At 62.3% G+C, this 112,992-nt stretch carries 108 protein-coding genes and 1 pseudogene (1 of these 109 only partly in view); 58 read left to right on the plus strand and 51 right to left on the minus strand.

All coding sequences use genetic code 11. The annotated features are described in order from the left end of the window. Positions 1-192: 192 nt before the first annotated feature. Together OIM99_RS24625 and OIM99_RS24630 are read right to left on the minus strand one after the other, a co-directional pair. Positions 193-564 carry a hypothetical protein gene (locus tag OIM99_RS24625; protein ID WP_311853167.1) on the minus strand — a complete coding sequence of 124 codons (372 nt, stop codon included), beginning with the start codon at positions 562-564 and terminating at the stop codon, positions 193-195. A 183-nt stretch (positions 565-747) separates the two neighbouring features. After that, positions 748-1,503 (minus strand): 16S rRNA (uracil(1498)-N(3))-methyltransferase, encoded by a 756-nt coding sequence (locus OIM99_RS24630; protein ID WP_311853168.1) that lies wholly within the window; start codon positions 1,501-1,503, stop codon positions 748-750. 275 nt (positions 1,504-1,778) lie between these two features. Between OIM99_RS24630 and OIM99_RS24635 the strand changes: the two genes are divergently transcribed. Together OIM99_RS24635 and ubiA are read left to right on the plus strand one after the other, a co-directional pair. Next, positions 1,779-2,228 carry a hypothetical protein gene (locus OIM99_RS24635; RefSeq protein WP_311853169.1) on the plus strand — a complete coding sequence of 150 codons (450 nt, stop codon included), beginning with the start codon at positions 1,779-1,781 and terminating at the stop codon, positions 2,226-2,228. 3 nt (positions 2,229-2,231) lie between these two features. Continuing rightward, positions 2,232-3,185: a 4-hydroxybenzoate octaprenyltransferase gene (gene ubiA / locus OIM99_RS24640; protein ID WP_311853170.1), complete on the plus strand. Its 954-nt coding sequence runs from the start codon at positions 2,232-2,234 to the stop codon at positions 3,183-3,185. 6 nt (positions 3,186-3,191) lie between these two features. Here ubiA and OIM99_RS24645 read toward each other — a convergent pair whose 3' ends face one another. After that, entirely contained in the window at positions 3,192-3,731 is a 540-nt protein-coding gene (locus OIM99_RS24645; RefSeq protein ID WP_311853171.1) for a DUF6101 family protein, read from the minus strand. Between the two features lie 167 nt (positions 3,732-3,898). Continuing rightward, positions 3,899-5,266 (minus strand): glutamate--cysteine ligase, encoded by a 1,368-nt coding sequence (locus OIM99_RS24650; protein ID WP_311853172.1) that lies wholly within the window; start codon positions 5,264-5,266, stop codon positions 3,899-3,901. A 258-nt stretch (positions 5,267-5,524) separates the two neighbouring features. Between OIM99_RS24650 and OIM99_RS24655 the strand changes: the two genes are divergently transcribed. Next, the gene (locus tag OIM99_RS24655; RefSeq protein WP_311853173.1) at positions 5,525-5,710 is read left to right on the plus strand and encodes a Flp family type IVb pilin; all 186 of its coding nucleotides are present in this window, start codon (positions 5,525-5,527) and stop codon (positions 5,708-5,710) included. Positions 5,711-5,754: 44 nt separating this feature from the next. Here OIM99_RS24655 and OIM99_RS24660 read toward each other — a convergent pair whose 3' ends face one another. After that, positions 5,755-6,291: a hypothetical protein gene (locus OIM99_RS24660; protein WP_311853174.1), complete on the minus strand. Its 537-nt coding sequence runs from the start codon at positions 6,289-6,291 to the stop codon at positions 5,755-5,757. Positions 6,292-6,467: 176 nt separating this feature from the next. Between OIM99_RS24660 and OIM99_RS24665 the strand changes: the two genes are divergently transcribed. Further along, positions 6,468-7,208 (plus strand): SOS response-associated peptidase, encoded by a 741-nt coding sequence (locus tag OIM99_RS24665; RefSeq protein ID WP_311853175.1) that lies wholly within the window; start codon positions 6,468-6,470, stop codon positions 7,206-7,208. A gap of 18 nt (positions 7,209-7,226) precedes the next feature. Here OIM99_RS24665 and OIM99_RS24670 read toward each other — a convergent pair whose 3' ends face one another. Further along, a complete protein-coding gene (locus OIM99_RS24670; RefSeq protein ID WP_311853176.1) occupies positions 7,227-8,531 on the minus strand; it encodes a UDP-glucose/GDP-mannose dehydrogenase family protein in 1,305 nt (434 codons plus the stop codon). A gap of 126 nt (positions 8,532-8,657) precedes the next feature. Here OIM99_RS24670 and OIM99_RS24675 point away from each other — a divergent pair, with 126 nt between their 5' ends. The 4 genes from OIM99_RS24675 to OIM99_RS24690 all read left to right on the plus strand — a co-directional run bounded on the left by OIM99_RS24675 (position 8,658) and on the right by OIM99_RS24690 (position 12,851). Continuing rightward, positions 8,658-9,851, plus strand: coding sequence for a 3-hydroxybenzoate 6-monooxygenase (locus OIM99_RS24675; protein WP_311853177.1), 1,194 nt, complete (start codon positions 8,658-8,660; stop codon positions 9,849-9,851). After that, positions 9,848-10,306 carry a MarR family transcriptional regulator gene (locus OIM99_RS24680; RefSeq protein ID WP_311853178.1) on the plus strand — a complete coding sequence of 153 codons (459 nt, stop codon included), beginning with the start codon at positions 9,848-9,850 and terminating at the stop codon, positions 10,304-10,306. Before OIM99_RS24675 ends, OIM99_RS24680 begins: the two co-directional genes overlap by 4 nt. 229 nt (positions 10,307-10,535) lie before the next feature. Then, positions 10,536-11,894 (plus strand): MATE family efflux transporter, encoded by a 1,359-nt coding sequence (locus OIM99_RS24685; protein ID WP_311853179.1) that lies wholly within the window; start codon positions 10,536-10,538, stop codon positions 11,892-11,894. Positions 11,895-11,942: 48 nt separating this feature from the next. Then, positions 11,943-12,851 carry a DUF937 domain-containing protein gene (locus OIM99_RS24690; RefSeq protein WP_311853180.1) on the plus strand — a complete coding sequence of 303 codons (909 nt, stop codon included), beginning with the start codon at positions 11,943-11,945 and terminating at the stop codon, positions 12,849-12,851. Between the two features lie 3 nt (positions 12,852-12,854). Here OIM99_RS24690 and OIM99_RS24695 read toward each other — a convergent pair whose 3' ends face one another. The 3 genes from OIM99_RS24695 to OIM99_RS24705 all read right to left on the minus strand — a co-directional run bounded on the left by OIM99_RS24695 (position 12,855) and on the right by OIM99_RS24705 (position 16,347). Next, positions 12,855-13,730, minus strand: a complete 876-nt coding sequence (locus tag OIM99_RS24695; RefSeq protein WP_311853181.1) for an NAD(P)-dependent oxidoreductase — start codon at positions 13,728-13,730, stop codon at positions 12,855-12,857. Between the two features lie 98 nt (positions 13,731-13,828). Beyond that, positions 13,829-14,578, minus strand: coding sequence for an enoyl-CoA hydratase-related protein (locus OIM99_RS24700; RefSeq protein WP_311853182.1), 750 nt, complete (start codon positions 14,576-14,578; stop codon positions 13,829-13,831). Continuing rightward, positions 14,575-16,347, minus strand: coding sequence for an acyl-CoA dehydrogenase (locus tag OIM99_RS24705; protein ID WP_311853183.1), 1,773 nt, complete (start codon positions 16,345-16,347; stop codon positions 14,575-14,577). Before OIM99_RS24705 ends, OIM99_RS24700 begins: the two co-directional genes overlap by 4 nt. Positions 16,348-16,508: 161 nt before the next feature. Here OIM99_RS24705 and OIM99_RS24710 point away from each other — a divergent pair, with 161 nt between their 5' ends. Then, positions 16,509-17,507 carry an L-threonylcarbamoyladenylate synthase gene (locus OIM99_RS24710; protein WP_409371579.1) on the plus strand — a complete coding sequence of 333 codons (999 nt, stop codon included), beginning with the start codon at positions 16,509-16,511 and terminating at the stop codon, positions 17,505-17,507. Positions 17,508-17,522: 15 nt separating this feature from the next. On the opposite strand, the gene OIM99_RS24715 is transcribed toward OIM99_RS24710, so the two are convergent. Continuing rightward, positions 17,523-18,521 (minus strand): tripartite tricarboxylate transporter substrate binding protein, encoded by a 999-nt coding sequence (locus OIM99_RS24715; protein ID WP_311853184.1) that lies wholly within the window; start codon positions 18,519-18,521, stop codon positions 17,523-17,525. A gap of 156 nt (positions 18,522-18,677) precedes the next feature. Between OIM99_RS24715 and OIM99_RS24720 the strand changes: the two genes are divergently transcribed. From OIM99_RS24720 to OIM99_RS24745, 6 genes are all read left to right on the plus strand, one after another. Continuing rightward, entirely contained in the window at positions 18,678-20,990 is a 2,313-nt protein-coding gene (locus tag OIM99_RS24720; RefSeq protein ID WP_311853185.1) for a fused MFS/spermidine synthase, read from the plus strand. A gap of 83 nt (positions 20,991-21,073) precedes the next feature. Further along, positions 21,074-21,490: a Co2+/Mg2+ efflux protein ApaG gene (gene apaG / locus OIM99_RS24725; protein WP_311853186.1), complete on the plus strand. Its 417-nt coding sequence runs from the start codon at positions 21,074-21,076 to the stop codon at positions 21,488-21,490. Between the two features lie 23 nt (positions 21,491-21,513). Continuing rightward, on the plus strand, positions 21,514-22,686 hold the full coding sequence (gene argE, locus OIM99_RS24730) for an acetylornithine deacetylase (protein WP_311853187.1): 1,173 nt from the start codon (positions 21,514-21,516) through the stop codon (positions 22,684-22,686). Between the two features lie 97 nt (positions 22,687-22,783). Then, entirely contained in the window at positions 22,784-22,954 is a 171-nt protein-coding gene (locus OIM99_RS24735) for a hypothetical protein (protein WP_311853188.1), read from the plus strand. A gap of 27 nt (positions 22,955-22,981) precedes the next feature. Next, positions 22,982-23,581, plus strand: a complete 600-nt coding sequence (locus tag OIM99_RS24740) for an SCO family protein (protein ID WP_311853189.1) — start codon at positions 22,982-22,984, stop codon at positions 23,579-23,581. 35 nt (positions 23,582-23,616) lie between these two features. Then, on the plus strand, positions 23,617-23,838 hold the full coding sequence (locus OIM99_RS24745) for a hypothetical protein (protein WP_311853190.1): 222 nt from the start codon (positions 23,617-23,619) through the stop codon (positions 23,836-23,838). A gap of 224 nt (positions 23,839-24,062) precedes the next feature. Here OIM99_RS24745 and OIM99_RS24750 read toward each other — a convergent pair whose 3' ends face one another. Beyond that, positions 24,063-24,923, minus strand: a complete 861-nt coding sequence (locus tag OIM99_RS24750; RefSeq protein ID WP_311853191.1) for a transporter substrate-binding domain-containing protein — start codon at positions 24,921-24,923, stop codon at positions 24,063-24,065. A 240-nt stretch (positions 24,924-25,163) separates the two neighbouring features. Here OIM99_RS24750 and OIM99_RS24755 point away from each other — a divergent pair, with 240 nt between their 5' ends. Together OIM99_RS24755 and OIM99_RS24760 are read left to right on the plus strand one after the other, a co-directional pair. Further along, a complete protein-coding gene (locus OIM99_RS24755) occupies positions 25,164-26,870 on the plus strand; it encodes a lysine--tRNA ligase (protein ID WP_311853192.1) in 1,707 nt (568 codons plus the stop codon). A gap of 136 nt (positions 26,871-27,006) precedes the next feature. Then, on the plus strand, positions 27,007-27,777 hold the full coding sequence (locus OIM99_RS24760) for a TSUP family transporter (protein WP_311853193.1): 771 nt from the start codon (positions 27,007-27,009) through the stop codon (positions 27,775-27,777). Between the two features lie 4 nt (positions 27,778-27,781). On the opposite strand, the gene OIM99_RS24765 is transcribed toward OIM99_RS24760, so the two are convergent. Continuing rightward, positions 27,782-28,423 carry a helix-turn-helix transcriptional regulator gene (locus tag OIM99_RS24765; RefSeq protein ID WP_311853194.1) on the minus strand — a complete coding sequence of 214 codons (642 nt, stop codon included), beginning with the start codon at positions 28,421-28,423 and terminating at the stop codon, positions 27,782-27,784. A gap of 211 nt (positions 28,424-28,634) precedes the next feature. Between OIM99_RS24765 and OIM99_RS24770 the strand changes: the two genes are divergently transcribed. Together OIM99_RS24770 and OIM99_RS24775 are read left to right on the plus strand one after the other, a co-directional pair. Then, complete coding sequence (locus tag OIM99_RS24770) at positions 28,635-28,979, plus strand: DUF952 domain-containing protein (RefSeq protein ID WP_311853195.1); 345 nt, start codon at positions 28,635-28,637, stop codon at positions 28,977-28,979. Then, positions 28,976-30,058 carry a quinone-dependent dihydroorotate dehydrogenase gene (locus OIM99_RS24775; RefSeq protein WP_311853196.1) on the plus strand — a complete coding sequence of 361 codons (1,083 nt, stop codon included), beginning with the start codon at positions 28,976-28,978 and terminating at the stop codon, positions 30,056-30,058. The genes OIM99_RS24770 and OIM99_RS24775 overlap by 4 nt, the downstream gene beginning before the upstream one ends. Here the strand turns inward: OIM99_RS24775 and OIM99_RS24780 are convergent. The 4 genes from OIM99_RS24780 to OIM99_RS24795 are packed head-to-tail and all read right to left on the minus strand — an operon-like array spanning position 30,055 to position 33,392. After that, positions 30,055-30,894: a class I SAM-dependent methyltransferase gene (locus OIM99_RS24780; protein WP_311853197.1), complete on the minus strand. Its 840-nt coding sequence runs from the start codon at positions 30,892-30,894 to the stop codon at positions 30,055-30,057. The two genes, OIM99_RS24775 and OIM99_RS24780, sit on opposite strands and share 4 nt — an antisense overlap. Next, entirely contained in the window at positions 30,891-31,949 is a 1,059-nt protein-coding gene (locus OIM99_RS24785; RefSeq protein WP_311853198.1) for a glycosyltransferase family 4 protein, read from the minus strand. The genes OIM99_RS24780 and OIM99_RS24785 overlap by 4 nt, the downstream gene beginning before the upstream one ends. A 6-nt stretch (positions 31,950-31,955) precedes the next feature. Continuing rightward, positions 31,956-32,354, minus strand: a complete 399-nt coding sequence (locus OIM99_RS24790; RefSeq protein ID WP_311853199.1) for a 6-carboxytetrahydropterin synthase — start codon at positions 32,352-32,354, stop codon at positions 31,956-31,958. Positions 32,355-32,405: 51 nt separating this feature from the next. Then, positions 32,406-33,392 carry a zinc-binding alcohol dehydrogenase gene (locus OIM99_RS24795; RefSeq protein ID WP_311853200.1) on the minus strand — a complete coding sequence of 329 codons (987 nt, stop codon included), beginning with the start codon at positions 33,390-33,392 and terminating at the stop codon, positions 32,406-32,408. On the opposite strand from OIM99_RS24795, the gene mdoH reads away from it, so the two are divergent. The 3 genes from mdoH to OIM99_RS24810 are packed head-to-tail and all read left to right on the plus strand — an operon-like array spanning position 33,362 to position 37,275. Further along, positions 33,362-35,284, plus strand: a complete 1,923-nt coding sequence (gene mdoH, locus OIM99_RS24800; protein ID WP_311853201.1) for a glucans biosynthesis glucosyltransferase MdoH — start codon at positions 33,362-33,364, stop codon at positions 35,282-35,284. The two genes, OIM99_RS24795 and mdoH, sit on opposite strands and share 31 nt — an antisense overlap. After that, positions 35,281-36,276: a hypothetical protein gene (locus OIM99_RS24805; protein WP_311853202.1), complete on the plus strand. Its 996-nt coding sequence runs from the start codon at positions 35,281-35,283 to the stop codon at positions 36,274-36,276. Before mdoH ends, OIM99_RS24805 begins: the two co-directional genes overlap by 4 nt. Before the next feature lie 21 nt (positions 36,277-36,297). After that, positions 36,298-37,275, plus strand: coding sequence for a heparan-alpha-glucosaminide N-acetyltransferase (locus OIM99_RS24810; RefSeq protein ID WP_311853203.1), 978 nt, complete (start codon positions 36,298-36,300; stop codon positions 37,273-37,275). Positions 37,276-37,278: 3 nt separating this feature from the next. On the opposite strand, the gene fumC is transcribed toward OIM99_RS24810, so the two are convergent. Then, on the minus strand, positions 37,279-38,697 hold the full coding sequence (gene fumC / locus OIM99_RS24815) for a class II fumarate hydratase (RefSeq protein ID WP_311853204.1): 1,419 nt from the start codon (positions 38,695-38,697) through the stop codon (positions 37,279-37,281). A 112-nt stretch (positions 38,698-38,809) separates the two neighbouring features. Then, a complete protein-coding gene (locus OIM99_RS24820) occupies positions 38,810-39,727 on the minus strand; it encodes a LysR family transcriptional regulator (protein WP_311853205.1) in 918 nt (305 codons plus the stop codon). Positions 39,728-39,891: 164 nt separating this feature from the next. On the opposite strand from OIM99_RS24820, the gene OIM99_RS24825 reads away from it, so the two are divergent. The 4 genes from OIM99_RS24825 to OIM99_RS24840 all read left to right on the plus strand — a co-directional run bounded on the left by OIM99_RS24825 (position 39,892) and on the right by OIM99_RS24840 (position 43,934). Next, positions 39,892-40,656, plus strand: a complete 765-nt coding sequence (locus OIM99_RS24825; RefSeq protein WP_311853206.1) for a MaoC family dehydratase N-terminal domain-containing protein — start codon at positions 39,892-39,894, stop codon at positions 40,654-40,656. Continuing rightward, positions 40,653-41,903 (plus strand): CoA transferase, encoded by a 1,251-nt coding sequence (locus OIM99_RS24830; protein WP_311853207.1) that lies wholly within the window; start codon positions 40,653-40,655, stop codon positions 41,901-41,903. Before OIM99_RS24825 ends, OIM99_RS24830 begins: the two co-directional genes overlap by 4 nt. Then, positions 41,900-42,766: a CoA ester lyase gene (locus OIM99_RS24835; protein WP_311853208.1), complete on the plus strand. Its 867-nt coding sequence runs from the start codon at positions 41,900-41,902 to the stop codon at positions 42,764-42,766. Before OIM99_RS24830 ends, OIM99_RS24835 begins: the two co-directional genes overlap by 4 nt. Before the next feature lie 184 nt (positions 42,767-42,950). After that, positions 42,951-43,934, plus strand: coding sequence for a tripartite tricarboxylate transporter substrate binding protein (locus tag OIM99_RS24840; RefSeq protein ID WP_311853209.1), 984 nt, complete (start codon positions 42,951-42,953; stop codon positions 43,932-43,934). A gap of 66 nt (positions 43,935-44,000) precedes the next feature. Here OIM99_RS24840 and OIM99_RS24845 read toward each other — a convergent pair whose 3' ends face one another. The 4 genes from OIM99_RS24845 to OIM99_RS24860 form a co-directional block, all read right to left on the minus strand. Then, positions 44,001-45,083, minus strand: a complete 1,083-nt coding sequence (locus OIM99_RS24845) for a mandelate racemase/muconate lactonizing enzyme family protein (protein ID WP_311853210.1) — start codon at positions 45,081-45,083, stop codon at positions 44,001-44,003. Between the two features lie 248 nt (positions 45,084-45,331). Next, positions 45,332-45,844, minus strand: coding sequence for an aromatic-ring-hydroxylating dioxygenase subunit beta (locus OIM99_RS24850; RefSeq protein ID WP_311853211.1), 513 nt, complete (start codon positions 45,842-45,844; stop codon positions 45,332-45,334). Next, positions 45,841-47,148 carry an aromatic ring-hydroxylating dioxygenase subunit alpha gene (locus OIM99_RS24855; protein ID WP_311853212.1) on the minus strand — a complete coding sequence of 436 codons (1,308 nt, stop codon included), beginning with the start codon at positions 47,146-47,148 and terminating at the stop codon, positions 45,841-45,843. The genes OIM99_RS24850 and OIM99_RS24855 overlap by 4 nt, the downstream gene beginning before the upstream one ends. Positions 47,149-47,339: 191 nt before the next feature. Continuing rightward, positions 47,340-48,359, minus strand: a complete 1,020-nt coding sequence (locus OIM99_RS24860; protein ID WP_311853213.1) for a tripartite tricarboxylate transporter substrate-binding protein — start codon at positions 48,357-48,359, stop codon at positions 47,340-47,342. 206 nt (positions 48,360-48,565) lie between these two features. Here OIM99_RS24860 and OIM99_RS24865 point away from each other — a divergent pair, with 206 nt between their 5' ends. Both OIM99_RS24865 and OIM99_RS24870 read left to right on the plus strand, forming a co-directional pair. Continuing rightward, a complete protein-coding gene (locus OIM99_RS24865) occupies positions 48,566-49,585 on the plus strand; it encodes a hypothetical protein (RefSeq protein WP_311853214.1) in 1,020 nt (339 codons plus the stop codon). Positions 49,586-49,632: 47 nt separating this feature from the next. Continuing rightward, positions 49,633-51,951, plus strand: a complete 2,319-nt coding sequence (locus OIM99_RS24870; protein ID WP_311853215.1) for a xanthine dehydrogenase family protein molybdopterin-binding subunit — start codon at positions 49,633-49,635, stop codon at positions 51,949-51,951. A 59-nt stretch (positions 51,952-52,010) separates the two neighbouring features. Here the strand turns inward: OIM99_RS24870 and rdgB are convergent, their stop codons facing one another. The 4 genes from rdgB to OIM99_RS24890 all read right to left on the minus strand — a co-directional run bounded on the left by rdgB (position 52,011) and on the right by OIM99_RS24890 (position 55,301). Next, on the minus strand, positions 52,011-52,652 hold the full coding sequence (gene rdgB / locus OIM99_RS24875; RefSeq protein WP_311853216.1) for an RdgB/HAM1 family non-canonical purine NTP pyrophosphatase: 642 nt from the start codon (positions 52,650-52,652) through the stop codon (positions 52,011-52,013). Next, the gene (rph, locus tag OIM99_RS24880; RefSeq protein ID WP_311853217.1) at positions 52,653-53,366 is read right to left on the minus strand and encodes a ribonuclease PH; all 714 of its coding nucleotides are present in this window, start codon (positions 53,364-53,366) and stop codon (positions 52,653-52,655) included. 139 nt (positions 53,367-53,505) lie between these two features. Then, complete coding sequence (locus OIM99_RS24885; protein WP_311853218.1) at positions 53,506-54,447, minus strand: PfkB family carbohydrate kinase; 942 nt, start codon at positions 54,445-54,447, stop codon at positions 53,506-53,508. Beyond that, positions 54,447-55,301, minus strand: coding sequence for a prephenate dehydratase (locus tag OIM99_RS24890; RefSeq protein ID WP_311853219.1), 855 nt, complete (start codon positions 55,299-55,301; stop codon positions 54,447-54,449). The genes OIM99_RS24885 and OIM99_RS24890 overlap by 1 nt, the downstream gene beginning before the upstream one ends. Positions 55,302-55,456: 155 nt before the next feature. On the opposite strand from OIM99_RS24890, the gene OIM99_RS24895 reads away from it, so the two are divergent. Then, positions 55,457-56,815, plus strand: coding sequence for an amidohydrolase family protein (locus tag OIM99_RS24895; RefSeq protein WP_311853220.1), 1,359 nt, complete (start codon positions 55,457-55,459; stop codon positions 56,813-56,815). On the opposite strand, the gene OIM99_RS24900 is transcribed toward OIM99_RS24895, so the two are convergent. After that, positions 56,816-57,445: a glutathione S-transferase family protein gene (locus OIM99_RS24900; protein ID WP_311853221.1), complete on the minus strand. Its 630-nt coding sequence runs from the start codon at positions 57,443-57,445 to the stop codon at positions 56,816-56,818. Between the two features lie 201 nt (positions 57,446-57,646). On the opposite strand from OIM99_RS24900, the gene gshB reads away from it, so the two are divergent. After that, positions 57,647-58,594, plus strand: a complete 948-nt coding sequence (gene gshB, locus OIM99_RS24905) for a glutathione synthase (protein ID WP_311853222.1) — start codon at positions 57,647-57,649, stop codon at positions 58,592-58,594. 84 nt (positions 58,595-58,678) lie between these two features. After that, entirely contained in the window at positions 58,679-59,086 is a 408-nt protein-coding gene (locus tag OIM99_RS24910; RefSeq protein WP_311853223.1) for a hypothetical protein, read from the plus strand. 30 nt (positions 59,087-59,116) lie between these two features. On the opposite strand, the gene OIM99_RS24915 is transcribed toward OIM99_RS24910, so the two are convergent. Beyond that, on the minus strand, positions 59,117-59,533 hold the full coding sequence (locus OIM99_RS24915; RefSeq protein ID WP_311853224.1) for a VOC family protein: 417 nt from the start codon (positions 59,531-59,533) through the stop codon (positions 59,117-59,119). A 64-nt stretch (positions 59,534-59,597) separates the two neighbouring features. Between OIM99_RS24915 and OIM99_RS24920 the strand changes: the two are divergent. The 3 genes and pseudogenes from OIM99_RS24920 to grpE all read left to right on the plus strand — a co-directional run. After that, positions 59,598-59,722 (plus strand): annotated as a pseudogene (locus tag OIM99_RS24920) (transposase); the annotation flags it as partial. 361 nt (positions 59,723-60,083) lie between these two features. After that, positions 60,084-62,939: a [protein-PII] uridylyltransferase gene (locus OIM99_RS24925; protein WP_311853225.1), complete on the plus strand. Its 2,856-nt coding sequence runs from the start codon at positions 60,084-60,086 to the stop codon at positions 62,937-62,939. A gap of 54 nt (positions 62,940-62,993) precedes the next feature. Further along, entirely contained in the window at positions 62,994-63,590 is a 597-nt protein-coding gene (gene grpE, locus OIM99_RS24930; protein ID WP_409371564.1) for a nucleotide exchange factor GrpE, read from the plus strand. 17 nt (positions 63,591-63,607) lie between these two features. Here the strand turns inward: grpE and OIM99_RS24935 are convergent, their stop codons facing one another. From OIM99_RS24935 to OIM99_RS24955, 5 genes are all read right to left on the minus strand, one after another. Continuing rightward, positions 63,608-64,228 carry an alpha-ketoglutarate-dependent dioxygenase AlkB gene (locus OIM99_RS24935; RefSeq protein ID WP_311853226.1) on the minus strand — a complete coding sequence of 207 codons (621 nt, stop codon included), beginning with the start codon at positions 64,226-64,228 and terminating at the stop codon, positions 63,608-63,610. A gap of 28 nt (positions 64,229-64,256) precedes the next feature. Then, the gene (locus OIM99_RS24940) at positions 64,257-64,877 is read right to left on the minus strand and encodes a 2,3-bisphosphoglycerate-dependent phosphoglycerate mutase (protein WP_311853227.1); all 621 of its coding nucleotides are present in this window, start codon (positions 64,875-64,877) and stop codon (positions 64,257-64,259) included. A 27-nt stretch (positions 64,878-64,904) separates the two neighbouring features. Then, on the minus strand, positions 64,905-65,711 hold the full coding sequence (dapB, locus tag OIM99_RS24945) for a 4-hydroxy-tetrahydrodipicolinate reductase (RefSeq protein ID WP_311853734.1): 807 nt from the start codon (positions 65,709-65,711) through the stop codon (positions 64,905-64,907). 433 nt (positions 65,712-66,144) lie between these two features. Next, positions 66,145-66,855, minus strand: a complete 711-nt coding sequence (gene pyrF / locus OIM99_RS24950; protein ID WP_311853228.1) for an orotidine-5'-phosphate decarboxylase — start codon at positions 66,853-66,855, stop codon at positions 66,145-66,147. Between the two features lie 111 nt (positions 66,856-66,966). Next, positions 66,967-67,851, minus strand: a complete 885-nt coding sequence (locus OIM99_RS24955; protein WP_311853229.1) for a methyltransferase domain-containing protein — start codon at positions 67,849-67,851, stop codon at positions 66,967-66,969. Between the two features lie 186 nt (positions 67,852-68,037). Between OIM99_RS24955 and OIM99_RS24960 the strand changes: the two genes are divergently transcribed. From OIM99_RS24960 to OIM99_RS24970, 3 genes are all read left to right on the plus strand, one after another. Next, the gene (locus OIM99_RS24960; RefSeq protein WP_311853230.1) at positions 68,038-68,943 is read left to right on the plus strand and encodes an FAD-dependent oxidoreductase; all 906 of its coding nucleotides are present in this window, start codon (positions 68,038-68,040) and stop codon (positions 68,941-68,943) included. A gap of 81 nt (positions 68,944-69,024) precedes the next feature. Beyond that, on the plus strand, positions 69,025-70,683 hold the full coding sequence (locus OIM99_RS24965) for a UGSC family (seleno)protein (RefSeq protein WP_311853231.1): 1,659 nt from the start codon (positions 69,025-69,027) through the stop codon (positions 70,681-70,683). 191 nt (positions 70,684-70,874) lie between these two features. Continuing rightward, the gene (locus tag OIM99_RS24970; protein WP_311853232.1) at positions 70,875-71,402 is read left to right on the plus strand and encodes a ferritin-like domain-containing protein; all 528 of its coding nucleotides are present in this window, start codon (positions 70,875-70,877) and stop codon (positions 71,400-71,402) included. A gap of 185 nt (positions 71,403-71,587) precedes the next feature. Here the strand turns inward: OIM99_RS24970 and OIM99_RS24975 are convergent, their stop codons facing one another. The 3 genes from OIM99_RS24975 to rsmI are packed head-to-tail and all read right to left on the minus strand — an operon-like array spanning position 71,588 to position 74,001. After that, positions 71,588-72,622: an extracellular solute-binding protein gene (locus tag OIM99_RS24975; protein WP_311853233.1), complete on the minus strand. Its 1,035-nt coding sequence runs from the start codon at positions 72,620-72,622 to the stop codon at positions 71,588-71,590. A gap of 60 nt (positions 72,623-72,682) precedes the next feature. Further along, complete coding sequence (locus OIM99_RS24980) at positions 72,683-73,066, minus strand: YraN family protein (RefSeq protein WP_311853234.1); 384 nt, start codon at positions 73,064-73,066, stop codon at positions 72,683-72,685. Next, positions 73,063-74,001, minus strand: coding sequence for a 16S rRNA (cytidine(1402)-2'-O)-methyltransferase (rsmI, locus tag OIM99_RS24985; protein ID WP_311853235.1), 939 nt, complete (start codon positions 73,999-74,001; stop codon positions 73,063-73,065). Before rsmI ends, OIM99_RS24980 begins: the two co-directional genes overlap by 4 nt. 64 nt (positions 74,002-74,065) lie before the next feature. On the opposite strand from rsmI, the gene OIM99_RS24990 reads away from it, so the two are divergent. Together OIM99_RS24990 and OIM99_RS24995 are read left to right on the plus strand one after the other, a co-directional pair. After that, positions 74,066-74,296, plus strand: a complete 231-nt coding sequence (locus tag OIM99_RS24990) for a hypothetical protein (protein ID WP_311853236.1) — start codon at positions 74,066-74,068, stop codon at positions 74,294-74,296. Continuing rightward, positions 74,280-75,518, plus strand: coding sequence for a penicillin-binding protein activator (locus OIM99_RS24995; RefSeq protein WP_311853237.1), 1,239 nt, complete (start codon positions 74,280-74,282; stop codon positions 75,516-75,518). Before OIM99_RS24990 ends, OIM99_RS24995 begins: the two co-directional genes overlap by 17 nt. Before the next feature lie 79 nt (positions 75,519-75,597). Here the strand turns inward: OIM99_RS24995 and hemW are convergent, their stop codons facing one another. The 3 genes from hemW to OIM99_RS25010 all read right to left on the minus strand — a co-directional run bounded on the left by hemW (position 75,598) and on the right by OIM99_RS25010 (position 78,755). Then, complete coding sequence (hemW, locus tag OIM99_RS25000) at positions 75,598-76,764, minus strand: radical SAM family heme chaperone HemW (protein ID WP_311853238.1); 1,167 nt, start codon at positions 76,762-76,764, stop codon at positions 75,598-75,600. Positions 76,765-76,836: 72 nt separating this feature from the next. Next, positions 76,837-77,796: an amidohydrolase family protein gene (locus tag OIM99_RS25005; RefSeq protein WP_311853239.1), complete on the minus strand. Its 960-nt coding sequence runs from the start codon at positions 77,794-77,796 to the stop codon at positions 76,837-76,839. 101 nt (positions 77,797-77,897) lie between these two features. After that, a complete protein-coding gene (locus OIM99_RS25010) occupies positions 77,898-78,755 on the minus strand; it encodes a fumarylacetoacetate hydrolase family protein (RefSeq protein ID WP_311853240.1) in 858 nt (285 codons plus the stop codon). A gap of 130 nt (positions 78,756-78,885) precedes the next feature. Between OIM99_RS25010 and prmB the strand changes: the two genes are divergently transcribed. After that, the gene (gene prmB, locus OIM99_RS25015) at positions 78,886-79,803 is read left to right on the plus strand and encodes a 50S ribosomal protein L3 N(5)-glutamine methyltransferase (RefSeq protein WP_311853241.1); all 918 of its coding nucleotides are present in this window, start codon (positions 78,886-78,888) and stop codon (positions 79,801-79,803) included. Here prmB and OIM99_RS25020 read toward each other — a convergent pair. From OIM99_RS25020 to dnaK, 3 genes are all read right to left on the minus strand, one after another. After that, positions 79,800-80,924, minus strand: coding sequence for a FecR domain-containing protein (locus OIM99_RS25020; RefSeq protein ID WP_311853242.1), 1,125 nt, complete (start codon positions 80,922-80,924; stop codon positions 79,800-79,802). The two genes, prmB and OIM99_RS25020, sit on opposite strands and share 4 nt — an antisense overlap. A 102-nt stretch (positions 80,925-81,026) precedes the next feature. After that, entirely contained in the window at positions 81,027-82,166 is a 1,140-nt protein-coding gene (gene dnaJ, locus OIM99_RS25025; RefSeq protein ID WP_311853243.1) for a molecular chaperone DnaJ, read from the minus strand. Positions 82,167-82,287: 121 nt separating this feature from the next. Beyond that, the gene (gene dnaK, locus OIM99_RS25030) at positions 82,288-84,210 is read right to left on the minus strand and encodes a molecular chaperone DnaK (RefSeq protein ID WP_311853244.1); all 1,923 of its coding nucleotides are present in this window, start codon (positions 84,208-84,210) and stop codon (positions 82,288-82,290) included. A 305-nt stretch (positions 84,211-84,515) separates the two neighbouring features. Here dnaK and OIM99_RS25035 point away from each other — a divergent pair, with 305 nt between their 5' ends. Beyond that, positions 84,516-85,244 carry an SDR family NAD(P)-dependent oxidoreductase gene (locus tag OIM99_RS25035; protein ID WP_311853245.1) on the plus strand — a complete coding sequence of 243 codons (729 nt, stop codon included), beginning with the start codon at positions 84,516-84,518 and terminating at the stop codon, positions 85,242-85,244. 6 nt (positions 85,245-85,250) lie between these two features. On the opposite strand, the gene OIM99_RS25040 is transcribed toward OIM99_RS25035, so the two are convergent. Continuing rightward, positions 85,251-86,174 (minus strand): ABC transporter substrate-binding protein, encoded by a 924-nt coding sequence (locus OIM99_RS25040; RefSeq protein WP_311853246.1) that lies wholly within the window; start codon positions 86,172-86,174, stop codon positions 85,251-85,253. Positions 86,175-86,184: 10 nt separating this feature from the next. Continuing rightward, positions 86,185-88,557 (minus strand): xanthine dehydrogenase family protein molybdopterin-binding subunit, encoded by a 2,373-nt coding sequence (locus OIM99_RS25045; RefSeq protein ID WP_311853247.1) that lies wholly within the window; start codon positions 88,555-88,557, stop codon positions 86,185-86,187. Between the two features lie 116 nt (positions 88,558-88,673). Here OIM99_RS25045 and OIM99_RS25050 point away from each other — a divergent pair, with 116 nt between their 5' ends. From OIM99_RS25050 to OIM99_RS25070, 5 genes are all read left to right on the plus strand, one after another. After that, positions 88,674-90,347 (plus strand): UbiD family decarboxylase, encoded by a 1,674-nt coding sequence (locus OIM99_RS25050; RefSeq protein WP_311853248.1) that lies wholly within the window; start codon positions 88,674-88,676, stop codon positions 90,345-90,347. Between the two features lie 43 nt (positions 90,348-90,390). After that, on the plus strand, positions 90,391-91,416 hold the full coding sequence (locus OIM99_RS25055; RefSeq protein WP_311853249.1) for a tripartite tricarboxylate transporter substrate-binding protein: 1,026 nt from the start codon (positions 90,391-90,393) through the stop codon (positions 91,414-91,416). Between the two features lie 18 nt (positions 91,417-91,434). Next, positions 91,435-92,481 carry an Ldh family oxidoreductase gene (locus OIM99_RS25060; RefSeq protein WP_311853250.1) on the plus strand — a complete coding sequence of 349 codons (1,047 nt, stop codon included), beginning with the start codon at positions 91,435-91,437 and terminating at the stop codon, positions 92,479-92,481. Between the two features lie 67 nt (positions 92,482-92,548). Then, positions 92,549-93,565, plus strand: a complete 1,017-nt coding sequence (locus OIM99_RS25065) for a tripartite tricarboxylate transporter substrate-binding protein (protein WP_311853251.1) — start codon at positions 92,549-92,551, stop codon at positions 93,563-93,565. 46 nt (positions 93,566-93,611) lie between these two features. Next, on the plus strand, positions 93,612-94,496 hold the full coding sequence (locus tag OIM99_RS25070) for an alpha/beta fold hydrolase (protein WP_311853252.1): 885 nt from the start codon (positions 93,612-93,614) through the stop codon (positions 94,494-94,496). A gap of 3 nt (positions 94,497-94,499) precedes the next feature. Here the strand turns inward: OIM99_RS25070 and OIM99_RS25075 are convergent, their stop codons facing one another. Beyond that, positions 94,500-94,838, minus strand: a complete 339-nt coding sequence (locus OIM99_RS25075) for a hypothetical protein (protein WP_311853253.1) — start codon at positions 94,836-94,838, stop codon at positions 94,500-94,502. A 97-nt stretch (positions 94,839-94,935) separates the two neighbouring features. Between OIM99_RS25075 and OIM99_RS25080 the strand changes: the two genes are divergently transcribed. After that, complete coding sequence (locus tag OIM99_RS25080; RefSeq protein ID WP_311853254.1) at positions 94,936-96,246, plus strand: MmgE/PrpD family protein; 1,311 nt, start codon at positions 94,936-94,938, stop codon at positions 96,244-96,246. Between the two features lie 43 nt (positions 96,247-96,289). After that, the gene (locus OIM99_RS25085) at positions 96,290-96,904 is read left to right on the plus strand and encodes a YqgE/AlgH family protein (RefSeq protein WP_311853255.1); all 615 of its coding nucleotides are present in this window, start codon (positions 96,290-96,292) and stop codon (positions 96,902-96,904) included. 2 nt (positions 96,905-96,906) lie between these two features. Here OIM99_RS25085 and OIM99_RS25090 read toward each other — a convergent pair whose 3' ends face one another. From OIM99_RS25090 to OIM99_RS25100, 3 genes are all read right to left on the minus strand, one after another. Further along, positions 96,907-97,899, minus strand: coding sequence for an MDR family oxidoreductase (locus OIM99_RS25090; protein ID WP_311853256.1), 993 nt, complete (start codon positions 97,897-97,899; stop codon positions 96,907-96,909). Between the two features lie 154 nt (positions 97,900-98,053). Beyond that, positions 98,054-99,316: an MFS transporter gene (locus OIM99_RS25095; protein WP_409371580.1), complete on the minus strand. Its 1,263-nt coding sequence runs from the start codon at positions 99,314-99,316 to the stop codon at positions 98,054-98,056. A gap of 99 nt (positions 99,317-99,415) precedes the next feature. Then, positions 99,416-100,480, minus strand: coding sequence for an NAD(P)-dependent oxidoreductase (locus OIM99_RS25100; RefSeq protein ID WP_311853258.1), 1,065 nt, complete (start codon positions 100,478-100,480; stop codon positions 99,416-99,418). Between the two features lie 134 nt (positions 100,481-100,614). Here OIM99_RS25100 and OIM99_RS25105 point away from each other — a divergent pair, with 134 nt between their 5' ends. Next, positions 100,615-101,469: a uracil-DNA glycosylase gene (locus tag OIM99_RS25105; RefSeq protein ID WP_311853259.1), complete on the plus strand. Its 855-nt coding sequence runs from the start codon at positions 100,615-100,617 to the stop codon at positions 101,467-101,469. Between the two features lie 9 nt (positions 101,470-101,478). Here OIM99_RS25105 and OIM99_RS25110 read toward each other — a convergent pair whose 3' ends face one another. Continuing rightward, positions 101,479-102,309, minus strand: a complete 831-nt coding sequence (locus OIM99_RS25110; RefSeq protein WP_311853260.1) for a cycloisomerase — start codon at positions 102,307-102,309, stop codon at positions 101,479-101,481. A gap of 174 nt (positions 102,310-102,483) precedes the next feature. On the opposite strand from OIM99_RS25110, the gene OIM99_RS25115 reads away from it, so the two are divergent. After that, positions 102,484-102,954, plus strand: a complete 471-nt coding sequence (locus tag OIM99_RS25115) for a hypothetical protein (RefSeq protein ID WP_311853735.1) — start codon at positions 102,484-102,486, stop codon at positions 102,952-102,954. Positions 102,955-103,009: 55 nt separating this feature from the next. Here the strand turns inward: OIM99_RS25115 and OIM99_RS25120 are convergent, their stop codons facing one another. Next, entirely contained in the window at positions 103,010-103,909 is a 900-nt protein-coding gene (locus tag OIM99_RS25120) for a LysR family transcriptional regulator (protein WP_311853261.1), read from the minus strand. Positions 103,910-104,008: 99 nt separating this feature from the next. Here OIM99_RS25120 and OIM99_RS25125 point away from each other — a divergent pair, with 99 nt between their 5' ends. From OIM99_RS25125 to OIM99_RS25150, 6 genes are all read left to right on the plus strand, one after another. Then, positions 104,009-105,031 carry a bile acid:sodium symporter family protein gene (locus OIM99_RS25125; protein WP_311853262.1) on the plus strand — a complete coding sequence of 341 codons (1,023 nt, stop codon included), beginning with the start codon at positions 104,009-104,011 and terminating at the stop codon, positions 105,029-105,031. 245 nt (positions 105,032-105,276) lie between these two features. Next, positions 105,277-106,281, plus strand: coding sequence for a TRAP transporter substrate-binding protein (locus tag OIM99_RS25130; RefSeq protein WP_311853263.1), 1,005 nt, complete (start codon positions 105,277-105,279; stop codon positions 106,279-106,281). A gap of 96 nt (positions 106,282-106,377) precedes the next feature. Next, a complete protein-coding gene (locus tag OIM99_RS25135; protein WP_311853264.1) occupies positions 106,378-107,382 on the plus strand; it encodes a TRAP transporter substrate-binding protein in 1,005 nt (334 codons plus the stop codon). A 171-nt stretch (positions 107,383-107,553) separates the two neighbouring features. Further along, positions 107,554-108,561: a TRAP transporter substrate-binding protein gene (locus OIM99_RS25140; protein ID WP_311853265.1), complete on the plus strand. Its 1,008-nt coding sequence runs from the start codon at positions 107,554-107,556 to the stop codon at positions 108,559-108,561. 48 nt (positions 108,562-108,609) lie between these two features. Next, positions 108,610-109,125, plus strand: coding sequence for a TRAP transporter small permease (locus OIM99_RS25145; RefSeq protein WP_311853266.1), 516 nt, complete (start codon positions 108,610-108,612; stop codon positions 109,123-109,125). Continuing rightward, entirely contained in the window at positions 109,122-110,402 is a 1,281-nt protein-coding gene (locus OIM99_RS25150; protein ID WP_311853267.1) for a TRAP transporter large permease, read from the plus strand. Before OIM99_RS25145 ends, OIM99_RS25150 begins: the two co-directional genes overlap by 4 nt. Positions 110,403-110,440: 38 nt before the next feature. Here the strand turns inward: OIM99_RS25150 and OIM99_RS25155 are convergent, their stop codons facing one another. Continuing rightward, positions 110,441-111,268: an IclR family transcriptional regulator gene (locus OIM99_RS25155; RefSeq protein ID WP_311853268.1), complete on the minus strand. Its 828-nt coding sequence runs from the start codon at positions 111,266-111,268 to the stop codon at positions 110,441-110,443. Positions 111,269-111,559: 291 nt separating this feature from the next. Here OIM99_RS25155 and OIM99_RS25160 point away from each other — a divergent pair, with 291 nt between their 5' ends. Next, on the plus strand, positions 111,560-112,333 hold the full coding sequence (locus OIM99_RS25160; protein WP_311853269.1) for an aldolase/citrate lyase family protein: 774 nt from the start codon (positions 111,560-111,562) through the stop codon (positions 112,331-112,333). Between the two features lie 11 nt (positions 112,334-112,344). Further along, positions 112,345-112,992, plus strand: the 5' portion of a protein-coding gene (locus tag OIM99_RS25165) for a hypothetical protein (protein WP_311853270.1). The gene runs 219 nt beyond the window's last position; only the first 648 of its 867 coding nucleotides appear in the window; it begins with the start codon at positions 112,345-112,347; its stop codon lies beyond the right edge, outside the window.

Consider the following 112,992-nt stretch of genomic DNA (forward strand, 5'->3'; position numbering starts at 1 on the left):
GGCCAAGGTGCAGGCGGAGGGCCAGCGCGTCACCGATACGATCGCTCTGTTCCAGGCTTTGGGCGGTGGCTGGTGGAACCGCCCAGGCCCGCTCGTACCGCAGGGCGTGCCTGCCGAAGGAACGCCGCAGACCGTCGCCGCAAATTAAGCGGCGACACGCTGTCCGTTCACAAACGGGCTAACGGCAAAAAACTAACGGAACGACGGCGCGAAAATGGGGTTCTCGTTCGGCAGCCGCAGATGCGCGCGGCTCGGGCCATCACGATCTTCGCCGGACATGTAAAAGCCGTTGGTCATCTGTCTGCCCAACGGTGCCGGAGGCGGGCCCATCGGCGGACGCTGATCCACACGGCGCTGCACGCGCACGCGCCCGCCGATCCGCGCACAGCCGCCATCGGTCGTGGAGACAAAGCCCGAACCATAGATCGCGCAACGATTGGCCTGTGCCAGCCGCGTGACTTGCGTATCGGCCGCAAATCCGGGCGTGGTCAGCAGCAGACACAATGCGCCCGTCTGCGAGAGGCGGGAGAGCACCATAGGCTGAAGAGGACGATGATCCGTCAAACTGTGCCGCCGTAGCTGCTGGATGGGCCGGAAACGAGGATGATATGCCGATACGCAGGCATAAGGCCGATTGGATCGGCTGACCATCGATTGATACGAAGATCGTGGCAAGATCAAGATGATGTCGCCATTGTTGCCCGGGTTCCACAATCTTGGCCGAGGTTTTGCGCGCGCCGTGTTGTGTCAGCCACGCCAATCGCCGATGGCAGCCTGGACCACGGCCAGGGCCGCGACCGCCGCCGTATCGGCGCGCAGAATGCGTGGTCCCAGCGAGATGCCGATGACACCGGGCACGGCATTGATCATCTTGCGCTCGGCATCGTCGAAACCGCCCTCGGGGCCGATCAACACAGCGAGTGCGGGGGCGGGCGTGTCGGCGACCGCATGGCGCAGCATCTGTACGGGCTCGGCGATGGCGGCATCCTCGTCGCAGAAGACGAGCCGGCGCGCTGCGGGCCAATCGCGCAAGATCCGCTCGAGATCGATCGGTTCCGCAACGTCCGCTATTGTCATGATGCCGCATTGCTCCGCCGCTTCGATCGCATTGGCCTGCAAGCGCTCAAGATTGACGCGCTGCACCTGCGTGCGACGCGTCAGCACCGGCTGCAACTTGCTGGCGCCCATTTCGACGGCCTTTTGAGCCATATAATCGAGGCGGGCGTGTTTGATCGGGGCGAACAGATAATGCAGGTCGCATGCGGGCTGTTGCGCGCGCGCCTGCTCGCTGATTTCGAGGCGCGCCGATTTGCGCGTGCCCGGTGCGATCCGGGCCGACCACTCGCCGTCGCGGCCGTTGAACACCAGAATCGTGTCGCCTTCGCGCAGCCGCAGCACGTTGAGAATGTAGTTCGATTGGTCGCGCTCAAGATCGACGACAGCGCCAGCCGCAAGCGGCTGGGGAACAAAAAGACGTGTAGCGGCAAAATCGTAGCGGGGCATCGGCAGGAAGATTCCAGGATTTGACCATCGAGAAAAGCCCGGGAAACGCGTGGATTGTGCGGTGCCAGGCTCAATCAGGGCCGTTTTCCACGAATCCGTCCTATTTTGAAGGCTAAATCGCGAAATTCCCAGGCTCTTGCCGTAAGTGACACTAGATTGTTAAAAAGCCCGCCAATTGAGAGGCTGACTCCTCATGCGGCGGAGCAGTTTCAGCCGGGGCCCGCTGTGATCATGCGGCGGGCCAGATGCGCAGCGAAGGTAAGTAGAGGATGGCCATGAACCCGACACCCCGCGCTGGTTTGAAACCGGTGCTCGCGACCTTGGTCGCTGCCGGGCTGCTCACCGCGGCGGCGCCGGCATTCGCGCAGTCGTGCAACGAGGACATCGCCAAGTTTCAACAACGGCGTGAGGCTCAGATCGCTGCGCTGAACAATCTCAGCAAGAAGGGCAAAGGCAAGCTCGATCCGATCGCCGCTTGTCCGCGTCTGCGCGGTCTGGTGGCCGTCGAAGGCGAGATGTTCGCTTATATGACCAAGAACCAAAGCTGGTGCGGTATTCCCGACGATGTGATGGGACAGGTCAAAGACGGTCGCGGCAAATCCGCCAATCTTGCCGCGCAAGCGTGCAAGGCCGCCGCCATGGCGCGCAAGATGCAGGAACAAGCTCGTGAAGGTGGCGGGCAAGGCGCGCCGCAGGCGCCGCGGTTGCCCTCCGGCCCGCTCTAAGCCTTGGCGAGCGAACCGTCTTCCAATGTTTCACGGTCGCTGCCCGATTCCGTTTCGGGCAGCCTCGTTCTAAGATGGGCGCCTGACGCCGCGATTCCCTTCATTCAATTGGCGCGCATCGACCGGCCGATCGGTTGGTGGCTGGTGCTGTTGCCGTGCTGGTGGTCGGCGGCTCTGGCCGGCATTCAGCAAGGCAGCGGACCCAACTGGTGGCACGTGCTGCTGTTTCTGATCGGCGCCATTTCCATGCGGGGTGCTGGCTGCGTCTACAACGACATTGTCGATCGCGACATCGATGCGGGGGTTGAACGCACGCGCGGACGGCCTTTGCCGTCAGGCCGCGTCTCATTGACCGCAGCGGTTGTCTTTCTCGTTCTGCTATCGCTGATTGGCGCCGCGGTTCTTCTGTCATTCAACCGCTTCGCCATTGTCACCGGCCTCGCTTCGCTGCTCATCGTCGCGATCTATCCATTCATGAAGCGGGTGACGTCCTGGCCCCAGGCGGTGCTCGGGCTTGCTTTTGCCTGGGGCGGTCTCATGGGTTGGGCGGCGGCTTTTGGCTCGCTCTCCTGGCAGGCCGTGCTGATCTATGTCTGCGCGATCTTCTGGACCATCGGCTACGACACGATCTACGCGCTGCAGGATGCGCGTGATGATGCCATCGTCGGTGTCAAATCGACCGCGCGCCTGTTCGCGCAAAATGTTCGGCTTGGCGTGGCGATCTGCTACGTGCTGGCGCTCATCTGCGCGGCTCTCGCGATTGCGGGCGTGCACGGTGGCGTTCTCGCCTGGGCTGGCTGGCTGGCTTTTGCCGCCCATCTGGGCTGGCAGGTCAGCCGCATTGAGCGGGCCGACACGCGCGTCGCGTTGATGCTGTTCCGCTCCAATCGCGACGCGGGCCTGCTTTTCTTCGCCGGCCTTGCGGCCGACGGCATGTTGTCGCGCGGGTTATTTTAACAGCTATCAGTGCCGCGCGATGATCTCGCGTTCGCCGTGATGCACCACATCCATGCGAACGAGCGCGCCGGGCTTGCGCCGACGCAGGAACCGGCCGCGGCGGGCGAGCAGCGTCGTTCCCTTGCGCGCATGGTCTTGCGGCCTGGCACAATCGATGTCGCCGAGACGCCGGCGGATGCATTCCATCTGGCCGCCGGCTCGTTCGACATAAAGCGGCAGCGCGAAATACTCGCCCCAATATTGCAGATGAGCGAAAGCTTCGCGTTCGTCGCCGGTATCGGCGAGCAGAATGCGCAGATCGGCATCGCTATGGCTGAGGCTCACCAGATAACGTTGGCTATTGGCCGTTTCGCCGGTGGCCTTGAACACGACGCCGCGATAGGCGCGTGCCGGCACGCGGATTTTCATCCGCACGCCATTGCGGCGCCGGCGGATGACGATGCCCTGCCGCAGCAACGTCACTTCGCGCTGGCCACCGTCGGCGCGCGTGTCGACGCAGGCCAGCGTCGGCCATTCCGATTTGAGATCCTGTGCTTCATTCGCCATTTGACTGCCTCGTCCGGGTTTCCGGTTCTGAGGTCAGCCTAGGCGTCGATGGCGGGAGATCGCCTAACAGGTCTGGTTAAGGGCCGTTAATCGTGCCGCTATGCGCAGGTTTCAGCCGCTAGGCTCAATATGGCCTTCGGCAATTCATTCAAATTGTCAGTATCTAGCTAAAGCCGCGCCTCGGCGAAAATTGGCAGGACGGAATGTTTCCACGGTCCGTTGAACTCGGCGATGAGGTCCTGCGCCGCGGTGCGGCCGGTTTCGACACGATGGTCGAGCAGATCGAGAAAATGCCCTTCGTCGCGGCCCTGGGTATCGCGCCTGGCGCGCCGCTGCAGACCTTCGCGGGCCAGCGCCAGGACATCCCGGCCGATGTCGCGCAGACTGCGCCCGGCGATCTGGGCATTGAGCCCGATCTGGGGAACGTCGTCGCGCAATCTTTGCCGTTCGGTGGCGCTCCAGCGGCGGACGATTTCCCAGGCGCCATCGAGCGCGGCCGCATCGTAGAGCAAGCCGAAATAAAGCGCCGACATCGCCACCACGTGATCGGCCGAACCCATGTCGGCGCCACGCATTTCTAGAAAACGCTTCAAGCGCACTTCCGGAAAGATGGTCGACAGATGGTTGGCCCAGTCCGACACCGTGGCGCGTTCGCCTGGCAAAGCTTCGAACGAGCCGGCCATCAGATCGCGGAAGTCGGCGCCGGCGACGTCGTGATAGATATCGCCGCGCTTGACGAAATACATCGGCACTTGCAGCGCATAGTCGACATAGCGCTCGAAGCCGAAGCCTTCTTCGAAGACGAAGGGCAACATGCCGGCGCGTTGATTGTCGGTGTCGCGCCAAATCTCGGAGCGTTCCGACAAGCGCCCGTTGGTCTTGCCTTCGGTGAAGGGTGAATTGGCGAAGAGCGCCGTCGTCAGCGGTTGCAAGGCCAGCGAGACGCGCAGCTTCTTGACCATGTCGGCTTCGGAGGTGAAGTCGAGATTGGTCTGCACCGTGCAGGTGCGATACATCATGTCGAGGCCACGGGTGCCGACTTTCGGCATGTAGCCGGTCATGATCTTGTAGCGGCTCTTCGGCATTTTCGGCGTTTCGGCCAGCGTCCAGAGCGGGCTCATGCCGAGGCCGAGAAAACCGATGCCGTGCCGTCCCGCCACTTGATTGGCGAGCGCGAGATGGGCGTTGAGTTCCGCGGCCGTGTCGTGCGCGCTGGCCAGCGGCGCACCCGACAGTTCGAACTGACCGCCAGGTTCCAGAGAAATGGCGCCGCCGCGATCGTCGAAAAGGCCGATCAGCGCTTCGCCATCGAAAATCGGTTGCCAGCCGGAGTCCGCCTGTATGCCTTCGAGCAGGGCGCGAATGCCGTGGTCGCCGTCATAGGGAACGGGGGATTGGTCAGCCACGTAGAACGGGAACTTCTCGTGTTCGGTGCCCACGAGCAGATCGCCGCTTTGCTTGATACCCTGTTCAAACCAGGCGACGAGTTCGTTGCGCGATTCGATTGGTGTGGTGTCGGACGTGTCGCGCGCCATGAAACTCGTTTTTGAGACGTTGGGTTGCAAAACGGCCCCCCAGGGCCGGAGTCTTCATAGGCGGGCGCGAGGAGCTATGCAACGGTAGGACGCGCGATCGGCCACTGTGCTGATTTCACGGTGATTTGAAGGGAAAAGGGGCGGGCGCGGCGCCCCGGCCAAACAAGGTTAAAGCCCGTGAACTGAATTAAATTTGCCCGGTTAATCAGGCGATTAACATTTATGGCCATAGTGGGGGCACTACCGGGAGGGCGCCCCATGTCATGGTTTTCGAAGTCATGGTTTTTGAAATTCTTGCGAGACACCGAGGGAGCGACCGCAGTTGAATATGGAATCATCGCCACCGCCATTGCGCTAGCGATTGTCGCCGGGACCACGCTGATCGGATCGGAAATGCGCGACAGATATTATAGCCCGGTGGCCAACAGCATGACCCTGGGGTGAGAGGCGGGCCGGCGAGCGGCCCCGTTCTTACGAGCAGCCCGTTCTTATTCGGATGTCGGGAAACGAGGCTTCGCCCAGAAGTCGCGGACATCAGCCAGCGCCTTGATCCGCACCGCCATCAACCGATCGGCACGCGCTTGCGCGTCCTCGGCCGTGTCGGCTGTGCCATGATTGACGAGCGCGACCGCACGACTGAGCTTTTCGCGCAGCGCCGCCGTCGCGCGCTCGCAAATCGCCGCCAGGGCCTGCGGATCGTCCGTGCCCTTGGTCTTGATATGTCGGCGGATCGACGCGACGGTTCCGGTTGCGAGCCGATCGAGGTCGTCGACGATGGCCTCGAAACGGCTGCGGAAGCTCGGATTGAGGCGGTTGTAGTCGGCGAGCGCGGACCGGCTTCCCGGCAAGATCGAACGGGAGAAATATTCCTGATAGGTGACGGGCTTCCAGGCCAAAAGATCGTCGAACAATTCCGGCATCGTCGGCAATTGCTCGATGATCATCAAAATCTCGTTGAAAAGATTAAGGTAATCGTTGGCCAGACCAGACGCCGGGTTGACGAGAGAAGGCGCCGTATCATCCATCGCAGACACGCTGTTGCTGGCCGAACTCGACCCGTTTGACATGTTCATCCGTTCGCACCGATTCGGTCGCGCTCACAAAAGTTGGGGTAATTTAGATGGCGAATGATAATAAGAGATTGCCAAATCATCTGAAATTCGGCCGGCCTTTTGCTTTTTAGCGATCTGGATTTTTGATCATGTGCGGTCGTTTCGCGGTGACGCAGGCCCCCGACAGCATTCGCGCTTTTTTCCGCTACGTCGAACAGCCGAATTTTCCGCCGCGCTACAACATCGCGCCGACGCAGCCGGTGCCGGTGGTCCGTGTCGCCGACGGTCCGGGCGGCAAGTCGCGGCATTTCACGCTTCTGCGTTGGGGTTTTCTGCCGGGATTCGTCAAGGACCCAAAAGATTTTCCTTTGGTCATCAACGCGCGTTCCGAAACGATTTTCGACAAACCGAGCTTTCGCAACGCCATGCGCCGCCGGCGCTGCATCTTCATCGCCGATGCCTTCTATGAATGGCAGCGTGGGTCGAAAGCCAAGGGACGCAGCAAGACGCTCGTGCCCTATCTCATTCGCCGTCGTGACGGTGCGCCGATGGCGCTCGCCGGCCTGTGGGAAAATTGGATGGGACCGAACGGCGAGGAAATGGAAACCGCTTGCATTGTCACCACCGCCGCCAATGCGGTGATGGCGCCGATCCATGATCGCATGCCGGTGATCCTCGAGCCCGAGGATTTCGATGTCTGGCTCGAGAATGATGCGGTCGATGCGGAGGAGGCCGCGGCTCTGATGCGACCCGCCGGCGAGGATGTCCTGGAAGTGTTCGAGGTTTCCTCGGCCGTCAACAAAGTCGCCAATGATTCACCCGAGGTGCAGATGCCGGCGACGCATGAGAAGCCGCCGCCTGATGACGGCGGCTACGGCATGCTTTTTTGAGGCGTCAAGACAAAGGCCCTAAACGCGCCCCACGCTGATGTAAGTGAAGTCGTGCCGGAGCATTTCTTCGGGACGATAGATGTTGCGCAGATCGACCACGATCGGCTTGGCCAACAGATCGCGAATGCGCTTGAGATCGAGCGCGCGGAACGCATCCCATTCGGTGAGGATGACCAGTACGTCGGCATCGCGCGCGCATTCATAAGCATCGTCGCAGAACGTGACGCCGGGAAGGAGCGGCCGCGCCTGCTCCATTGCTTCGGGATCGTAAGCGCGAACAGCAGCACCGCGTTGCTGCAAGGCCGGCACGATGGTGAGGGCCGGGGCCTCGCGCATGTCGTCTGTATTCGGCTTGAAGGCCAGTCCCAGAACCGCCAGCGTTTTGCCGACGACCGAGCCGCCGCAAGCATCGAGAATTTTCTCCGCCATCCGCTGTTTGCGCGCTTCGTTGGAGGCCGCGACCGTCTCGACGATCCGCACTGGCGCGCCGAAGTCGTGACCCGTGCGGATCAGGGCCATCGTATCTTTGGGGAAACAGGAGCCGCCATAGCCGGGCCCCGCATGCAGAAACTTCGAGCCGATGCGATTGTCGAGGCCGATGCCGCGCGCCACGTCTTGCACGTCGGCGCCGGCCTTCTCGCACAGGTCGGCGATCTCGTTGATGAAGGTGATCTTGGTGGCGAGAAAGGCATTGGCGGCATATTTCGTCAGCTCCGCCGTCCGCCGCGCCATGAAGACCAAAGGCGATTGATTGAGATAGAGCGGACGATAGATTTCCGTGAGGATGTCGCGGGCTTTGGCATCGTCGGTGCCGACGACGATGCGATCGGGCCGTTTGAAATCCGAAATGGCCGCGCCCTCGCGCAGGAATTCCGGATTGGAGACCACGGCGAATTCCGCATCCGGCCGCCGCTCGCGGATGATCCGCTCGACCTCATCGCCGGTGCCCACCGGCACGGTGGATTTGTTGACGACGACGGTGAAGCCTTTCAGGGCGTCGGCAATCTCGGCCGCCGCGGCGTAGACATAGGCGAGGTCCGCATGGCCATCGCCGCGCCGCGACGGAGTACCGACGGCGATGAAGACCGCATCGGCTTCCGCAACCGCCGGGGCAAGATCGGTAGTGAACGACAGGCGCTGCTGGCGGACGTTGCTGGCAACGAGAGGCGCCAAGCCAGGCTCGAAAATCGGTATTTCGCCCCGCTTGAGCGCGGCAATACGGTCGACATTCTTGTCGACGCAGACGACCGTATGGCCGAAATCCGCGAAACAGGCGCCTGAAACCAGCCCGACATAGCCGGACCCAATCATCGCAATACGCATGCGTTCTCCGTCGTTGTCGTCCGGGCGGCCTTATAGCCGATTCCGGTCACGCGTCGATTGACTGCATACATATTATATGTATAGATACAATTACGATGCAGGCAAAAGCTACTGGGAGGACGAGTGATGGCTGCTTCTCACGACAATACGGTGCTGGTCATTGGCGGGGGCATTGGCGGTATGGGCTGTGCTTTGGCGCTCAACCAGGCCGGCTTTGACGTCGAGCTGATCGAACAGGCCGCTGAAATCGGCGAAATCGGCGCCGGCATCCAGTTAGGTCCCAATGCTTTCGCGGCGATGGATGCGCTGGGCTGCGGTCCGCGCGCCCGGGCGCGCGCCGTCTATACCGACGATCTCATCATGATGGACGCCGTCGACGAGAGCGTCGTCGGCAAGATTTCGGCGCGCGAAGAATTTCGTGAGCGCTTCAAAAATCCTTACGCGGTGATCCACCGCGCCGACATTCATCTGTCGGTTTATGAGGAAGTGCAGACCAAGTCGAACGTCCGCTTCCACACCAATTCGCGCATCGAGAGCATCGATATCGACGACAAGGGCGCGCGCGTGCGCGATGCCAATGGCAAGGAATATCGCGGCATCGCTTTGATCGGCTGCGACGGCGTCAAGTCCGTCGTGCGCGAGAAGCTCGTTGGCGACGGGCATCGCGTGCCGGGCCATGTGGTTTATCGCGCCGTGACGCCGCGCGACGAATTCCCCGCCGATCTGCGTTGGAATGCGGCCACCATCTGGGTCGGTCCCAACTGCCATCTCGTTCACTATCCGATGCGCGGCGGCGAGCAATACAACATCGTCGTCACCTTCCACAGCCGTGAGAAAGAAGAATGGGGCGTGCGCGAAGGTTCGCGCGAGGAAGTGCAATCTTACTTTCAGCACATCGCGCCGCGTCCGCGCCAGCTCATCGACAAGCCGACGTCGTGGCGGCGCTGGTCGATCGCCGATCGCGATCCGGTGGAGAAATGGGGTGAGGGCCGTGCCACCTTGCTCGGTGATGCCGCTCATCCGATGCTGCAATATATGGCGCAGGGTGCCTGCATGGCGCTGGAAGATGCGGTGACCCTGCGTGAGGCGCTACGTGTCCACAAGGGCGACCTCCAAAAGGCCTTCCGGCTCTACGAAGAGAAACGCATTCCGCGCACGGCGCGCGTGGTCTATTCGGCGCGCGAAATGGGTCGGCTGTTCCATGCCGGCGGCGTCGAGCGGCTGGTGCGCAACCAGCTCTGGCAGGGCCGCAGCCAGGAGCGCTACTACGATGCGCTGGAATGGCTCTACGGCTGGTCGGTCGAGAAGTGTCTCGCATGAGTACGACGCGCGCCGATATCGAATCTTCCGTGGCGCTCGATATGGACGCCATGCCGGGCCACTACATTCGCCGCCTGCAACAGGTGGCGGTGCGGCTGTTCTCGGAGGAAGTCGGTTCGGAGCTGACGCCGGTGCAATTCGCTGCGCTTGTCGCCATCGCCCAGCGCAGCGGCTTGGGGCAGGCGGATCTCGCCGCGCAGATCGGCTACGATCGCGCCACCATCGGCGGCGTGATCGATCGGCTCGAAGCCAAGGGCTGGGTCAGCCGCACGCCTTCGCGCGAGGATCGCCGGCAGAATATCGTCGCGATCACGCCGGCGGGCGAACAGGCCATGGCGCAGGCGACATCGGCGGTTGAAAGGGTGCAAACCCGTTTCCTGTCGCCGCTCAATTCGGACGAACAGCAGGTGTTCGAGCAGATGTGCCGCAAACTGCTGGGATATCACCTGGGCTGATATTCCAATTTATTCTTTCTTAGATTGCCAGTCGCGTTCGGGTGGTTTTCCGGTCCACCCGTCGCTCAATTGCCATGATTGGCGGACAAGAGAACGGGCTCCTCGTAATTTCGCGATCAAATGCTATGACTGGTCGGCTTCCTGCCAGAATCCGACCTGCCGGTGGATGATTTCGTGATGTCCGGCTTTCGGTTCGAGTTCATTTCTGTTTTTTCCGGATCGAGTCCAGATGTCTTCCGTTCCTTCCCTCGGCAGTCGCGCCGCCTTCACGCAAGGCCCGATCATGCGCCATGTGATCGTCATGGCGACGACCGGCTCGATCGGCCTGATGGCGATTTTTTTCGTCGATTTGCTGTCGCTGCTCTATGTGTCTTGGCTCGGCGATCACGCGCTGACAGCGGCCGTCGGCTATGCGACGCAGGTGTCGTTCTTTCTGATCTCGATCAGCATCGGCTTTTCGATCGCGGTGGGTGCTTTGGTGGCGCAGGCGATCGGTGCCGGCGACAAGGCGCGCGCCGGCCGTCTCGCCGCCTCCAGCCTCGTCCATGTCGCGGTGGCCTCCGTGGTCTTGACGCTGGCGATGCTGCCGTTCCGTCGCGATCTGCTGCATTTGCTCGGTGCGCGCGATCACGTCCTCGACGTCTCTTCGACTTTTCTGCTGATCTCCCTGCCGTCGTTGCCGTTGATGTCGGTCGGCATGGCGTTCGCGGCTCTGCTGCGGGCGCGCGGCGACGCACGCCGCGCCATGTATGTAACACTAGGTGGCGGCCTCGCCACGGCAGTCCTCGATCCGATCTTCATTTTCGCGCTTGGATTGGGCGTCAATGGTGCTGCCATCGTCACTGTTCTGTCACGTCTGTGTTTTCTCGCTGTCGGCGCCTGGGGCTGCATGCGCGTGCATCGCATGGTCAGCCGGCCACAGCGTCATGCCTTGCTGCCCGATCTGAAAATCATGATGCGGATCGCCATCCCGGCGATCCTGACCACGCTTGCCGCGCCAGTCTCGACCTCTTATGCGCTGAGCGTGTTTGCCACCTTCGGCCAGGACGTGGTCGCCGCCTATACGATCGTCGACCGCATCATTGGCGTCTCTTTCGGGCCGCTGTTTGCTCTGTCGGGCGCCGTCGGTCCGATCATCGGGCAGAACTATGGGGCGCGGCTGTTCCCGCGCATTCGCCGGACGCTGATCGACTGTTTCACGCTCTCGAGCGGCTACAGCCTCGCGGTCTGGCTCATCCTTGCCCTGGCGGCGCCGTTGATCGTCAAATTGTTCGACGCGTCGTCGATGACGGCTGAGCTGATCATGTTCTATTGCCGCTTTGGCGCGATAGCCTGGGTGTTTCTCGGCTGCATGTTCGTCGCCAATGCGGCTTTTAACAATCTTGGTTACCCGGTGTTATCGATGGTCTTCAACTGGGGCCGCTCGACGCTCGGCACGATTCCCTTCGTCACCATCGGTGCCAAGCTCTGGGGGCCGGAAGGCGCGATGATGGGCATGGCGGCTGGCGCGGCTCTGTTTAGCCTGATTGCGATCTTCGTCGCTTTCTATGTCACAGGCCGTCTCGCCCGGGTGCGCGAAATGGGATAAGAAGGCGCAGGTGTGGCATTTGGCGTGGCGTTAGAGAAAGGGACGGACATGTTTAATCTCTACGAAATCGTGCAGGCTTCGCAGGGGGGTGATGGCGTCAAAACCCTGGCGCGCATGTACGGTCTGTCCGACCAGCAGGCGGAAGCGGCGGTCGGCGCGATCTTGCCGGCGATGTCGCAGCGTCTGCAAGCCAAGGCGCAAGACCCGCAAGGCATGGCCGAACTCTTCTCGGCGATGATGAACGGCCAGGGCATGGCTGCTTTCTCCAATCCCGCCGCGGCGCAATCAGGAGACGCCCGACAATTCGGCCGCGATATGCTGGGCCAGATGTTCGGCGATCGCGATGCCTCCCGCCAGCTCGCCGCCCATGCGGCGCAAGCGGCCGACGTCAGCCAGGACATCATGCAAAAGCTGATGCCGGCGATCATCGCCATTGTCATGGGCGGCCTGACCAAGTCGATGAATGACAAGGGCCTGGGCGGCATTTTGGAACAGATCGGCGGCGCCTTCGGCCAGCCGGGTCCGCAGACCGCGCCGCAAAGCGGTAGCGGCCTGCCGGGCAATGGTCTTCCTGGCGGGCTCCCTGGTGGTATGCCCGGCAACGGTCTTCCAGGCGGAGCCGGTGGCGGTCTTGGTGATATCCTCGGGCAAATCCTGCAAGGCACGTTCGGCCAGCCGCCGCAGGCCGGTGCGCCCGGCGGCGGCGACATTCTCGATCAGGCCGGTCGGACACCGCAGGCGGGCGGCGCAACACCGCAAACACCGTCACCCAATGCGACCCCAGGCGCGACGCCGGGATCAAGTCCGATGGCTTTCCCTGGCGGCTTCGACCCGAAATCGATCCAGGCGGGCATCGACATGCTGGGCAAGATTCTCGGTCACGGCACCCAGCAGGCGCCGCAGCAGCAGGCCAATCTCAACGACATTCTCGGCCAGCTGTTCGGCAACAAGCGATAAGCTTTATTTCAAGGCGGCAAGGCTGACCGGCGGAACGCTATCCGCCGGCACAAAGAAATCTTGTGCCAGCGCCTGGGCCGGATTGACCCGATACTGGTCGAAATCGCGCACGCCGTTCTCATAGAGGAAGGTGTCGTCGATGATGAACTGGCCGGTGAGCGTTTTCGCGGGCGAACAGAAAATCATATGCGCCGCGTCGGCGAGAATGTCGGGCGTGCGCGAGGCCTGCATCAGCGCATCGCCGCCGAGCAGGTTCTTGATCGCCGACGTGGCGATGGTCGTGCGCGGCCACAGCGCGTTGACGGCAATGCCTTTGCGGCGCAGTTCGCCGGCCAGTCCCAGCACCACCATGCTCATGCCGAATTTCGCCATCGTATAGGCGGTGTGCGGCGCGAACCATTTTTCCTTCATGTCGAGCGGCGGCGACAGCATGAGGATGTGCGGATTCTCAGCCTGGGCCAGGAAAGGCACGGCGAATTTCGACACCATGAACGTGCCGCGCGCATTGATCTGATGCATCAGATCGTAGCGGCGCATGTCGGTGGCTTGGGAATCGGTGAGAGAAATGGCGCTGGCATTGTTGACGACGATGTCGAGCGAGCCGAAATGCGCGGCGGTCTTTTCGATCGCCTCGCGCACCTGCGCGTCTTCCCGGACGTCGACGAGAAGCGGCAGGGCCTTGCCGCCAGCCTTCTCGATGTCTTCCGCCGCCGTGTAGATCGTGCCGGGCAGCTTCGGATGCGGCTCGGCGGTCTTGGCGGCGATGGCGATATTGGCGCCATCGCGGGCGGCGCGCAGCGCGATGGCAAGGCCGATGCCGCGCGAGGCGCCGGTGATGAACAGGGTCTTGCCGGCGAGCGTGCCTGTGGGCGTCGTCATCGTGGTGCTCCTTGCAATAGCGTTTTCAAGCGAAGTGGACACCGGTTCGCGTGAAGAAAACGCGTCAAAACAAAACCGATCTGGTTATTTCTTGGATGCTATTTCTTGGATTTCGCCATGAACGCCGTGAAGGCGGCGCGCGCTTCGTCGGATTTCAGCGCCGCGCCGAAAGCCCGTGCCTCCACGCCCATCCGATCGAGAATGGTGTCGCGATCGCCACGCATCAGCCGTCGCGTCGTCGCCACCGCATTGCGCGGCTTGGCGGCCAGCGTTCGCGCCTTCTCCAGCGCATGGGCATGCAACCGATCCTTATCGACGACCGCGTTGACGAGGCCGACTCGCTGCGCCTCTACAGCGTCGAAACCTTCGCCCAGCAGCAGCCATTCGCTCGCCTTGGCGATGCCCACGCGTTCCGGCACCAGAAGGGAGGCGGCGGCCTCGGGCACAAGGCCGAGATCGACGAAAGGCATGCGGAAAGCCGCATCGGGTGCCGCGTAGACGAGATCGCAGTGAAACAGGATCGTCGTGCCGACACCGATTGCCGCGCCTTCCACCGCCGCAACGATCGGCTTGTCGCAAATGGCGAAGCGCCGAATGAAACGCAGCGCCGGAAAATCCTCGATCGCGCTGGTTGAGGAGAGGAAGTCGGCGATGTCATTGCCTGATGTGAACAGGCCGCCGCTGCCGCGCAGCAGCAAGGCGCCGATCTTGCCGTCGGCCTCCGCCGCATCGATGGCGGCGATCATCGCCTCATACATGGCGCCGGTGAGCGCGTTCTTCTTGTCCGGCCGGTTCATCGTGATGGTGAGCACGCCATCGGCCGCGGCTGTGGTGATATGATCGTTCATGATGCGAGCGCCCGTTCAGCGGTGTGGACGGAGGCAGCGCCGCCGGTCACGGTCCATTCGAGTCCCTTGGCGCCGACGCAGAGATTCTCGGCGAAGAAGCGGGCGATATCGACATGGGCTTCATGGCCATTGGCATTCAGCGCGGCCAAGCCCATGCGGGCCAAAGCCGTGCCGCCGCGCGCCAGGCCGAAGAGGCGCAGATAGGGCGTGGCGCCGGCCAGCGCATCGTCGGGGCGCGCCGCGAGCGCGTCCAGCATGTAGCGCGTGGCTATCTCCAAAGCGTCGACACATTCGCCAAGACGGGCGGCACTGGCGCCGAAGGCTGGATCATTGACCTTGGCGACATCGGCGACGACCGCACGCATGTCGGCGATCTCGCGCGCCACCGTCTCGCCATTGGAGAGCGGTAGTTTGCGTTGCACCAGATCGATGGCCTGGATGCCGTTGGTGCCTTCATAGATCGCGGCGATGCGGGCATCGCGCATGAACTGCGCCGCGCCGGTTTCCTCGATGAAGCCCATGCCGCCATGCACCTGCACGCCAAGCGAGGTCACTTCATTGCCGATGTCGGTGGAGAAAGCCTTGGCCACCGGTGTCAGCAGGCTGGCACGTTCGTTCGCCTGCTTGCGCGCGGCGGCATCGGTGGCGCGATGTGAACGATCGATCGCCTCGGCGGTCATGTAGCAGATGGCCCGCGCTGCCGCAGTGCTGGACTTCATGGTCAGCAGCATGCGCCGCACGTCGGGATGCAGAGCGATGGGGCTCATGCCCTGGCCGGTGAAGCCGGTGGCACGGCCCTGCCGGCGCTCATTGGCATAGTCCACGGCCTTCTGGGTGGCGAGTTCGGCGAGCGCCACGCCCTGCAGGCCGACGCCGAGGCGCGCATTGTTCATCATCGTGAACATGCAGGCGAGGCCTTTGTTTTCCTCGCCGACGAGATAGCCGACGGCACCGTCCTTATCGCCATAGATCATCGTGCAGGTCGGCGAAGCGTGAATGCCCATCTTGTGTTCGAGGCTGTGGCAGCGCACGTCGTTCAATGCGCCGAGCGCGCCGTCACTGCCGGGCAGATATTTCGGCACCAAGAAGAGTGAAATGCCGCGCGTGCTGGCGGGCGCGTCGGGCAGGCGGGCCAGCACGAGATGGACGATGTTCTCGGCCATGTCATGTTCGCCATAGGTGATGAAAATCTTCTGGCCGAAGATGCGATAGGTGCCGTCGGCCTGTTTCTCCGCCCGCGTACGTAGAGCGGCGAGATCGGAGCCGGCCTGCGGCTCGGTGAGGTTCATCGTCGCCGACCATTCGCCGGAAACGATTTTCGGCAGATAGGTCTGCTGCAGTGCCTCGGAGCCGTGGCGTTCGAGCGCCAGAATGGCGCCGGAGCTCAGCATCGGGCAGAGCATGAAGGCCATATTGGCCGAAGACCACATTTCCAGGCAGGCGGAATCAAGGAGATGCGGCAGGCCCATGCCGCCGGCCTCCTGCGAGGCGGTCACGCCGGCCCAGCCACCTTCGATCCACTGGCCATAGGCCTGTTTCCAGCCCGGTGCGGTCGTGACCACGCCGTCGGCCAGTTTTGCGCCGTTCTGGTCGCCCTGCCGGTTGATCGGTTCGAGCACGCCTTCGGCGAAGGCGGCGGCCTGTTCCAGGATCGTCGCGGCAAAACCGTCGCCCAGATCCGTGTAAATGCCGTCGGCGACGCCACGATCCATGCCGGCGGCATGGGTCATGGAAAATAGAATGTCGTTGAGGGGAACCCGGTAAGTCACGTGTGGCTCCTTTAGCAATCCTGCCCTTCTTGACGCAGAAGCCCGTGCAGCCGACAAGCCATCAACGGGCGGCGGAATTTGGTTTATATGTAAACTATATACAGCCCCTTTCCAGCCCTTGGCAACACGAATCCGGGTGAACGGACAAAACGGTGGAAGACATGGTGGCGGAATTGGCGAGCGAAATGGCGGCCCAAGGCGAACGGGGACACTCTCTTAACCGTATGAATGCAGGGCCGGAAGCGGTCGAGCGGGCGGTCGAAATTTTGCGCTCCGGCGGCCTCGTCGCGCTGCCCACCGAGACGGTCTACGGCCTCGGCGCCGATGCCACCTCCAGCGAGGCGGTGGCCAAGATTTTCGCCATCAAGGGGCGGCCAAGCTTCAATCCGCTGATCGCACACGTTGCCGACATCGTCGCGGCCGAGCGGATTGGCGTTTTCGACAAATATGCGCTGACGCTCGCCCGCTCCTTCTGGCCGGGCCCGATGACCATAGTCGTACCGATCCGCCCCGATTGTCCGGTTTGCGAACTGGCGCGCGCGGGTCTCGACACGATCGGCCTGCGTGTGCCGGCCAATGCGACGACGCTTGCCATTCTCGAACAGCTTGATCGGCCGGTGGCGGCGCCCTCGGCCAACAGCTCCGGCCGGCTCAGCCCGACCACCGCCGATCATGTCGCCGACGATCTCGGCAGCGGCGTTGATCTCATCATCGATGGCGGTGCTTCGCGCATCGGCGTCGAGTCGACCATCATCGCCTGCCTCGGCGGCACGCCCGTGGTATTGCGGCCGGGCGGCACGCAGCGCGAGGAGCTGGAGGTCATTCTCGATACCGAATTGGCCGACCCCGCCGACGACAAGGTCATCGCGCCGGGCATGCTGACGTCGCACTATGCGCCGCATGCGCGCCTGCGCCTCAATGCCACCGATGTGAAGCCTGGCGAAGCGGTGCTCGATTTCGGTGGGCAATTGTCCGGCGGTGTCGTTCATATCGATTTGTCTCCGGACGGCTTCCTCGAAGAGGCGGCGGCCAATCTCTTCGCCTCTCTGCATCAGCTCGATGCCGCCGCTGTCGATCAGGTCGCGGTGGCGCCGATCCCCAATGATGGATTGGGCGAGGCAATCAACGATCGGCTGCGCCGCGCCGCCGCGCCGCGTTGATCCTTCAGCGCCGCTCTATTCGGCGCTGATGCCGGCCTCCTTGATCAACTTGCCCCATTTATCGGTCTCGCCGCGGATCAATTTGCCGAAGTCTTCGCCGCTGGCGCCCAGCGGTTCGGCCGCCAGCGCCGCCAGCCGTTGCTTCACATTCGGATCGGTCAGGGCCTGCTGCGTATCGCGGGACAGGCGCGCGACGATCTCCGGCGGCGTTTTCGCCGGCACGAGCGTGCCGAACCAGGCGGAGACATCGAAGCCTGGCACCGTCTCGTTCACCGGCGGCAGATCGGGCACGAAGGCCGAGCGTTTCACCGTCGTCACCGCGAGACCTTGCAGCGTTTTGCCCTGCACCTGCGGCAGTGAGGAGGTGATATTATCGAACATCAGATCGCAGCGCCCGCCCATCACGTCCTGTACCGCCGGCGCGCTGCCGCGATAGGGCACATGCGCCATCTGAATGCCGGTGAGCTTCTTGAACAATTCGCCGCACAGATGGATCGATGTGCCGACGCCCGATGATGCATAGGACAGCTTGCCCTGGTTGGCGCGACCATAAGCGACGAGCTCGGCAACCGATTTGAACGGCGCGTTCACCGGCGCGATCAGCATGTTCGGCATCATGGTGATCAGCGACACCGGCGTGAAATCGCCGATCGGATCGTAAGTCAGCTTTTTGTAGAGGAAGGCGTTGAGCGCGAGACCGATGGTGCTCATCAGCATGGTCTCGCCATTGGGATCGGCGCGGGCCACCATTTCGTTGCCGATATTGCCGCCGGCGCCGGCCTTGTTTTCGACGACGATGGATGTGTTCCACATCTGCCCGAGCTTGTCGGCAACAATGCGGGCGATGACGTCGGTGGCACCGCCAGGGGTGAATGGCACCACCATGCGGATGGTCTTGCCGGCCGCGAAGGGCGACTGCGCCCAGGATGGATGCGTCAGAATGGCAGGCGCCGCGATGCTCGCCCCGATACCCGCAAGCGCCCGGCGGCGCGAAATCCCGAATGCCTTGTCCATGGAGGTCCCTCTCTTCCTCATGGTGCAGTCTAGCGCGATTACGATTTGATCCAACTGGACGAAGGTCGCCGTTGCCGTGGCGAACGGTTGGCTGGGAGCGTAGCAGGGTTCCTTAACGCCGGCCCGCTAGCCTCGCGGGATCAAAAGAGAGTTCCCATGACCACCCTTGATATCCCGCCCCAGGGTCATGCGACAACCGGCGTCAGCCGGGCGCTATTGCCCTTTTTCGTGGTCACGATCTTCACATCGGCACTGCTGCTGTTCGTGCTCGAACCGATGTTCGCCAAGATGGCGTTGCCAGTACTGGGCGGTTCCCCTTCCGTATGGTCCGTGGCAGTGGTCTTCTTTCAGGCGCTGATGTTCGCTGGGTATTGCTATGCCCATGCCCTGACCCGTTGGATGGATCCGCGCTGGGGGACGCTCGCTCATGTGGCCCTGCTGGGCGCGGCCTTTCTGTTCCTTCCCGTGACTCTGCGGGCCACAGGCGCGCCACCCACCGAGCATGATCCGACATCGTGGCTGATCATTCTGTTCACCATATCGATCGGCTTGCCTTTCTTCGCTCTCTCTGCCCACGGACCTCTGCTTCAAGCCTGGTTCGCCCGCTCTGGCCATAGCCATGCGCGCGATCCCTATTTTCTTTATGGTGCTTCCAATATCGGTTCGTTTGTCGCCCTTGTCGCTTATCCCTTTGTGATTGAACCTCTGTTTGGCTTGCGCGCGCAGAGCCAGGGATGGACGGTCGGCTTTACGCTCCTGGCCATGATGATGATCGTCTGCGCGTTCAGCGCGTTCCAGCGTTACGACGGTGTCACCATCGCCGATGGTATCGGATCGCAGGCAGAAGCCGGTCCGGCCATCGCGCCCACAACGATGATGACCTGGGTGATGCTGGCCTTCGTACCCTCGGCACTACTGGTTTCGGTCACGGCGCACATTTCTCATGATGTGGCGGCGGCACCTTTGCTCTGGGTCATGCCGCTGGGCTTGTATCTTCTCACCTTCGTCATGACATTCCGCAGCCGCTCCAGGGAGGCGCAAGCGGCATTCGAGAACACGCTCTCGGTCATGCAACCGTGGCTGTCGGCGATCGTGCTGATGGTCCTCTGTGTCGGCACTTTGGCATGGATAACGCTCAGCTTTGTCACGCATCTGGCCTTGTTCGTCGTCAACGCCCTGGTGTGCCATGCAGCGCTCTATCGACTGCGGCCGCCTTCGCGGCATCTGACGCTCTTTTATGCCGCCATGTCGCTGGGTGGCGCACTTGGCGGTGCTTTTGCAAGCCTTGCCGCGCCGCTGTTGTTCTCCAGCGTCATCGAATATCCTCTACTGCTGGCGCTGGCCTTGTTTTGTCGACCGGGCGCTGTTGCCGAGATACGGGTTTTCGCTGCTTCGGTCTGGGCCAAGATCGTGGCCGCCACGGTGGTTTTGGTGCTCGCTGCGATCGCGCTGGCGCTCTTCGTTCCGGCCGAACTCGGTTACAAACTGCTTGCTGGTATGATCGGCGCGGTGTTGCTGCTCAATTGGCGTTCCGCTGGCCGCACGGCCATCTTTGGTGTCGCTGCGACGATCGCCATTCTGTTGCTGCATACGTTCACACCTGGTCGCGAATCTTTTCGCTCTTTTTTCGGCGTTCATCGTGTGGAGGAAGTGCGGGACGGCAAGTTCCGTACGCTGTCCCATGGCAAGATCATGCACGGTGCCATCCGCATCCGCAACGATGACGGTTCGACGGTGACCGGCAAGCCGCTGCCGACGACCTACTATGCTTTCGACGGCCCGCTTGGCGAGGCTATTGCCACCGCGCGCCAAGCGAGCGGCAACGGCAAACTCAATCAGGCCTCATTCATCGGATTGGGGACCGGCGCACTCGCCTGCCATGTTCGCGAAAGCGAGGCGGTGACCTTCTTCGAGATCGATCCGCTCGTCGTTTGGCTTGCGCGCGATTCCGGCCGGTTTCGTTTCCTTTCCGACTGCGCTCCGCACGCTCATTATGCTCTGGGCGACGCACGCCTGACCTTGGCTCAGCAGCAGAACAGGAGCGACATCATCGTGGTCGACGCATTCTCGTCCGACGCGATCCCGACCCATCTGCTCACCCGCGAGGCCTTCGAACTCTATTTGCGTGAGCTCGCGCCGCAGGGCATGATTGCGGTTCACATTTCCAACAATTCGATGGACTTCACCGACATCATCGGCCGGGTCGCAACAGACCTTGGCCTTCACGCCTATGTCCGGCGTGATCTGGCGGTCATCGACAATCATCCCGAATTTCGTTCGGCCAGCGTCGTTGCGGCGATTGTTCGCGATCCCGCCGATGCGCGAGGATTGCTGGGAGGCAGCGGCGGATGGAGTAAAATCGAGACGACGTCACAAACGCCACTGTGGACGGACGATTATTCGACTGTTCTGACCGCGATCCTGGCGAAACTGCGTATAGAGGTCGCCAATCTTGGATTTTTCAAATAGTTGTAAAAAACACCCGATAGCCTATCTTTTTTGCAGATGCGAAGGGCTCGACGACGGCTATGGGTTTGGGGCAAACTGGCGCCATGTACAAATCAACGACCCACAACATTGAAGTGACCGTCGAGCCGGAATTTCTGGCCGACCGGTCGCAGCCTGACGCCGGGCGGTTCTTCTGGGCCTACTCGGTCGATATCATCAACATGGGCGACCATGCCGTGCAGCTCATGCACCGCCACTGGCAGATTACCGATGCCAATGGCCGGCGCGAGGAAGTGCGCGGTCCTGGCGTGGTCGGCGAACAGCCGGTCCTGCAGCCGGGCGAGAAGTTCCGCTATACCTCGGGCTGCCCGCTCACCACGCCGTCAGGCATCATGGTGGGCTCCTATAGCTTCGTCGATCTCGAAGCCGATAAGGAAGCGGGCAAAGAAGCGGAAAAGTTCGAGGTCGACATCCCGGCCTTTTCGCTCGACAGCCCCCACGCCCGACGCGTTCTCAACTAGAGCTTCGCGCTCACGGAGTTGGCATGTCTGCCGCGACCGACGATCGTCTCTCCCGCACCATTGATTTGATGGCGCGGTTGATCGCCTTCGACACCGAAAGCTCGAAGTCGAACCTGCCGATCGTCGCCTTCATCGAAGACTATCTGCGCGAACGCGGCGTCGCTCACGTCACCGTGCCGAACAAGGCCGGCGACAAGGCGGCGGTGTTCGCCACCATCGGGCCGATGCGCGATGGTGGCATCGTTCTGTCGGGCCATACCGACGTGGTGCCCGTCGTCGGCCAGAGCTGGACGAGCGATCCGTTCACCGTGCGCCGTGATGGCGCGCGGTTCTTCGGTCGCGGCACCTGCGACATGAAAGGCTTCGATGCCTGCTGCCTCGCGATGGTCGAGGAGTTTCAGGCGGCCGATCTCAAGGTTCCGATCCATATTCTGCTCAGCTACGACGAAGAGACGACTTGTCTCGGCCCGGTCGATACGATCGCGCGGTTTGGCGCTGATCTGCCGCGGCCGCGTGCGGTGATCGTCGGCGAGCCGACGCAGATGCAGGTCGCCGATGCGCATAAAAGCATCGCCACCTTCATCACCACCGTGCATGGCCACGAAGCCCATTCCTCCAAACCCTTTCTGGGCGCCAATGCCATCGAAGGCGCCGCCATGCTGGTGACCGACCTCTACAGGCTGGCCGACGAATTGGCGGAGGAGGGCGATCCATCCGGGCGTTTCGAGCCGGCTTTTTCCTCACTCAGCGTCGGCACGATCAGCGGCGGCACGGCGCGTAACATCCTGGCCAAGAGCTGCACGTTCCTGTGGGAGTTTCGCGGCCTGCCGGGCGTTGCCCAGAACCGGGCGCTGCGCCGGCTGGAGGACTATGCCGCCTCCACCGTTCTGCCGCGTCTGCGCCGCTACGCGCCGGACGCACGCATCGAGACGGTGACCGAGGTCGAGGTGCCGGGCCTGGCGGCGGAGCCGGGTTCGGTCGCCGAAACCCTGGCGCTGAAGCTGACCAAATCGAACCGCACCATCGCCGTGCCCTATGCCACCGAGGCGGGACGTTTCCAGACCGCCGGCGTGCCGACGGTGGTGTGCGGGCCGGGCAGCATCGACCAGGCGCATCAGCCCGACGAATTCGTCGAGGAAAGCGAATTGGCTGCCTGTCTCGGCTTCCTGCGGGCACTGACGCTGGAAGTATCCTAGATAAAGCGTCCGATTGCCGCTGGGGCCTCTTGAGGGATGCGCCGGTCGGCTGGACCGCCTATATTACAGGCACTGCAGTCTTCGAAGCGGGACCGGCATGAGCCACGATATCGATACGGGCAACAGCGAGGACCGTTCCGGCCGCCTGGCCGTGCGGTTGGTGCTGGCCGGTTTCGGTCTGATGTTCGTGGCGGCCATGGCCATGTGGATCAACTTCGGGCCGACCATCTTCATGGATCTGGCGACTGCGGTGGCGAGCTGTTTCTGAGGCTCGTTGAACCGTTAGGAAAATTTGATGACCAGCGCCCAGCGTCGCCTGATAGTCCCGATCATCTGTCTCATTCTCGGCGTCGCTTTGCTGGGGACCACCGCTTACGTGACCTTGCGCCAGACAGGCGGCGGCGTCGGCGCGCCGCAGCCGGCGGCGATCGGCGGGCCGTTCGCGCTCATCGGCAAGGACGGCAAGGCGATCACCGATCGCGATATGCTCGGCAAGCCGTTCCTGGTCTTCTTCGGCTATACCCATTGCCCGGACGTCTGCCCGACGACACTGTTCGACATCACCGAAACGTTCAAGGCGCTGGGCGCGGACAAGAAGATCGGCGGCCTGTTCGTCACCGTCGATCCCGAGCGCGATACGCCTGAGGTTCTGAAAGACTATCTCTCCAATTTCGACCCGCGCATCGAAGCCGGCACCGGCCCGCGCGAATCCGTCGATCGCGTCATGAAGACCTATCGCGTCTTCGCGCGTCGCGTGCCGGGCGAGGGCAGCGAATATACGATGGATCACAGCGCCATCGTCTATCTGATGGACAAGCAGGGCCGCTTCGTCACGGCGCTCAACACGCAGAAGACGCCGCAGGAATTGGCGAAGGAACTGGCGCGTTACTTGTGAAATTCGCTGCGAGAATATTGCGCAAACAGGATTTCTTGCCGCGCTATGTCGTCGTCAAGCCGGAATATGTTGGCGGTCGCACCCAGGCCTTTACGGCCGATGTCATGCTGAACGATGCAGGTCCGTTCGTCCGAAAGATTCACCCTTGGGGAAAGGGTTCGGACGTCTTTTTCTTCAACCTGACCGCCCCGCAGTGCCAGAAGGCCGGGCTCGATACCAACGACGAATGCATCGTCACGATCACGCCGAAGGCTTGATCACCGCGCTTAACACACAGAAGATGCCGCAAGAACTGGCGAGAAAGCGGCGCCACCTTTGAGCCGTGTGCCGAAGTCTCGGTGTCATCCCGGGCACCGCAGGTGACCCGGGATCCAGGGGCGTGTGGTACAATGCATCATACGGCGCTCTATCGGTTGCCCCTGGGTCCCGGATCACTTGCTGCGCAAGTGTCCGGGATGACACCAAGATTGCAGCTAGCTGATTAGAAAAATCCGATCGGAAAATATTTCAGATAGAGTTCCGCATAGACGCCGCGCTGCGCCAGGCGCGCCAGCGCGAAATCGAGAATGCGGCGCATCGGGGCATTGTCGCGCTTGACCGCGATGCCGACGCCTTCACCGAAATAGCTGCTTTCCAGGAACGGGCCGCCGCGAAAGGCACAACAGCCCTCCGCATCGCTGCCGTTGAGCCAGAGCGCCAGGGAGACGCCGTCGCCGAAAATCACCGGCACTTCGTCGCGCTTCAACGCCGAACGTAACGCCAAGGCGGAATCGTAGGATTTGATCTCCGCCGCGCTGAAGAATTTTTGCAGATAAGCTTCATGCGCCGTGCGGGCCTGGACGCCGATCACCTTGCCGGCCAGTGTCTCGGGCCGTGGATCGTCGAGCACCGTGCCGGTGCGCGTCACGAAGCGAGCGGGCGTGCGATAATAAGGCTGGGTGAAGTCGGCCCGCGCCAGATTGCGCGGCGTGATGGCGATCGAGGCGATGGCCGCATCAGCCTCGTTCTTGTCGAGCGTATCCAAAATCGTGTCGAAGCGCCGCGCCTGGATCGTGCAGCTCACCTTGAGTTCGTCGCAGATCGCCCGGGCCAGATCGACATTGAAGCCGGTCAGCTGTCCGTCCGCCGTGGTGAAGCCGAAGGGCGGATATTCGTCGTCGGTGATGATCCGCAGGTTGCGCAGCGCCGTTGTGTCCGGGCGTTCGAGGCGGCGTTGCGGGTCCCAGAACAGGGGCACGCCGGACGCGTTGCTTTGCGCTTGGTTTGGCGCCTGGGCGAAGGCCGGAAGCGGCATGGCCGCGGCCATCCAGCCGAGCGCACCGGCCAGCATGGTCCGGAGCAAGATCCGCCCAAAGGCCGTTTTGCGCTGTCTGGCTTGGAGCATCCGCCGATTCGCCATCTCCGGCGCCGCAGCGGCGCCCCGCGTCCGCTGGTCGCACGATGTTGTGGCGGACGCAAGTAAAACGGGGTTGGCTGATGCCCAATGAATGGGTTTTCACTGTGGCAGAAAGTGTTTAGGGTGCGGCCGAAATTCGCGCCTGCCTCCGCTGGATGGCCGGCGCTTCATCCCCGGGACATGTCTATGACCGCCGATCCTCTTTCGCTCGCCGATGCGGCGCGCGTTTCCGCAGCCTGGCCCTTCGAGGAGGCCCGCAAGATCGTTCAGCGTGTCGAGCGGACCGGCCAGAAAGCGGTTTTGTTTGAAACCGGTTACGGCCCGTCGGGCCTGCCCCACATCGGCACGTTCGGCGAAGTGGCGCGCACCACCATGGTGCGCCATGCCTTCACTGTCCTGACCGAGGGCAAGATCGGCACGCGCCTGCTCGCCTTCTCCGACGATATGGACGGCCTGCGCAAGGTACCCGATAACGTGCCCAATCGCGAGATGATGGCGCAATATCTCGGCAAGCCGCTGACGCGCGTGCCCGATCCTTTCTCCAACGAATATCCGTCGTTCGGCGCCGCCAACAACGCGCGTCTGCGCGCCTTCCTCGACAAGTTCGGCTTCGATTACGAATTCGCCTCTTCGACCGACTATTACACGTCGGGCCGTTTCGACGCGATGCTGCTGCGCATGCTCGAAGTCTACGACAAGGTGATGGACATCATCCTGCCGACCTTGGGGCCGGATCGTCGCGCCACCTATTCGCCCTTCCTGCCCGTCTCGCCGCGCACCGGCATCGTGCTGCAGGTGCCGATGATCGAGCGCAATGCGTCGAAGGGCACCGTCGTCTATGTCGATCCCGACACCGGCGAGAAGGTGGAGACGACGGTCACGGGCGGCGCGGTCAAGTGCCAGTGGAAGGCCGACTGGGCGCTGCGCTGGGCGGCGCTCGGTGTCGATTACGAAATGGCCGGCAAGGACCTGATCGATTCCGTAAAACTCTCCGGCAATATCGTGCGCGTGCTCGGCGGCACGCCGCCGGAGGGCTTCAACTACGAACTCTTCCTCGACGAGAAGGGCCAGAAGATTTCCAAGTCGAAGGGCAATGGCCTGACGATCGAGCAATGGCTCACCTATGCGAGCCCGGAATCGCTGTCTCTGTTCATGTTTCAGAAGCCGCGTGAAGCCAAGCGCCTCTATTTCGACGCCATTCCGCGCGCCGTCGACGAGTATCTGCAATTCCTCAACGGCTATGAGCGGCAGGACTGGAAGAACCGCCTCGGCAATCCGGTATGGCACATTCACAGCGGTCAGCCACCGGCGCCGGAAGTGCTGCATCAGGCGGGCGAGAGCGGCAGCGGCACGACGATTTCCTTCGTCATGCTGCTCAACCTGGCGGCCGTCGCCAACAGCGAAGACCCGCAGGTGCTCTGGGCCTTCCTGCGCCGCTATGCGCCCGGCGTGTCGCGCGAGACCCATCCGCGTCTCGATCTGCTCGTCGGTTATGCGGTGGCCTACTTCCGCGATTTCGTTCGCCCGGCCAAGACCTACCGTCTGCCTGACGATGTCGAGCGCGCCGCGCTCGAAACGCTCGATGCGGAACTGGCGAAACTGCCGGCCGATGCCAGCGCCGAAGACATTCAGACCATGCTCTATGACGTGGCGCGGCCCATCCCGCGCTATCAGGATATGAAGGCCAAGGGCGCGACGCCGGAGCGGCCGGGCGTGTCGAACGATTGGTTCAACATGCTCTATCAAGTGCTATTGGGTGAGAGCCGTGGACCGCGCTTCGGCTCGTTTGCGGCGCTCTATGGTATTCCCGAAACGCGGGCCTTGATCGCCAAGGCGTTGTCGGGGGCTTTGGTTAGAGAACACGAAATATTTTTGCAGAACCGGGCGGCGTGAGGCGTTAAAGCATTTTCGAGCGAAGTGGATACCGGTTCGCGAAGAAAATGCATCTAAACGAAAACTGGAGTTTGGTTCTGAGAACCGAACTCCAGCCTTAAAAAGACCGCCCGTTATAAGAAAGAGGAAACGCCGGGTGATAACCCTCTCCGCCGGTCTTGCGATCGGCGCCGTGACATTTCTCGGCGCCTTCACGTCGGGCATATTCGGCATGGTTGGCGGCCAGTTCATCCTGGCCGTTCTGCTCTACTATATGCCGGTCAGCGCGGCGATGACCTTGTTCTCGGCGCTGATGTTCATGTCCGGCCTGTGGCGCGGCATTCTCTGGCGCCGTCATATCGATTGGCCGCTCACTTGGCGCTATGTCGCGGGCTCCATCATCGGCTATGTGCTGATGCTCTTCATCGCCTTCGTGCCGTCGAAGCCCGTCGTCTATCTCGGCCTCGGGTTGACACCGCTCATTGGCAGTCTGTTGCCGAAGCATCTGGCGCCCGACATCACCAAGCGCGGCATGGCGCCTGTGTGTGGCTTCATCGTCATCGTGCTGCAAATCGCCATTGGCGGCGCCGGCAATGTGCTCGACATGTTTTTCCAGGCGAGCCCGCTCAGCCGCCACGTCATCGTCGCCACCAAGGCGGTGACGCAATTGTTCTCGCAGGCCATGCGTTTTCTCTATTTCGGCGCCTTGGCGCTCGAGGCCAGCGAATATGTGCCGATCTGGCTGTTCGTCATCTATGTGCTGCTGACGTTTGCCGGCGGTTCGGCGGCCACCGGCGTGCTCAACCGGATGAGCGACGCCAATTTCCGCAAATGGACGCAATGGCTCATCTGGGCTTTGAGCGCGATCTATACCGGGCGCGGCCTGTGGCTGTTGGCCTTTCCGAGCGGCGCCGCGGCGATCTTGTAAGCTTCTATTGGCTGGCCCAGACGATGCGCGACATCCAGAGGATATCGTCCATGTCGATCACGTGATCGGCGGCGCCAGCATGTGTCGCTTTCAACGTCACCGACGTATCGGTGATATGCGAGAGTTCGGCGACGTGCAGCGTGCCGGATAGGGTTTTCAAGATGATCTTGTCGCCGGCGCGCGGCACGGCGGCAGGGGAGACGATGAGCCGTTCGCCAGCGCGATAGAGCGGCAGCAGATCGTCGCTGGAGAGATCGAGCACATAGGCCGCCTCATCGGTGAAGGCGGGGACATCGCTATCAAGCCAAATGTGATCTGACGAGTTGGCGGACGGCGCGCCATTCTCGTCGAAGGCACCGTTGGTGCCGGCCTGTGCCAGATCGATGACGGGCAGGAAGCGACGCGGCGGCTCGCTTTCGGGCAACAGCAACGCGACGAAGTCCTCGATCGAGGTCTCCGTCGCGGCCAAGCATTTCGCCACCGATTCCGTCGAGGGCCAGCGCAGCCGGCCATCGGCGGTGACACGTTTCGATTTGTTGAACGTCGTTGGGTCGAGCCCGGCTTTGCGCGCCAGGGCCGAGGCGGTGAGCCCCTGGCGTACGGCCAGCGCGTCGATGGCGCTCCAGATTTGGTCGTGGGTCAGCAAGATGCCCTCGTGGAACAGTGGCAGCCCTGTGACAATATTCCTGTCCACTATAGCTTTTTCGGGATCGATTGCACGGCCTCGCGCCGCCCCCTATAGCGTTTCGAGCGAAGTTGACCCCGGTTCGCGTGAAGAAAACGCGTCAAAACAAGAGCCTGAAGTCTTTCACCGTTTCGGCGAAAGCCTTGAGGTCGGCGAAAATCTGGAGCGGCAGGTGCAGTTCATTTACAAGATTGCCACGCAAGAACAGTGGGATATAGCGCAAAAGAGCGGTTCCTTCGCCGGTGCGCCGGTCGATCTGGCCGACGGCTTTATCCATTTCTCCACCGCCGATCAGGCGCGCGAGACGGCGGCGAAACATTTCGCCGGCCAGGCCGGTCTGGTTCTGGCGGCGCTCGACGCCGACGCCCTCGGGGCGGATCTGAAGTGGGAACCGTCGCGCGGCGGCCAGTTGTTCCCCCATCTCTATCGGCCTTTTGCCGTCTCCGAGGTGATCTGGGCCAAGCCCTTGCCGCTCGCGGCTTCCGGCAGCCATGATTTCGCGGGGCTGCTGCCGTGATGAATCTCCTCTGGACGCTGGCACGTCCTGTTCTGGCCCAGCTCGACTCCGAACAAGCGCATGGCCTGACCATCGCCGCCATGCGCAAGCTGCCGCTGCCGGCGGCGGGCCGGGACGATCCGCGCCTTAAGGTCGAGGCCTTTGGCCTGTCCTTTCCCAATCCCATCGGCATGGCCGCCGGTTTCGACAAGGGCGGCGATGTGCCGGATGCGGTGCTGCGCGTTGGCTTCGGCTTCACCGAAGTCGGCACGATCACGCCACGCCCGCAGCCGGGCAATCCGCGTCCGCGTCTGTTTCGCCTGGTCGAGGACGAAGGCGTCATCAATCGCTTCGGCTTCAACAGCGAAGGCCATGAGGTCGTGCATCGTCGCCTGGCGGGGCGCACGGCGCGCGCCGGCGTCGTCGGCATCAATGTCGGCGCCAACAAGGATGCCAGCGATCGCGTCGAAGACTATGTGACCGGCATCAACGCGTTCGCCGATGTGGCGGGCTATTTCACCGTCAACATCTCCTCGCCGAACACGCCTGGACTGCGCGATCTGCAACAGGCCTCCGTGCTCGACGATCTCCTGGCGCGCGTGATCGAGGCGCGTGACCGCAATACCCAGCGCTTCGGCCGCAAGCCCGTGCTCTTGAAGATCGCGCCTGATCTCACCGAAGGCGATCTCGACGACATCGTGCGCGTCGCCCGTGCCCGTGCCGTCGACGGCATGATCGTCGGCAATACGACCGTGACGCGCCCTGCGACGCTGACGAGTGCGTTGAAGGGCGAACAGGGCGGCCTGTCCGGCCGGCCCTTGTTTGCCTTGTCGACGCGCGTGCTGGCGCAGGTGTTTCAGCGCACTGAGCGGGCATTTCCCATCATCGGCAGCGGCGGCATCACGGATGCCGCGACAGCCTTTGCCAAGTTCGAAGCGGGCGCCACTTTGCTGCAGCTCTATTCGTCGCTCGTCTATGGCGGCATGCCTCTGGTGGACGGCATCAAACGCGGCATCGTTGACCGGCTGGCCACGGAGCAATTGCCGAACATCGCCCCGGTGGTCGGCCGCAAAGCGGCCGAGTGGAGCAAAGCGCCTTAAGCCGGCAGCGCAAACAGATCGATATGGCCGATCTCGCAGGCTGACGCCTCCCGGCGCGCGGCAAGCCAGGCTTCGATCTGTTCCGGCGCGACCTGACCGGTTTCGCGCACGGCCGCGGCGCTGCCTTTGGCCAGTTCCGCGATCAACGCGCGGTGGGGGCGCTCCAGCAGCCACGGGCTGTCGCCGGTCGACACTCGATAGCCATGCCGTTCAAGCGCGCGCCGCAGGATCGCGGCCGCCTGCGGGCCTGCGGCGGGGCCAAAGCCCTTATCGCGCCCTTGATGGACGTGGAAAGCCGCCAGCATGGCGGCATCGGCATCATGTGGCGGTGTCCAGGTCTCCGTGCCGTCATAGGTGAGCACGGCATAGAGCGGCAGTTTGCGGGCCGCCAGTTCGCGGCAAAAATCGTCGATCCACTCTTCCGAGACGAGATCGAAAAAAGCCGAAGCGGTGACGAGATCGAGCGGCTCATCGAAAACCGCCGCCGGTTCTTCCGCAAGGTCGGCTTGAACGAAATCGAGCGTCAGTTTCTTGTCTTTGATGCGGACGCTGATGCGGTCGTCGTCGCCGGCGAATTCGTCGGCCCAGGCGGTGATCGCCAGATTGGCATGATCGAGCAGGGCCTCGTCATGATCCATCAGGCGCCAATGTTGGGACTTTGGCAGCAGCGGCGCCAGGCCGCGCAGGTTCGAGCCGGAGCCGCTGCCGAGATCGGCGATGCGGACATGCGCGCGTTGGCCAACCCAGGCCAGCAGTTCGGCACGAAGCTCTTCGTTGATCGAGCGATGATCGATGGGTTCACGCAGCGCCAGCCATTCAGCGGAAAATCCATTCATCTTCTTTCGGCAACCCTCCTCAGCACGCCTGCAATGATCCTAGTCGTTTCTTCCCAGCGCCGCAGCTTTTGCCCGGCTTGCCACGACGCCTCGGCGATTTCACTGCGGCGCTTCCGGTCCACGATAGCGGTCCGCAGCGCATCGGCCAATGCGGTGGCTTTTCCTGGCGGCACTTTCAGCCCGGCGCCGTCGGGCACCGTGTTTTCAACGGCGCCGCCTGTCGTCGTGACGATCGGCAGCCCATGCGCCATGGCTTCCGCCAGGGCCATGCCATAGCCTTCATAATGTGACGCCATGACGAAAATGTCCGCCCCGCGATAGGCGGCTTCCAGCGCGCCATCGGCCAATTCGCCGGCGAAGCTGATCCGTTCCTCGAGGCGGGCGTTGGCGATCTGTTCCACAAGGGCGCGTGCCGTGTCCGGCGCGCGGTCGGGCGAGCCGACGATGGTCAGGCGCCAGGCGCAGTCTTTCAGGTTGGCCAGGGCTTCGATCAGGATGTCATAGCCCTTGCGCGGGATGATCGAGCCGATCGCCAGCAGGTGTGGGGTGCCGTCCGAACCCTGGGCCCTCGGCGCGGCATCGATGCCGGGCTCGGCGACGGTGATCCGCTCGCTCGCCACGGCAAAGTCGCGCCGCAAGGTGTCAGCCGTCATCGCGCTGGTGACGATCACATGATCGGCCGCGGCCAGGGTCTGTTTTTCATTGGCAATGAAATGCGCGCTCTGTTCGGCGCTGAGCCCCGCTTCCAGCCCAAGCGGATGGTGACAAAGCGCCACGACACCGGGGCCGAGGCTCGTGGCGAGATCGGGCGGCAGTGTTCCCCAGGCCAGCCCGTCGACGAGCAGGATTGTGTCCGGACCGGCGCGCGCCAGCAGGCTCTGGGTCTGGGCGAGATCGGCGGCGGACGGGAAGGGGAAGGAAGCGGGCAGGGTGCAGAGCGTCGCGTCGATGCCCTGCGACGGCAAAAGCTCCAGCACGCGGCGGTCATAAATCGTGCCGCCGGTGAGGGTATTGATATCGCCGGGAACGGCGAAGACGACGGAAAGCGGCTTCATCGCTGGCTAGACCGGACCTTCGAACCAGGCGCGTGCCACATGCGATTCATGCAAGGTGACGCGAATGCGCGTGATGCCTTCGCCACCAGGCCCCAACGCGCCTTTGCGCGCGGCCTCCGCCATGGCATCGAAAATATGTTTCGATAGAAATTCCGTCGTCGTCTGCTGGCCGGCGAATTGCGGCAGCGTGTCGAGATTGTTGTAGTTCAAAGGCGCAAGCGTTGCTTTCAGCGCGTCATGAGCGCGGCCGATATCGACCACCACGCCATCCGCCGTCAGGCTTTCGCGGAAGAAGGCGACATCGACCACGAACGTGGCGCCGTGCAGCTTCTGCGCCGGACCGAACAGCTCTCCTTTGAACGAATGCGCGATCATGATGTGGTCGCGCACCTCGATGGCATACATGCGTGTTTCTCCCAAAGCGTTGTGCGCGCAAAGACGCGTCAAACAAGAGTGTCAATAACGGACGACGGCGGCAATACCGTCGGATGAGTTGAGGAAGCCGGGCAACAGGCGTGGCAGATCCGTGAAAGCGAATTCATGGGTGATGAGTTGATCGAGGCGAGCATCGTCTAAGAGTTCAAGCGCTTTCGCCATACGGCGATCATGAGTCCAGCGCGGCCGCCGCGAGGGCGAGACTTGGCCAACTTGCGACGAGACGATCTGCAAGCGCTTGCTGTGGAAACCGCCGCCCAGCGGCGCGGCGATCGCGCCTGCGCCATACCAGCTCAGCTCGACAACGCGCGCTTCAAGGCCGGCAAGTTCGATGGCCGTTTCCAATCCCGAAGCGGTGGCGCTGGTGTGAAACACCACGTCGCAGTCGGCGCAGGACATTGTGTCAGGGCGAGAAAACTGTGCGCCCAAAGCTTGCGCGAGGGAACGGCGGCTTTCGTCCACGTCGATGAGATGCACTTCGGCGCCAGGCAGGCGTGCGCATAGAAAACTCACCAGCAGTCCGACGAGACCGCCGCCGATCACGGCGATGCGGTCGCCAGGGCCGGCCCCCGAATCCCACAGCGCGTTGAGCGCCGTCTCCATATTGGCGGCGAGCACCGCGCGCCGGGGATCAAGGCCGTCAGGCAGGGGCGTCAGCAGGGGCAGGGGCGCGACGAAGCGCGACTGATGCGGATGCAAAGCGAAGACCCTGCGGCCGATCCAATCGGCCGGCCCAGCCTCGACGGTGCCGACGGCGCAATAGCCATATTTGACCGGGAAGGGGAACGCGCCCTCCTGCAACGGTGCGCGCATACGCTCATATTCGGAGGCGGGCACGCGGCCCTGGCTGATCAGGCGCTCGGTGCCCCGGCTGATGGCGCTCCACAGGGTTTTCACAAGAGCTTCATCGGGGCCGGGCGACGTCACGGCGGCGTCACGCAATTGCGCCAGGCCGGGCGAAACGTGCCAAAGCGCTTGTGCGTTCCCACTTTTACTATCGACCACCATTGCCGCTCCTAATAAGCTTCCCCACCTTACGCGACCTTGCGATCAATCAAGAGCCTGTTTTCATGCCTGCCGCAATGCCCGAAATGACTCCGGCAGGTCTCCAGCCCCGCGCGCGGCTGGCGCGGCGGCGGATCATCGCCACTCTGCTCAACCTTCTCACCTACGGGGCGATGCTGTGGTGGCTGGCGGATATTCTCGGCGCCGGCGGCTGGAGCGTGATCGACGTTTTGATCTTTCTCTGTTTCGCCGTTGCCGCGCCCTGGAGCGTGCTGGGCGTGTGGAATGCGCTGCTCGGCGTCTGGCTGTTGCATGGCCGGCGCGATCCGATGGATGTTGTCGCGCCCTTTGCCGCGGCGGGTGACAGGTTTGTGCCGATCACAAGCCGCACCGCCATTCTCATGACGGTTCGCAATGAAGATCCCTCGCGCGCCTTCGTGCGGCTGCGCGCCATCCGCGACAGCGTCGAGGCCACGGGCTTCGGTCGTCAGTTCGCTTATTTCGTGTTGAGCGACAGCGACGATTTGCAAGTGGCTGCGGCTGAAGAGCAAGCGTTCACTGCCTGGCAGGCCGAAGTCGGTAACGGTGCCGACGATCTCCACTATCGTCGCCGTGACGACAACAGCGGCTTCAAGGCCGGCAATGTCCGGGACTTCTGCGAGCGTTGGGGCAGTGGGTTTGAATTCATGCTGCCGCTCGACGCGGATTCCCTAATGTCGGGCGAGATGATCGTGCGTCTCGTGCGCATCGGCGAGGCTTGGCCGAAGCTCGGCATTCTGCAAAGCCTTGTTGTCGGCGCGCCAACGTCGTCGGCTTTTGCGCGCATCTTTCAGTTCGGCATGCGGCATGGCATGCGGCCCTATACGATGGGGAGTGCCTGGTGGGGCGGCGATTGCGGGCCGTTCTGGGGACACAATGCGCTGGTGCGCATCGCGCCGTTTCGTGATCAATGCCATTTACCTGTTCTGCCGGGCGGACCGCCGCTCGGCGGGCAGATCCTGTCGCATGATCAAGTCGAAGCCGTTCTCATGCGCCGTGCCGGTTTTGAGGTGCGCGTTTTGCCGCAGGAGGGCGAGAGCTGGGAAGACAATCCGCCTACTGTCTTCGAGTTCACCCGGCGCGATCTGCGCTGGTGCCAGGGCAATATGCAATATTTTCGCCTGGTCGGCCTTCAAGGCCTTCAGCCGATGAGCCGCTTTCAACTGATCTGGGCAATCATGATGTTCGTCGGCATCCCAGCCTGGACGGCGATCATCGTGCTTGCGGCGCTCAAGCCGCTCGACGGCGAAAATCTCGCAACCTTCCCCGCCCTGTCGGCGTTAAGCTTCTATATCGTCTTCCTGTTGATGTTTCTTGCCCCCAAATTGGCCGGTTTTATCGATATCGCACTGACGAACGGCGGCTTGGCTCGCTATGGCGGCGCTCGCAAATTTGCTTTGGGGGCAGTGGTCGAAATCGTCTTTTCCTTTTTGCTCGGCGCGGCGACCACTTTCCGTACCGGCCTCTTCATGCTTGGCCTTGCTTTCGGCCGCACCATTTTGTGGAACGGTCAGGCACGCGACGCGCATGCCCTGTCCTGGGCCACAGCGGCGCGCGGGCTCTGGGGCCAAACCCTTTTTGGCATCCTGCTCTGGGGCGCAGCTTGGCATCTCGCCCCAGCCCTCATCGGCCCGTCGCTGCCATTGACGCTCGGCTATTTTGTCGCCATTCCCTTCGCCGTTCTGACGAGCGCTCCCGTGTTTGGCCGATGGCTCGAACAAAGGGGCCTCTGCGCCATTCCGGAAGAGATTGCTCCGCCGACAATTCTGCTGCGTATACAATCTAATTCTCTTGCCAATTCTTTGGCCAATCCCCCGGCGCCACCTGCGGCGCTTGCTCCTCACGAGGTTCCATGAAGACGCTTCGCCTGTTCTACGCCGCGCTCGCCAGCTCTGTCCTTGCCGTGTCCGCCTTGGCCCAAGCGCCGGTCACGAAACTGCAAGACAAGCCTGAAGCGAAGCCGCAAGAACTGACGGTCGACATTCGCAACCTGAGCGAACCGGTCTTGTGCGCCGAGAAGGACAATATCCGCGTCGATTTCGCCTCGCCCGATGTGCGCTCGTTCCGCATCCAGGCACAACATCCCGCTTACATCGGCACGATCGTCACCGATCGTTGGGCGCCCGATTTCACCAGTTGCGATATGTCGGCCGATAGCGCCTTCACCAGCGGCGCCGACAAGCCCAAGCGCATCACCATTTGGGAGACGCCGGAATACTGGCTGACCGGTTATATCTTCCCGACATTCTGGCGGCCCAACAGCGTGCCGCTGACGGTGGAAGGGCGCAGCGAAAAGTTTCACCTGATCCAATTGTGGAAGCTGCATCGCGAACGCGCCGAGGAGGTGCTGGTCGTCTATCCGCCCGATGGCTATTGGCGCGCGCGCCCGTTGCCCTTCGGCGACATGCGCTGGACCGCCTATGGCTCGTCCTTCCTCGTCGGTCCCGTGGAAGTGCAGGAACGTCCCATCGTCGCCTTGAAGGATATGGCCTTCGATCCGGCAACGATGACGTTCAATCTGAACTTCATGCGTGGCGGTTCGGCGAAACTGCATGTGGCGACCGTCGATCCTGATCATCTGGCGATCGATGTCAGCCTCGACCGCGCCATGCCCGACGGGCTGCCGTTCGCCTCTTTGCGCTCGATGTATATCACCGAGACCAATTCCGACGTGGCGCGCGTGCAGTGGCGCTCGGCCGGTTCGCATGCCTGGGGCGAGGGCACGATCATGGATTTCAAAGGCGCGAAAGCGCAGGAATTCTGGGCCGGCCGCACGGTGCCGTCACGCCACAACCTGTCGGCGCCGGATATGGTGTTCCAGCGATTTCTCGGCACCGCCGGCAAGTGACGGTCGTGGTGTAAATCGGCCATGACCGAAGCGGTGCGCCCTTCCTCCCGTCTCTCCATCGTCGATGCCGCCCGCGGCACGGCGCTGGCGGCGATGTTCGTCTATCATTTCGTTTGGGATCTCGGTTTCTTCCGTGTCGTCCCGCCGGAAATGCCGGCCAGTCCAGGCTTCAAATTCTTCGGCCATATCATCGCCGGCAGTTTTCTGGCTCTGGTCGGCATCAGCCACGCGTTGGCGACGCGCAATGGCATCAAGTGGAAGCCCTGGGCCTTCCGTCTGTCGATGATCATTGCGGCGGCGGCGCTCATCACGCTCGTCACGTATTACCTGTTTCCCGAAAGCTATATTTTCTTCGGCATCCTGCACTGTATCGTCGTGGGCAGCCTGCTTGCGCTGCTGTTCACGCGTGTGCCATGGCCGATCACGGCGCTCGTCGGGCTTGCCATCATTCTCGGGCCGATATGGGCGAGCGAGAGGTTCGACCCGGTCAACTGGTGGCTGGGGCTGGGGTTCGACGAACCGCGCACGAACGACTGGCGACCGGTGTTCCCGTGGAGCGGCTTCGCGCTTGTGGGGCTTGCGCTGGCGCAAGCCATTCCCTTCGAGCGCTGGCCAGCGGGGCTCTTGTCATGGCGCGAACGCAATCGGCCGACCCGGTGGCTGGTGCAGGGCGGGCGTCATTCGCTGCTCGTCTATCTCGTGCATCAGCCGGTGCTGCTCGCCATCGCTTTTCTGCTGTCGCTGTTCTTCGTGCAGCGGCAGTTGCCGCAGACCACGCCGACAGCGGCATTTCAGAACGCCTGCGAGGCGCGCTGCCTCGAGGTGCAGCCGAACCGCCAATATTGCGCGGCCGCCTGTTCCTGCGTGGTGAAGGAAGCGCAGACCGCTGGTCTGTGGGATAAAGTGTTGCGCAACACTCTCGAGCCGGGCGAACGCGTTACCTACGACGCGCTGACCCAGCAATGTGTGCGCCGCGCCAATCCCGAGATCAGCCCCTAAACATCAACGCTCCGGCTTGAGCATCGATTCAGGCCGGACGATCGCATCGAATTCGTCGGCGGTGACGAGGCCTGACTTGAGCGCTTCCTCGCGCAAGGTCGTGCCGTTGTGATGGGCGGCCTTGGCGATGGCGGCGGCGGCGTCATAACCGATCTTCGGCGCCAGCGCCGTCACCAGCATGAGCGAGCGCGACAACAGATCCGCAATCCGCGCCGTGTTCGGCTCCAAGCCTTCGACGCAATGGCTTTGGAAGCTCGCGGCGGCATCGGCGAGCAGGCGGATGGATTGCAAGGCTGCCTGGGCGATCACCGGCTTGTAGACATTCAGTTCGAGGTGGCCCTGGGAGCCCGCAACCGTCACCGTCGTCTGATTGCCGAACACGCGGGTGCAGACCATGGTCATCGCTTCGACCTGGGTCGGATTGACCTTGCCCGGCATGATCGAGGAACCCGGCTCGTTCTCCGGCAAGGCCAGTTCGCCAAGGCCGGCGCGCGGGCCGCTGCCGAGCAGGCGGATGTCGTTGGCGATCTTGAACAGGCCTGTTGCGCAGGCATTCAGCGCACCATGCAGGAACACCAAGCCATCGTGGCTGGCGAGCGCTTCGAATTTGTCGGCGGCGCTGACGAAAGGCAGTTGCGTCGCTTGCGCCACGCGTTCGGCGACCTGCTCGGCGAAACCGTTCCACGCATTCAGGCCGGTGCCGACGGCCGTGCCGCCCTGCGCCAAAGGCATCACATGCGCCAGCGCTTCTCGCAGGCGTTGCGCGCCGTAACGCACCTGCGCGGCATAGCCGCCGAATTCCTGGCCCAAGGTCACGGGCGTCGCATCTTGCAGATGGGTGCGGCCGATCTTCACCAGGGTGGAGAAGCTTTCGGCTTTCGCGGTCAGGGCGCCGGCCAACGCATCGAGCGCCGGCAGCAGCCGGTGCGCCACTTCGACGGCGGCGGCAATGTTCATCGCCGTCGGCACGCAATCGTTCGATGACTGGCACATGTTGACGTGATCGTTGGGATGCACCGGAGACTTGGTGCCCAACTGGCCGCCCATCATTTCGCTGGCGCGATTGGCGATCACTTCATTGACGTTCATATTGGTCTGTGTGCCCGATCCGGTCTGCCAGACGACCAAGGGAAAATGCTCGTCGAAGCGCCCATCCATCACTTCCTGCGCGGCGGCGATGATGGCCGTGGCGCGTGGCGCATCGAGCAGGCCGCGATCGCGATTGGCTTCCGCGGCGACGCGCTTGATCAGCGCCAGCGCATGAATGAGCGCCAACGGCATGCGCTCGCCGCCGATACGGAAATTTTCCAGCGAGCGTTGCGTTTGCGCGCCCCAATAGCGGCTCGCCTCGACTTCGATCGGCCCGAAACTATCGGTCTCGGTACGCTCACCATAGACGGGCGGTTGGGACGGGTTGGACATTGCAAACTCCGCTATTGCTGTAGGCTTTGATCTGATCGCGCCATCGGGGCGGTATTGTGATAGGCGCCTGAAAGGGCGAGCGCCAGCCATGATTGCAACCGCTTTAATGCGACTAAATCAATGTTTTCATGCGCAGGGCGAGTTCGGTGCGCAAGGCGGCGGCAATGGCCCGGCGGACGGCCTCGGCTTCGGGTGCCAGACGTTCTCCGGCGCGCCACAAGCTGCCAAGCCGCCGGTTGAGCGGCACCTCTCCCAGGCGGATCGGATGCAGGTTTTCACCCATGCGTCCTTGCAGCGCCAGCAGCGGTGCCACGGTGACGGCATAGCCTGAGGCGACGAGCTGCAGCGCCGTCGTGATGTGCTGCACCTCATGGCGCCAATTCAGATCGAAGCCGATGATCGGGCGTGCGTCTTCCAGCAAACGGCGCAGGCCTGACTGCGGCCCGATGCCGATCAGATCGAGACCGCTCAGCGCGCGCCAGGGCAGGTGGGTTTGTCGGGCGAGGTCGTGTCCCTTCGCCACGACCAGAACCATCGGCTCTTCGATAATGGCCTGCTGGCTGAAGCCGCGCTCTTCAATGCCAAGATACGTAATGGCAACATCGGCCGAACCGTCGGCGATGTTCTGGCGAATTTCCGTGGCGGAGAGATCGTGGATCCTGAGGCGAATATCGGGGTGGCGTTTGTTGACCGCCGCCAGGGCCTGCGGCAGCACCGACGTGCAGAGCGTCGGCAGACAGCCCAGTGTGACGCTCGGCACGCCGTAACGCACGGTGTCGCGCACGCTCTTCAAGACGCCGGACAGTCCTTCGAGATGCGCGCGCACTTTTGGCAGCAGCAGGGAGCCTTGCTCGCTCAAGGCGAGACCTCGGCCGGCACGAACGAAAAGTTTGATGCCGAGAGAAGCCTCCAAGCGCTGCAGCCGGCGCGACAGTGCCGCTTGCGAAAGCCCCAAGCGCCGTGCCGCCGCATGGGCGCTTCCTGAATCGACCACCGCGACGAAGGCGGTGAGCGCAGGCGTATCGAGCATCCGCCGGCTCCTTCAATAGTTGCATTCAATGCATCAATTGAGCCGATCGACACCTATAGTCAATGGATTGCCAGGCCGATTATCGTCGCCCCATGAACGCGATGAAGACTTCAAATGGGCGGGAAGAAGCCTGGGACGCTTGCGCGGAAACAAACGTTAAGCGTTTGGCTGCGCTGCTGAATCTGGACCCTGCGCGAGGCGGCGAAGGCGAGCCTTTGCCGCTCGGCTGGCAGGTCATCCTGTTTCCGCCCCTGGTGCGGCAGGACGAGCTTGGCCCGGACGGTCATCCACGGCCGAGCGGCTTCATGCCGAGCTCCCCTCTGCCACGGCGTGTGCACGGCGGCCGGCGGGTCTGGAGCCATTCTCCCCTCCATGTCGGGGACCCGGTGCGGCGTCTCAGCGAAATCGCCTCGGTGCAACACAAGGACGGCCGCAGCGGTCCCTTGATGATCGTGACCGTCCGTCACACGATCTTTCTTGCCGATCGGAACGAGCCGGCGATCGTCGAGGAACAGGACATCATCTACCGGGAAGCGAAGAGCTCATCGGAAGCCGCGAGTCCCAAGACGAAAAATCTCGAACGACGCGAGGCGCTGCACGAGCGGATATTCCGCCCGACCGCGCCGCTGCTGTTTCGTTTTTCGGCGGTGACCTTCAACGCGCACCGCATTCACTACGATCAACCTTACGCGACCGAGGTCGAAGGCTATCCGGCGCTCGTCGTGAACGGCGGACTGACGGCCTTGTTCCTGTTGCAACTGTTGCGTGACGTGACGGGGCAGGAACCGTCCTACTACGAGGCGAAGAATTTGGGACTTCTGTTTTGCGATCGCGACGTCAGGCTCCGTGCTGCCCCGCTGACGGAAGGCTGGAAGCTCTGGGCCGAGGATGATGAAGGACGCGTCGCCATCGAAATGGTGACGAAATGACCGAGCCCTTGCCACTGGCAGAACCTTTACCTCTGGAAGGCGTTCGCGTCCTCGATCTCACCAGCGTCGTTGCCGGTCCTTCGGCGACTTTGCGCCTGGCGGACATGGGCGCCGAGGTCATCAAGATCGAAACCTTGGATGGAGATCTGCTGCGCACCTTGGGTGGTGCGTCAAAATCGGGCTCTCTGTCGCCGAAGTTCATGCACTTCAATCGTTCGAAACGATCGGTGGCGCTCGATTTGAAACATCCGCAATGCCGGCCAGTGCTGGAGCGGCTGCTCGGCGAGAGCGATATTTTTATCACCAATATACGGCCTGAATCGCTGGGCCGCTTGGGGCTCGATGCGGCGACTTGCCTGGCGAAGCATCCGAAATTGATCCACTGCATCATAACCGGGTTTGGCCCTGGTCCATATCGCGGCCGGCCAGCTTACGACACGGTGATCCAGGGCGCGGCCGGTGTGGCGGGACTGTTCATCAAGCGCGACGGCCGTCCAAGCTATGCGCCGTTTCTGCTGGCCGACCATGTGGTCGGTGAAGTCACGGCCGGTGCCATTACGGCGATGTTGTTTCGGCGCAGCCGAACGGGGCGTGGCGGCGAGCTAGAAATCCCGATGATGGAAACCTTGGCCGCCTTCGTGCTGCAAGAACATCTCGGCGGCGCCACCTTCCGTCCGGCGCGCGGTGAATCCGGTGACAGCCGCATCCTGGCACCTGACAACCTGCCGATCGCGACCGCGGATGGATGGGTGAGCGTGACCTGCAACACCGATCCGCAAGTGCATGCCTTTCTGAAGGCCGTAGGGCGACAGGAACTGCTCGATGATCCGCGCTTCAAAACCGTAGCGGCGCGCTTCGCCGCGTCGAAGGATTGGTTCGCGATGCGGGCCGACGCGTTGAAGCATCAACCGACCGCATATTGGTTGCGCGTGCTGACCGAAGCGGGCGTGCCGGTGATGCCCTGTCATTCGATCGAATCCTTGTTGGAAGACCCCCATCTTGTGACGACGGGCCTCCTTCAGCATCGCGATCATCCTGTTGAGGGACCGATCATCGACGTCGCTTCCGCCGTGCGTTTCGATGGACAGGCATCGGCAACGGGTTTCTCGGCGCAGACCTCGGGCCAGGATACGCATGCCGTCTTGCAGGAGCTTGGATTTGGCGAGGACGATATCGAAGCCCTGTTTCAATCCGGCGTGATTGGCGGAGGCAAGACAACTGAACAGACGCGGAGGGCTTCGAAATGATCCGCTCGCTGCTTTATGTTCCGGGCAATTCCGACAAGTTCATCGCCAAGGCGCATGAGCGCGATGCCGACGGCATCATTCTCGATCTCGAAGACGCCGTGCCGCCAAGCGAAAAGATTGGTGCGCGGCAACGGTTGGCGCAGTCCGTCGTATCGGTCGGCCAGAATGGCGCCATGGTCTTCGTGCGCGTGAATGCCGCCGAGACCGGTTTGCAGGACGACGATGCGACGACTGCTTGTCTCGCCGGTGCCCATGGCATTCTGGTGCCGAAAGCCAACAAGCCGGAGATGTTGCAGGCGCTCGACACGCACCTCACCGGTGTTGAACAGCGCATGGCACGGACCGATCAACTGCGGTTGGTGCCGATGATCGAAGAGCCGGGCGCCGTTCTCAACGCCTCCGCCATTGCAACGGCAACGCTACGCAATTGGGGCCTCATCACCGGCGGCGAAGATTTGGCGACGAGCATGAATGCCACGCCGACGCCCGACATGTTGCGGCTGCCAAAGCTTCTGGTTCATCTTGCGGCCAAGGCCGCCGGTTTGCGCTCTCTGGGGCTGTTGAGAAGTGTCGCCGACTTCCGTGATGTCGAGGCGATCAGGGCAGCCACCGTTGAAGCGCGCCAACATGGCTTCGATGGCGCGACCTGCGTTCATCCCAACGTCGTGCCGCTCCTCAATCGCGGATTTGCGCCGACGCAGGCTGAGTGCGAATGGGCGCGCGAAGTGGTCGAGGCTTATGCGCGTGCCGAACAGGCGGGTTTGGGTGCGATCACGGTGCAGGGGCAGATGGTCGATCGGCCGGTTGTCGAACGGGCGCGTCGCATTCTTCAGGTCAAGCAGGCGTCCGTGGAGACCGCTTGATTATGTAACAATGGTCATAGGTGTTTTTTGAAACTCTAAGTCTCCGCCTATTCAGCCAATCATCAAAGCGTGCGTGTGCTTGCATTCGATCTGTCGTTGCCATGCGCGGTCTTGAGACCGTAACGACGCTGGACGTACGCATCACGACATAGTAGGTCCACGAGGATACTAGGGAGGGTTTTAAATGGATCGTCGTCGTTTTCTGCAATTGACTGCGTCTTCGCTGGCCATGTCAGGCAGCGGCATTGCTTCTTCAGTGGCGCAAGCGCAATGGCCGACGAAGAACATCACTATGATCGTGCCGTTCACGCCGGGCGGCTCGACCGACATCCTGGCGCGGCTGATCGGTCAGCGCTTCACGGAAGCCTGGGGGCAGGGCGTTGTCACTGAAAACCGCCCTGGTGCTGGCGGTGCCGTTGGCAGCGTCGCGCTGGCGCGTTCGCCGGCCGATGGCTACACGGTCGGCATGGGCCATATCGGCACGCTGAGCGTCAATCCTTCACTTTATTCGAATTTGCAATACGATCCGATCAAGAGCTTCGCACATATCAGCATGCTGGCGCGGGTCTACAACGTGCTCGTCGTGCATCCCTCGCTGCCGATCAAGAACGTGCGCGAGTTCATCGAATACGCGCGCCAGAATCCCGGCAAGCTCAACTACGGCTCCGGCGGCAACGGCAGCGCGGCGCATATCGCCACCGCCGCTTTCATGGTCGCGACCGGCACGCAAATGACGCATGTCCCGTATCGTGGGACATCGCCGGCGGTGGCCGATCTTCTCTCCGGCCAGATCCAGTTCATGATGACCGGCGGTCCCGCCGTTCTGCCGCACGCCCGTGCGGGCACCATGCGCGCGCTCGGCGTCTCCGGTCCCAACCGCTTGAAGTCGGATCCGGATATTCCGACGATTGCGGAAGCGGGCGTGCCGGGCTTCGATGCGACCCAGTGGTATGGCATGATGGCGCCGACGGGAACGCCCGATGACATCGTCACCAAACTGACCAAGGAAGTGCACGGTGCCTTGGGCTCGAAGGCGATGCAGGAAGCGCTGGAACGCGACGGCGCCGAGGCTTGGCCGACGACGCCGCAGGAATTCCGCGACATCATTGCCAGCGAGACCAAGCGCTGGGCCGAGATCGTCGAGAAGGCCAAAATCAAGGTCGAGTGATCTAAAGCAAACCGCGTTTCGATAGAAACGCGGTTTTGCCTAGAACCTCATATTTCGAGGCATTTTTCAACCAGGGAAAGGCGCTTGCACCGCAAGCGCCTTTTTCGAGAGCGACAGGCCATGGCCCGGCGCCGCCGTCGCGCTCATCGTCCCGTCCTTGGCGATCTCTGGCAGCCCATCGAACATCGGTTCGAGCAGCGGAAATTCCTCCAGCCAGCGTACCGCCGGAGATGCGGCGGCGAGATGGACGAAGAGCCCGGGCAGGAAGTGCGGGCTCACCGAAACGTCGAAAGCCTCGGCGAGAACAGCCAGATCGAGCGATGGCGTCAGGCCGCCGATCATCGCGAGATCGGGCTGCACGACGCTGACGATACCTTCGGCGATGAGAGCGGTGAAATCGCGCAAGCCTTGCAGATGCTCGCCGGTAGCGATGGGCGCGCCCGCCATGCGGCTGAGCACTTTATAGCCATGCAGCGCGCTTGCCGGCAGCGGCTCCTCGACGAACAGCACGTCATTGTCGCGCGCATGGGCCATCAGCCATTGCGCCGCCGCCAGATCGCATTTCTCATTGGCATCGAGCATGACATGGGCGCGATTGCCGATCGCCTGACGCACGGCCGATATCACCTCCACATCCTTGCGCACGCCAGCGATACGCGGCTTGACGGCGCCCAGGCCACGCTTCACGGCTGCCTCGGCAACATGGGCGGCCTCTGCCGCCGACTGCACGACGTTGAAGCCACCGCTGCCATAGACCGGCGTGGCGCGGATCTGGCCGCCCATAGCAACGCCCATCGGCAGGTTCTGGCGCCGGGCATGGAGGTCCCAGGCGGCGACATCGACGGCGGCGAGGCCGACGAGATTGGGGCCGAGGCCCGTGCGGTTGAAACTCTGGGAAATCTTCTTCCACAAGGCTCGTGGCGCCGTGGCTGGTTGTCCGCGCACGAAACGCGCCAGTTGCGCATCGGCCGCGCGCAAAGCCAGTTCACCGCCGCCGCCCAGCACATAGGAAAATCCCAGGCCCGTCGCGCCATCGCTGTCGACGAGTTCGACGACGATCATATCGACAGCCGCGACGCCGGAGCCGCCGACAGCCTGTTCAAGCTTATAGGGAACGAGACTGGCGCTCGCCTGTTCGATCGTCGTCATAGTGGTTGTCTTGCCCCGTTATGGCGTTTTCCGTTTGATGGACATATCAAACGCCACAAACGAGAGTCCAGTTGTCATTCCCGACGCGCCGCAGGCGCGAGCGGGAATCCAGAGCGCGCGGTGAAGCGTTGCATCACCGTAGCGCATGACCTTCCATCTCGCGCGAGCAGCATTTTGCCACTGGCTCTGGATCCCCGCTCAGCCGCTGCGCGGCTGTCGGGGATGACACAGAGGTTTCGACCATTCTTTTACAGAATAAAGCTGACCGAGCCCAGCCGCCCCAGTTCGTGGGCGTGCAGGAATACGCGCCGCTCCTTGATGCGAAACTGATCGCCATCCTTGCGCAGAATATAGCGATACGTGCCGACATAACTGAATTCGCGCTGGAAGCGGCGATAGCGATAGCACACGAAATTGGCGGTTGCCGTCACCAGGTCGCCCTCGACTTTGAGAACGCGGACGTTGGTGATCAGCCGGCAGGTGCGCGACTTCGGAAATTCCGCGTGGCAGTTCGGGTCGAGCACACGGATGATGCGCTGGCGAATACGCTCGCGATCATCGGAAATGATGTAGAGCGTATCCTTGTGCGAGCCGTCGAGGTCATCGTTCGGCGGCACGTAATAGGTCGCATCGTCAGCCAGCAGCGCTTCCCATTCCTTGAGCTTCCACTCATCGAGCAGGGCGGCTTCGTGATAGAAGAAGTCTTCGACTTCCGCGCGGGTGACTTTCACGTCCGCAAGAGTGTCGGCTTGCGCGCTCATGCCTGCGCTCCCGTCATCAGCTTGTTCCAGTGGCGCCAGAAGGTGCGCAGGTGATGCTCGTCACTGTTGAGCTGCTCACCCTCGCGGCCGAAACCGCGTGACATTTCCGACCAGCGATCGTCCGACCAGTTGGCGAGGCCCTGCTGCACCAGTTCGAGCGCTTCGACGTCATCTGGCGTGGCGAAGCCGCCGGGGCCATAGAAAGTGAGGAAGGCATCGAGCCGGCGCGCCCGCGCGCTTTCGCTTTCTTCCACGGGGCCGAGCGCCCAGGCGGTCACCTGCATCTTGTTCGCCCCATCTGGGAAGAAGGTGCGGATGGTGACGGACGAGCCGTCGTTGATGACCAGATTGGGGAAAATGACGAGGTTGCGGTTGGTGTCGGCGACGCGTCGCGCCCGATCCTCGCCGAGGCGTTCGACGAGCTCGGCACGGATCTCCGTCATTTCGGCCTTAGCGCTTTCGCCATAGAGCGGGATCCAGGCGGCGACGGGACGGCCACGGAAGTTGACGTTATCGGTGGTGAAATGGCCGTTGCCGAGATCGAAAGCAAAGCCGCGCGTCGGCAGCACCAGGTCCTTGTCTTTCGGCGGTTCCACCTTGACGCCGGAATTGGCCATGAAGTTCAGCCAGGTCGAATGGGTGGTCGGCAGGTGATAGTCGTCGACGCTGTTTTCGACCATCAGTTTCCAGTTCGCCTGCACGTCATATTCCTGCGTGCCGTGCAGAACTTCCATTTTGCCGGACGGCGACTGCTCGATGACGAGATCGATGTAATCGGTCGCCTTGCCGAGATAGTCGGTGAGCGCCGGCGCATCGGCGTCCAGGCACATGAACCAGAAATCGCGATACTGTTCGAAACGAGCCGGCGATTTCAGTCCGAGGCCGCTGGTGTCGAAATTTTCGATATAGGCTTCGTCGCCCGGGATGCGGGCCAGCGAGCCGTCGTTGTTGTAGATCCAGCCATGATAGACGCAGCTGAAGCGGCGGACGTTGCCATGGCGTTCCGTGCACACCAGCGCGCCGCGATGGCGGCAGGTGTTGAAGAAGCAGCGCACCTGGCCCTTGCTGTCGCGTGCGAAGATGACGGGGCGGCCGGCGACGCGGCGGGATTGGAAGTCGCCGTTCTTTTTCAGTTCCGATCCGTGGCCGACATAGATCCAGCATTTCGCAAAGATGTTCTTGATCTCGGCGCGTAGCACATCCTCGGAGACGAGCGCTTCGCGGTCGAGCAGGAACACACCCTTCTGCGGATCGTCGACGACGAAGGATCGCGGTTCGTTTCTGGACGTTTCCATCGTGGGCATATTGCACCTCTTGATCTTTAGGCTCAGGTCGCGCCGGAGAAGCACATTCGAGGGCTTCGCCGGCGTCGTCCTGCGCGATGTCGGCCCAGCGGGTCGACATCGAAGATCAGCATCTAGGTGCGGAGCGATAGCAGGTCAACTTTTGCCGTTTTCGGCCATTTTCTCTGCACAATTGTGCATGCTCTCCACACCTATTCGGCGGCCAGAATTTTCTCCATCCGCGCGACGATGTCTGGCGAAACGCCAATCACGTCGGCGACGATTTTCTGCACCACTTCGCCGCTGGCCGGATCGAAATCCAATTTGGCCTTTTCGACTTCGGCGAGCAGGTCGGGATCCTTCATCGCCGCCATGAAAGCTTCACGCAGCGCCTTGATGCGATCGGCGGGCACGCCCGGCGGCGCCATGAACGCGCGGCCGATGTCGGCGCTGCTCGCGGCGAAGGCGAGCAAGGCACGGTCGGCATCGTTGCTGGCGAATTCGGTCACTGCCGGCACGTCCTTCAGGTCTTTCGAACGTTCCAGCACATATTGAATGGAGACCGCGGCTTTCTTGCCGGTCAGCCAATCCATGCGCGTTGTCTTCATGGTGTTCCACGATGTGAGCGCCGAGTCGGTTTCGCCCCGCTCCATGGCGAGCAGGCCGTCGGTCGAGCCCGGATAGCCGCGGATGATCTTGAACTTCGTGCCGGCCAACGCATTGAGCAGCTTCGGATAGCTTTCCGACGGCGAGCCCGGGCCGGTGCTGGCGGTCGGCACTTCGACCTCCTTCATGCCTTGCATCGTCGTGCCTTTGGTGCGCGTCGAGACGACTTGCACTTCGATGTTCGATGTGGCGCGGCCGATCCAGTTGAACTCCGCCGTCTTGTATTGAACGGCCTTGTTCTTCAGCGCTTCTTCCTGCGCAATGGTTTGTGCCACGATCGCCATGGCGGTGCCGTCCTTTGGCGCCACGCGATAAAGCCAGTTGGCGGCGGTCAAGGAGCCAGCGCCCGGCATGTTCGAAGCGATTACCGTTGGCTTGCCCGGCACATATTTGCCGAGATAGCGCGACAGCATGCGGCCGAACAGATCGTAGGTGCCGCCGGGCGAAAAGCCGATGGTGACGGTGATGGTTTTACCGGCAAAAAATTGCTCGGGCGATTGCGCCATTGCCGGGCTGACGCCGACGAGACCGGCAAGAAGGATTCCTCCCAAACCCAAAGATTTCATTTTTCTTCCCCTCAGAAGCCGTTTATTCGGCGGTATTGAGAATGACGCGCTATAGGACAGCTTCGATATCGTCCGCAACCCGGCATTATCATGCAGATATTGCAAGAAGCTACGCTTTGACGCAGCGATCTGCTTGCCTATATTGCGTCGCAAAACATTGAAAGCCATTCCAAATCACGGCTTTCGCATAAAGGGGAGGAATAAGGATGACGCGTGGAAAATGCGCTTACCGGACCTTGGCTTTGATCTTTTTGTCCACGGCCGCGGGCGCTGCGCAGGCCCAATCACCGGCGGAATTCTACAAGGGCAAGAATGTCAATGTGCTGATCGGCACCAGCGTCGGCGGTGAATATGATCTGCATGCGCGGCTCGTCGCCCGTTTCATCGGGCGCTATATTCCGGGCAATCCGGTAGTCGTGCCGCAAAACATGACCGGTGGCGGCGGTGCCAAAATGGGCGCCTATCTGGCGGAAGTCGCCGCCAAGGACGGCACCAACATCGGCATGATGGCCAATAACTTTCCGGCCATGCAGGCCGCCGGTGTCGATCTCATCCGCTTCGATCTCGGCAAGTTCAACTGGATCGGCTCGATCTCGCCAACCGTCGAAACGATGACCGTTTGGAAGTCCGCCGGCGTCAACACCATCGAAGAAGCCAAGTCGAAGGAAATCATTGCGGGTGCCACGGGCAAGGGCGCGATCACCTATACGTTTCCCGGCATGCTGAACGAGTTTCTCGGCACCAAGTTCAAGATCGTCTCGGGCTACCCCGGCGGCAACGATATCAATCTGGCCATGGAACGCGGCGAAGTGCAGGCGCGTAACAACACGTGGTCGAGCTGGAAAGTCACCAAGCCGGAATGGTTGAAGAACGGCGACATCAAAGTGCTCGTCTACGCCGGCCCGCGCCAGGCTGATCTCAAGGACGTGCCGATCGCCTCCGATCTGGTCAAGGACCCTGATACCCGCCGCATCGTCGATCTCATCACCTCCGGCACCAAGCTCGGCCGGCCGCTCGCCACCAATGGCGGTGTCCCGGCGGACCGGGTGGCGGCCCTGCGCGAGGCATTTGACAAAACGATGCAAGACCCCGATTTCCTCAAGGAGGCGGCTCAGTCCCGGGTCGATGTCGATCCGGTACGGGGCGTCGATATGCAAAAAGTTGTCGCGGACGTTTTGGCCACGCCCAAGCCTCTTGCGGAGCGGGCCAAAAGTTTGATCGAATAGTAAAAAGGATTGGGCAAACAATCCTAGGGTTTCAATAAGGGGACAGCATGTCGTCGAAGTTTAATGGCCGTCGCGAGGATTTTCGCCTGGTGACGGGGCAGGGGCGTTATACGTCCGATTGGTCGCTCCCGCGTGAAGCCCATGCCTGTTTCCTGCGGGCCGACCGGGCCCATGCCAAAATCCTGTCGATCGACGTCGAGGCGGCTCTGGCCGCTCCCGGCGTCTTGACGGTGATTACTGGTAAGGACGCACGCGAGGCGGGCCTCGGCCCCATCCCGAACATGGTGCGTTACCCCGGCAAGGGCGGGATGAAGCTCATCGAGACCGGGCGCGACGTCCTGGCCATTGATCGGGTGTTGTTCGTCGGCCATAGCGTCGCCATCGTCGTCGCCGAGACGCAGCTCCAGGCAATGGATGCGGCTGAACTGATCGCGGTCGAATATGAGGATCTGCCGGTCGTCGTCGGTGGCCGCGAAGCGCTCAAGCCCGATGCCCAGCAGCTTTACGATCACATCCCCAACAACCTGGTCTTCGACTACGAATATGGCGACAACGCCAAGACCGACGAGGCTTTCGCCAAGGCCGATCACGTCACCAAGATCACGGTCGAAGCGCCGCGTATCGTCGGCAATCCGATGGAGCCCAAGGCCTGTCTCGCCAGCTATGACGCGAAGAAGGACATGTACGATGTCTATGCGCCGTCGCAGGGCCTGACCATGATGCGGCCGGGCTTGTCGGCGGGTACGGGCGTGCCGCAGGAAAAAATCCGCTTCCATGCCTGGGATGTCGGCGGCGGTTTTGGCGTGCGCAGTGAAGCCTATTCGGAATATTGCGCTTGCATGCTCGCTTCCAAGCAGATCGGTCGGCCGGTGAAATGGGTGGCGACGAGAGCCGAGACGATCCTCAGCGATCACCACGGCCGTGGCGCCATTCTGTCGGGCGAACTGGCGCTCGCCAAGGATGGCAAGTTTTTGGGGCTGCGTATCGAATGGATCGTCGATTGCGGCGGCTATCTGTCAGGCTCCGGTCCGCTCACCAATACGGCGGGGCCAAGCTCCAATCCAACGAGCGTCTATGCGATTCCGGCGGTCTATGGCTTGCATCGCCTCGTCGTCACCAATGCGACGCCGACCTGCCCCTATCGCGGTGCTGCGCGCCCGAATGTCGTCTATCTTGCCGAACGGCTGATCGAGGAAGCGGCGCGCGAAACAGGCATCGATCGGGTCGAGCTGCGCCGCAAGAACCTCATTCCGCGCAAGGCCTTTCCGTATAAGACGCCGACGGGAGCCACCTACGACAGCGGCGATCCGCCCGGTCTGCTCGCCGATGCGCTGAAAACCGCCGACTGGAAGGGCATCGCCAAGCGCCGCAAGGCGGCGGAGAAGCGCGGCATGCTTTTCGGCGTCGGTCTGTCGGTGTTCATCGAACCGTCGGGTGGCGGCGGCGTTCCGCGCGAAGAAGCGGCGATCAAATTCGGCGAATCCGGCAATCCGGTCATCTACACGGTGTCGGGCCCGTCGGGCCAAGGCCATGAAACGGTCTATCCGGAAATCGTTGCCGCGGAACTCGGCATCGACCCGGAACAGATCACGCTGCGCTTCAGCGATCCCGATGGTCCTGATCTGAAGGGCTCCGGCAGCATCGGCTCGCGCGGCGTCATGAACCACGGTGGAGCGTTGACGGTCACGGCGCGCGAGGTGGTGCGCAAGGGCAAGGAATTCGCCGCCAAGCACCTGGAAGCCGCCGAAATGGATATCGAATTCGACAAGGGCACCTATCGGGTGCGCGGCACCGATCTGTCGATCGGTCTCGTCGAATTGGCCAAGACCTTGGCCAATACTTCGGCAAAGAAGGATGAGAATCCCCTCGACACGCTCGATGGTGTTCCCGTCAGCCTGTCCTTCCCCACGGGCGCGCATATCGCTGAAGTGGAGATCGATCCGGCGACGGGGATGATCGAGGTGGTGAAATACGTGGCTGTCGACGACTCCGGTGTCATCATCAATCACACCTTGGCCGAAGCGCAATTGCACGGTGGCCTGATGCAAGGCATGGGGCAGGTGCTGGGTGAAGTGATCACCTATGGCGAGAGCGACGGCCAGCCGGTGCAGGGCAGCTTCATGGATTACTTCATGCCGCGCGCCGATCTCTTGCCGCAGCTCGAACTGGTGGATCGGCCTGTGCCGAGCCCGACCAATCCGCTCGGTGCCAAGGGCGTTGGCGAAGCCGGCGCCACCGGTGCCGTGCCCACCGTGACCAATGCGGTGATCGACGCACTGCGGCCGCTCGGCATCAATGCACTGGAAATGCCCTATACGCCGCACCGCGTTTGGGCCGCGATCAATGCCACGGGCAAATATAACTGAGCCAAAACAAAAGCCCCGGTGCAAAACCGGGGCTTAATTATTTTAGCGGTGCCGGAAGGCTATTTCAGGCACATCCGCGCCAGCTCTTGAAACGCGCGCGCCCGATGCGAAAGGGCTTGCGATCCATCGGCCGGAATGCCGTGCTTCTCCTCCGACGACATCTCGCCGAACGTTCTCGAATGGCCATCGGGCAGGAAGAACGGATCATAGCCGAAGCCGCGCTCGCCGCGCGGCGGCCAGACGATTTCGCCGAACACTTTGCCTTCGACGGTTTCGACATGCTGGTTCGGCCAGGCGACCGCCAGGGCTGAGACGAAATGCGCGCGTCTCTGGCGCGGCAGGGTCGCACCCTTGTCGCGCATCAACCCGTCGATCTTCGTCATGGCGGCCTTGAAGTCGCCCGCTTCGCGCGCCCAGCGCGCCGAATAGATGCCGGGATCACCGCCCAGCACATCGACGCACAGGCCTGAATCGTCAGCAAAGGCGGGCAGGCCGGTCGCATCAGCCGCCGCTTGCGCCTTGATGATGGCATTGGCGATGAAGGTGTCGCCGGTTTCATCCGGCTCCGGTAGTCCAAGCTCGCCCGCCGAGACCACTTCGACGCCATAGAGCGCGAGCAGTTCGCGCATCTCGTTCAGCTTGCCAGCATTATGGGTGGCGATGACGAGCTTGCCGGCGATCTTGCGATGATCGTCGCTCATTCAGGCAATCGCCTGCTTCTGCTTTTCGATCAGGCTGGCGATGCCCTGCTTGGCGAGCGCCATCATCTGCTGCAATTGCGCCTCGTCGAAGGGCGCGCCTTCGGCGGTCGCCTGCACTTCGACCAGATGGCCCTTGCCGGTCATGACGAAATTGGCGTCCGTCTGCGCCGCCGAGTCTTCCGCATAATCGAGATCGAGCACCGAGACGCCGTTGGCGACGCCGCAGGAAATAGCGGCGACATGATCGCGCAGCGGCATGTCGCGGATGATCGAGCGGCCATGCATCCATTTCAGGCAATCATGCAGCGCCACCCAGGCGCCGGTGATCGAAGCGGTGCGCGTGCCGCCATCGGCCTGCAGCACGTCGCAGTCGATGGTGATCTGGCGTTCGCCGAGCGCTTGCAGATCGACGACGGCGCGCAAGGAGCGGCCAACGAGGCGCTGGATTTCCTGCGTCCGGCCGGACTGCTTGCCCGAGGTCACTTCGCGGCGCGTGCGCGTGTGCGTCGCGCGCGGCAGCATGGCATATTCGGCCGTCACCCAGCCGCGACCCTGGCCGCGCAGCCACATCGGCGGCTTGTCTTCGAGCGAGGCCGCGCACAACACATGCGTTTCGCCAAACTTGATCAGGCAGGAGCCCTCCGCATAGCGCGCAACACCGCGCTCGATGGACACAGCCCGCATTTCATCAGGCGCACGCTTGGATGGACGCATAAGAATTCCCCTTCGAGCAAATCGCCCGTCTCAAGACGTGCGATTTCGCCGTTTATGTCTGTTTTGACGCCTTTTTGTCGGCAAAACACTCTGGTCGGCGCCTTTCCTAACCCATGCGGACGGGCGGGAAAAGGCGTTTTCAAAGCTCGTGCGACCAGGGCGGTTCGCTGCCGCGCCGCGTGCAGGTGAGCGCCGCGACCTTGTTCGCCTGCGCGAGCCAGCGGCCGACGGCGTCGGGATCGGGGTTCAGCCGGCAGGAACCGAGCCGGTTTTCGCCCCTCAGTGCGGCAAGAAGTCCCGCGGTGAAACTGTCTCCGGCGCCAACCGTATCCACTACCGTGACGTGCGGCGGTACGCAGGTGATCGATCCACCCGTCCAGGTTGCCGTCGCGCCCGTGGCGCCGCCGGTGATGACCACGAGTTCGGCACCCAGCGCCAGCCAGTGCCGCGCCACCTGTTCCAGTGGTTGATCGGGATAAAGCCACGCGATGTCCATGTCGCTGGCCTTGGCGAGAGTGCAGGCTTGAATGCGCGCTTCGACCAATCGCACGGTCTCGCTTCGCTCCGGCATCAGCGAAGGGCGAATGTTCGGATCGAAACTCACCGACATCCGCTCGCGGGCCGCGTGCATGGCCGCCAGTGCGCGCTCGCCTTGCGGGCCGAGCAGGCAGCGGAAGGAGGCGGCATGCAGATGGGCGATGTCGTCCGGCAAAGGATCGGGCAGCGCGTCGCGCTCTTCATGCGCCGTGCCTTGCAGATAGAGCGTGAAATCGACCGCGCCCGTCGCCGCGTCGGAGCGTGCCAGGGCGATTGGCATCGGCTGGCGACTGCGTTGGCACCAGCGCAGACCGACATGGGCCTCTGTAAGCTTCTGCGCGAAGGCTTCGCCGTTGACGTCGTGCGCCAAGGCGCCGGCGAATTCGGTGGCGATGCCAAGCCGGCCCAGGGCCAGGGCCGTGTTGAATGAGGAGCCGCCCGTGGCGCTGTCAAACACCTTCGGATCGGCTGCCGTGGCCACGAGATCGAGAATGGCCTCGCCCATGACGAGAATGCTCTTCCCGTCCTGCGGCGACATCGTCATCAGTCGTTCTGCTGCTCGTTGCGGAACGCATGCGCCGGGTAGACGCCGAGAATGCGCAGCTCCGTCGTGAAGAACGTGAGTTCTTCCAGCGCCCGCTTCAGCGGCAGATCTTCGGGATGGCCCTGCACGTCGGCCAGGAACATGGTGGCGGAGAATTCGCCGTCGACCATATAGCTTTCGAGCTTGGTCATGTTGACGCCATTGGTGGCGAAACCGCCCAGCGCCTTATAGAGCGCCGCCGGCACGTTGCGCACGCGGAAGACGAACGTCGTCACCGTGTCGCCGTTGTTCGGCCGGGCCCAATCGGCGACGCGCGAGAGCACGACGAAGCGTGTCGTATTGTGCTTCTCATCTTCCACATCGCGCATCAAAATCTTCAAGCCATAGATTTCGGCGGCCAGCTCCGGCGCGAGCGACGCGCGCGTCAGATCGCCCGATTGCGAGACTTCGCGCGCCGAGCCTGCCGTGTCGACCGCCGTCACGGGCGTCAATTCAAGCTTGCGGATGATCTTGCGGCACTGCCCCAACGCATGGGTATGGCTGTAGACCGTGCGGATCGTCGCCAAGGTCGCATCGGGCAGCGCCATGAGCTGGAAGCGGATCGGCAGGAAATATTCGCCGACGATATGCAGGCCTGAGCCCGGCAGGAAATGATGGATGTCGGCAACGCGCCCGGCGATCGAATTCTCGATGGGGATCATGCCCAATTCGGCTGTTCCGTCGGCGATGGCGGCCAAAGCGTCTTCAAACGTATTGCAGGGAAGCGGTTCAAAATTCGGATACACCGCCCGGCAGGCAATGTGGGAATTCGCACCGGGTTCGCCCTGGTAGGCAATTTTCTTCGCTTTCGCCATTCGTTCCATCCTGCGGGCCAGCCAGGCCCACTCCGTCGTTTGCGGGCTGTCCTTAGCAGGTCATCCCACGAGACGCCACGTTTGCCGGTGTCACAGGGCTTCTGCTATCTCTGCGGCCCTGGGCCGCGCCGGCGGCCGCGCTCTGGGAGGAGTCGATGCGGGAATGGGTGATCCGGGGCGGAACCATCGTATCGATGGACGAGGGGCTCGGCGATCTGAAGGGCGACATCCTGGTCCGCGACGGCCGGATCGCCGCGATCGCACCGACCCTGGAGGCGCCGGCCGATGCGGACGTCATCGATGCGCGGGGCATGATCGTCATGCCGGGCTTCGTCAACGCCCATATGCACACCTGGCAGACGGGTTTGCGTGGTGTCGCCGCCGATTGGACGATCTCGCAATATCTGCGCGCCATCCATGCCGGCCTCGCCACCCATTTTCGCGCCGAAGATATTTACATCGCCAATCTCACCGGCGCGCTCAATCAGATCAATTGCGGTACGACCACTTTGGTCGATTGGTGCCACAACAATCCAACGCCTGGTCATACCGACGCGGCACTCGATGGCCTGCAACAGTCGGGCATCCGCGCCCTGTTCTTGCACGGCTCGCCCAAGCCCGATCCGAAACCCGGCCAGAAACATTTCAGCGAAGTGCCGATGCCGCGTGGCGAAGTCGAGCGGCTGCGCCGCGGACCGATGGCCAGCGACGATGCGCTCGTCACCATGGGGCTCGCCATTCTCGGGCCCGGTATGTCGGTCTATGACGTCTGCGATCATGACTTCCGCCTGGCGCGTGAACTGGACATGATCGCCAGCATGCATGTCAGCGGCCCGATGCTGACGCCTGACGGCTTCGAGCGGCTCGCCGCGTTGAGCCTGCTTGGCTCCCATCTCAATGTCGTCCACGGCAATGTGCTGACCGATGCGCAGCTTGATCTTCTGGTCGATGCGGGTGTCAGTTTCTCGGTTACGGCCGAAGTCGAAATGCAGATGAGTTTCGGCCGGCCTCTGACGGGACGGCTGCGTCGGCGCGGCGGCCATATCAGCATCGGCTCGGATATCGAGTCCGGCATGGCGAGCGACATGTTCACCGTCGCGCGGATGACCTTGCAGGCGCAACGTTTCATCGATGCGCTGGATAGTTTCTCCGCGCAGGGCAAGGGGCTGGCGGAAATTACCATTCCCTGCCGGGAGGCCTTGCGCTGGGCGACGATCGATGGCGCGCGCATGGCGGGGCTCGATCGGCGCACCGGCTCGCTCACGCCGGGCAAGCAGGCCGATATCGTATTGTTGTCGGCGCGCGATCCGAACATGCATCCGGTTGTCGATCCGGCGGCTTCGATCCTGTTGCAGGCTGGTGTCGCCAATGTCGATACGGTGATGATCGGCGGTGTGCTGCACAAGCGCGGCGGCAGGCTGCTCTATGGCGACCTGCCGCGGAAGCTCGATGAACTCGCACAGTCGAGCGCGCGCATCTTGTCGGACTTTAATCGGGCGCGCGCTGCTGCTTAGTTAGGCGGCTTGCGCCAAGCCCTGCATCTTGAGCATGTTCTGGACCGACGGGCGCTTGTTCATGCGCGCATAATGGGCCGCGACATTGGCGGGCATCGGCAATTTGACCCATTCCGCCACCCAGAACTCGAAGAAGTAGAGCGCGCAATCGGCGATGGTGAAATCGCCCATCAGCCAGTCCTTGCCGGCGAGCTGCTTGTCGAGCAAGGCGAGACCTTTCTCGACCATCTCGCGGCCCTGCGCTTTGATCTTGGGATGCTCGTCCTCAATGCTGCTGTAGCGCGCGGTGCGCCAGATGCGCGTCCAGGCCTGCATATGCAAGGTGGCGACGATATAGTCGATCGTCTCCAGGGTGCGCGCCAGTTTTTCCGGGTCGGTCGACAGCAGCTTCTTGTCCGGATTGGTCAGGGCGAGCCACACGGCGATGGCCGGAAATTCGGTGAGCGTGGAACCGTCGTCGCGCACCAGCACCGGCACTTTCGATTTCGGATTCACGGCCACGTAATCGGGCTGGTATTGCCCCTGGGCGGCAAAATCGACCTTTTTCAGATCGTAGGGCTTGCCGATCTCCTCGAGCAGGATGTGGATGCCCGTGGCGCAGGTGCCGGGGGCATAATAAAGCGTCGTCATACGTTTCCTCCGAAGCGGGATGCGGCGCCATTCTGGCCGGGCCGCCAGGGTCTGGCCAGTGCGAAATTGTTCAGATGGGGCCACGAGGGCGGGGCTCAGTCATGCGGGCCTTGCAGTTGACGCCTGGTGCGCCGATATGCGTTCTGTTCCCGGCGCGGTCGGTCCGCGCCTGTCTGTTGTTTTGCTCTGCCGGAGAACCGTATGCCGCTTACCGTCGCCGTCCAGATGGACCCGATCGAACGCATCAATATTGCCGGCGATTCGACATTCGCTTTGCTTCTGGAAGCGCAAGCCCGCGGTCACGAACTGCTCTATTACACGCCCGATCGTCTTTCCATGGTCGGCCAGAGCATCGTCGCCGACGCCCAGCCGCTGCAGGTGCACGACGAGGTCGGCCATCATTTCACTTTGGGCGATCGCCGCCGCACCGATCTTGGCAGCGAGGTGGATGTCGTGCTCTTGCGCCAGGACCCGCCTTTCGATCTCGCCTATATCACCACGACCCATCTGCTTGAGCGCATTCATCCGCGCACCCTCGTGGTCAACGATCCCGCGAGCGTGCGCAATGCGCCGGAGAAACTGTTCGTCATGCAGTTTCCGCAGCTCATGCCGGACACGCTGATCACCCGCGAGCGCGATGAGATCGAGGCCTTCCGTCGCCAGCACGGCGACATCGTCATGAAGCCGCTCTACGGCAATGGCGGCGCCGCCGTTTTCAAGATGGCGCAGAAGGATCCGAATTTCGGTTCGCTGTTCGATCTCTTTTCGGCAACGTTCCGCGAGCCGTGGGTGGTGCAGCGCTTCCTGCCGCGCGTCACCGAAGGCGACAAGCGTATCATCCTGGTCGATGGCGAAGCGCTCGGCGCCGTCAATCGCGTGCCGGCGGAAAATGACATCCGCTCCAACATGGTGCGTGGCGGCGCGGCGCGCGAAACCGATCTTTCGCCGCGCGAACGGGAAATTTGCCAGACCATCGGACCGGAGTTGAAACGTCGAGGCCTGATTTTCGTCGGCATCGATGTGATCGACGGCAATCTGACCGAAATCAACGTCACGTCGCCGACGGGTCTGCGGGCCATCCGCAAGCTCGGCGGCCCTGATCTGGCCGCCGCCATCTGGGACGCCATCGAGCGCAAGCGGGGCGGTTGAGCGCGTCGCGAACTGAAACCTGTTCCGTCGCAAGAGTGAGTCGCGGTGGCGGATTTCAGGTGTATTTGCGAAATGGAGAGCCAGGTGAAAACCGATTGGAATCTGATCCGGGCAATGATGGGCGCGGCGATTGATGCCTGTGAGCGGATTGAGGCGGCCGGCTACACAGAAAACGATCGAGACGCGGCCATAGATATTGGTGGCCAGCAGGTCAGCGTCCATGATTTTCTTGTCAGTGCTTGGACGCTGCCGGAGAACCTTCGTTATCAAATCATCCGCGAGCGCCACGACCAAGCGGCAGACCTTCCTTATGTGCCAGAGACAGCCCGCGTTCTCGTTGCAACCGCACAGGCGAGCGCGGAGCTCATCGGCGCCGGCGAAATGACTCCAGCCGGAGATGGCATCCAGAAAATGATTCGATGGTTCGGCGATCATGCCGCGCCGAGTATCGAGCAAGCTGTTGCCGCTCGTCGTCTGTCGCGTAGCTCCTAGGTCGTGAACTCATAAACCGTCCCAGTTAAATCAATCGAATACAGTCACTCCCTTGGATGGGTTCTGGCGATAGTTAGCAAGTCTCGTTTCAAGTGACCCAATGTGGATTTCCAGCTTATGCCCGTCTGGGTCGAGGAAGTAGGTGGACGCCCCTTCGCTCTTGTCGTCCTTCCACACGACACACTCGGCAACTAAGCGCTTGCTCAGATCAACGTATTCTGTCTCGGAAACGCTGAAGGCAAGGTGAGTATAATCCGGATGTGGCGATGTCCTCGCCTCATCGTCATGAGACAGGCAAAGCCAGAGCGAGCCAGCCTCGAGATAGGCGCCATCTGACCAAACAGCACGAACGGCTAATCCGAGCAGGTCGCGGTAGAAGGTCAATGACCTTCCAACATCGGAAACTGCCAGCGTTATATGGTTCAATCCGGTTACACGCGCTTTCATCGTCCCACCTCTAGCCAAATGATGCTCGCTTCCATTCCGGACCGAAAGCTGTTTCATCAGCGGAATGAGCCGATATGACCTGACCGACTTCGAGTGGCGCGTGATCGAGCCGCTGCTGCCCAACAAGCCGCGAGGCGTGCCGATGATCGCCGCGCGCTGAACGGCATCTTCTGGGTGCTGCGGTCCGGTGAGTCTACGGCCTAATTGAGCGACGGAAGAGGAGCGTCAGAGGGATTAGAACAAAACAAGAACATTATTCCGCCAATCTTGCCTCGTATTTTGAACGCGATTCACCATGGCCAAGGTATAGGCCAAGGCATCGTGGGCAAAGGCATCGCAGATGGACGCAGAACCGAGGAGAACAGTTCAGGTCTTTGAGACCGGCGGCGCGCCGCCGGGTGGCCCGCCGCACCCGCAGGTTCGCCCCGGGAGGGGGGTGGCGGGCAATTCTGAGGAACAACCCCATGCAAGGGCCACTTTTCATCCTGCCCGCCATCTTGCCCGGCATTTTGGAGACGTTTCAAGGCCGTCCGTGCTATGGGTGGTTTCCATGAGCCTGACCGTTGTTCCGACCGAGACACCCCGTCGTCCCGCCCGTCCGCCGAAACTCGCCCATTCGCGTTCGGCCATTCTGGATCGCACGGCCCTGCAGGCCCGTTTGGACGCCATCGGGGCGGATTTGGGCGCCGATCGCGGCGCCATGCGCACCGCTGCCCTGGAGGAACTGCGTCAGGCGCTCACCGGCGGCCAGGCGGTCGTCCAGCGCTGGTTCGAGGTCGACGGGCAGGGGCTCAAATGCGTCCATCACCTCGGCTGGCTTGAAGACGAGATCATCCGCGCCATCCACCATTTCGTCACCACCTGGATGTATCCGGCCGAAAATCCCTCGACCGCCGAGCGGATCGCCATCGTTGCCGTCGGCGGCTATGGCCGTGGCACCCTGGCGCCGGGCTCCGATATCGATCTCCTGTTCCTGCTGCCCTACAAGCAGACCGCCTGGAGCGAGAGCGTCATCGAGGCTGTGCTCTATCTGCTGTGGGACCTGCGCCAGAAGGTCGGCCATGCCACCCGCACGGTGGCCGAGTGCCTGCGCCAGGCCATGAGCGACATGACCATTCGCACCGCTTTGCACGAAGCCCGCTTCATCCTCGGCGATGAAGCTTTGTTCGAGGATCTGCGCACCCGCTTTGATAAGGAAATCGTCAGCAAGACGGCGCGCGAATTCGTCGCCGCCAAACTCGCCGAGCGCGATTCGCGTCTGTCGCGGTCTGGTGGCGCCTCGCGCTATGTGGTCGAGCCCAACGTCAAGGAAGGCAAGGGCGGCCTGCGCGATCTCAACACGCTCTTCTGGATCACCAAATACGTCTATCGCGTGCGCGATATCGCCGAACTCGTTCCGGCCGGCGTGTTCACCGAACGCGAAATTCTCACCTTCCGCCGCTGCGAGGAATTCCTGTGGCGGGTGCGTTGCCACCTTCACTATGTCTCGGGCCGGGCGGAAGAACGCCTGACGTTCGACTATCAGCGCAACATCGCCGAGCGGCTGGGCTATGTCACCCATGCCGGTCTCTTCGACGTCGAACGTTTCATGAAGCACTATTTCCTCATCGCCAAGGACGTCGGCGATCTCACCGCCATCGTCTGCGCCGCGCTTGAGGAGCGGCAAGCCAAGCCGCGCGCTTCGCTCAACCGCTTCATGCGCAAATTTCGGCGCCGCGCCGATGCGCTGGAGTTTCCGGGCTTCGCCATCGAAGTCGATCGCGTCACCGTCGCCAACGACAAGGTCTTCGAGACCGACCCGGTCAATCTCATCCGCCTCTACTGGCTGGCCGACAAGCATCGTCTCGCCATTCATCCCGATGCGACGCGCCGGGTTACCCTATCGTTGAAGCGTATCGATGCGGCAGTCCGCGAAAATCCGGAAGCCAACCGGCTGTTCGTCGAAATTCTGATGTCGCGTCATGCGCCCGAAACGGTGCTGCGCCTGATGAATGAATCCGGCGTGCTCGGCCGCTTCATTCCCGATTTCGGCCGTATCGTCGCGATGATGCAGTTCAACATGTATCATCACTACACTGTCGACGAGCATCTCATTCGCTGCATCGGCATTCTCTCGCGCATCGAGTCCGGTGAGCTTGTCGAAGATCATCCCGTTGCCAGCGAAATTCTGCCGGTCATCCACAATCGCAAAGTGCTCTATGTCGCGCTGTTCCTGCACGACATCGCCAAGGGCCGCCCCGAGGATCATTCCATCGCCGGTGCCGAAGTGGCACGCAAACTGTGCCCGCGTCTGGGCCTCAGTCCATCCGAGACCGACAATGTCGCCTGGCTGATCGAGCATCACCTCGACATGTCGAACGTCGCGCAGGGTCGCGATCTGTCCGATCGCGGCACCATCGAAAGTTTCGCCAAGCCGATCCAGACTTTGGAACGCTTGCGCATGCTGCTGGTGCTCACGGTCTGCGACATCCGCGGTGTCGGCCCCGGTGTGTGGAACGGCTGGAAGGGTCAGTTGCTGCGCACGCTGTATTGGGAAGCCGAGCCGGTGCTGTCGGGCGGCCATTCGGCCATCGATCGCAAGCAGCGCGTCATCCGTGCGCAGGAAGAATTGCGCCGCGCGCTCTTGTGGTCCGATCCCGATTTCGAAGCCTATGCGGCCCGCCACTATCAGCCCTATTGGCTGAAGGTCGATCTCAAACACATGGTCCGCCACGCCAATCTGTTGCGCCTGTGCGAGGTCGAGTTGCGCTCGCTCGCCACCGAATATGCCACCGACAAATTCACTGGGGTGACCGAACTGACGGTGGTGGCGCCCGACCATCCGCGCCTGCTCTCGATCATCGCCGGTGCCTGCGCCGTATCGGGTGCCAACATCGTCGATGCGCAGATTTTCACCACGACGGATGGCCTGGCGCTCGATTCCATTTCCATTCGCCGCGCCTTCGACGACGATACCGATGAACTGCGCCGCGCCGCGCGGGTCGCCGCCACCATCGAGAAGGCCCTGCGTGGCGAAATCCGTTTGGGACAGGTGGTCGCGGAGAAAAGCGAGGCGCCGAAGAGCCGCGAGAAGGCGTTCCGCATCGAGCCGGAAGTCGTCATCGACAATGCTTTGTCGAACCAGTTCACCGTTCTGGAAGTCTCGGGCCTCGACCGGCCGGGCCTGCTGTTCGAGCTCACGTCGCAACTGTCAAAGCTCAACCTCAACATCGGGTCGGCGCATATCGTCACCTTTGGCGAAAAGGCGGTCGATTCCTTCTACGTCACCGATCTCACCGGCCTGAAAATCACCAATGCCAGCCGGCAGGCGGCGATTCGCCGGCAATTGACCGAGATTCTCGGGGCGCCGGAGGCCACGGGCCGGCCCGGTGGCCGGAAGGCGACGCCAGAAGCAGCAGGAGCTTGATTTTTCGGCTCAGGACCCCGATATCGGGGGTAATTCCCTTATTTTGAGAGAGCTATGACCGATCCCCAGACGAACCCGGCTATGCCGGGCGAGGAACCGCAGGACCAGACGAATCCAGAGGCCGGCCAGCCCGATCCGTTCGTCGTGCTGGAAAAGCTGACGGCGGAAAATGCCGAGCTGAAGGACCGGACCCTGCGCACCCTCGCGGAGATGGAAAATCTCCGCCGCCGCACCGAAAAGGAAGTCGCCGATTCGCGCGTCTATGGCGTCACCAATTTCGCCCGCGACATGCTGACCTTCGCCGACAATCTGCATCGCGCCGTCGAATCGGTTCCAGCCGAGGTCCGCGCCGCCGCCGAGGGGCCGTGGAAGGCCTTGATCGAGGGCATCGAAGTGACGGAACGCGATTTCCAGTCGCGGCTCGCCAAGTACGGCGTGAAGAAAATCGACCCGAAGGGTGAGAAGTTCGATCCGAACATGCATGAAGCCCTGTTCGAAATGCCCGATCCCTCCGTTCCCGCCGGCACCGTGGTGCAGGTAATGGAGGCCGGCTATTCGATCGGCGAGCGTTGCCTGCGCCCGGCCAAGGTCGGCGTCTCCCGTGGCGGCCCGAAGGCGGCGGCGGAGCCGAGCGACGCCTCAGCCAAGTAATCTCGGGCCAAATAATTTCAGACCAACGGCTGCGTGACGCGCCGCATCGTCAGGTTGATGCGGCCGCCATCGCTGAGCAGGGTCGACGTATCGGGAAGAATCCGGTCGACGCCGTGAAAGATGAAGCGCGACGCGCCGCCGATGACGAGCACGTCGCCCGAATGCAATTTCAATGATTTCGTCCGCCCGCCGCGCTGCTCGCCGCCGAAGCGGAACAGGCACGAATCTCCCAGCGAAATCGAGACGACCGGCGCATCATGCGCCGCTTCGTCCCGGTCCTGGTGCAGGCCCATGCGGGCGGTTCCATCATAGAAATTGATCAGACAGGCTTCCGGCGGCGCCGGATAGGCCGCGGTCTCGCGCCAGGCTTTTAGGATGAGATCGGGAATGGCGGGCCAAGGCTCGCCCGTCACCGGATGGCGCGGCTCGTAGCGATAGCCGCGCTCCGCATCCGACATCCAGCCCAACGTCCCGCAATTGCTCATGCGCACCGAAAAGGCTTTGCCGGTGCGCGGCATGCGGGGCGTGTAGAGCGGGGCGGCGCGCAGGCAGAGGCGCAATTGCTCCACCAGCGCGACCTGTTCGTCCCGGCTGTAGAAGTCGGGGAAGTAATGGAGGCCGTCGGCGATCTCGTTCATGGCTGATCGCCTTGGTTGCGAGATTCTGTCAGGCCTTCAGAACAACCTTCGATTCCACCGTGGAATCCGCCTTCAGCCGATAGACCACCGGCACGCCGGTATCGAGTTCGATGCCTGGAATCGTTTCCGGCGTCGCCTTTTCCAGCACCATCAGCAAGGCGCGCAGCGAATTGCCATGCGCCACCACCAGCGTGTTCTCGCCGCGCAGCACGCAGGGCAGAATTTCCTGGTTGTAGTAGGGCAGGGCCCGCGCCAGCGTATCGCGCAGGCTCTCGCCACCCGGCGGCGGCGTGTCGTAGGAACGGCGCCAGACCATCACCTGCTCGTCGCCCCACTTCTGCGCCGCCTCGGCCTTGTTGAGGCCGGCGAGATCGCCGTAGTCGCGTTCGTTGAGGCGCATGTCCTTGGTCATTGCCAGGTTCGGCGTGCCCATCGCTTCAAGCGCCAGACGCGCCGTGTGCTGCGCGCGCGACAGGGCGGACGTGAACGTGTGCTGGAAGGTCACCCCATGGGCCTTCAGCCGTTCGCCGGCGGAGATGGCTTCCTTCACGCCGACTTCGGTCAGCGCCGGATCCTTCCAGCCGGTGAACAGGTTTTTCAGGTTCCATTCGCTCTGGCCGTGGCGCAGGAGGACGAGAATGCGATCCATCAGATTTCCTCGCAGATTTTCTTGATGTCAGAGGTCGGAAAGGCCGAGCACGTCGGCCATGGTGTAATGTCCGGGCTTCTGGGTGCGGCCCCAGAGGGCGGCGCGCACCGCGCCACGGGCGAAAATGCCCCGGTCCTCGGCCTTGTGGGTGAGGACGAGCCGCTCGCCGGGACCGGCGAAAATCGCGTCATGGTCGCCGACCACCGTACCGCCGCGCAGCGAGGCAAAGCCAATATCGCCGTCCTTGCGGGCGCCGGTGTGGCCGTCGCGGCCACGGGCCGAATGTTCGGCGAGCGCGACGCCGCGTCCCGCCGCCGCCGCCTCGCCCAGCATGAGCGCCGTGCCCGAGGGCGCGTCGACTTTGGCGCGGTGGTGCATTTCGACGATCTCGATGTCGTAGTCTTCGCCCAAGGTCGCCGCGACCTTCTTCACCAGGCCCGCCAGCAGATTGACGCCGAGGCTCATATTGCCAGAGCGGATGACGACCGCATGCCGCGCGGCGGCGTCGATCTTGGCGATATCCTCGTCCGAAAGCCCCGTCGTGCCAATCACATGGACGATCCGGGCCTGCGCCGCGAGACCCGCCAGTTGCACGGTCGAGGCAGGACCGGTGAAATCGATCACGCCATCGGCTTTCACAAGCGTTTCAAGGGGTTCGCCGCTGATCGGCACGCCGATCTCGCCCAGCCCCGCAAGGACGCCGGCATCCTGGCCGAGCGCCTTCGATCCGGCATGCTCCAGGGCCCCGACCAATTGCGCGCCCTTGGTGGCGTGGATGATCTGAACAAGTGTCCGTCCCATACGCCCGGCGGCGCCGGCGACCACCAGCCGCATGTCGCTCATCGAAATCCTCGCAAGTCAAACTATTGGCGGCTCTATAGCGGGGTGGGCCGCGAATGGCCAGCCATGGGCTCGGCAGCGGGCGTTCCGAGCCCTATTTTTCAGGCCATATTTCGCGGGATTTTTAATTGTCATCGCCCTGTGATGCATCCGCGCTAGCCCTCTGGGGCCGCAAGCGCCATTGTCCCCCCCCCCGGCGCGTCTCCCCAAGTGGCAATCTTGTCGCCGGGCACGCCGATGGCCCGGCGGCTTTTTTTGTGGCGGCTGTTCGAGCCCCCGTCATTGGCCCTCAAAATGAATCGTTAGCCGTCATGATTCGGCAATAATCACCCGCTACGGTTACGACAGTTGCAGAGAGTGCTTGTCGCTTTTTGCAGCGGGACGCCGGGCCGGATGTACGCCCGGCGTTATCATTTTCAGGGGGCGCCTACGCGACGGCGCCCTCGATTTCCTTGACGATGGCGCTGGCTGCGGCGCGTGGATCGGCCGCCTGCGTCACCGGACGGCCGATCACCAGATGGTCGGCGCCGGCCTTGATTGCCTGAGCTGGCGTCATGACACGCTTCTGGTCGCCAATGTCGCTGCCGGCCGGGCGGATGCCCGGCGTCACCAGCAGCATCTGCGGGCCGAGCTGGGCGCGCAGCTCCTGCACCTCCTCAGCCGACAGAATGAGGCCGTCGATGCCAGCCTGACGCGCCTGTTCGGCGCGCCGCCGCACCAGATCCTTGACGCCGAAGGCATAGCCGGCATTGGCGAGATCGCTGTCGTCGTAGCTGGTCATGACGGTGACGGCGAGCAGACGCAGCGGCCCGCCTTTCAGCGCGGACTGGGCGGCCTTCATCGTCTGCGGATAGGCATGGATGGTGAGCAGGTTTGCGCCGAGTTCCGCGACCTGCGCCGTGGCGCGTGCGACCGTATTGGGAATGTCGTGCAATTTGAGGTCGAGGAAGATTTTCTTGCCCTGCGCGGAAAGCTCCCGCGCCAGGCTCAGCCCCCCGCCGTAGGTGAGTTCCAAACCGATCTTATAGAAGCTCACCGTGTCGCCGAGCGCCTCGACCATGGCGCGTGCTTCTGAGACCGAGGGGAGATCGAGGGCGACGATCAAGCGGTCGCGTGGCGTGATGCTGCTGGCGGACACGAAGGCCTCCTGCGGTGTTCGAGCGGGGAATGGGATGCGCCGTCCCATACGCATTTATGCGTGGAAACGCTAGCCTTCAGGCCGAAATAACGGTGCCCTAAGAAGGAAAAGCTAGGATTTGCGCGACTTGCGCTTGCCGTCGCCGAGGCGCCGCAGCAGCGCCAGGGCGGGCTCGTCGCGCATCTGCACCGTGCGGCGTTGCAGATCGAGTCGCACCCGATCCTTGGCCAGGCGGATTTCCGTCTCGATCCGGTCGCGCGTGTCGAGAATCTCGTCTTTCACGCGTCCGGTGCCTTCGCGCAGTTTCGAGATCATGGCGACGGCAGGATGCGGGCGCTTGGCTTTCGCACCGGCGCTGGCCGGGCGGTAGACCCAGACGCGCGCCGGGGGAATGTTGAGCAGGATCGGCTGCGAGGCCTCGGCCTCGAAGGCCACGGGGCGGCAGCTTTTGGGCCGGCGCGGCACCGGCGAGACCATGCCATAGGTGAATTGAATGAAACGGCCGCCGGGGCTCAAAAGCGCGAAAGCATCGCTGACCAGCGTGCAGCGATCCTTCTCCGGACGGTTGAGCAGCGGCAGGCTGGAGACGACAGCCGCGATCGGCTCGTTGATGAGGCCGGACAGGGTCGTGTCGAGATCGTAGGCATCGCCCTGAATGACGGTGGCGCCCGGAAAGCGCCGTTCCAGCAGGCGGCAGAAGGCCGGATCGTATTCGACGAGAATGAGCCGGTCGGCGGGAACGCCATGTTGGATGAGCGCCTGCGTCACCGGGCCAGTGCCGGGTCCAAGCTCGATGATCTTGCCGGGGATCGACGTGTCGACATAGCGCGCCATGGTCCGCGCCAAATATTTGCCCGACGGCGAAACGGCGCCGGTGGAACCGGGGTTCTCAAGCCAGGCCTTGATGAAGCGGGCTTCATCCGAGAAGCGCTCGTGAAGAGACGTCTTCGGGCGCGCCCTTGATGCGCGTTCCTGATCGTGATGATTGTGACGCAAAACGACCTCGAGGCTTCCTGCCCAGTTCCTAAACGGCGGTATAACTCGCGCACTCCGATGGCAACGTCAAGAAAGCGTCACATCTTCCGGTTGTCCCGAGGTTAATCCCAGAAGACCGGAAAAATGCGGCGGGAGTGGGTGTGGGTGGGCGGAAGCGCGAAAAGAATGTGATTCTGGAGGAATTTGATGGAAAAATACGACATTGCGGTCCTTGGAGCTGGAATCGCCGGGCTTTCGGCGGCCATGTGGACCGCCCGTTACGGCCTCAAAACGGTTGTGATCGACCGGATGGGCGCCGGCGGCCAGATCGTCACCGCCAGCAGAATCGACAATCTGACAGGCCTGCCCCAGGGCATTTCCGGCTACGATCTGGGGCCTCTGGCCTTCGAACAGGCGGAGGCCGCCGGGGCCGAGTTCCGTATCGATGACATCGAATCCGTCACGCCGTCGCAGACGGGCGTGTCGATCGCCTGCGGCGGGGATGCAATCGAAGCGCGCGCGGTCATCGTGGCCCTGGGTTCCACGCCGCGTCCGCTTGGCGTGTCGGGCGAGACCGAATTCGCCGGCCGTGGCATTTCCCACTGCGCCTCGTGCGATGCGCCGCTCTACAGCGGCAAGCCCGTGGTGGTGATCGGTGGGGGCGACACGGCCCTCGATGAAGCATTGGTCCTGGCAGACAGTTGCAGTTCGGTGCTGGTCCTCGCGCGTGGTTCGGAACTGCGCGCGCAACGTTTTTTGATCGATCAGGCGCGGGCCAAATCGAACATCGACATTCGCCTGAACACATCGGTCGAACGGATCGTTGGCGATGCCGGTGTCACCCATGTGATTGTCGATGGCGCGCAGGAGATTGCCTGCGAGGGCGTGTTCATCTGCGCTGGGACATTGCCCAACAGCAGCCTTTTACGAGAGTTGGTGAAAGTCGATGCCGATGGCCATATCGAGACCGATGTCATGATGCGCTCATCACATCCGGCGATTTATGCGGTGGGCGACATTCGCAGTCAGTCGGTTGGCCTGCTCGCCGCCTGCGCCGGTGATGGCGCCACTGCGGCCACGGCGGTCTGGCGATCCTTGAAAGCCGGCGCATAGATGCGCGGCGTGAAATGCGCTAGGCTCCGTCATAGACAATTAGAACCCGGACAATAAGAACCCGACTTCGGGAGGATGTGAATGCTCGATAAAGTTGTGGCGCGTAGCGCCGAGAAGATCACCGTTCTCAATCCGGTCGGCTATCCGCCGAAGGTGCAGCGTCGCACTGCATCCGCCCGTCTCGAAACCCTCGATGGCAAGACCATCTATCTGATCGATTGCCGTTTCGATGATTCCATCGAATTGCTGAAACAGGTGCAGGCCTGGTTCACGACGCACATGCCTAGTGTCACCACCAAGCTGGTCAGCCTGTCGAACTATTACGGCCACGATGATCCCAAGACCTGGGAAGAGATCAAGGCCAATGGCGATGCAGCGATCATCGGCGTCGGTCATTGCAGCACCTGCGCGCCAGCGACCGCCACCCATGCGATCAATCTCGATACCAAATACGGCGTGCCGACGGTCGCCATCCACACCGAGAAATTCGACAAGGTGGTGAAGTCGGTCGCCAAGATGGCCGGCCTCGCCAATGCGCCTTGCGTATTCGTGCCGCAACCGGTCATGGGCAAGTCGGCGACGGAATTGGCTGCCTATGTGAATGGTAAGGACCCGATCCGCGGCCAGCCGGTGATGCAGGGCATCATTGAGGGCCTGACGCAAGGGCTGGCGTCGGAAGCGGTCGTTGCCGATCGTTCGACACCGCGCCTTGTTGATCCCGACACCGAGGAAAATCTCCACCAGCTTTTCCTCGACAACAATTGGACGGACAAGCTGCCGATCGTGCTGCCGACGCAGGAGCGTGTCGCCGCCATGCTGGCGCAGACCAGCCGCAAGCCTGATGAAGTGGTCGGCCGTATGCAGCCCACCGCCAATCGCGGCCTGTGGGAATATACGGTTGAGAAAGTGGCGGTGAATGCGGTGATAGCCGGCGCGCGGCCGGAATATTTCCCGGTCATTCTGGCGCTGGCGGCGTCGGGCGTTTCGGCGCGTGGTTCGACGTCGAGTTCGGCCTCCGCGATGGTGGTCGTCAATGGACCGATCCGTCATGAGATCGAGATGAACTGCGGCATCGGCGCGATGGGGCCCTACAATCACGCCAATGCCACCATCGGCCGCGCCTACGGCCTGTTGTCGCAAAACCTGCAGGGTGGCTCGGTGCCAGGCGAGACCTTCATGGGCTCCATCGGCAACAATTACACCTATAACAGCATCACCTTCGCCGAGAACGAGGAGCGCAGCCCCTGGGAACCTCTGCATGTGCAGAAAGGTTTTAAGCCGGAACAAAGCACGGTAACGATTTTCTACGGCTGCCGTTCGACCACCTTCTCGCTCGGCCTGCGGGAAAAATATTGGCAGGAGCATGTGCGCGACATGCTGCGCGGCACCGATGCCATCACTGGCCCCGTGCTGCTGCTTGATCCGATTACGGCCAATCAGTTCATCGATCGCGGTGGTTTCGACACCAAGAAAAAACTGATCCGCTGGATCTGGGAAAATGCCACCATGCCGGCAGCCCGCTATTGGGACCTGCAATTGGTGCAAAACTATCGCTATCCCCGCGCCACTTACGGCGAGGAGCCCTTGGCGACGAAGCTCAAGGCGGCCGCAACCGAAGAGATCAATGTCTTCGAGGAAAAGGACGTCAATGTCGTGGTCGTTGGTGGCGAAGCCAATGGCTATTGGCAGATCATGGGGGCCAATGAACGCGCCGTCGTCTGCATCGACGACTGGCGCTGATCGGGTTTGCTTTTTAGAATTCCTGGAACCTTCGCTGTCGCCGACACGTTGAACGACATTGCCCGGTCGCGTCCTGGCTGGGCCTGCGCGGGAGACGACACATGGCGACAGCGCATCCTTCCAAAGATACGGCGAATACGTCCAAAACCGCCAAAGAGACTGTCAAAGAGCCCTTTCTGAGCGACGTCAGAATGTTACGCAAACAGGCGCGGGCGCATCTGTCCGAAGGCGTGATGACGCCTGCCTATGGCGCTGACGTCGACAAGACGATCGAAATCTTGCAGTCGGTTCTGGCGACCGAAATCGTTTGCGTGTTGCGCTATACGATGCATGCGGTCTCGGCGACCGGCATTTCGTCCGAAGCGGTAAAGAAAGAATTCGCCGAACACGCGCGCGAAGAGCAAGAGCATATGATGAAAGTTGCCGAGCGGATCAATCAGCTTGGCGGCACGCCGAACTTCAATCCTGAAGGTTTGGCTTCGCGCTCAGCGTCGGAATATGTCGAGGGCGATAATCTGGTCGATATGATCCGCGAAAATCTCGTCGCCGAACGGATTGCGGTCGAGCACTATCGCGAGTTGATCAAATATTTCGGCGACAAGGATCCGACCACGCGTGTCATGCTGGAGGGCATCCTCGGCAATGAGGAGGAACATGCCAATGATATGCATGACCTCCTGATTGCACATGAAGGCACTCCGAACCTGCCGAAGCACTGAGAGCATGCGCTGAAACCTCGGTGTCATTCCCGACGCGCGCAGCGCGAGCGGGAATCCAGAGGTGATGCTTCAGTCTCTCAATGCTGACTATGTACGACTAGAAAACCAAACATCTTACCACTCGCTCCTGGATTCCCGCTCGCGCCCTTAGGGCGCGTCGGGAATGACAGGGAGAGCCTGTATAGTCACTTGTACAGCTTCTTGGCCGCCGCCAGCCCTTCATCCTGCCGCCGCCAATCGTTGGTGCCGAGCAGTTTCGGATTGGCGAACGGGCGCAGCTCCGGCGGTACTTTGTCTTCGATGCCTTCGCGCACGAAGCCGTGGCCGCCACGTGCCCAGATCAATTGCGCTTCTTCCGACATCATGAAGTCGATCAGCATCAGGGCAGCGTTCGGCCGTGGCGCGTTGCGCATCTGCACCGCGCCGTAAAGCACGTAGGGCGCACCTTCCGCCATCGGCAGCACCTTCACCGGCAGGCCCTTGAGATTGTTGATGTCGGGAAAGATGAAGGGGATGAACATGGCATACTCGCCCCGCGCAATACGCCGACCGGCTTCTCTTTGATCGCGGGTGAAGACGAGATTCTGCGCCGCCATGGCTTCTTGGTATTTTTCGCCCAGGCCATTGTAAGTGGTGAAGAACCACAGATAACCGCCGCCGATGGCGCGTGTGTCGTCGGAGAGAATCTTGCCCTTCCATTTCGGATCGGTGAGGTCGGCCCAGCTCTTGGGTTCATCCTCCGGCTTGACCAGGGATGTATTCACCAGCACGCCATAGTTGAGGATCATCGAAGGCGTAAACAGATCGTCGGCCTTGAACGGTGCCCGCAGCGCCTGCGCATTGGGCGTGATCGGATGACGTGCGAACACCTTGTCGTCGCGATCGATGACGGCGGCCTGCCCATCGGTGGTGAAGGTCACGTCAGCGGTAAAGCGTCCCGCCGTCTGTTCCGCGCGGGTGCGCTCGCGCAATTCGCTGGCGCGCGCTTCCAAGGATTCGACCGGAATGCCCGTGCGCGCCGTAAAGGCTTTCAGAATGGCGGTTTGCAGTGGGTTGCCGACATGGGCGGTGTAAAAAACCACTTTGCCCTCGGCCTTACCGGCAGCAACCACTTTGTCCCATTCAGCCGGCGACATCTGCGTTTGCGACCAGGCGCTACCGGTGCTGATCGTCGCTAAGAGTACAAATGCAAATCGCGCGATGGCTGTGCGGCCATTCATGAGCAATCCCTCCCACGCACATTGTTGGTTGCTGTGCTGCGGTGATCTTAGAACAGCTTTTTATCTGAGGTCGAGGGGAAAGGCGTCGGCGATGTGCCGCGGCCAGGCGCGCGGCGCGATGAACAGCGCATCGCCGCGCAGGGATTTGTTCATCGCCCACGGATTGCGCGACAGCCACAACCGCACCGATTGGGAAATACGCCGTTGTTTCTGCGCGGTGATGGTCTCAGAAGCCAGGTCGAGCGTCGGGCGTCCTTTCACTTCGACGAAAATGACGACACCGCCACGGCGCGCGATGATGTCGATCTCGCCGCCGGGCACTTTGTAGCGCGTCGTCAACACGCGCCAGCCTTTGCAGCGCAAATAGACGCCGGCCCACGTTTCAGCGCGCAGGCCGAAGGCGTGCGCCTTGCGACGGCGCTCGCGGGTGCGCAAGTCGTTCAAGGATCGTCACGTGTCAGGGACGCCCCGAGTTCGATGGCGCGCGCATAGATTTTCCGGCGCGGTTGCCCCGTTTCAGCGGCGACCAGCGCCGCCGCATCCTTCACGGAATGGCTGCGCAATGCGACTTCGAGGCGCGCATCGATATCCGCATCGCCGATGACGGTCTCATCGCCAGGCGGCCCCACCAGCAGCACGATTTCGCCTTTCGGTGGCTCTTCGCCGGCAAGCTGCGCCGCAAGCGTCGCGAGTGACCCACGCCGCACGGTTTCGAAATGCTTGGTCAGTTCGCGCGCGATGGCGGCCTCGCGATCGCCAAGCACCGCATGCAGATCGGCAAGCGATTCAGCCAGGCGTCGCGGCGATTCGAAGAACACCAGCGTGCCGGGGATCTGCGAGAGTTCGGCGATTCGCGTCCGCCGCGCCACGCTTTTCTGCGGCAGAAAACCTTCGAAGAAAAAACGGTCCGTCGGCAAGCCGGCGACGACCAAGGCCGCCAACACTGCCGAAGCGCCGGGCACCGACGTCACCGGAATGTTGCGCTCCACCGCGTCTGCGACGAGTTTGAAACCGGGATCGGAGACGAGAGGCGTGCCGGCATCGGAGACAAGCGCCAAAGCCGCGCCGGTCTCGAGCCGGGCCACCAGATGCGGCCGCATCACCGCTGCATTGTGCTCGTGATAGGCGACGAGCGGCGTGGCGATGCCGTAGTGCGCCAGAAGCTTGCGGGTGACGCGCGTATCCTCGGCGATGATCGCATCCGCCGCCGCCAAGGTCGCCAGCGCGCGAAACGAGATATCGCCCAGATTGCCGATGGGGGTCGCCACCACATGCAGGCCGGGGGCGATCTTCTCGGCTTCGGCGCGCAAGCCGAAGGCGGTAAAGGCAGGCTGGGGCCGCTGCTCCGCCGCAGGCCCCCCGCGGGTTGGCGCGGTCATGGAAAACTCCGTTGAAAACTCAGTTTGAAGCTAGCGGCGAACGGGCGTTCTGTAAACAGGCCAAATGTTCGATTTAAAGAACAATCTGTTCGGGCGGACGCAATTCGTTGGGGCGAACTGGAAAAGATGGTTAACCTTTCTGGCGCAGCATTTTACATGGACCAATATGGCTCCGGCGACGATCTTTGCTGGGCAAGCTCGACGAGACGGCCTATTTTTCAAAGCCTGGCTTGAACCCTTTAGGGATCCGGGCGGCAATTGGCGGCGGGAATTAAGTGATGATGGCATGTTTTGACGCAGGTTTGAGCCGCGCCGGTTTGAATCGCACCTTGTCGGCTGTGAAAATGGGCGCTGTTTTGACCGGCCTGCTGGCGCTGGCTGGCTGCGGCTCGGTTGGCGTCGGCGGTCCGTTTTCCGGCGACAGCCGGCCGGCTGGTGGTGGTCCCACGACCCCGCTGGCCCAGGACACGGGCAGCGCCATCGGCCACGGGCCGGTCAAGATCGCGCTGATTCTGCCGCTCACCCAGGGCGGTGCGCCGAGCAATGTCGGCCAGTCCCTGCGCAATGCCGCTGAACTCGCCATGTCCGAGCGCGGCATGGACGCGGTGACCTTGCTGGTCAAGGACGATCAATCGTCGGCCGATGGCGCGCGCGCCGCGGCCCAGGCCGCTTTGAATGAAGGCGCCGAAGCGTTCATCGGCCCGCTCTATGCCGCCAACATGCGCGAAGTCGGCCGCATCGCCCGTGGCGCCAACCGTCCAGTTATCGGCTTCTCGACCGACACCAGCGCCGCCGCCCGAGGCGTCTACGAACTCTCTTTCCTGGTCGAGACGCAAGTGTCGCGCGTGGTCGAATTCGCCTCGTCGCGGGGCAAGAAGAGCATGGCCGTCATGGCGCCGGAGACCGAATACGGCAACGTGGCGCTGGCGCAATTCCAGACGGTGGCCGCCGCTCAAGGCGCGCGCATCGTCGCCGTTGAACGTTATCGTCCCGGCGGTGCCGCAGCAGCAGCGCAAAAGATCGCCGGCCTTGGCGATGCGGTCGACGCGCTCTTCGTGCCGGAACAGGCCGATCAGATGACCGCCGTTGCTGGTGCCATCACCTCCGCGGGCATCGATATCAAACGCGTCCAAATGATGGGCACGGGCGTGTGGAACGATGCGCGCGTCATGCGTCTGCCGGCGCTGCAAGGCGGCTGGTTCGCCGCGCCTGACAATGCCGGCTTCAACATTTTCGCGCAGAAATATCGCACCAAGTTTAACGCCGATCCGGTGCGTATCGCGACGCTCTCCTATGATGCGGTGTCGCTGCTGGTTGCGCTGTCGCAGCAAGGTGGCGGCCGCTTCGCCGATGCGACGCTCACCAACAGCGATGGCTTCAGAGGCGCCGATGGCCTGTTTCGCTTCCGGGGCGATGGCCAGAACGAGCGCGGTCTCTCTGTGCTGCAGATCCGTAATGGCACGAGCACGGTCATCAGCCCGGCGCCGCAGAAGTTCACGTCGCCGCCGGGCACTTAAACCCATCGCGGTTCGATCGAAAAATCAAAAAGCCCGGTTCAGACCGGGCTTTTTTCATTTCTGCAGCGTGCGAAAATTCTTATGCCGCGAGATCGGCGACCACCGCGTCGAGCACCGGGAAGCCCGATGACGTGACGCGAATACGGCCATCGCCGGTGATCTCGATCATGCCGTCTTCGATCAGCGAGGCGACGCGCTCCTGATCGAGCTTTTGGCCACGGATTGCCTCGAAGCGCAGGGCCTCGATTCCCTCGGTGAGCCGCAGGCCCATCAGCAGCATTTCGTCGGCCTGTTCTTCCTGGGTCAGCAGCTCGTCGCTGATCAGGCCATGGCCGTCGCTCTCCACCACCGTCAGCCACATCTCCGGATGCGCTTCGGTCGATTGCGCCACGCGACCGCGCGGCGTGTTTAAACGGCCATGCGCGCCCGGGCCGACGCCGGCATATTCGCCATAGCGCCAATAGATGAGATTGTGCCGGCTCTCGTCGCCGGGCCGGGCATGGTTGGAAATTTCATAGGCCGGCATGCCGGCCGTATTGGTCACGTCCTGGGTCACGTCCCAGAGCGCCCGCGAGGTTTCCTCGTCAGGCAGTTTGAGCCGGCCGGCATTGCGCAGCCGTTCGAACATCGTGTCTGGTTCGATCGTGAGCTGGTAGAGCGACAGATGACCGCCCGAGCGCTTCACCGCTTCGCCGAGTTCGGTGCGCCAGGCGTCCGGCGTCTGGCCGGGGCGGGCATAGATCAGGTCGAAGGAGAAGCGGTCGAAAATCGCCGAGGCGACCCCCACTGCCGTCATCGCTTCGGCGGCCGTGTGCAGGCGGCCCAGTGCCTTGAGATCGGCATCGTTCATCGCCTGGACGCCGAGCGACACGCGATTGACGCCCGCCGAGCGATAGCCCTTGAAGCGGCCGGCCTCGACCGAGGTCGGATTGGCCTCCAGCGTGATCTCGGCGTCCTTGGCGACGCTCCAGTTGCGGCCGATTTCGTCAAGAATGGCGCCGACTGTCTCAGGCTTCATCAACGAGGGCGTGCCGCCGCCAAAGAAGATCGACTGTACCGTGCGCCCCGGCGCCAAAGCGGCGCGATGGGCCAGTTCCGTCCGGAAGGCGGCAACAAAGCGCTTTTCATCGATCGCCTGCGCCCGCACGTGACTGTTGAAGTCGCAATACGGGCATTTCGACAGGCAGAAGGGCCAGTGCACATAGACACCGAAGCCGGGATCGTAGATCGGAAAGCGTGAAGCCATGGCCGGCTTATCGCACGGAACTGCTGATTCGGTCACCAGTCCCTGATTTTCGTAGGTTTCCTGCTTTTCCCGCTAAAGTTTCAACAACCGCTTGGCATTGCCGCCCAGAAACTTGGCCATATCCGCCTCGCTGATCTGCAGCGATTTCACCCAGTCGAGGCCGGGGTCGTTCATCACGAAGGGCCAGTCGATCGAGAACATGATCCGGTCCATGCCCATTTCCATCATCGTGCAGGTCAGAGCCGGGGTGGAGAAATGGCCGCTGGTGGTGACGTGGAAATGCCGGCAGAACGTCTCGCGGAAGCGGATTTCCTCCTGGCCCGGCCGCTGCAGCGATTGATTGATGCGCCAGAGCAGGAAGGGCAGGGTTTCGCCGAAATGGCCGAGGATGATCTGCAGCCGCGAGCATTCCTTGAAAATGCCTGACAGGATCAGGCGGATCGCCTGCGTCGCCGTCTCCACCGTAAACCCCCAGGCCGGGCGGATCACCATGGGGAAGGATTTTACGTAGTCGCTGTAATAGGCCTCGGTGACGACCGGGCTCGGATCGGCCGGGTGCAGATAGAGTGGCACGTCGAGATCGTTGGCCGCCTGGAAGATCGGCTTGAAGCGCGGCCTGTCGAGGAACTCGCCGTTGCAGAGGCCGTGCGTCATCGCGCCTTTGAAGCCCAGCGTCTTGACGCAGCGTTCGAGTTCTCGTGCCGCCGCCTCCGGTACGTCGGTCGGCAAAGCGGCAAAGCCGGCGAGGCGTGTGGGATGGCGCGCGATATGCGCCGCTAGCCGGTCGTTCACGCGCATGGCGACGTCGATCGCCTGCTGGCCCTTCAGGCGCTGGGTCGACGGCGCGCCATGAGACACGACCTGTATATCGATGCCGGAGGCATCCATCTCGCTAATGCGTAGATCGTCGAGATCGTAAAGACGCTGCACGATGTCGGTCTGCCGTGTCGGCATCTCGTTTACGTGCAGGTCGACGATCTCTTTGTCCCAATAGTGTTCTTCGATGGTGATGACCTGGGTGTTCGCAAACATTTGCAGGCGGCTCCCTATTTCGATTTGTTTGTATGGGGCAACCTTATAGGAGGGATGCGACGAGGCCGCATCCCTTTCTCATCGTGTCTTTCAAAAAAAGATCAAGCCTGCGCCACCGCCTGAATGCGTAACTCGCCGAGCTTGGGGCTCGCAGCGCTCACCCAATCGCCGGGCTTCACCGGCGACACGCCGGCCGGCGTGCCCGTGAAGAACAGATCGCCGGGCTGCAAGGTGTAATAGGAGGAAGCGAATTCGATCAGCTTGCGACAATTGTAGATGAGATGTTTGGTGTTCGACTTCTGCTTGGTCACGCCGTTGACGGTGAGTTCGATATCGAGATTGTCGGGATCGGCGATCTCGTCCGATGTCACCATCCACGGGCCGATGGGTGAATAACCGTCGACGGATTTACGGAAGCTGCGATCTTCCTTGCCGCGCACGGTCATATCGAGGCCCATGCAATAGCCGGCGACATGATCGAGTGCCTTGTCCATCGAAATATTGGTGCCGGCCTTGCCGATGATCATCACCACTTCGAGCTCATGTTCGTTGAGCCGCTCGGGGAAACGCAGCGAAATGACGCCGGACGGGCCGACCACCGATGAATTGGCCTTCAGAAAAATGCCAGCCGCCTGAATGCCGCGATGCGCTTCGACGGCCATGCCCTGGCGGGCAGCCATTTCGTTGATGTGGTCATGGTAGTTGGTTGGTGCGGCCATCACTTTGGAGAAGCGCGCCACCGGCGGCAGCAGTTTGACTTCGGAAATCGGTTTGCCGGGCACCGCTTTCGCCAGCACCTCCAGCCGTTCCCGCCACTCGGGCAGGGCGGCAATCACCGCATCGCCCATCATGTCGTAGCGCGCGGTCTTGCGGATTTCGTCCTGCACTGCGCTGACGTCATGGACCTTGTCGCCGATGACGATGCCCAGCCTGTCCGCGTCGAAACGGCAAATGCGCATATGTGCCTCCCCGATGTTTGTTTTCTGTCTGTATCTAGCCCGCCTGCTGGCTTGGACACAACAGGCGGGAAGCGAGCCATCTTGCTCCCGCCGCGACATCCCCTTAGAGGTTTCCGGATGGAGAACCTCGATGACCGCCGATAACGACCCTGCCGACGGCCTGCTGACGCTGCGCGATTTCCTGCGCTTTGCCATCACGCGGTTTGAGGCTGCCAAACTTGCCTATGGCCATGGCACGGCCAATGCGCTCGACGAGGCTGCCTTCATCCTTCTGGAGGCGCTGCATCTGCCGATCGACAATCTCGATCCGTTTCTTGACGCGCGGCTGCTGCCGCAGGAGCGGCGCCGTCTCGTCGATCTGATCGAGACGCGCATTTCGACGCGCAAGCCGGCGTCCTATCTGCTCAACAAGGCTTATATTCGCGGCGTACCTTTTTATGTCGACGAGCGCGTGATCGTGCCGCGCTCCTTCATCGGCGATCTTCTATTCTCGGGTCTGTTCGGCGGCGGCGAGGGCGCCTTGGTCAGCGATCCCGACGATATCGGCAGCGTGCTCGATCTGTGCACGGGCTCCGGTTGTCTCGCCATCCTGGCGGCGCAGGCCTTTCCCAATGCGCAGATCGATGCCGTCGATCTGTCGCCCGATGCCATCGAAGTGGCGCGTCGTAACGTCAAGGAAGCTAATCTCGAAGCGCGGATCGAACTGTTCCAGGGCGATCTCTTCGCGCCGCTCGGTAAGCGCCGCTACGATCTTATCCTCACCAATCCGCCCTATGTCGATGCGCACGCCATGGCTGCTCTGCCGCCCGAATACGAGTATGAGCCAAAAATGGCTTTGGCGGGTGGGCCCGACGGGCTCGACATCGTCCGCCACATCCTGCGCGAGACGCCCAAGCGCCTGCACGACGGCGGCGGACTGCTCTGCGAGATTGGCACCGGCCGCGAGATCCTCGACGCCGAATTTCCGGAACTGCCGTTGATGTGGCTCGATACGGAGAACAGCGACGGCGAAGTGTTTTGGATCGCCGCCGCCGATTTCAGTTGTTAGCGGAAGCTACGTCCGGAACGTAGGATCGGTCCGCCACCACCCCCGCCGCCACGGCCGGGCATGCCGAGAACTGGGCCGCCGGGGCCGCGTCCGCCACCCATGCCGGGCGGCCGGCCGGGATAGCCGCCACCGTAAGGCGGCCTGCCGCCCGGACCCATGCCCGGGCGCGGATAGCGCGGCGGCCGTGGCCAGTAGCCGCCGCCATAGGGCGGGATCGCTACGACGGGCGGAATGTAGACCGGGCGCGGGCCGTAATAGGGTGGCGGGTAATCGTCATAGATGACAGGCCGGGCCACACGCACAGGCCGGCGCACGCGCGGCGGCGGCGCCTCGACCTGGCGAATGCGCGGTGCCACCAAGGGCGCGCGTGCATGGCGCCGTTGCGGCCGCACCGAGGTCGGGGGCGGCGCGGCGGGCGGCAGCGGGTTCAAGGTCGCAAGTTGTGTCGTGCGATTGCACAGATCGGAGGACACGCCCGGCGCGCACAGCGAACCGAAATCCCACGTCTTGTTGGCGGCAGGGATCGGCCCTTCGATGGAGTTCTGCGTCACGTTGACCGAAGTGCCTGGTTCATTCAGCGTCCGGCAGTTCGCCGTGTTGCGCACGCAGACGTTCACTTCGCCTTCCTGCAGCACGACGGTCGTCACCGCGCCCGCCACCTGCACGTCGTAGGTGGTGCCGCGCACGCCGATCACCGCTTGCGGCGTGGTGACTTCATAAGCGTCATGCTGCGATTGGCCGGAGATGAAGCGGAAGGCGCCTTTCAGCGCCGTCACCGAAACCGACTTGGCCTTGCCTTCGCCGTCATAGACGAATTTGTCGAGCTTCACCTGGCTCTGCGGCCCCAGCGACATATTGGTGAGGTCGAGGAAAACGAATTTCGCCAGGCTGTCGTTGGCGGTCTGGACGCTCTGATCCTGGAAGATGCGATCGCCGACGGTCATCTTGGAACGTCGGCCGAGAATGTCGCCGCGCACGTCGTTTTGGATCACGGTGGCGCCGCCGATCAAGGTCTGGGCGGACGCGTTTTGCGCGATGGCGGTAGCGAGAAAGGTGCTGGCGATGGCCAACATGTAGCGCCGCTGCTGAGGGCGTTTGGAGGCGGAACGAAGCACACCCATGGGTCAACTCCCTGCCGACTGCCGGCCATGAGGCAGCAAAATACGGCAGGGCGCAAGGACCGATGTGCGCGGGCGCACATCGGTGTTTCTATGAGCTTCGCTTTAAGCGCCGCTGAGGTTGCCGAAGAAATCCTTCATCCGGGCAAAGAAGCCGGCGGCCTCCGGATTGGTTTTGCTGGAAGATTCGTTCTCGAATTCCATCAGCAGTTCGCGCTGGCGGCGCGTCAGGTTTTGCGGCGTCTCGACCACGACCTGGATGTAGAGGTCGCCGACGTCGCGGGAGCGCAGCACCGGCATGCCCTTGCCCCGGATCTTGAACTGGCGGCCGGACTGGGTGCCTTCGGGAATCTTCAGCCGGGCTTCCGAACCGTCGATGCCATGCACGGAGAATTCGCCGCCGAGCGCCGCCTGCACCATCGAGATCGGCATGCGGCAATAGAGATCGGCCCCGTCGCGCTGGAAAAACGGATGCGGCTTCATCGCCAGGAAGATGTAGAGATCGCCTGTTGGACCACCGCGCACCCCGGCCTCGCCCTCGCCGGCGAGGCGGATGCGCGTGCCGTCCTCGACACCCGGCGGAATGTTGACCGACAGGGTGCGCTCGCGCGTCACGCGGCCGGCGCCCGCGCAGGAGGTGCAGGGGTTTTCGATGATTTCGCCACGTCCCTGGCAGGTCGGGCAGGTCCGCTCGATGGCAAAGAAGCCCTGCTGCGCGCGCACGCGGCCCTGGCCGCCGCAGGTGGCGCAGGTCTTCGGTTTGGAGCCGGCCTTGGCGCCGGTGCCGGTACAGGCTTCGCAGGTGACCGAGGTCGGCACTTTGATCTGGGCGGTCTTGCCCTTGAAAGCTTCCTCGAGACCGATTTCGAGATTGTAGCGCAGGTCGGCGCCGCGTTCCTTGCCGCCTTGGCGGCCACGGCCACCGCCGCCCATCACGCCGCCGAACAGGTCCTCGAAAATATCGGCCATCGAGCTGGCGAAGCCGTCGGCGCCGAAGCCGCCGGGGCCGGCCCCGCCATTCTCGAAGGCGGCATGGCCGAAGCGGTCATAGGCGGCGCGCTTCTGCCCGTCGGAGAGGCACTGATAGGCCTCGTTGACTTCCTTGAACTTGATCTCAGCTTCGACACTGCCGGGATTGCGGTCGGGGTGATGCTGCATCGCCGCTTTACGGAACGCGATCTTCAATTCCTGCTCGGTACAGGTTTTGGTGACACCGAGCACTTCGTAAAAGTCGCGTTTGGCCATGGGCCCCGATCCAGTTGTGCGCTCTCAGCGCTTCCTCGCCGATTCGGCGCAAATTCAGTGTTAACGAAACGGGACCCGGATTGCTCCCGGGTCCCGCATGTCAGCTCGACGAAATCACGCCTTACGCGTTCTTTTTCTTGTCGTCGCCGCCGACTTCCTTGAAGTCCGCGTCGATGACGTCGTCTTTCGCGGCCGCCTGATCGGCGGCGCCCGAGGCGCCAGCTGCCGCGGCAGCGTCGGCCTGAGCCTTATACATGGCCTCGCCAAGCTTCATCGAAGCCTGAACGACCTCGTTGGTCGCCGCCTTGATGGCCTCGGCATCTTCGCCGCCCAGAGCCGTCTTGAGCGTCGCAATAGCGCTCTCGATCGCACCCTTGTCGGCGCCGGAGACCTTGTCGCCATAGTCCGCCAGCGATTTCTCGGTCTGGTGGATGGCGGCCTCGCCGTGGTTCTTGGCGTCGACAAGCTCGCGGCGCACCTTGTCCTCGGCCGCATGGGCCTCGGCGTCCTTGACCATCTTCTCGATGTCGGCGTCCGACAGACCGCCGGAGGCTTGGATGCGGATCTGCTGCTCCTTGCCGGTAGCCTTGTCCTTGGCCGTCACGTTGACGATGCCGTTGGCGTCGATGTCGAAGGTGACTTCGATCTGCGGAATGCCGCGCGGGGCCGGCGGAATACCTTGCAGGTCGAAGCGGCCGAGGCTCTTGTTGTCCTGCGCCATCTCGCGTTCGCCCTGGAACACGTTAATGGTCACCGCCGTCTGATTGTCTTCGGCGGTCGAGAACACCTGGCTCTTCTTCGTCGGAATCGTCGTGTTGCGGTCGATGAGACGCGTGAACACGCCACCGAGGGTTTCGATGCCCAGCGACAGGGGAGTCACGTCGAGCAGCAGCACGTCCTTGACGTCGCCCTGCAGAACGCCAGCCTGGACCGCCGCGCCGATGGCGACGACTTCGTCCGGGTTCACGCCCTTATGCGGCTCCTTGCCGAAGAACGACTTCACGACTTCCTGCACCTTCGGCATGCGGGTCATGCCGCCGACGAGGACCACTTCGTTGATCTCGCCAGCGGTGAGGCCGGCATCCTTCAACGCCTTGCGGCAGGGCTCGATCGTCTTCTGGATCAGATCGTCAACCAGCGCCTCGAACTTGGCGCGCGTCAGCTTCAAGGTCAGATGCTTCGGACCCGAGGCGTCGGCGGTGATGTAGGGCAGGTTGATTTCGGTCTGGGTCGCCGAAGACAGTTCGATCTTGGCCTTTTCCGCGGCTTCCTTCAGGCGCTGCAGGGCGAGCTTGTCCTTCTTCAGGTCAATGCCCTGGTCCTTCTTGAATTCGTCCGCCAGATATTCGACCAGACGCATGTCGAAGTCTTCACCGCCCAAGAACGTATCGCCGTTGGTCGACTTCACTTCGAACACGCCGTCGCCGATCTCGAGGATCGACACGTCGAACGTACCACCGCCCAAGTCGTAGACGGCGATCGTGCCGGCGCCCTTCTTGTCGAGACCATAGGCGAGCGCAGCCGCTGTCGGCTCGTTGATGATGCGTAGCACTTCGAGACCGGCAATCTTGCCGGCATCCTTGGTGGCCTGACGCTGGGCGTCGTTGAAGTAAGCCGGGACGGTGATGACCGCCTGGGTGACGTTCTGGCCGAGATAGGCCTCGGCGGTTTCCTTCATCTTCTGCAGGGTGAAGGCGGAAATCTGCGACGGCGAATATTGCTTGCCGTCAGCGGAGACCCAAGCGTCGCCGTTGCCGCCCTTGATGATCTTATAGGGAACCAGACCCATGTCCTTCTGGGTCATGGGATCGCTGAACGAGCGGCCGATGAGACGCTTGATCGCGAAAAATGTCTTCTCAGGATTGGTGACCGCCTGGCGCTTGGCCGGCTGGCCGACGAGGCGTTCGCCATCGTCTGTGAAAGCGACAATCGACGGGGTCGTGCGTGCGCCTTCCGAATTCTCGATTACCTTCGGCGAGGTGCCTTCCATCACCGCGACGCATGAGTTCGTCGTGCCGAGGTCAATGCCGATCACTTTAGCCATAGTACTTTCCTTCTTTCTACGCAGGACCGCCGGACCCCGAAGCGATCCGGTTTTGGGCGGTGAGTTTTTTCGGGCTCCGGAAATGATCCGGGCCGCCCGGTCCCCGTTGCGGTGGAGATTGGGATTGCCGTCTGATTCCGCAAGGCTAGCGCGTATATATTTGGCCTGATTTTGGCCTGCAAGCGGCGGTTTTGACGACAGGCAACCAACATAAGCTTTACTATTGATCAAGCAGCCGCTTTTTTGCCCTGGCGGCCGGCTTTTCGCATGCTATGGCAAAGATAGGAAACGCACTGGAGGAAACCATGGGAAGGTTGGACGGCAAGGTCGGCGTGGTGACGGGCTCGAGTTCCGGAATCGGCGCCGCCATCGCCAAGGGCCTGGCGGCCGAGGGTATGACGGTGATGCTGGCGGCCCGCCGCCGCGACCGCCTGGAGGAACTGCAGAAAACCATTGAATCGTCGGGCGGTAAGGCCCGGATCTGCGCCACCGACATCACCAACGAGGAGGACGTCTATTGCCTCTTCCACGCGGTCAACAATGAGTTCGCCCGCCTCGACCTCCTGGTCAATTGCGCCGGCATCGCCGACCACACGCCGACCGACCAGCTCGATTTCGCCCGCTGGCAGGAGATCGTCGCCACCAATCTGTCGTCGGTTTTCCTGTGCTCGAAACAGGCCTTGCGGCTGATGAAGCCGCAGAAGCGTGGCCGTATCATCAACATCGGCAGCATTTCGGCGAAAATGCCCCGCCCGAACGCCATCGGCTATACGGCGACCAAGTTCGCTGTGGAGGGGATGACCCGTTCGCTGGCGCTGGACGGGCGCGAATTCGGCATCACCGCCTCGGTCGTCCATCCCGGCGCCACGGTCTCGGAACTCGCCCCCGGCATGGCCGAGCGGCCGGCGGAGCAGATGGCCCAGGCCGAGGAGGTGGCTGCCGTCATCGTGTTGATGGCCTCGATGCCCGACACCACCAACATGCTCGACACCACCATCCTGCCGATCGCCCAGCCCTTCTTGGGCCGCGGCTGATTCGGCTCAGCCCGAGACGACCTGATTGTAATAAGTCAGGTCGATATATTTGCTCGCGTCGGTCAATTTGGCGCCGCCGCCGTAGCGCGAGCGCAAGTCGAGCACGGTGGCGACCCCGTCCATCAGCATCGCCGCCTTCGGTGTCAGCCCCGAGCGCGGCGACAGCAGCGAGGCCATGACGGCCGGTGCCACCGGCGGCTTGATCTCCGGCATGTTGGCGAGCAGCACCTTGGTGGCTTCGTCCTTGTTGGCGGGATCGAGCGTCCAGGCGAGGCCCGCCAGGTAGCCGCGGATGAAGCCCTTCAGCGCCTCCGGATTGGCCGCCGCCCAGGACCGGCGCGCCGCAAAGCCGCCGCCCTGATAGGCGGCGAAGACGTTGCTCGACGTATCCAGCACATGAAAGCCCTGGTTGCGGGCTATGCTGGTGAAAGGCTCGATGGTCAGGGTGCCGGCATGGGTGCCGGCCTTCACCGCCTCCCAGCGGGCCGGCGTCGCGCCGACCGGCTGCATCTGATAGTCGGCCTTGGTAAGTCCGTTCTTCGCCAGCATCTCATAGAGGACGAAAGCGAAGCCGGTCGACAAGGCGTCGAGCGCCAGATTTTTGCCTTTGACGTCGGCGTAGCTCTTGATGTTGGCCTGGGTGATGAAGGCGAGTTCGACCTGCGTCGCGCCCATGAAGGCGAAGAAATCCGTGTCCTTCAGCGGCACCGCGCCCTGGCCTTCCTGATAGGCGACCACATTGTCGAAAGCCGTGCCGGCGATATGAAACTTGCCGTTGGCGAGATTTTCCGCCTGGAAGGCCGAATTGGGCGTCGTCGTCAGGTTGATATCGATGCCGTTGTCGCGGAACCAGCCTTTGTCGCGGGCGACGAAAATCGGCAGGTTCGGCGCGCCGGGAAAGCAGATCAGTTCGACGGTTGGCAGGCTCACTGTGGACTCCCTAGACAGATTTGTGCGGTGTTGAAGCGGCGTCGTGGATCAGGCGCCAGATGCGCTGGGGCGTCGTCGGCATCTGAATGTCGCGCACGCCATAGTCTTTCAACGCATCGACCAGCGCGTTGACGATGACCGAAAGGGCCGGCGTGGTGCCACCTTCGCCGCCCGCCTTGATGCCGAGCGGGTTGGTCGGCGACAGAACCTCGGCGATCTCGGTGCGGAACGAAGGCATGTTGTCGGCGCGCGGCATGCCGTAGTCCATGAACGAACCGGCGAGCGGCTGCCCGGACGTCGGGTCGAGATAACACAATTCCCACATCGCCTGGCCGACGCCCTGAGCGATGCCGCCATGGGTCTGGCCATGAACGATCAGCGGATTGATGCAGCGTCCGACATCGTCCACCGCCGAATAGCGCGTGATGTCGATCCAGCCGGTTTCCGGATCGACTTCCACCTCGCAGGAGGCGCAGCCGTTGGGAAACACCGGCTCGTGCATCTCGTTGTCGGTGACGACGGCGAGACCGTCGGTGAGCGGCGCGGGCAATTTATGCTTGGCGGCTTCGCGTGCCAGTTCGAGAAAGTCCAAGGATTGGTTCGTTGCCGGCGCGCCGAAGCGTCCGTCTTCGAAGGCAACCGTTTCAGCCGGGATCGCATGCAGGTGAGCGAAAACGGCCTTAGCCTTGTCGATCAATTCGGCCGAGGCTTTCGACATCACCGTGCCGGCGTGGCGCATCGAGCGGCCGGAATGTGTGCCGCCGCCCAGGCGCACGATCTTGGTATCGCCCATCACGATATCGATCAGGTTGACCGGAACATGCAGCAGGTCGGCGATGACCTGCGAGAAACTGGTTTCGTGTCCTTGGCCGCTCGGCTGCGTGCCGATGACGACCCGCACACGGCCCTCGGGCAGCACGGTAATTTCGGCGCGCTCCTTTGGCGTGCCGATAGAGGACTCGACATAATGGCCGAGCCCTTGCCCCAGCAGCTTGCCCCGCTTGGCTGCCTCGCGCTTGCGCTTGGCGAAGCCTTTCCAATCGGAAATGTCGAGCGACAGATTGAGCTGCGCCTCATAATCGCCGCTGTCATAAGTGGCGCCTACGGCATTGGTATAGGGCATGGCTTTGCGGCGCACGAGATTTTTGCGCCGCAGAGCGATGCGGTCGAACCCCAATTTGCGCGCCGCCGTGTCGATGATCCGCTCGATGGCGAAATTGACTTCCGGCCGTCCGGAGCTGCGATAGGCCTGCGTCGACATCGTATTGGTGAACACGGCGCGCGCGTGCAGCGTGGCGATCGGAATGTCGTAGGAGCCGGTGATGAGGCCCGATCCTTTGCCCAGCGGCGACAGCGAGACGCAATGAGCACCGACATTGCTGATGTTGTCACAGCGCAGCGCCAGGAAGCGTCCGTCTTTGCGCAGCGCCAATTCGACCGAGGTGACGAGATCGCGGCCTTGATAATCGGTGGTGAAACATTCGCTGCGCGTGGCGGTGAATTTGACCGGGCGGCCGATGTGACGCGAGGCCCAGAGCACCAGGCCATATTCGACATAGACTCGGTTCTTGGCGCCGAAATTGCCGCCGACGTCATAGGTCATCACGCGGATGGTTTCGGGCGCGACGCCGAGAACCTTGGAGATTTCGTTCTTCTGCCGCACGGCGCCGCCGCCGCCGACGACGAGTTCATAGGTGTTCGATTTGGCGTCGTAGGCGCCGAGCGCCGAGCGCGGTTCCATCGTGACGGCGGTGACGCGCGGGATATGAAAGTCCATCCGAACGACGTGATCGGCCTTGGCGAAAGCGGCATCGGTGGCCGCCTTGTCGCCGAACCATGTGTCGACGAAGACATTGCTGCCGTGTTCATCCCACAAGACAGGTGCATCGCTTTTGACGGCATCGCGTTGATCGAGCACGAATGGCAGTTCTTCGTAGTCGACGATGACGGCGGCGGCGGCGTCCTGTGCCTGCGCATCTGTTTCGGCCACGACCATGGCGACGGCTTCGCCGACATGGCGCGCCTTGTCGGCCGGCAGCAATCGATGCGGATCGGTGAAAATCTTGCTGCCGCTTGGGCCGGTCAGCTTCATGTCGAATTTGGTTTTAGGAACGGGGTCGTGCGGAATAGGACCGAGCCCATCGGTTGCCGCATCCTGGCCGGTGAAGACGCCAAGCACACCCGGCATGGCGCGCGCCGCCGTCGTATCGATGGAGCGGATGCGGGCATGCGGGTAGGGCGAACGCACCATGACGGCGATGGCCTGTCGCGGCCAGTTGAAGTCATCGGTGAAACGGCCCTGGCCGGTGATGAGGCGCTGGTCTTCCTTGCGTTGCAAAGGCTGGCCGATGACGCTGAAACTGTCCTGCGTGACCGAAGCCATGAACCTCCCCGTATAGATATTTTGCTTATGTTGCCTCGCTACAGGAAGGTCTATAAGAACGCAACCAAACGCGGCAGAAAACTTGCCGTAGAAGACTGAGGGAGGATTGCGCGTCCATGTCGAGTTCTAAGCCGAGCGGGCAGAACACTGCGGCACCTTCCGACTTTCAGGAGCATTTGCAGCGGCTTGAAGAGCGCGGCTTGCTGGTGCGTGTCGATCGGCCGATCAACAAGGACACTGAGATACATCCGTTGATGCGCTGGCAGTTCGTTGGCGGTTATCCGGAAGATCAGCGCAAAGCGATGATGTTCACCAATGTGGTGGGCTCTGGCGGCGAGAAATACGACATTCCCGTTGTTGTCGGTGCCTTGGCGGCAACACATGAAATATATGCCATGGGGATGGGCGTCGGTGTCGATGAACTCGCCGACGTTTGGATGCGCGCTATCGATCATCCCATCGAACCGATCCATGTCGACAATGCGCCCTGCCACGAAGTTGTGATTACCGGCGATGATCTCACCAAGCCTGGCGGCGGCTTGGCGCTGCTGCCGGTGCCGATCTCGACACCGGGCTTTGATGCCGCGCCTTATCTGACGGCAACCGTGTGCGTCACCAAGGACCCTGAGACTGGCGTGCGCAACATGGGCACCTATCGTGCCGGCCTGAAGGCCAACGATCGCCTGGGCGTGCGCATGGCCTCGCGGCTCTCCGGCGCCGGCGGTTATCTGCACTGGCAGAAATATAAAAAGCTCGGCCAGCCGATGCCTTGCGCGATCGTTGTCGGCTGCGCGCCGGTGGTCGTCTTCACGGGCCCGCAAAAGCTCGCCATCGATCAGGATGAAATGGCGGTGGCTGGCGGTCTGGCCGGGCGCCCCATGCGGGTGACGCGGGCCAAGACCGTCGATCTCGAAATTCCGGCGGATGCCGAGATTGTCGTGGAAGGTTTGATCGACACCGATCTGCTCGAGCCGGAAGGACCGTTCGGCGAAAGCCACGGCCATATCGCGCTGGAAGATTTCAACATGTCGATGCGCGTCACGGCCATCACCATGAAGCGCAAGCCGGTGTTCGCGTCCGTACTGAGCGAAGTGACGCCGAGCGAATCGAGCATTCTGAAAAAATCCGCCTACGAGGCCTTGTTCTTCCAGAACCTCAAACATCATCTCGATATCAAGGGCATCAAGGCGGTCTCGATGCACGAGCCGCTGACCAATCTGCGCAAGGTCATCTTCCTGCAGTTCGAACAGGGCGCGTTGCAGACGGAGGTTTGGCGCGGCCTGCATGGCGCGGCCACTTTGCAGGCGCAATGCGGTAAGATCGTCATCGCGGTCTCGCAGGATATCGATCCTTTGAATGCCGATGCGATCTTCTGGTCCCTGGCCTATCGTTCCAATCCGATCGAGGATGTGCAGCTCATTCCCCATCGTGCCGGCGGCCATGGGCCGAAGGCAGGCGCTGGCGGCGGCGATTCCACCATGCTGATCGATGCGACCTTGAAACATCCGACATCGCCGCTCGCTCTGCCGGCGAAGTCCTACATGGAAAATGCCCGACATCTCTGGGAGGAGATGGCAAAGGACCTCGATCTGCCGCGCCTCAGCGTCAAAGCGCCCTGGCATGGCTACGATCTTGGCGACTGGAGCGCGGAATGGCAATCCTTCGCCGATGCGGCGACAGCGGGCCAATGGCGGGCCAATGGCGAAAACACTTTTGCGCGCCGCCGCGGCGGCTTGAAACCGGAGACGCCGGTGCGCAACATCGAAGGTAAAGGATCAAGCAAAGGGTAAAGCCGAAACTCGACAGAAGCTCACGGCAAGGGAGGAGATTGACGTGAACAGGAACATCAAAAAGGGTTTGTTTGGCGCGGCCATCGCACTGCTGGCAATGACGGCTCAGGGCCACGCGCAGTCATCGGTCGAGCAATTTTACAAAGGCCGCAATCTCACCATCATGCTCGGCCATCCGCCGGGCGGTTCCTATGATTTCTATGCCCGCATGGCGGCCGAATTCATGCGGAAATATATTCCCGGCAATCCCAACATCATCATCGAGAACAGGCCGGGTGGCGCAGGCGTCGTCGCCGCCGCCTTCTTCTATGCGCAGTCGCCGCGCGACGGCACGGTGATTTCGCTCTTCCCCGAAACGCTGGTTCACACGCAGATCCTCGAGCCGGAGATCGGCCGCTGGAAAGTGCAGGAGATGTCCTACATCGGCTCCTTCGCGCCGGTGAATACGGGCTTCGTCCTGCGCAAGGGCGCGCCGGCCAAGACCATCGAGGAAATGAAGCAGAAGCAGCTCATCGTCGGGTGCTCCGGCGTCAATTCGCAGAGCTATCAATATCCAGCGCTTCTGAAAGTGCTGGGCGGCTTCGATTTCAAAATGGTCTGCGGCTACAAGGGCTCGGCCGAATATATCCACGCGATGGAGCAGGGTGAGGTCGATCTCGTCTCCTCGGCCTGGAATTCCTGGCGCGTCACTCATACGGCGCCTATTGCGTCGGGCGAACTCATTCCCGTTCTGCAGGCGGGACTGCGGCGCAATAAGGAATTGCCCAATGTGCCGCTGATGCAGGAGGTCGTCAGCGACCCCAAGGCCAAGCGGATCATTGAATTTGCCTCCGCCGGCGCGGCGATCGGCCGGGCGCTGCTGGCGCCACCGCAGATTCCGGCCGACCGGCTGGCGGCCCTGCGCGACGCGTTCGACAAGACCGTTCGCGACAAGGAGTTCCTTGAGACGGCGCAGAAGCGTAAGCTCGAAATCGACCCGACGTCCGGGGCCGAGGTGCAGAAGATCGCCAACGATATTCTCAACACACCGCCTGATATCGTCGAGGGGGCTAAAACATCCATGAAATAAGCTGGAAATAGGCGGACGATGGCTGGAGTGGTTTTAGACGGCGAAGATCTCAGCTCCTTCGTGGCGGAGATCTTCGTCAAGCACGGCATGCGGGCCGATTATGCCGCGACCCTGGCGGAGGTGCTCGTCTGGGCCGATCTGCGCGGCATCGACAGCCATGGGGTCGAACGCGTCCCGCGCTATCTCGATCTTGTGGCGCGCGGCGACATCGACCTGAAGGGCGAGCCGCAGATGCAGGCGGTGGCCGACGCCCTGTTCCTGATCGACGGCGGCAATCAGTTCGGCGCGGTGCCGATGGGGCTCGCCATGCGCGAGGCCGTTACGCGGGCGCGGCGCAGCGGCATCGCGCTTGGCACCATAAGGCGCTTTGGCCATAGCGGCGCGCTCGGCTTCTATGCGCAATGGATCGCACGGCAAGGCATGGCGGCGATCGTCATGGGTTCAGGCATGCCGCTGATGGCCTATCACGGCGCCAAGGCCGCCAGTCTGTCCACCAGTCCTCTGGCCATCGCTGTGCCGGGCGGGCCTTCGGGCGTCACCATGCTCGACATGGCAAGCTCGATCATCGCCAACGGCCGCTTGCGGCTGGCACAGCGCAACAACGAGCAGATCCCGCCGGGCATGGCGCTCGATGCGCAAGGCGAGCCGACCACCGACCCCGCCAAGGCGGTCATCCCTTTGCCGGTTGGTGGCCCCAAGGGCGCCGGGCTGGCGCTGATGTTCGAATGTCTGACGAGTGTTTTGGCCGGCGCCCCTGTGCTCACGGCCATGTTGGGACCGGGTAAGAAGACCTGGCACACCCAAAGTCAGACGGTCATCGCCATCGACGTCGCGAAATTCCGTCCGGTCGAGGAATTCGTCAGCGACATCGATCTGCTCGACACCGTCATTCATGCGCTGCCGCGCCTCGACCCTGACGAGCCAATACGCATTCCCGGTGAACGGGCCGAGAAGGAGGCGGCGCAGCGCGCGCAAAGTGGCATCCCGCTGTCCGATCGGCTGCGCCGCCAGCTCGTCGAAATCGCCGAAAAAGCCGGCGTGACGCCGCCTCCGGCAATGCTATGATCGATCCAACATAGGGCGGAGCGATCGGCAAATCGGCGTCCGCCCTCAAGCTCTGGGGAGGGCGGCGATGGCATGGCAGAAAGCCGTTTGGGCTTTGGCGAATTTCACCACGATCTTGGGTCTGCAGGTGGCGCCTGCGGCGAGCGAAGATGTCGCCGATTTCTATAAAGGCAAGGCGATCAATTTCATCATCGGGTCGGACCCCGGCGGCAGCTTCGGTCCTTATGCTCAGGTGCTCGCCGATCACATGCCCAAATATATTCCGGGCAATCCCAAGATCGTGGTGAAATTCGCCGGTGGCCAGTCGGGCGGATTGCAGGTTGCCAACCAGATGCAGAACACGGCGCCGCGCGACGGGCTGACCATGGCGATGACCCAGCAGACCATCGTCCTGCATCAGGTCTTGCAGCCCGAATATGCCAAATACGATGCGCGCGATTGGTATTGGCTCGGCAATATGGCGCCGGTGCGCAATATGCTCGCGGTCTGGCCTACGGCGAAGGCGCACAGCGTCGAGGCGGCGAAGGCCACCGAAGTGGTGATTGGCGCGACGGGGCCGAGTTCGCCGACCTATATCGTGCCCAATGTGCTCAACAAATTCGCCGGCACCAAGTTCAAGATCGTCACCGGCTATAAGGGCGTGGCCGATCTCAACCTTGCCATGCAACGTGGTGAAGTGGAGGGGCGTGGCGCCTCCTGGATCAGCGTGCAGCTCACCATGCCGCAAGAAATCGCCGATCGGAAAATCATTCCCATCGTCTTCGCCTCGATCACCCGCGATCCTTCGGCTCCTAGCGTTCCGACCCTGGCCGAAATGATGCCCGATCCGCTGCATCGGCGGGTGGCGGAATTTCTGTCGGCGGAATCCGATTTCGGCCGCAGCGTTTTCCTGCCGCCCGGCGTTCCTCCGGAGCGGTCGGCCGCCCTGCGCAAGGCTTTCGAGGATACGATGAAGGATAAGGACTTTCTCGCCGATACGGTGAAAATGAAACTCTATATCGAACCGATGAGCGCCGATATGCTGGCCAAGATTTCCCAGCAGATCATCGAGGCGCCGAAAGACGTCGTCGAACTGGCGAAATGACAAGCGGCAAATAACGAGCGGCAAATAACGACCGGAGAGAATGCGCATGGAGAAGGTTTCATTCGAGTCGGATGGCTTGACGCTGTCGGGCACGCTCAATCTGCCGCCTGACTACAAGCCCGGCGAGAAGCGTCCGGCGATCATCGTTCTGCACGGTTTCGGCAGCAACAAGTCGTCGGGCAATGTCATCGGCCCCTGCGCTATGCTGAGCAAGCGCGGCTATGTCACCTTGGGGTTCGACATGCGCGGCTGCGGCGAGAGCGAAGGCAAGCGCGCCAATCTGATCTGTCTTGAACAGGTGCGCGACACCAGCAGCGCCGTGACGTTCCTGCAAAGCCGGCCGGAGGTCGATGGCGGCCGCATCGGCCTGCTCGGATCGAGCTTCGGTGCCGCCGTGGCGGTCTATACGGGCAGTGTCGATGAGCGGGTCGGCGCGGTCATTTCGTCGGGCGGCTGGGGCAACGGCGAGCGCAAGTTTCGCGGCCAGCATCCCGGCGCCGCCTGGGATAAATTCACGAATATGCTGGCTGAAGGCAAGCGCCATCGCGAACAGACCGGCGAATCCTTGATGGTGCCGCGTTACGACATCGTGCCGATCCCACCCGAGCTGCGCGGCCATCTCGCCGCCGGCGCGATCCTCGAATTCACCGCCGAGACCGCGCAGAGCATGTTCGACTTCCGCGCCGACGATGTGGTACATCGCATGGCGCCACGGCCGCTGCTGCTCTTGCACAGCTCCGTCGACACGGTAACGCCAACCGAACAGTCGATCGAAATGTTCAAACGGGCCGGGCAGCCGTGCGATCTGCATCTGTTTGCCGAGACGGATCACTTCATGTTCGCCGACAGCAATGTGCGGGTTCACAGCGTCGTGTTCGATTGGCTTGATCGTTATTTTCCCGCGCGTGTCGCCGAGATTGCCGCCGCTTGAAAATTAGCGCGAGATGATCTTGCCGTCCGGGCCGACGACAACGCTGGGAACGCGGCGTGGCACCACCGCGAAGCCTTCCCGCTGCGGCGTGCCGCTGCGGCCCGCCGTCGAGTTTTCGATAGCCTCGCTGCCGAGCACGGGCGGTACGGCGACAGCCGCCGCTGGTGCTGCGGTGGCGGGCGGCGCTGGTGGGTTCGCGGGCGTGACGACGCTAGCTCTATCGTTGCCCGGCGCATCAGGCCAGGTGACGATGAACAAGGCCAATACGCCGCACAGCAGAATGCTGAGGACGAGGGCGCGGATCAACGGATCCGATGGCGTCTTACGCTTCTTGCGAGGCACAACGATACTCCGTGCCTGAGGTACTCACTTAAGTATTTTATCAAATCGACGCCTGCATCTCAATGTGGCGACGGAAAAGCGAGACGAGACCGAGCCTATGGCCGTAGTTCAACAGATTGCAGAGAAAATTCTTGCCGAACGCGCGTCGCCACAATTCCTAACGCGGTCGCTCTTGGATATCGCGGCCGCCATGCTGGCTGGTGGAGCGACCAGCGAGGCTGCCAAGCTTCGCGCGCATCTGGTCGATGACGCATGGAGCGCGTCCGTGCCCGATCGCGTCGCACTGGCCGTGGCCACGACACGGCTGAGCGAGGTCGATGACATTCACCTGACGTCCTGCACGACGCCGGGCTCGATCGTGGTTCCGGTCGCTTTGATCGCAGGCGCGCAGCTCGGTGCCTCTCCTGAGGTCATGTCCCGGGCCATCGCGGCCGGCTATCGCATCATCATGCGCCTTGGCCGGGCGGTCGATGGTCCGCGCATTCTCTATCGCGGCGTCTGGCCGACCTATCTGCTGGCGCCGGTGGGCGCGGCTGTCACAGCCAGCGTCCTCTTCGGCGGCAACGGCGCCGATGTGGCAAAGGCCATGGCCTTGGGGCTCAATCAGATATCGGGCGGTGCCGGTGGTCATGTGGCGGGGCTCGGACCACGGTGGTGGCTGGTGGGGCAGGCCGCAGCAGCAGGCGTGCGCGCCGCCCGCGCCATCGCTGATGGTTTTGCCGCTGATGTCAGTCTGCTCGATGGTGATTGGCTGCAACGCGTGCATGGTCTGGCTTTCGATCGTGACGTGGCGCTCTCAGATGCGGACGTCGACATGGGCGCTCTGAGCTTGAAGCCGATTTGCGCAGCCAAGCAGACGATCGCGGCGGTCGATGGCTTCCGTCAGTTTCTGGCCGAAGGCGTCGATCCCACTGCAATCGAGAGCGTCCGCATAGGCGTGCCAAAGGATTATGTCGCGATGATCGGCAGCGGTGGTGGCGTTGCCTCGCGCATGGGGCGTATGACATCGGTTGCCTATCAATGCGCGCTGGCCGCCTATGAGCCGGCGCTGCTGACCGATGTCGAGCGAGTCGATCGGAGTCAGGATCCGCGAATCGCAGCGCTGATGACGAAAATTTCAGTGGAACATGATTCGGCACTCGACGCGGTGTTTCCGCGCCGCTGGCCGGCGCGCGTGCATCTTCGCGCAGGGGCGACGGCACGAACCATCGAGGTGGTCGAGGCACTGGGCGACCCGGGGCGGCCGCTGGAGAATGAGGCATTTCAGCGCAAATTCATGGCACTTGCCGCGCCGATCGCCGGGAAAGAGGGCGCCGAGCGGCTTTTTGCAGCAGGGGAGCGCGCGCTCTCGGATGCCGCTGCCCTGCGGGGGTTTCAGGCCGGCATTCTCACCCACAGGCCGCTCTGAGGGTGTCCTTGTTCATGCCCGAATTGATGCCTAGATTAAGGGTATGAGCATTGATCGGATCAAAGCAGAAGGCGGCGAGAATCTCAGTCTCGAGGGCCAACTGCTGATCGCAACGCCGACCATTGGCGATCCGCGCTTCGAACGGTCGGTGATTTATCTGTGCGCCCATTCCCGCAGCGGCGCCATGGGCATCCGCATCAACCGCCAATCGCGCAGGGTCAGTTTTCCCGAACTGCTGGTCCAGCTCGAAGTGATCGCGGCTGACGACGCCATTCGCTTGCCGGAGAAAGTGACCCAGGTTCCCGTGCTGCGCGGCGGCCCGGTCGAGCGCGGCCGTGGCTTCGTTCTGCACTCCCCGGATTTCTTCACCCCTTCGTCATCGCTTAACATCGCCGACGGCGTGGCGCTGACGGCGACGGTCGACATCTTGCGGGCCATCGCCAAGGGCGAGGGACCCAGCCGGTCGGTCCTGGCTTTGGGTTATGCCGGCTGGGCCGAGGGCCAGCTCGAAGGCGAGATCCAGCAGAATGGCTGGCTCACCTGCCCCGGGGACGAAGAGATCATTTTCGATGCCGACCACGACAGCAAATATGAGCGCGCGCTGAAGAAGATCGGCGTCGACCTCAGCATGCTGTCGACCCAGATGGGCCGCGCGTAACTCTATTTCTGTTCAACGTCGATGACGACGCGTCCGCGCACTTTGCCGGCGAGGATATCGTGCGCGATATCGATCGTATTGGCGAAGGGCACGTGCCGCGTCATGCTGGCGAGCAGATCCTTGTCGAGATCGCGTGCCAGTCGCTGCCAGGCTTCATGTCGCTCCGGCATGGGGCATTGCACACTGTCGATGCCAAGCAAGGACACGCCGCGCAGGATGAAGGGGGCGACGCTGGCCGGCAAATCCATGCCTTGCGCCAAGCCGCAGGCGGCGATGGCACCGCGATATTTCGTCTGCGCCAGCACGTTGGCGAGCGTGTGCGAGCCGACGGAATCGATGCCGGCGGCCCAGCGTTCCTTGCCGAGCGGGCGACCGGGCTCGGACAATTCCTGGCGCGCGATGATCTCAGTGGCGCCGATCTTTTTCAGATAGTCGCCTTCTTCCGGCCGGCCGGTCGAGGCGATCACATGCCAGCCGGCCTTCTTTGCCAAAGCCACCGCGATGGAGCCGACGCCACCGGCGGCGCCTGTGACGATCAGCGGGCCGTCGGCCGGTTTGGCGCCATGTTTCTCCAGGGCCAGGAGGGCAAGCTGCGCGGTGAAGCCCGCCGTGCCGATGGCCATCGCCTGCGCCGCCGTGAGGCCCGCCGGCAGAGGCACGAGCCAGGATGATTTCACCCGCGCCTTCTGCGCGAAACCGCCCATATGTTGTTCGCCGACGCCAAAGCCGGTGAGAACCACCGCATCGCCGGCCTTGAAGGCCGGGCTGTCGGACGCTTCCACCGTGCCGGCGAAATCGATGCCGGGGATCATCGGAAAGCGCCGCACGACCGGCGACGCGCCGGTGATCGCCAGGCCATCCTTGTAATTCACCGTCGAATGGCTGACGCGCACGGTCACATCGCCGTCCATCAGCTCGTTCTCGTCGAAATCGACATAGGAGGCCTGGGTGCCTTTGTCGGCCTTGTCGATGCGGATGGCGCGGAATGTCGGCATAGGGAAGCCCTCCGAAGCAAAAGCATTTTCAAGCGAAGTGGATGCCGGTTCGCGGGAAGAAAATGCGTAAAACAAAACTCTCCGTTTGCGCTAAACCACCCCAGTCGGCACCGCAAGGGCGCCGATCATGGTCAAGTCTCCAACGAAAGTCGGATTACGCGGCGGCGGCCGCTGGCTGGCGGGACACGGGCTTTTCGACGATCGGCAGGTTGATGACCGCCGAAATGATGCCGAGCGCGATCGAAAGCCACCAGACGACCGTATAGGAGCCGGTGGCTTCGCGCAGCCATCCCGCCAGCATCAGACCGATGAAGCCGCCGATCTGATGATTGAGGAAGGCGAGACCGTAGAGCGTCGAGAAATATTTCATGCCGAACATGATGCTGATGAGGCTCGACGTCGGCGGCACGGTCGACAGCCACAACAGACCGGTGAGTACGCCAAACAGCATGGTGCTGAACGGCGTCACCGGCAGCATGATGAAGGCGATCGTCACCAGCGAGCGCGACAGGTAAATGAACGACAGGATCCAGTTGCGCGGCAGCTTGTCGCTGAGCCAGCCCGAAGCCAATGAGCCGATGATGTTGAAGATGCCAACCAGCGCGAAAGCCCAGTAGCCGATACTGGGTGCAAGACCCGCTTCGACGACATAGCGCTGGAAATGCACAGTGACGAAGGCGAGTTGGAAGCCGCAGGTGAAGAAGCCGATCACCAGCAGCACATAGGAACGATGGCCGAAGGCTTCCGCCAGCGCCTGGCGGAACGATTGGGTTTGCGCCGGGCTCGGATCAGACGTGGGCGCCGCGGTCGGGCGGTTGCTGAGAAAGAGCGCGAGCGGAATACAGGCGATGACCGTGGCCGAGAAGATGAACGCGGTCATGTGCCAGCCGTAAGCCTGGATCATCGCGCCCGAAAGCGGCGAGAACAGGAATTGTCCGAAGGAGCCGGCGGCGGTGCCGACACCAAAGGCGAAGGAACGCTTTTCCGGCGGCAGCAATTTGCCGAAGGCGCCGATGATCAAGCCGAACGAACAGGCCGAGAAGCCGAAGCCGACGAGAACGCCTTGCGTCAGCGTGAAGGTCAGCGGATCGGACGACCAGACCACTAAAGCAATGCCGATGGCATAGACGATACAGCCGGCGACCAGAACGCGGGCCGTGCCATATTTATCGGCGATGGCACCGGCCAGCGGCTGGCCGATCCCCCAGAATAAATATTGCACTGCCATGGCGAAGGAAAAGATTTCCGAGCCGAAATTGAATTCGCCCAGGATCGGCAATTGAAACTGACCGACGGCCGAGCGGGGGCCGAAGGTGATGACCGACATCAGGCAGCCGGCCGCGATGATGACCTCCGGCGGGAAACGGTTGCCGATTTTCTTGTTCGTCTCAGCCGTTGCCTGTGCGCTCACTGAAATGCCTCCCGCGACCCCCCTGCGGTCGATTGCCGCGGCAACATAGGGGCTGGTTCACCCTTAAACCAAATTCAAATTTGCATAGCTCACATGCACGTGGCTTCAGATCAGGCTTTTCCCACCAAACCGCTGCTGCCACAGAGGCAGAACCTCTTCATTGGCCACATGGCGGGGCACCTCGCCGCGCAGCACATCGAAGACGGCTTTTTCGACCCAGCCGACCGCATTCTGCAAGCCGGTACCGACATTGTTGGCGATCATGTGCGGCGACAGCAGCACGTTATCGCCTAGGCCCAGGATCGGCGTCTGCGGATTCGGCGGCTCTTCCGGCAGAACGTCGAGCGCGGCGCCGGCCAATTGCTTCTTTTCCAGAGCTTCGAACAGAGCGTCGATATCGACGATCGGACCGCGCGCCGCGTTCACCAGGATCGCCGATTTCTTCATCAGCGCGATGCGCTCGGCATTCATCAACTTGGTCGTCTCACGCGTCAGATTGCAATGGACGGTGACGACGTCGCATTCCTTCAGCAGGGTTTCGAGATCGACGCTGCGCGCATTGTGCAGCACGAACTGCGATTCATCCACATAAGGATCATAGGCCATCAGCCGCACGCGCCAGGGCGCGAAGAGATCGGCGACGCGCGAGCCAATGCGGCCAAGGCCGATGATGCCGATGGCAAGACCCGGATAATTATCCATATGGCGGGCGCCGAGATAGATGCCCTGCAGGGACGGATCGCGCCAGCCGCCATTCTTCACATGGCGATCTTTTTCGCGCGTCTTCTTCAGCATGGTGAGAATATTGGCCACCGTGCCTTCGGCGACGCCAGCCCAATTCGGTTCCGTCGGCGAATGGACGACGAGGATGCCCAATTCATTGGCGGCATCGATATCCACATTGTCGAAGCCGACGGTGTATTTGATGATTGCCCGTAGATCGGGTGCGCTTTCCAGCGATTTGCGCGTGACCTGTGTGGAACGATTGGCGACGCCGACGCCCACGGCGGTGTCAGAGGCGAAGGTCATTTCCACGACTTCGCGGCGATTGGCGGCAGTCCCCCAGACCTCGTCGGGCTTGATGAGATTGAGCCCGGCCTCGCGCATGCGGCGGTAGGACTCCCCGGTTTCGTCGACCGGGTTGTAGATGTGCACCTTCGGCTTGGACATTGTTCTCTCCCTGTTAGGCTTTACCTACACGGGCTGGAACCGGGCCGCACCAGATTTGTGGTCATTTGTCTTGCCGATTTGGCGACCGATTTGTCCTGGTCCGCCAAAAGCCCTAAAATCCCCCAATGGCTGCAATGGACGTTCAAAATCTGACGCGCGAGGAACTGGTCGCGATCGCGAGGTGGTATGCCGACATGGGCATCGACCTCGCGGTGGGCGAGCAGCCGCGCGACCGATTTGCCGAAGTCGCCGCCGAGCCTGCGCGGGTGGAGCGGCGCCAGCCAGCGGAGGCGAGTGCGCCAGTTCCGCAATCGCAGGGGCGGGTGGCGCCGCGCGATCTCGCGCGGCCGAGCGCCACGGCGGCGCCGCCACCTGACGAAGCGACGCGTACCGCGCGTGAACTCGCGGCTGCCGCCCAGTCGTTGGACGAGCTGCGGGCCGCGCTGGAAAATTTCGATGGCTGCGCCCTGAAGCGCACGGCCAACCGCCTGGTCTTCGCCGACGGCAATCCGCAGGCACGCATCATGCTGGTGGGCGAGGCGCCGGGCGCCGATGAAGACCGGCAAGGGCTGCCCTTTGTCGGCCGGGCCGGCCAATTGCTCGACATGATGCTGCGCGCCATCGATATGGATCGCAGCCACGTCTATATCGCCAATGTCGTGCCCTGGCGGCCGCCGGGTAACCGCACGCCGTCACCGCAGGAAACGGCCATCTGCCTGCCGTTTATCCACAGGCAGATCGCCCTGGTCGATCCGGCCATCGTGGTTTGCCTGGGCGGATCGGCGGCGCAGACGTTGCTGGGCTTGAAGGAAGGCATCATGCGCGCGCGCGGCGTGTGGCGCGACTTCGCTCTTGAAGGTGGCGAGGGCCAGCGCAGCATCCGCGCGCTGGCAACGCTCCATCCCGCTTATCTGCTGCGCCAGCCGGCGCACAAGCGGCTGGCCTGGCGCGATCTGCGCGAATTGAAACGCGCGGTCGCCAAGCTCTAAGCAGAGGCTTTAAGGCAATTGCACACGCGTGGCGGTGACGCGGTTTTCGCCTTTCACCTTGTCGCGAATGACGCCCCAGATCACATCCTTTTGCGTCCGGTCCCAGGCAATGCCCTGACCGGCGATAGGGGCCGGAGCGGTGCCGACCCAGCGCAGCACAGAACCTGCCTTCGGCAATTCCAACGCATAGAGTTCCGGCAGGTCATGGCCGGTGATCCACAACCGGCCATCCGGTCCCCACGATCCGCCGGAATTGCTCATGTCCTGGAATTTTTCCATCAGCTGGGGCGGCAGAACCCAAGCCTCGGCGATGCGCCAGTCCGCATCGAAACGCACGATCTGCGTGTTGTACTTATTGCCATAGGCGAGGGGGCTGCGACCGAAGACGCGATTGTAATTGGCGAAGGCGCCCCACCAGACACCATCGCGATAGTCGATCCACGTCAAGGAGCCGCGATCGATACCGAAGCTGCGCGTGCCGATATGTTTCAATGTCGTGGCATCCCAAATCTCGATCGAACTCGTCATCGGCCATTCGGGATAATTGGAGTGGGCGGTATAAAGTTTGCCGTCGATCACGACACCACTGTCGAGATGAATGAACGGTCCATCTTTCGCATCGGTCCAGGTGGTGAGTTTGGCACCGGTCTTCTTGTTGTAGCGACTGATTGCGCGATCGGTGATCGCATAGAAAGCGTCCGCATCGACGGCGACGGCTTGTCTGGCTTCAGGCGCGGGAAAGGAAGCGATGGCTTCGGTAGCATGGGTCTTTGGATCTTCCGCGCGAGCGGCGACGAGACCCGCAGCAAGAAAAGCAATGGCAATGGTGGCGCGCAGCATGAGCCGCGTCTCTAATGAGATGAGCAATGTCCACGCGTATGATGCGGCGATGACGGTTGGATGACGCGACACACCGGGCGTTGCTCTAGCTCTGATAATCATCCAGGGTGATTTGTAGCCAATGTTTATCTGGCTGGACTCGCTTCGGAGGTTATCTTGAATTGCGCAAAGTCAGTGGCGGCAGCACTCATCGCCACGTGGTTGTCCTTTTTTATTCCAGTTTCATCGGCACAAGCTCAAACCGAATATCTTCCGACTCAAAACGATTTCATTGGCAAGTGGAAGATCACCGGATCGGCGATCCGGCCACCACGGGATTTGAAAGGCACGCCCACGCAGAAACAGAAGGCGGTCGCCACCAAGTTTCAGCAGACCGTGACGACGTTTTACGAGGCCTTCGACTACTTGGAGATCAAGGCTGACGGTCGCTATAATTTCCACCAGCCGGGCGACCCAGCATCCGGGCCTTGCGTTTGGTGTGGAACCTGGTCCTTCAAAAACAATTCCTTGTGGCTCGAACTGAACACCGCGCCCAGGCTCGATATCTACGCCAAAGGTGGCGACCTCCAGATGACCTATACCGCTGAGCCCGATAAGGCTTCGCAGTACAAATGGCTGGTTTTCGGTTGGTCGAAGGCGGACTGACGGAGCGAGCAAGTCAGATGATCATGGGGTAATCGCGATGTCTCGACATCGCGATTCAAGGCGCGCCGGATGAGCGCCGCCCCGTGGCCGCCAGCAGGCGGCTCGTATCCGACAAAATGCTCGTGGCCAGGGCGCGCGCTGCTTCCTGGTGGGATTGGCCGCCGACCACGACGAATTCGATCGAGCCCAGTGTCGGCAGAGCTTCTTGCGGCTCCACTTCGACGAGACCGGGCGGCAGCAGTCGCGCCGAATGAGCGGTGACGCCGAGGCCAGCGACCGTCGCCGCGCGCAAGCCCGCCAGACTGTCGCTAGTGCAGGTGATGCGCCAAGCGCGACCGGCGCGCTCCAATGTGTCGATCGCATGGATGCGCGTGATGCTCGGCGGTGGGTAGAGCACCAGGGGCACCACCGGCTGCTCGGCCAGAAGCGTGCCTGGACGTCCGACCCAGACAAGCCGCTCCCGCCACGCGACTTCGCCGCGGTCGTCACCCTTGCGGCGCTTGACGAAAATCAGGTCGAGATCGCCCGCGTCATATTTTTCATAGAGCAGGCCGCTGAGGCCGACGGTCAGTTCCAGATCGACGGCATGATGCTGCATGGCGAATTCGGCGAGAATGTCCGGCAGTACGGTGAAGGCGAAATCTTCCGAGACGCCGAGCCGCAGTCGCCCGCGCAGGGTCGAGCCCTTGAGATAGCGCTCGATGCGGGTGCTGGCTTCCAGCACCTGCCGGGCAAGTGGCAGGATCGCATCCCCATCCGGGGTCGTCCTGACCTCATGGGTGTCGCGGGCCAGGAGCCGTCGCCCAACCCGTTTTTCCAAGCGCGCCACGTGCTGGCTGACCGAGGATTGCTGCAGGCCCAACTGGCGGGCAGCCTCGGTAAAACTGCGCGTTTCGCTGACTTTCAGGAAGCTGCGCAGTAGGACGGGATCGAGCGGAGGCGGTTCCGAAGCCATGATTATCATAATATATGATAATCGATATCATATCCAGTGGGGATCAAAATGGGCCGATCCGGGATTACAAGCAGGTCAGCATTTTGAGGACCTGACCCCATGATCCGCCGCTTTCTGGCCCGTTTGGGCATCGACCCCTATCTCGTCGTCCTGGTCGCCACCGTCGGCCTTGCCGCGCTCCTGCCAGCACGAGGCGTGGGCGCGGAACTGACCAATGATGCGGTGTCGATCGCCGTCGCGCTCCTTTTCTTCCTTTACGGCGCCCGGCTGTCGCCACGCGCCGTCTGGGACGGCCTGTTGCATTGGCGGCTGCAATCCCTGGTCTTTGCCAGCACCTATGTGCTCTTCCCCCTGCTGGGCCTGGGTCTGACCAGGGCCTTTGGCACCTGGCTGCCGCATGATCTGGTGCTGGGTCTCATGTTCGTCTGCGTGCTGCCGTCGACAGTGCAATCGTCCATCGCCTTCACGTCGATCGCGCGCGGCAATGTTCCGGCCGCTCTGTGCAGTGCCTCGGTCTCGAATCTGTTCGGCATGGTGGTCACACCTCTGTTGGTGATGCTCCTGCTTGATTCGAAAGGCGTCGGCTTCAGCACCAAGGCGCTGGAAAGCATTGCCGTGCAACTGCTTCTGCCGTTCCTGGCCGGTCAACTGCTGCGGCCCTTCATCGGCGCCTTCCTGCAGCGGCATAAAACCGTGACCTCGCTGGTCGACCGTGGCTCGATCCTGCTCGTCGTCTATGATGCGTTCAGCGAAGGCATGGTCGCAGGCATTTGGTCGAAGGTGACGGCGAACGATCTCATCTTGATCGTCGTGCTCGATGTCGTGCTTCTGGGACTGGTGTTGGCGATCACGACGATCGTCAGCCGCCGCCTGGGCTTCTCCAAGGAAGATGAGATTGCCATCGTCTTCTGCGGCTCGAAGAAAAGCATGGCCAGCGGCATTCCTATGGCCAACATCCTCTTCCCCGGCCAGGCGCTCGGCTTGATCGTCCTGCCGCTGATGCTTTTTCACCAGGCACAGCTCTTCGCTTGCGCCACTTTGGCCCAACGTTATGCCCGGCGCCCCCGTGAGACGGAGCCTGAGTCAATAGCCGAGCCTGTGTTGACATCGGCGCGGGCCTGACCTCCGCAGTTTCAGCCATGTGCTTTTCCCAACACAGTTTTTTACGATGAAGTCGGATAATTGACGCTAACGAAAGAAGTTCAGGTCAAGCATGCCGCCTGCCGATACAGGCGGATTTAAAAGAAAAATCGCCGAAAACTCCGCGAATGCGGTGACAAACGGGCCCGTCCATGCCAGGATATGTGCAAATGCACGCGCTGGCGGAGGGCCTGAGCGCCTGCAAATCTGGAGTGGAGGCTTCGTAAATGCGCAAGGTTTTGGGCGCCGCTTTCGCGGCGGCGATGGCGGTTGGTTTGTCGACCGCCGCGCAAGCGCAGATCAAATTGAAAATCTCGTCGCCCACCGTCAACGATATGTCGGCGGAATGGTCGAAGACTTTTGCTGCGGCCGTCGAAAAGCGCGCTGGTGGCAAGATCAAGGTGGAATTCTATCCCGCCGGTCAGTTGGGACCCATCCCTGCGACGGTCGAAGGCACCGCGCTCGGCACGATTGAAATGGTCGTGCTCGCTTCTGGTTTCTATGTCGGTCTTGAACCGCGCTTCCTCGTGCTCGACATGCCGGGCCTGTTCGACAACACCGAACATGGCCGCAAGGTTTTGTCTGATCCGGCCGCGCGCGCCGTTCTGTCGAAGTTCGGCAACACCAAGGGCGTCGAGCCGATCGCCTATTTCATTCACTCGCCGCTCTATCTCCTGTCGCACAAGCCGGTGCGCAAGTTCTCCGATATCGCCGGCTTGAAGATCCGCACGCCTGGCGGTGCGCCGCTGCATCTCGAACCGTTCCGCAAGGCCAATGCTTCGCCACTGTCCTTGCCGTTGGGCGAAGTGCTGCCGGCCATGCAGAACAAGACCATCGACGGCTTCATCGCCGGTCTCTCGGTGTTCACCGGCTTCAAATATTACGATGTCGCCAAGGCTTTGACGGCAGTGCCGGGCTCGGTGATCGTCGCGCCGGTGCTGGCCAATAGCGCTTTCCTGAAATCGCTGGGTCCTGATCTGGAAAAGATCGTGCGTGAAGAAGCGATCAATGCTGAAAACGCCATCGTGCCGTGGGGCGTGGCCGATGAGACCGCCGGTCTCGATGTCTGGCGCAAAAATGGCGGCGAAGTGATCAAGATGCCGGCCGAGGAAGAGAAGAAATATATCGACAACGTCGTGTCGATTCTGCCGGCGGTCTATAGCGCCAATCCGAACTTCAAGGGCGACTACGATGTCCTTCTAACGGCTTCGCAGAAAGCCCGCGGTCAATAACAAGATGTGAGCGGCCCGCGCGGGAAGGGCGTGGGCCGTCTTCGCCACTATCGTGTAGCCGCTTACGCGCACGAACGATCTTGAGGAGGGGAACTCATGAAATCGATGATCAAAGCCGCGCTCGTCGGGCTGCCTTTGCTGCTGACGGCGGGCATGGCGCAGGCTCAAATCAAGATCAAGATTTCGACGCCGACCGTCAATGACATGGCGCAGGAATGGGCGAAAGCCTTTACCGCGGGCGTTGAGAAGCGCGCGCCGGGCAAGATCAAGGTCGAATTCTATCCGTCCAATCAGCTTGGCCCGATTCCAGCCACCGTCGAGGGAACGGCCTTGGGCACGATCGAGATGATCTCGGTGGCCTCCGGTTTCCTCGTCGGCCTCGAGCCGCGTTTTCTTGTGCTCGATATGCCGGGCCTTTTCGACAATACCGAGCATGGCCGCAAGGTATTCTCCGATCCGGAAGCCCGCGCGGTGCTGTCGCAATTCGGCAAGAGCAAGGGCCTTGAGCCGGTCGCCTATTTCGTCCACTCGCCGCTCTATCTTCTGTCCCACAAGCCGGTGCGCAAGGTCGCCGATCTCGCCGGTCAAAAGCTGCGCATGCCGGGCGGCGCACCGCTGCATCTCGAACCCTACCGCAAGGTGGGCGCTTCGCCGCTGTCCATGCCCCTGGGGGAGGTCCTGCCTGCCATGCAGAACAAGACCATCGACGGCGCGATCTCGGGTCTCACCGTCTATACCGGCTTCAAATATTACGATGTCGCCAAGGGGATGACGGCCCTGCCGGGCTCGGTGATCATCGCGCCGATCGTCGCCAATAGCGCCTTCCTCAAATCGCTGGGGCCGGACCTCGAAAAGGTGGTGCGCGAAGAGGCGATCAACGCCGAAAACGCCATCGTGCCGTGGGGTGTGGCCGACGAAGCCGCCGCCCTCGACACTTGGCGCAAAAACGGCGGGGAGGTCATCAAGATGCCGGCCGAGGAAGAAAAGAAATATATCGACAACGTCGTGTCGATCCTGCCGGTCGTCTATGCCGCCAACCCAAATTTCAAGGCGGACTACGATGTTCTGTCGGCCGCTGCCCAGCGGGCGCGGAGCAAGTAGCAGATACTCTCTAGGTATCGAGGGGACATTTTTGGCATCTATCTGCAATCAGACCGACGTGCCCTAATGCCGAGCTTGCATGCCAGATGGTCGCGCGCAAGCATGCCAATCCGCACCGGAGGGGTGCGGAATTGGCGTTGCGCTTGAGCGACGTCCAGGGGAGGGGATGCGATGAGATCATGGATCAAGCTGGCCGCATTGGCACTGCCGCTCATCTCGATGAGCGCACTGCAGGCGCATGCGCAAATCAAGCTCAAGATTTCGTCAGCCACCGTCAACGACGGCATCCATGAATGGGTGAAGGCCTTCACGACGGGTGTCGATCAGCGCGCCGGCGGCAAGATCAAGATTGAATTCTATCCGTCGAACCAGCTTGGCTCGATCCCGGCGACCGTCGAAGGCACCGCGCTCGGCACGATCGAAATGGTCTCGGTGGCGACGGGGTTTTTCGTTGGGCTTGAGCCGCGTTTCATCGTCTTCGACGCGCCTGGCCTGTTCGACAATTTCGATCTGAGCGCCAAAATCTTCGCCGATCCGACCGTGCGTGCGCGCATCGACCAACTCGGCAAGTCGAAAGGTGTCGAACCGATCGCCTATTTCGCCTCGACGCCGCTCTATCTGTTGTCGCACAAGCCAGTGCGCACGATAGCCGATTTCAATGGCCGGAAGATCAGAACGCCCGGCGGCGCCACCTTGCATCTCGAACCTTATCGCCGCCTCGGCGCCTCGCCTCTGTCGATGCCATTGGGCGAAGTATTGCCCGCGATGCAGAACAAGACCATCGACGGCCTCATTGCCGGTCTCTCGATCTTCACGATCTTCAAATATTACGATGTGGCCAAGGCGCTGACTGCCATTCCGTCATCGACCATCGTCACGCCTGTCGTCGCCAACAGCGCCTTTCTGAAGTCGCTCGGTCCGGATCTCGAAAAGATCGTCCGCGAAGAGGCAAGTAAGGCTGAAGCGGCTGTGCTCACCTGGGCCAAGCAAGATCTCACCAACAGCGCCAATGTCTGGAAGAAGAACGGCGGCGAGATGATCGATCTCAGCCCGGCCGACCAGGCGAAATATCTCGAAGTAGTCGGCGGCGTGCTGCCGCAAGTGTTTGCCGCGACGCCTGGCGCCAAGGAGGACTATGACGTCCTGCAGGCGGCCAGCAACTGGCTACGCGGGAAATGAGCGGGAGTTTGAACTCCCACCAGGAAGGAAGCGATAGAGCAGGTTCCCATGGTCAATAGAGTTGTCGGATCGTTGATGCGCATATTGGAGGTGACCCTCGGGGTCGCGTTGATTGCCATCGTTCTTTTGAATTTCGCCAATGTCGTCGGACGTTATGTGTTTAACCACAGTCTGCTCGGTGCCGAGGAAGTTCAGGTCTATACGATGATCTGGATCGCCTTCCTGGGCGCCGGCATCGTCACGTGGCGCAACATGCATCTGCGCATGGATGCCATCGCCATCAATTTTCCCCAACCGGTGAAAACGGCGTTGCGTTGGATCGAGGCGGCCTTGGCTATCGCCGTGGTCGGCTATGCCATCACCCAATCGTCCTGGTTCTACGTCAATCGCATCTTCGCCTTCGGTTCGAAGAGCGACGTCGCCCACATCCCGATGTGGATTCCGCACTCCGCCGTGCTGATCGGCCTCGGGCTGGTGATCATCATGTTGATCCTGCGGGCGGCCGGCTTTGGTGCGCCACCTATTGAAGATCCAGAATCGGCAGCTTTGGAGCAGCGTCAATGACTCTTGCTCTCGTTGTCGTGCCGCTGGTGCTCCTGCTCCTCGGCTTTCCGATCTTCCTTGTCCTTCTCACCAGCGTCACCGCGATGCTCATGTTCGTCATGGGTATTCAGCCGGCGGTGCTGCATCAAAATCTGTTCGGCACCATCAATCAGTTCGCGTTGCTGGCCGTGCCGTTCTTCATCTATGCCGGCGAGCTAATGGGACGCGGCAGCGTCGCGCAGCGGCTCGTCGACTTCGTCCAGAGCGCGGCGAGCCCGGTGCGCGGCAGTCTCGGCATTACCACCGTGGGAACGACGACGATCTTTGGCGCCATTTCCGGCGTCAGCGCTGCCGCCGTCGCCACCATCGGCAAGGTGATGTATCCGGCCATGCGCAAGGCCGGCTATCCCGATCATTTCGCCGCCGGCCTCATAACGGCCGTTGGCGCGATCGACATCATCATCCCGCCCAGCATTCCGATGATCGTCTATGGTGCGGCGGCTGAGGAATCCGTGCCGCGTCTCTACGCTGCCGGTATCATTCCGGGTCTGCTGATCGCCGGCATGCTCGCCGCCTATGTCATCTGGTATTGCCGCAAGCACGATATCGGTCGCGGGTCGCCATTCGAGTGGAAGCGTTTCCTCTATGCCACTCAGCGGGGTCTGTGGGCGCTTGGCGCGCCGTTCATCATCCTGGGTGGCATTTATGGCGGCGTGTTCTCGCCAACCGAGGCGGCGGCGGTTGCCTGCATCTATGCCGGCTTGGTGACGCGCTTCGTCTTCCACGAACTGACGTTCAAGGACATTGTCGAAGCCGCCTCGGCGACGGCGGTGTTCTCGGCGCAGATCCTTATCATCGTCGCCTGTGCCGGCGTGTTCAGCTGGATCCTGACATCCAATCAGGTGCCATCCATGCTGGCGGCTTGGCTGCAACACTACAGCGTGACGCCATGGATGTTCCTGCTCGCGATCAACGTCCTGCTGCTCGCGGTCGGCTGCTTCCTCGATCCGCTGTCGGCGATCCTGCTGTTGACGCCGCTTCTGGTGCCGATGGTGAAGGCGATCGGCATCGACACGGTTCACTTCGGCATTGTGGTGACGGTCAATCTGGCGATTGGCCTGTTCCACCCGCCGTTTGGCATCAACATCTTCGTGGCCCAGTCGGTACTGGGCATTCCGCTGAAGGTGCTCTACAGGGGGATCATTCCCTTCCTGTTCGTCTATCTGGTCGCTCTGGCGATCATTACCTACATTCCCGACGTGTCACTTATCGGCGTGAAACTGCTGATGGGGAAATAACCAAAACGCGCACCGGGCCGCGTCTGACGCGGCCCGGACTACACTTTTCTTCTGCGAGAAACGGCGCCATTTGCCGGAGACCGCATTTGCTGCGCGGACGAGCGGCCATGGCCCAGCCGTCGCGAAATCTGCTCCGAACATTCCTTGAGCGCGCTGATGATGGCCTCTCCCGGTTCAGCGGGCAGAAACTGGATCGAGCCGACCACCGCGACCGAGCCCACGATCGTATCATGCTCGTCAAAGATCGGGCTTGCGATGGCATTGATCCCGAGCAGGGTTTCCTCGGGCGCGGAGGCAAAGCCTTGCTTTACGATCCTCCCCAGCTCTGTCTCCAACTCATCGCGCGCGATGATCGTCCTGTCCGTCAGCTTTTCGATCGGGCGTGCCAGGATGCGCTCCTGAAAGGGGAGCGGCGAATAGGCCAACAGGATGCGTCCCTGCGCACTTGAGACGAACGACAGTTCGCTGCCGGGACGTACACCGATTTCGATCGGCGACGCACTGGAAACCGCGAAGTGGACCAGCGCGCCGCGCGGACTCATAGACGACAGAACCACCGTCTGGCCGACGCTGTCGCGCAGATCCCGCATCGGTCCTTCGGCGATTTGAATGAGATCGATCTCCGGTGCGGCGCGCGCGAGGATGCGGCTTTTCGGGCCGATGGAATAGCGCGCGGTCTGCATGTTCTGTTTCAGATAGCCCCGCTCGACCAGTGTCGACAGGTGGCGATGGACCGAGCCCTTGGTCAGGCCAAGCCGATCGGCGATCTGGGTGACGCCGAGTTCTTCAGGGGAGAAAGCAACAGTCTCCAACACGTCGAGCGCGAGACCGACCGAGCGTACGCCGCCGTCCATTCCATCCGACATTCTGAGCCTTCCCGAGAACTTCGGCCATATGCGCGAATTATTGCTGTTCGCGAGGGCGGAACAATAGTTCGAGAATAACGGCTTGAAAAGCCTGGGGAAGAAAGATTCGTAAGGCAGTTGACAAGGAACTCGGTTCTTATATTTTGAAACCTAGTTTCGCTCTCGCGAACAAACGGGACCGGTCAAAGATCCTGTCGTTCGCTGTTGGGGCGTTTGGGGCCTCGCTGTCGAGGCTTGATCGGGAACGCTCGGCTCCACCGAACTGAGAGCTTTGCAGAGGAACGCTGACCCATGACCAGGCCGGATGCCGCGCAGTTTCGCAAGCGGCTCGCTGCGGGAGAACTACTGGCTGGAACCTTCGTCAAGACGCCGACCGGCCACGCGACGGAGATCTTCGGCGATCTCGGCTATGATTTCGTCGTCATCGACGAAGAACACGCGCCCTTCGATCGTCGCTCGATCGACGATGCGATCGTCTCCGCCCGTGCCGCGCATATTGCGCCGCTGGTGCGTGTGGCCTCAAGCGCGCCTTCCAACCTGCTGTCGGTTCTCGATTGCGGCGCCGTCGGCGTGCTGGTTCCGCATGTGGCGTCGGTCGAGCGCGCGAAAGAAATTGCTGCGGCCTGTCGCTATCGCAAGGGCAGTCGCGGCTTTTCGAATTCGCCGCGGGCCGGCCGCTATGGCGGCCTCAACCTGAGCCAGCATATCGAACAAGGTGATGCAACGACCACGGTCGTGGCGCAGATCGAAGATCCTTCGGCTCTCTCCGTCGTCGAAGAGATTGCACGGGTCGATGGTGTTGATGCGCTCTTCGTCGGGCGCGGCGATCTCGCCGCTGCCATGGAGGAGAATTCATCCGAAGCGCCGGCCGTTCGCGCAGCCTCCGAGCGTATCGCCAAAGCCGGGCAGGCAGCCGGTAAGCCGGTCTGGTTTTTTGTGGGAAGCCTCGCCGATGCGGCCGCCATGCGCGGCATCGGCGGCAGTGGCTTCATCTACATGTCCGATCAGGGTCTGATGCGCCAGGCAGCCACCAAAGCGCTCGCCGATCTCAAAACGTTGAAGTGAGGAGCCTATCCATGCCGGTCGCCAAGCGCAAAGCAACCCATGCGCGTCACTATCAGGATCAGCCGCAAACCGTCGATGCGGACGGTTCCAAGCACTGGATCACCCGCGCGGCGAATTTCGTCGCCGACGTGACCGAAGCCAAGCCTGGCGCCCGCCTGGCGCGGACGCAGCAGGCCGATGAATACATGGCTTTCGTGGTCAGCGGCCGCGCCATCGTGGAAGCGGGATCGCAGAGCCAGGACGTCGAGCCGGAAACCCTGGTGATCGTGCCGCCGGGCGCCAGCACCCTCACCATGCCCGACGGTGGCGAGGTGGTGCGTGTCTTTTCGAACAAGGCAACCGACTTGACGGCGGCTGCGGCCAATGCCGCGATTTACGCCGATGCGATTGCGGAAGTAACGCCTATCGTGCCCTGGCCCGATCCGGTCGGCGGTTTCGGCATTCGCAGCTATCGGCTGGCCGATTTTCAAAGCCCGGATCCGAGCCCGCTCAAGATGCGGGTGTTTCGCTCGACCAATCTGATGATCAACATCTTCGAGCCCTGGGCCAACCGTCGCGATCCCGCCAAGCTCAGCCCGCATTGGCACGATGATTTCGAGCAGATGTCGCTTGGCCTGCGCGGCGCCTTCCGCCATCACCTACGCTATCCGTGGGGACCG

The organism is Methylocella sp. CPCC 101449 (assembly GCF_031921685.1).
Lineage (GTDB): Bacteria > Pseudomonadota > Alphaproteobacteria > Rhizobiales > Beijerinckiaceae > Terripilifer.

What these genes read in the sequence shown, in the direction of transcription:
- rdgB (WP_311853216.1), bottom strand. Translation starts at nt 52,652, where the DNA reads ATGAGCGACGATCATCGCAAGATCGCCGGCAAGCTCGTCATCGCCACC.
- OIM99_RS25140 (WP_311853265.1), top strand. Translation starts at nt 107,554, where the DNA reads ATGAGATCATGGATCAAGCTGGCCGCATTGGCACTGCCGCTCATCTCG.
- OIM99_RS25010 (WP_311853240.1), bottom strand. Translation starts at nt 78,755, where the DNA reads ATGCGCATTTGCCGTTTCGACGCGGACAGGCTGGGCATCGTCATCGGC.
- prmB (WP_311853241.1), top strand. Translation starts at nt 78,886, where the DNA reads ATGACCGCCGATAACGACCCTGCCGACGGCCTGCTGACGCTGCGCGAT.
- OIM99_RS24860 (WP_311853213.1), bottom strand. Translation starts at nt 48,359, where the DNA reads ATGAAATCTTTGGGTTTGGGAGGAATCCTTCTTGCCGGTCTCGTCGGC.
- OIM99_RS24655 (WP_311853173.1), top strand. Translation starts at nt 5,525, where the DNA reads ATGTCATGGTTTTCGAAGTCATGGTTTTTGAAATTCTTGCGAGACACC.
- OIM99_RS24970 (WP_311853232.1), top strand. Translation starts at nt 70,875, where the DNA reads ATGTTACGCAAACAGGCGCGGGCGCATCTGTCCGAAGGCGTGATGACG.
- OIM99_RS24795 (WP_311853200.1), bottom strand. Translation starts at nt 33,392, where the DNA reads ATGGTGGTCGATAGTAAAAGTGGGAACGCACAAGCGCTTTGGCACGTT.
- argE (WP_311853187.1), top strand. Translation starts at nt 21,514, where the DNA reads ATGTCTGCCGCGACCGACGATCGTCTCTCCCGCACCATTGATTTGATG.
- OIM99_RS24835 (WP_311853208.1), top strand. Translation starts at nt 41,900, where the DNA reads ATGATCCGCTCGCTGCTTTATGTTCCGGGCAATTCCGACAAGTTCATC.
- OIM99_RS24690 (WP_311853180.1), top strand. Translation starts at nt 11,943, where the DNA reads ATGTTTAATCTCTACGAAATCGTGCAGGCTTCGCAGGGGGGTGATGGC.
- OIM99_RS25045 (WP_311853247.1), bottom strand. Translation starts at nt 88,557, where the DNA reads ATGGCTTCGGTCACGCAGGACAGTTTCAGCGTCATCGGCCAGCCTTTG.
- OIM99_RS24635 (WP_311853169.1), top strand. Translation starts at nt 1,779, where the DNA reads ATGAACCCGACACCCCGCGCTGGTTTGAAACCGGTGCTCGCGACCTTG.
- OIM99_RS24960 (WP_311853230.1), top strand. Translation starts at nt 68,038, where the DNA reads ATGGAAAAATACGACATTGCGGTCCTTGGAGCTGGAATCGCCGGGCTT.
- OIM99_RS24720 (WP_311853185.1), top strand. Translation starts at nt 18,678, where the DNA reads ATGACCACCCTTGATATCCCGCCCCAGGGTCATGCGACAACCGGCGTC.
- OIM99_RS25145 (WP_311853266.1), top strand. Translation starts at nt 108,610, where the DNA reads ATGGTCAATAGAGTTGTCGGATCGTTGATGCGCATATTGGAGGTGACC.
- OIM99_RS25070 (WP_311853252.1), top strand. Translation starts at nt 93,612, where the DNA reads ATGGAGAAGGTTTCATTCGAGTCGGATGGCTTGACGCTGTCGGGCACG.
- OIM99_RS24975 (WP_311853233.1), bottom strand. Translation starts at nt 72,622, where the DNA reads ATGAATGGCCGCACAGCCATCGCGCGATTTGCATTTGTACTCTTAGCG.
- OIM99_RS24915 (WP_311853224.1), bottom strand. Translation starts at nt 59,533, where the DNA reads ATGAAAGCGCGTGTAACCGGATTGAACCATATAACGCTGGCAGTTTCC.
- OIM99_RS25020 (WP_311853242.1), bottom strand. Translation starts at nt 80,924, where the DNA reads ATGGGTGTGCTTCGTTCCGCCTCCAAACGCCCTCAGCAGCGGCGCTAC.
- OIM99_RS24680 (WP_311853178.1), top strand. Translation starts at nt 9,848, where the DNA reads ATGAGTACGACGCGCGCCGATATCGAATCTTCCGTGGCGCTCGATATG.
- OIM99_RS24700 (WP_311853182.1), bottom strand. Translation starts at nt 14,578, where the DNA reads ATGAACGATCATATCACCACAGCCGCGGCCGATGGCGTGCTCACCATC.
- OIM99_RS25135 (WP_311853264.1), top strand. Translation starts at nt 106,378, where the DNA reads ATGAAATCGATGATCAAAGCCGCGCTCGTCGGGCTGCCTTTGCTGCTG.
- OIM99_RS25130 (WP_311853263.1), top strand. Translation starts at nt 105,277, where the DNA reads ATGCGCAAGGTTTTGGGCGCCGCTTTCGCGGCGGCGATGGCGGTTGGT.
- OIM99_RS24650 (WP_311853172.1), bottom strand. Translation starts at nt 5,266, where the DNA reads ATGGCGCGCGACACGTCCGACACCACACCAATCGAATCGCGCAACGAA.
- OIM99_RS24685 (WP_311853179.1), top strand. Translation starts at nt 10,536, where the DNA reads ATGTCTTCCGTTCCTTCCCTCGGCAGTCGCGCCGCCTTCACGCAAGGC.
- OIM99_RS24850 (WP_311853211.1), bottom strand. Translation starts at nt 45,844, where the DNA reads ATGAGCGCGCAAGCCGACACTCTTGCGGACGTGAAAGTCACCCGCGCG.
- rsmI (WP_311853235.1), bottom strand. Translation starts at nt 74,001, where the DNA reads ATGACCGCGCCAACCCGCGGGGGGCCTGCGGCGGAGCAGCGGCCCCAG.
- OIM99_RS24740 (WP_311853189.1), top strand. Translation starts at nt 22,982, where the DNA reads ATGACCAGCGCCCAGCGTCGCCTGATAGTCCCGATCATCTGTCTCATT.
- OIM99_RS24830 (WP_311853207.1), top strand. Translation starts at nt 40,653, where the DNA reads ATGACCGAGCCCTTGCCACTGGCAGAACCTTTACCTCTGGAAGGCGTT.
- OIM99_RS24715 (WP_311853184.1), bottom strand. Translation starts at nt 18,521, where the DNA reads ATGGACAAGGCATTCGGGATTTCGCGCCGCCGGGCGCTTGCGGGTATC.
- OIM99_RS25100 (WP_311853258.1), bottom strand. Translation starts at nt 100,480, where the DNA reads ATGTCCAAGCCGAAGGTGCACATCTACAACCCGGTCGACGAAACCGGG.
- gshB (WP_311853222.1), top strand. Translation starts at nt 57,647, where the DNA reads ATGCCGCTTACCGTCGCCGTCCAGATGGACCCGATCGAACGCATCAAT.
- OIM99_RS24925 (WP_311853225.1), top strand. Translation starts at nt 60,084, where the DNA reads ATGAGCCTGACCGTTGTTCCGACCGAGACACCCCGTCGTCCCGCCCGT.
- rph (WP_311853217.1), bottom strand. Translation starts at nt 53,366, where the DNA reads ATGCGTCCATCCAAGCGTGCGCCTGATGAAATGCGGGCTGTGTCCATC.
- dnaK (WP_311853244.1), bottom strand. Translation starts at nt 84,210, where the DNA reads ATGGCTAAAGTGATCGGCATTGACCTCGGCACGACGAACTCATGCGTC.
- OIM99_RS25155 (WP_311853268.1), bottom strand. Translation starts at nt 111,268, where the DNA reads ATGTCGGATGGAATGGACGGCGGCGTACGCTCGGTCGGTCTCGCGCTC.
- OIM99_RS24895 (WP_311853220.1), top strand. Translation starts at nt 55,457, where the DNA reads ATGCGGGAATGGGTGATCCGGGGCGGAACCATCGTATCGATGGACGAG.
- OIM99_RS25085 (WP_311853255.1), top strand. Translation starts at nt 96,290, where the DNA reads ATGAGCATTGATCGGATCAAAGCAGAAGGCGGCGAGAATCTCAGTCTC.
- OIM99_RS24695 (WP_311853181.1), bottom strand. Translation starts at nt 13,730, where the DNA reads ATGACGACGCCCACAGGCACGCTCGCCGGCAAGACCCTGTTCATCACC.
- OIM99_RS25150 (WP_311853267.1), top strand. Translation starts at nt 109,122, where the DNA reads ATGACTCTTGCTCTCGTTGTCGTGCCGCTGGTGCTCCTGCTCCTCGGC.
- OIM99_RS24820 (WP_311853205.1), bottom strand. Translation starts at nt 39,727, where the DNA reads ATGCTCGATACGCCTGCGCTCACCGCCTTCGTCGCGGTGGTCGATTCA.
- OIM99_RS25160 (WP_311853269.1), top strand. Translation starts at nt 111,560, where the DNA reads ATGACCAGGCCGGATGCCGCGCAGTTTCGCAAGCGGCTCGCTGCGGGA.
- OIM99_RS24805 (WP_311853202.1), top strand. Translation starts at nt 35,281, where the DNA reads ATGAAGACGCTTCGCCTGTTCTACGCCGCGCTCGCCAGCTCTGTCCTT.
- fumC (WP_311853204.1), bottom strand. Translation starts at nt 38,697, where the DNA reads ATGTCCAACCCGTCCCAACCGCCCGTCTATGGTGAGCGTACCGAGACC.
- OIM99_RS24790 (WP_311853199.1), bottom strand. Translation starts at nt 32,354, where the DNA reads ATGTATGCCATCGAGGTGCGCGACCACATCATGATCGCGCATTCGTTC.
- OIM99_RS24675 (WP_311853177.1), top strand. Translation starts at nt 8,658, where the DNA reads ATGGCTGCTTCTCACGACAATACGGTGCTGGTCATTGGCGGGGGCATT.
- OIM99_RS25065 (WP_311853251.1), top strand. Translation starts at nt 92,549, where the DNA reads ATGGCATGGCAGAAAGCCGTTTGGGCTTTGGCGAATTTCACCACGATC.
- OIM99_RS24665 (WP_311853175.1), top strand. Translation starts at nt 6,468, where the DNA reads ATGTGCGGTCGTTTCGCGGTGACGCAGGCCCCCGACAGCATTCGCGCT.
- OIM99_RS24940 (WP_311853227.1), bottom strand. Translation starts at nt 64,877, where the DNA reads ATGGATCGCATTCTCGTCCTCCTGCGCCACGGCCAGAGCGAATGGAAC.
- OIM99_RS25120 (WP_311853261.1), bottom strand. Translation starts at nt 103,909, where the DNA reads ATGGCTTCGGAACCGCCTCCGCTCGATCCCGTCCTACTGCGCAGCTTC.
- OIM99_RS24660 (WP_311853174.1), bottom strand. Translation starts at nt 6,291, where the DNA reads ATGGATGATACGGCGCCTTCTCTCGTCAACCCGGCGTCTGGTCTGGCC.
- OIM99_RS24965 (WP_311853231.1), top strand. Translation starts at nt 69,025, where the DNA reads ATGCTCGATAAAGTTGTGGCGCGTAGCGCCGAGAAGATCACCGTTCTC.
- grpE (WP_409371564.1), top strand. Translation starts at nt 62,994, where the DNA reads ATGACCGATCCCCAGACGAACCCGGCTATGCCGGGCGAGGAACCGCAG.
- dapB (WP_311853734.1), bottom strand. Translation starts at nt 65,711, where the DNA reads ATGCGGCTGGTGGTCGCCGGCGCCGCCGGGCGTATGGGACGGACACTT.
- OIM99_RS24845 (WP_311853210.1), bottom strand. Translation starts at nt 45,083, where the DNA reads ATGACGACGATCGAACAGGCGAGCGCCAGTCTCGTTCCCTATAAGCTT.
- OIM99_RS24810 (WP_311853203.1), top strand. Translation starts at nt 36,298, where the DNA reads ATGACCGAAGCGGTGCGCCCTTCCTCCCGTCTCTCCATCGTCGATGCC.
- OIM99_RS24990 (WP_311853236.1), top strand. Translation starts at nt 74,066, where the DNA reads ATGTTCGATTTAAAGAACAATCTGTTCGGGCGGACGCAATTCGTTGGG.
- OIM99_RS24780 (WP_311853197.1), bottom strand. Translation starts at nt 30,894, where the DNA reads ATGAATGGATTTTCCGCTGAATGGCTGGCGCTGCGTGAACCCATCGAT.
- OIM99_RS24995 (WP_311853237.1), top strand. Translation starts at nt 74,280, where the DNA reads ATGATGGCATGTTTTGACGCAGGTTTGAGCCGCGCCGGTTTGAATCGC.
- OIM99_RS24865 (WP_311853214.1), top strand. Translation starts at nt 48,566, where the DNA reads ATGACGCGTGGAAAATGCGCTTACCGGACCTTGGCTTTGATCTTTTTG.
- OIM99_RS25060 (WP_311853250.1), top strand. Translation starts at nt 91,435, where the DNA reads ATGGCTGGAGTGGTTTTAGACGGCGAAGATCTCAGCTCCTTCGTGGCG.
- OIM99_RS24890 (WP_311853219.1), bottom strand. Translation starts at nt 55,301, where the DNA reads ATGGCGAAAGCGAAGAAAATTGCCTACCAGGGCGAACCCGGTGCGAAT.
- OIM99_RS24755 (WP_311853192.1), top strand. Translation starts at nt 25,164, where the DNA reads ATGACCGCCGATCCTCTTTCGCTCGCCGATGCGGCGCGCGTTTCCGCA.
- OIM99_RS25035 (WP_311853245.1), top strand. Translation starts at nt 84,516, where the DNA reads ATGGGAAGGTTGGACGGCAAGGTCGGCGTGGTGACGGGCTCGAGTTCC.
- OIM99_RS24710 (WP_409371579.1), top strand. Translation starts at nt 16,509, where the DNA reads ATGGTGGCGGAATTGGCGAGCGAAATGGCGGCCCAAGGCGAACGGGGA.
- OIM99_RS25125 (WP_311853262.1), top strand. Translation starts at nt 104,009, where the DNA reads ATGATCCGCCGCTTTCTGGCCCGTTTGGGCATCGACCCCTATCTCGTC.
- OIM99_RS24645 (WP_311853171.1), bottom strand. Translation starts at nt 3,731, where the DNA reads ATGGCGAATGAAGCACAGGATCTCAAATCGGAATGGCCGACGCTGGCC.
- OIM99_RS25050 (WP_311853248.1), top strand. Translation starts at nt 88,674, where the DNA reads ATGTCGAGTTCTAAGCCGAGCGGGCAGAACACTGCGGCACCTTCCGAC.
- OIM99_RS25080 (WP_311853254.1), top strand. Translation starts at nt 94,936, where the DNA reads ATGGCCGTAGTTCAACAGATTGCAGAGAAAATTCTTGCCGAACGCGCG.
- OIM99_RS25110 (WP_311853260.1), bottom strand. Translation starts at nt 102,309, where the DNA reads ATGCTGCGCGCCACCATTGCCATTGCTTTTCTTGCTGCGGGTCTCGTC.
- OIM99_RS25005 (WP_311853239.1), bottom strand. Translation starts at nt 77,796, where the DNA reads ATGTTTGCGAACACCCAGGTCATCACCATCGAAGAACACTATTGGGAC.
- hemW (WP_311853238.1), bottom strand. Translation starts at nt 76,764, where the DNA reads ATGGCTTCACGCTTTCCGATCTACGATCCCGGCTTCGGTGTCTATGTG.
- OIM99_RS25090 (WP_311853256.1), bottom strand. Translation starts at nt 97,899, where the DNA reads ATGCCGACATTCCGCGCCATCCGCATCGACAAGGCCGACAAAGGCACC.
- OIM99_RS24885 (WP_311853218.1), bottom strand. Translation starts at nt 54,447, where the DNA reads ATGACGATGTCGCCGCAGGACGGGAAGAGCATTCTCGTCATGGGCGAG.
- OIM99_RS24840 (WP_311853209.1), top strand. Translation starts at nt 42,951, where the DNA reads ATGGATCGTCGTCGTTTTCTGCAATTGACTGCGTCTTCGCTGGCCATG.
- apaG (WP_311853186.1), top strand. Translation starts at nt 21,074, where the DNA reads ATGTACAAATCAACGACCCACAACATTGAAGTGACCGTCGAGCCGGAA.
- OIM99_RS24735 (WP_311853188.1), top strand. Translation starts at nt 22,784, where the DNA reads ATGAGCCACGATATCGATACGGGCAACAGCGAGGACCGTTCCGGCCGC.
- OIM99_RS24670 (WP_311853176.1), bottom strand. Translation starts at nt 8,531, where the DNA reads ATGCGTATTGCGATGATTGGGTCCGGCTATGTCGGGCTGGTTTCAGGC.
- OIM99_RS24855 (WP_311853212.1), bottom strand. Translation starts at nt 47,148, where the DNA reads ATGCCCACGATGGAAACGTCCAGAAACGAACCGCGATCCTTCGTCGTC.
- OIM99_RS24900 (WP_311853221.1), bottom strand. Translation starts at nt 57,445, where the DNA reads ATGACGACGCTTTATTATGCCCCCGGCACCTGCGCCACGGGCATCCAC.
- OIM99_RS24935 (WP_311853226.1), bottom strand. Translation starts at nt 64,228, where the DNA reads ATGAACGAGATCGCCGACGGCCTCCATTACTTCCCCGACTTCTACAGC.
- OIM99_RS24870 (WP_311853215.1), top strand. Translation starts at nt 49,633, where the DNA reads ATGTCGTCGAAGTTTAATGGCCGTCGCGAGGATTTTCGCCTGGTGACG.
- OIM99_RS24785 (WP_311853198.1), bottom strand. Translation starts at nt 31,949, where the DNA reads ATGAAGCCGCTTTCCGTCGTCTTCGCCGTTCCCGGCGATATCAATACC.
- OIM99_RS24630 (WP_311853168.1), bottom strand. Translation starts at nt 1,503, where the DNA reads ATGCCCCGCTACGATTTTGCCGCTACACGTCTTTTTGTTCCCCAGCCG.
- dnaJ (WP_311853243.1), bottom strand. Translation starts at nt 82,166, where the DNA reads ATGGCCAAACGCGACTTTTACGAAGTGCTCGGTGTCACCAAAACCTGT.
- OIM99_RS25105 (WP_311853259.1), top strand. Translation starts at nt 100,615, where the DNA reads ATGGACGTTCAAAATCTGACGCGCGAGGAACTGGTCGCGATCGCGAGG.